We start from the raw sequence: 115343 nt of genomic DNA, 5'->3' as shown, positions 1-115343 counted from the left end.
TCGGATCTCGACCCCCGCAGAGAAAATCCGCAGCCGCGACGAGTTCGACTCGTCTGAGCATCGGGGCGACATCGATCCAGGTGTGATGCGGCGACGTCACGCGAAGGTCCCCGACCCGGCGGATGTCGAGCACGTCGCGCTTATGCCCGACGATGCCCAGCATCTGCGGAGCCCGGGTACCGGCCGGCACGCTGACGTGCAGGTGCCGGTCTGTTTCGAGCCGATGAGGCAACCACATACCCTGAACGACGCCCGCGGTCGTGTGGCTGAAAGCGTGAGCCGCGGGCATCCGCTCAGAATAGGCCTTCGCCAGCTCAATAACGGATGCCGCCCGCGTTTCGTCAGCGCGCAGGCGGCGATAGGACAAGGTGGCACGATCCTGAGATGTGGACATGCCGGGATCATGCAGCGAATCGGGATCGCGCATATTTGTTATCCACAGGCAGCCCTCATTCGTTCCCGAGGTGTGAGTTTGCAACCGTTGTCGGCCAAATTCGGGGTAGGTCTCACACCTCGGCGAACGAAGCTTCAGACTGACCCCACATCCAAATTGATGTAGCCCAAATACCCCGTGGACGTCGCCGACCCCGCCGTTCATCCCCGGGCACGAAGGCATCGGCGAAGGCGTCACCGAGATCAAGGTGGGCGACCGCGTGGGCAACGCCTCGCTGTGGAGCGCCTGCGGCACCTGCCAGTATTGCCGCACCGGCTGGGAAACTCTCTGCGAAGCGCAGATCAATGGCGGCTACAGCGTCGACGGGTCCTTCGGCGAGTACATGATCGTCGACACCAAGTTCGCCGTGCCGCTGCCCAAGGACGCCGACCCGGTCGACATCGCGCCCAACCTCTGCGCCGGCGTCACCGTCTACAAGGGCTTGAAGATGACCGAGGCCAACGCCGGCCAGTGGGTTGTCGTGTCCGGCGACGGCGGACTCGGCCACACCGCCGTGCACCCGGCCAGGCCATCGGCATGACCTGCCGCGGCGGCACCATCGTCTTCAACGGCCTCCCGGCCGGCGACGTCCCCGCGCCGATTTTCGACATGGTGCTCAAGGGCCTGACCATTATCGACGGCCGCGTCGCCATCCAGTACTAACGCACTACCCAAGCGGATGCTGCGGGTCGCCGCGTGAGGCGACCCGCAGCATCCGCTGTCTCACGCCCCTGCCTGGCACCGAGCCACTATTGGAACGCGGAGATGCCGGTGATCGCGCGGCCGACCACCAGGGTGTTGATCTCGTAGCTGCCCTCGTAGGTGTAGAGCGCTTCGGCGTCGGCGAAGATGCGGGCCATGCCAAAGTCGGTGGAGATACCGTTGCCGCCGAGCACCGAACGGCCCAGCGCCACGGATTCCCGCATGCGGGCGCTTGACGAGGCCTTGGCCATCGCCGCGTGCTCGGGCCGCAGCGTTCCCGCCTGCTGCAGCTGGGCGATGCGCACCATCGTGCCGAGCGAGGTCGTCGCGTTCTCGAGCATGCGCACGAGTTTCTCCTGCACCAGCTGAAACGACGCGATCGGTTTGTTGAATTGTTGGCGTTCGAGGGCGTAGCGCAGGGCACAATCGTAGGCGGCGAATTGCAGTCCGACGGTCTGCCAGCCCACCCAGACCCTGGAGTTGGTGAGCAGCCGGTTGGTGTCGCGAAAGCTCGTGGCTCCGGGCAGCCGGTCGCGTTCGGCGACCACGACGTTCTCGAGGGTGATCGTGGCGTTCTGCACGATGCGCAGGGCGATCTTGTTCTCAATCTTTTCGGCCGTGAACCCGGCCAGGGCTGAGCTGACGATGAATCCCTTGATTTGGTCGTCTGCGGTGTCGCGCGCCCAGATCAGCACGTTGGCGGCGAAGGTTCCGCTGCCGATCCAGCGCTTGACGCCGTTCAGGGTCCAGGAGTCGCCGGTGCGGGTGGCGGTCGTCTCCATGTTGCGGGAGACGTCGGAGCCGTGCTCGGGTTCGGTGAGCGCGAACGCACCGATCTTGCGCAGGGAGATGGCGTCGGCCAGGTAGCGTTCGCGCTGGTCGTCGGTGCCGAGCTGGGCGATGGCCGCAGCGAACAGGCCGCTGTGCACGCCGACGAAGGTCGAGATCGAGGCATCCACTCGGGAGAGTTCGAGGGTCATGAATCCGTGCAGCAGGAAATTGTTGCCGCGAGCGCATAGCTCGACGAGGTTGAGGGCGGTGAGCACCGGGATGATCTCAAATGGAAAAGTCTCGTTGTTCCAATGCTCGGCCACGACGGGGCGCACCTCGCGCTCGAACACCGCGCGGGCTTCGGCCACGAGCTGCTGCTCCTCGGGGGTGAGCAGGTCGTGGTAGGAGAAAAAATCGGCGGTGGGGCCGGTGTAGAACTCATCCGCTTCGGTGCTCACGACGGGGGTGTTGTCAACGACGATGCTCATGACGATGGTCCTCTCTGACCGGGTACCCCTAAATTCTGCGTCAATGAGTGGAATTGCGCAATCTCTCGCCTTGAGACCGTACATAATGCGCAGGACTCTGGGCGTGGAGCCCGCCAGATCGCCCTCTCTGCGCGACGGGGGCAGCCCTCAAATAGTAGGCGGGAGGATTGAGCGGATGCGCCTGTCGGTGGTGGTGTCTAGCGTGGAAGAAAACAGGGGAGGTATCAGTGGCTGACGGTAGTGCGACGGGCACGAGCATCCGGTTTCGCTGCGGGCACGGCGCGTCGCTCGACACGGCGCGCATCACCCTGCAGCGACCCTGCCCGCTCTGCATGCTGCTGGTCGAAACCAAGCGCGACCGCCGCCAGCTGTTGGCGAAGGTCGCGCCGGCCGAGCGGGCGGCGCTCGCCCAGGAGACCCGGATCGGTGCTGAGTTTGAATGGATCTGCGTGCGCGGGCACTCGCGCTTCACCGCGAGCGTGCGCGAGGTGCTGACCGGCGTCGGCTGTCCGAAGTGCTTCAAAAACGCGCAGGCGCCGGCTGCTCGGTTCGAGGGCGGAGTGCCGTTCATGAAACCAGCCCTTCGGCTGGGCACCTCGCAGACCGAACAGCGGCTGCGGGTGCTGCTGGGCGAACGCATCCGCTTGCCGCATCGGGTGAACGCGATCAAAATCAGCCGCACATTCTTCGGCAAGCCCGAAGTCTGGCCCGACATCATCATTCCCGGCCTGATGGTGGCCATTGAATACGACGATCCGGGGCGGGACGGGCTCTCCCACCGCGGGCTGAAGGAGGCTAGTGATCGGGAGAAGGATGCGGCGTTGAACGAGGTCGGCTGGGAGGTCATTCGGGTGCGCGCCGGCGGACTCGACGAGCTCGGTCCGTACAGCATCGTCTGCCCGGCGCTGTCGGTCGGCGTCGTTGATCGCATCCTGGAAGTGCTCGTGCAGATTCGCGGCGTCGAGGCGGTCGATCGGCTGCGCGTGAGCCCCGACGCCTCGTAGCGGTTGTGGGGTTGCGGGCGAACGGTCAGCGCGAGGCGGAGGTGTTCATGGTCAACACGTCGGTGCCGTCCAGGTCGTGCAGGCCCAGGGTCACGGTCACGACACCGAGCGTGCCGAGTGAACTCACATGGGTGCCGCCGCAGGGGATGCGCACGCTCGTTCCGGGCAGCTCGCAAACCCAGTAGCGGCGGTCGGTCAACCGGTCGCCGCCGCGGTCGACGCGCACCGCGGCATCCGTTTCGGTCCAGGTAGCGAGGGTCGCGTTGACGGTCGTTTCGATCGCGGCGAGCGCCTCGGCCAGGCCCTCGACCGTGAAGCCCTTCTTGCGCAGCGACTTGCCGAGTCGGTAGGTGTCGACGGAGGCGTTTGGCCCGATCAGTGACTCGTCGATGGCGAGGCCGTCGAAGTCGGGGTGGCCGAGGCCGTCGGGGCGCACCTCTTTCTTCCAGCGGACGGCGAGGGCGGCGTTGAGCGCGAGGGAGGCGAGGTGGCAGCTGGTGTGTCCGGCGCTTGTGGAATCGCGCAGGCCCTCGTCGACCTCGACGGTCACGGTATCGCCGGCGGACAGCCCGGCCGCATCGACCACGTGCACCACGACGAAGGCCCAGCCTGGCGTTCCCTTGGCCACCGGAATGTCGCCTCCGATGTACAACGCCAAGCCGTCGGTGGCTCCCACGATGCAGTCCTCGACCGGCCAGAAGGCGGCGCCGTGGTGCAGCAGCGCCAGGTCGGGTCCCTGGTCGGGCCAGCCCGCATCGACCGGATGCACGCAGGTCGCGTCGAGCAGCACGGCCGAGCGCCCGTCACTCAGCGGCTCGGAGTGCAGCACCCTCGCCTGCGTATCGACGGCGCCGCTCGGGTAGAGCACACGGGTGTCTTCGGTGGGCAGGGTCATGGCTGGTCCTTTCGATGCTGCCGGCGGCGGCAAAACGGATGCTGACGGCCAGGCGATGCGCCGGACCTCGTTGAGAAGGTGCACCGGCCAGGCCGTGGGGCTCGACGTATGAAAAAAGGGTGCCGCCACGATCGTGGCGGCACCCCGTGCGCTGGTTGGAACCTAGCTCTTGCGGGCCCGTGAAGCGGTCTCTTCAGACTTCGCCTTCTTGTCGGCCCTCTTTTCCTTGAGGGACTTGTCGGCAACCTTCTTGGTCGCATCCTTTTTCGGTGATTTGTCAGCCATTGTGTACTCCTTCGCGCCGAGCCGTGGGGCCCCGTCACCTTGAGAATACGCGGGTTTGTCGCAAACGTCATCTTGCGCGACCGACCGGGCTGACCGACCCGCCAACCCGGTGGGAGCCCTGTGCACGGCTGCCGGTGTGCCGTATGCTGTCGCTGCAATGAACCCCTCACCCGTTGAAAGGTCACCGTCATGAGCCATAGCGCCACCTACCGGGCAGTACTCTTTGGACCGAACCCGATCGCCGCCGGAACCGAGGTGGAGCTGGAATACGTCGACGGCGAATACCAGGACGTGATCGTGCTCGAGGCCGTCGAAGACACCGAGACGATCAGCCGCACCTACAAGCGCGGTAGCGAGACCGAAGAGCCCATCCCCTACCGGTTCGTCGAGGAGGACGTGGCCGAGGACGAGGGCGAGGCCGACGTTCCCAACTGACGCGCGGGGCGGCATCTGTTTTTCAGCGGATGCCGCCACCTCGCAGATTCGCCGGGGACTAGATACGTTTGGTGGCGTCGCGGCCCAACCGCACCGGCAACGCCATGAGCGGTCCGATGAAGCGGCGCTGGAGGCGGCGGGCCGGTCCCCAGACGATCTGCACGACGTACTGCGACAGCAGGGCGCCAGCCGCGAGGGCCATCGCGATGCCTGCCGCGGTGAGCAGCGAGAGCAGCCCGTTGATGTCGCCCTCCGTGAGTTTGAGCAGCCCGCGAAACAGGGTGAGCCCAGGAACGAGCGGCACCAGGGCCGTCACCATGATCACGAGCGGGGGAGTGCGCACCATGCGTGCGGCGACCGCCGCGAGCAGGCCGACGCCGAGGGCGCTCGCGGCCGACGCCCAGACCAGGCCGAACCCTCCGGCCATCGCGGCGACGAACAGAAACTCGGCGAGAGCGCCGAGTATACAGACCACCCAAACGGCGCGCCACGGCACCTGCACGGCGAGTGCGAAACCGATCACGATCACCACGGCCGCCGCGAGCAGCACCGGCAGCACGGCGAGCGTCACGATCGGGTTCGCATCGATCTCGAGTATGAGGCCGAATCGCGCCAAAAACAGCGCGGAGCCGGACACTCCGCTGACCAGGCCCGCCGTGATCAGCAGTGCTTCCACCAGCCGGGCGGTGCCGGTGAGGTAGAACCCCGACAACGTGTCATGCACGGCGCCGAAGGTGGTGACACCGGCGAGGAGCATGATGATGGTCGCCACGATCACCAGCGATGGGTTCGCGGTGGGATCGATCATCCCGACGATCGCGGCGACGATCGGGCCGATCGCGCCGCCGACGACGGTCTGATAGAACAACGGAACCTGACGGTGATCGAGCACTGAGGTGATCCAGTCGATGATCCAGGTCGCGATGAATGCGGCGATGATCACCGTCGGTCCGGCCCCGATCAGCACGGCGGCGCCCATTCCGACCAGGCTCCAGCCGATGCGCCGCCACTGCCGGGGGACCTGCGGCTTGGAACTGACGATGGTCGCCAGAATCTTGCGCGCGTCGTTCACCTCAATCGGCTTCTCGATAATGTCCGCAATCAGCTCCGAGGTGGCCGTGAGCTTGGAGTAGTCGAGCGTGCGGTACTTCACGTTGCGGCTGCGAATGATCGACTCGTGCGTCACCGCGTCTTCCTGCGTGAGCGTGATCGTCGTGTGGGTGATGTTGGCGTCGGTGCCCTTGAGTCCGTAGGCGCGGGTGAGCGCAATCATGGCGGCGGTCGCGTCTTCCGCGCCGGCGCCGGCGGTGAAGATGACCTCGGCGAGGCGCATCGTGAGGTCAAGAACAGACCGGGTGTAGCCGGAATGGTCGAGGGTGATGGCGGTGGTCTTGCTGAAACTCATGAGCTGTGCACGTCCAGGGGGCCCAAAACGGATGCCGCGGCGGTCGCGTGTGCGGAATCCGCGTCGGAGGGGTGGAAGAAACCCGCGAGCACGTCGCGGTAGAGCCGTGCCAGTTCGGACGTCGCGCTGTAGGCGGAACCGCCGGCCACCTGCACGGCCGTGTCGACGACGAACTTGGCGTTCTGTGTTGCCCGGTATTTGAGCCCGGACAGCTGGGCGAACCAGGCCGGTCCAACCGTGAATGAACGTTCGTCGACCGCGCGCGCGAGGGCGTCGATCTGCGGGTAGATGCCGTCCATCGCGATGACGAGGTTGCCCACCCGCCAGCGCGCCACCGGATCCTGGGCGTGTGTGCGACCGCCGTTCTTCAGGGAGGTGCGCCGGTTCGCGCCCTCGACAGCGAGTTCGAGCGCCCGCTGGCCGATACCGGTGTAGACGGCGCTGAGCAAAATCTCAAAGTTGGCGAAGATTCCGGCCACGAGCGGGTCGCCGTTCGGGCCGACCGGCAGCCGCCGCACGATCCGGTCGGGGCGGGCCAGCGCGCCATTGAGCAGGGTGCTCTGGCTCTGGCTGGCGCGCATGCCGAGGGTGTTCCAGTCCTCCATCACACGGATGCCGGCATCCGTCCTCTCGAGGAAAGCCCAGACGATCGCGGGATCGTCCGGGTCGGAGGAGTCGAGGCCGAGGGTTCCCAGGCGGGTCCAGGCAGGGGAGAGCGAGGTAAAAACCTTGGTGCCGGTGAACCGATAGCCGCCGCCGGGCGCGGGGCTGGCATCCGTTTGCGAGCCGAACAACACCAGGTCGTTGCCGGGTTCGCTCACGCCGAAAGCAAAGATTTCGCCGCGGCCGGCCTCCTCGAGCAGAAAATCGAGCGAGTGATCATTTTGAGCGGCGAGGCTTGCGGCGACGGCGGTCCAGATCAGGTGCATGTTCACCGCGAGGGCGGTGGCCGGAGCGTGCGCGGCGAGCCGAGTCTGTTCACGCACGGTCTGCGCCAGGGTGCGGCCGAGTCCACCGAACCGAGCCGGCACCAGGGCTCGCAGGTAGCCGGCGGCGACGAGCTCGGCCAGGTCGTCGGCGAAGAACGCGTTGGCCCGGTCATATCCCGCGGCTCGGGAGCGGATGCCGTCCAGCAGCTGCGCAGAAAGCAGCGGCTCGTTTTGGTCGGTGTCGGGTACGAAAACGGGCGCTGCCGGACGTGCTTCGGGCAGGGCTATAGCAGGGAGAAACTCGGTCACACTGATAAGCCTATGCAGCCTTACGACGCCGCGCGAACAGCCGCACGAGGAGAAGCACAATTGCCCCGAAAATCGCCAGGACAACCAGCCAGGGCAGGGCCACTCCGAGGCCGATCAGCAGGCCGCCGAGGGCGGTCACCAGCGCCGTCCAGCCGGCGATAATACCGGTCCAGAAATTGTCGGGGCCGCCGGAGGCGACGGTGCCCTCCGAGACCAGTTCGAGCTGCACGGTGGAGTAGTCGATCTGGTCGGCAAGAAAGTCGCGCTGGGACTGCAGGCTTTCCAGCTCGCCCTGCCGGCTCGACAGGGCACTTTCAATGCTGATCAGGTCGGCCGTCGTGGTGGCCGATGCCATCAGGGCGAGCAACCGGTCGACCGAGGTGGTCAGGGCGGTGATACGAGCGTCGAGGTCCTGGCTCTGCTGCGTGACATCCTGGGCGGTGAGTGAGACGAAGTTGACCCGGCCGAGTTTCTTGAGTTCGACGAGGGTACGGTCGAGTTCATCGGACGGAATGCGCAGGGTGAGGGTCGCGCTCGCCGGCTGAATATCGGTGGCCGGGTTTTCGCTGCGGCTGTCGACCCGGCCGCCGGCCTGTTCGGTGATGGTGCGGGCCGCTTCGCTCGCTTCGACCGGGTCGGTGGCTGTGATCGACACGGATCCGGTGGTGATGACATCGCGGTTGGCAGTGTTGACGTCGCCGGTGGTGCCGGTGACCGGGCTGTCGGGGGCGCCCTCGGCCGGAACGACACCGTCCGACACGCTTCCTCCGGACGAGTCGGTGCCCACGGAAGCGCCATTCGCCGTGCACCCCGCCAACAGCACGGTCGTCAGAAGCACCGCGATCACACCCCAAGTTCGTCTCATGCCTCACTGTATGGGCGTGCCGACGGCACACGCTGGAGGCAGTCTGGGAGTCGGATCACAATTAGGACTCGGCGTCTGCCCCCGAAGTAAGGTCGGGGAGTCGGCGGTTCAGCCCGACTGCAGATCACGATCAGGAGGACAACATGGGATTCGTAGACGATGCCAAGGATGCGCTCGATGCGACCGGCAAGAAGATCGGCCGGACGGTGGACGACGCCAAGGACCGCATCGAAGACCGGGTCGACGAGGCCAAGGCCGACGCCAAGGTGAAGAAGGCCGAGGGTGAGGTCAAGCACGCCGAAGCCGAGCGCAATGCCACCGAGGCCAAGAATGACTTCAAAGCCACCCTGCGCGACGATAATTAGGGTATGACCTGGTGGGCGAAGCGGATGCGCAGGATGCGTCGGCCTCGCCCACCACTCTTGCACGTGGCAACGGATGCCGGCACTGGCCCGGTCGTGATCCTCGTACACGGCATCGCGTCGTCCTCGGTCACCTTTTACGAGGTGATCCCGCTGCTGACCCCCCACCACCGGGTGATCGCCGTCGATATCCTCGGGTTCGGGCAGTCGCCGGCGCCGGACGGGTGTGAATACCGGCTGGAGGATCACGTCGGGGCGCTCGCCGCGACCATCCGCTCGTTGAAGCTGCGGGAGCCGTTCGTGCTGGTCGGGCATTCGCTTGGCAGCCTGATCAGCACCCGATATGCGGCGATGGAACGTCACGGTCGGTTCTCGGCCGCCTGGCGCCGGCTGACCGGTCGCGGCACGGTGTCGCGCATGGTGCTCGTGGGGCCGCCGGTCTACGTCTCGCCGAGCGATATCGGCGACCCCCGGGTTAAGGCGCGGGTGAGCGCCTACCTGCGCGCCTATGATTTTCTGCGCGCCAATAAGGATTTCACGCTCGCCAACGCCGCCTTCATGTCACGGTTGCTACCCAAGGGCATTTTCGAGCTGACCGACAAGACCTGGACGCCGTTCATTAAATCGATGGAACACTGCATCGAATCGCAGACCGTGGTGAGCGACATTGCGAGCCTCACCGTTCCGGTCGACGTGATCTACGGCGCGCTCGACGCGTTCATCGCGCAGGGCAGCCTGACCATCATCGAGCGGATGCGTCACGTCACGATGCACCGCGTCGAGGCCAACGACCACATCATTCGTCGGCGGTTGGCGCGAGTGCTCGTGAAGGTCATCGACAGCTGACACGCGCGGCGCTCGCTGCGATACGGCCTCGGCCGGTTCCGGCGCGGTGCCGATGCTGCCGCCGACGGGCAGTAGGATCTCGGCGAGGATCCGGTGCAGCGGCATCCGACTCGTCGGGCTGAGCGACTGGCGGCCACGGGGGAGCGTGCAGGCTGGCTACGACGTGGGGTAGGTCACTCCGGTGAGCTCTTCGGACACCGACCAGAGGCGGCGCGCATCCGCATCGTTGAGTGAGCGCGGGGGCAACCGAGCCGGCGCGGGGGCGCCGGTGAGTTCACCGAACCCGCCGGGACCGTAGTAGCCGCCGCCGGCCGCCGCCGGGCTGGTCGCCGCGTAGAGCGCGGGCAGGATGCCCTGGTCGATCTGCTGCCACATCCAGTCGATACGGTGGGAGGCTTCGTTCACAGCCAGGAAGACCCGCGCCGACGCTCCCTTGTGGGTGGGGCCGGTGATCTGCAGGTTCGTGACGGTCGCGCCCGGATGCGCGGCGACGCTGCGCACGCCCCAGCCGCCAACGACGCTGCGCCGGTTGAGGTCACGCGCGAACATGAGCGTGGCCAGTTTGGAGAGTGCATAGGCGCGGGTTCGGCTGTAGCGCAGACCTTGCAGGTCGTCGAAATCGAGGCGACCGGTGCGGGCGATCAGGCTGGAGAGGCTCACGACCCGGCTCGGTCCCGCGGCGCGAAGCAACGGCAGCAGGTGGGCGGTGAGCGCGAAGTGGCCGAGGTGGTTGGTACCGAACTGCAGCTCAAAGCCGTCTTCGGTCTCATCGCGCACCGGCGGCATCATCAGGCCGGCGTTGTTGAGCAGAATGTCGATCGGGCGCCCTTCTGTCGTGAGTTCCTCACCGAATCCGGCGATGCTCGAGAGCGAGGCCAGATCGAGATGACGGATGCTGAGCTTGGCTTCCGGAGTCTGGTCGCGAAGGAGTCTGATCGCCGCCGCGCCCTTCTCCTCGTTGCGCACGGCGAGGATGACTTCGGCGCCAGCCCGGGCGAGGCGGCCGGTGAGCCCGAAGCCGAGGCCGCTGTTGGCGCCCGTGACGACGGCGAGCCTGCCGTGCAGATCGGGAACGGTGATGTCGGGGAGGGGTTTGGCGCGCGTGTTCATGGGTATCCCTGGTTGTCGTGGTGCTCCATCCAACCCGTTCGGGAGGGGGAAGTCACGCGGCCACGGAGGCGCCCGGCGGATTCACGGCTGGTTCGGTGGTCTGTGTGGGGCCGGGTCGGCCTGCTCACCGGGTCGGCCTGCTCACCGGGTCGGCCTGTTCACAGGGCGGGCCCGTGGACGGGGCCCGGGCCCCGTCCACAGTATGGTCCTGCGACCACCACCAGGGTATCTCTCGATGATCAGGGCGACTTGCGCGCGACTGGCGCAACGCCAGCGCGACCGCTGGCGGAAGTGCGCCGACGGCGAACAGTCGACGCCGACCGCCTCGCTCGAATACACTGGTGTCTGGTCGGGCCGCAGTAATCCCGGGTTCCATTATTCGCCGCTTCGAGCGGCCTCGCGCCGAGAGGTGCTCTGCGGCCCGGCCTTTAGCATTTGTTGACGCGAGCACGCTCAGACCCGGCCGCAGGCATCCGTTCGAACGGAAAATCTGGTAAAGCGACCAATCCGTTACCGACTTCGCGCCGAACCCTAGTCATGGAACGGGACGAGACCTGACATGCTAGATCTCATGACTGTTGAATCCGCCGGAGACCTCTCGCCGGCAGCCCCTGCCACCAAGGAGGAGCTGCTCGGTCGAGTAGCCCACGGCGACCAAGCGGCCTTCGGAGAACTGTATGACCAGATTGCCCCGCGAGTGCTGGGCTTGGTCAAGCGTCTGCTCGTCGACCACGCACAGTCGGAGGAAGTGACCCAGGAGATTTTTCTGGAGATCTGGCAGTCGGCGTCGCGTTACGAACCGACCCGTGGTGGTGCGAGCACCTGGATCCTCACCATGGCACACCGGCGAGCGGTTGACCGAATTCGGTCGTCGCAGGCCGGTCGTGACCGCGATACCAAAATCGGAATCCGTGACCTGGCCGTTGCCTACGATCAGGTGGCCGAAACCGTTGAAGTACGAATCGAACATGAAAGGGTGGAGAAGGCGATGACTCGATTGACACAGCTGCAGCGTCAGGCTGTGAGCCTCGCGTATTACGGCGGGTTCAGTCACAGCGAGGTCGCCGAGCAACTCCACATTCCTTTGGGCACCGTGAAAACGCGGCTCCGCGACGGACTCATCCGCCTGCGCGACGAACTGGGCGTGGCATCATGACCGAGCACAACGAAACCCATCCGGCCGACCTTGCCGGAGCCTACGCCCTGCACGCCCTCGACGCCGAGGACACGGCGGCCTTCGAGGCGTACCTCGCCGCATCCGAGCGGGCGCGTATTGAAGCTGCCGAGCTAAACGACACCGCGGTGGCCCTCGGTCTCGCCGTGGCACCCGTGCAGCCCTCCGGTGCGCTCAAGGCCAACCTCATGTCGCTGCTCGCGTCGACCCCGCAGCTTCCGCCCCTGCCGCGGCCCGCTGCGACAACGGATGCCCCCGCCTCCGCTTTGACGTCGTCCCCCGTCGTTCCCCCGGTCGCGCCCACTGGGCCGTCAGCCCCCTCCCCGGCGTCGGGGGATGGCACGCCGACTGGCACAGCGCCGACTGGCACAGCGCCGACTGGTGCGACCCGACCGGTAGCCGGCATCCGCTCTGCTGAGTCTTCTGGCACCGGCCGTTCATCGGCTACCGAGCGGGCGCAGGCGCGCTGGTTCAAGCGTCCGGCGCGGCTTATGCTGGCGGCGGCGGCTGCCGTGGCCCTGTTCGTTGGCGGATCCGTCTTCGGCCAGGTACTCAACACCAACCAGTTCTCGTCACAACAGGCCTCCGGGCTCGCGCAGATCAATGCTGCCGATGACTCCCAGCGTGCCGCGACGACTACCGCCGACGGCCAGGAAGCCACCCTGGTATGGTCCAATAAGCTTGGAATCTCCGCGGTGCTGGTGGACAGCCTGCCGGTTCTGGGCGGTGACCAGGACTACCAGGCCTGGTACATCAACGGCGAGGGTGCGGTTCCCGCCGGAACCTTCGACTCGAGCGGCGACGGCACAGCCTGGCGCGTGCTGGACGGCACGATGCACGCCGGCGACCAGGTCGGCATCACCGTGGAGCCCAACGGCGGATCCGAGCAGCCCACGTCCAACCCGATCGTCGCCTTCCAGAGCTAGCCGCAACGGTGTCGCCGCCGACGGGGGCGATGATCCGGTGCGGCCGCAGCAACGTTTGCCGCAGAGAGCGCACGCTCGAAGTAGGCTCGGGGCATGAGAGTGCCCTTCACGCTGCTGATCGATCCCGTGTCCGCCGAATCGCTGCAGCACGACTTCGCCGAAACGTTCCACGAGATGGATTCCTCGGCGCCCGCCCTGCGCGTCGGTGAGCTGAGTACCCAGCGCGGTGACGGAATCTTTGAAACCCTCGCCGTCGTCAACGGCCACCCCCAGGAGGTTGAGCCGCACATCAGCCGGCTGCGCAACTCCGCGCGCATCTGCGAATTACCGGTGCCGAACGCCGAGCAGTGGCGGGCCGCGATTGCCTATGCCGTGTCGCGCATTCCGCAGCGGGGGGAGATCGCCCTGAAATTCGTGCTCAGTCGTGGCGTCGAGCACGGCCCGGCGCCCACCGCCTGGCTGCACGCGGCAGCGGCGGCGGACTTCACCGCGGTGCGCGCGAACGGCGTGCGCGTGATCACCCTCGACCGCGGCTACCCGCGGGGCGTCGCCGAGAAGGCGCCCTGGCTGCTGATGGGCGCCAAAACGCTGAGTTACGCCGTGAACATGGCGGCCATTCGCGAGGCCCACCGCCGGGATGCCGATGACACCATCTTTCTCACGACCGACGGCTTCGTCATGGAGGGACCAACCTCGAGCGTCGTGCTGCGCATTGCGGGGGAGTACGTGACCCCCGCACCGAGCGGCGCGATTTTGCACGGCACCACGCAGCAGAGCATGTTCGACTACCTGCGCGCTCAGGGCGAAGGGGTCGACTACCGCGACGTCACCGTCGACGAACTTTGCCAAGCGGATGCGGCCTGGCTCGTCTCCAGCGTGCGCCTGGCCGTGTCCGTGGTCGCCCTCGACGGCCATCCGTTTCCGACCGATCAGTCGCTGACCGATGCCCTGAATGCGTACTTGCTGGCCCGCACCGCGTAGGCGCGGGCGGGTGGCCGCATCCGCTGGGTAACCTGCTCGAATTGGGCCCAACTGCCGCGCCCAGTATGCTCTGGGTTGACCGAGAGGAATAAATGAGAATTTCTGTCATTGGATGCGGCTACCTGGGTGCCGTGCACGCATCGGCCATGGCCGAACTGGGGCACGACGTCGTCGGGATCGACGTCGACGCCGGCAAGATCGCCCAACTTGCCCTCGGCAAGCCCCCCTTCTTTGAACCCGGACTTCCCGAGGTTCTGACCTCGGCTATGAGCAGTGGTCGCCTGCGTTTCAGCACCGACATAGCGGATGCCGCCGGCTCGCAAGTGCACTTCATCGCCGTCGGCACGCCGCAGAAGCCCGGCAGTTACAGTGCCGACCTGCGCTACGTCGACGCGTCGATCGAATCGCTCATCCCGCATCTCGCCGACGGTGACCTCGTCGTCGGCAAGAGCACGGTGCCGGTGGGAACCGCCGCGCGACTCGCCGGCCTCATCGAAGCTGGCAGCGGGGCCTCCCTGGCCTGGAACCCGGAGTTTCTGCGCGAGGGATTCGCCGTGCAAGACACCATCAGCCCCGACCGCCTCGTCTACGGGGTCGCACCGGGTTCTTCCGGCGAGCACGCCACCGAGCTGCTCAACGAGATCTATGCCACGGCGCTCGCCGCCGATACCCCCCTGGTCATCACCGACTACGCCACCGCGGAGCTCGTCAAGGTCGCTGCGAACGCGTTTCTCGCCACCAAAATCAGCTTCATTAACGCCATGGCTGAGATCGCCGAGGTCACCGGCGCCGACGTCACCCAGCTGGCGGATGCCATCGGCTACGACGGCCGCATCGGCCGCCGCTTCCTCGGCGCCGGCGTCGGTTTCGGCGGTGGGTGCCTGCCGAAAGACATCCGCGCCTTCACCGCCCGGGCCGAAGAGTTGGGACGCGGCGAATCCGTGGCCTTTCTCAAGGAGATCGACAAGATCAACCTGCGTCGCCGCCAGCGCGTGGTCGACCTCACGGTCGGGGCGCTCGGCAAATTCGTCTACAACGCGAAGGTTGCGGTGCTGGGCCTCAGCTTCAAGCCGCACTCCGACGATGTGCGCGACTCGCCGGCGCTCGACGTGGCCGTGCAGTTGCGCGGGCTCGGTGCCGAAGTGGTGGCGACCGACCCGCAGGCCATCGAGAACTCGCGGGCGCGGCATCCGCAGCTGAAGTATTCTTCGTCGCTCGAAGACACCCTGCGGGGAGCGGATGCCGTCGTGCTCGTCACCGAGTGGCCCGAGTTTCGGCACCTCGACCCGGTGTGGGCCGGCTCGCTGGTGAAAACCAAAACCGTGATCGACGGCCGTAACGCCCTCGACCCCGCGCTCTGGCGTGCCGCCGGCTGGACCTATCACGGTCTCGGCCGCCCCTAGCCTGTCCTCCCGCTCCCGCACTGGGGACGGGGCCCGGGCCCCGTCCCCGGGCCCAGTTTAGAAACTGGGCCCGGGGCCACACCATGGGCCCGGGCGGTCTGGCGTGCGGGCACGGAGGAGCGGCGCCCATCTAGACTCATACCAATGTTGCTTCGGGGAATGCTGGTCGCGGCCCTCGCCGCCACCGCGGCCTGGGGCGTGCACCTCGCTGTACCGGCCATCCCCCTGCTCACGGTGGCCGTCGTGCTCGGAATCGTCGTCGGCCAGATCCCGGCCGCCGGCCCAATGCTCGCCGGTATACTCGCGCCCGGCCTGTCCGTTGCCGCCAAATCGTTCATGCAGCTCGGAATCGTGCTGCTCGGTCTCAAACTCAGCCTCGTCGACATTGCGGCGCTCGGCTGGGTGACCATCGCGACCACAGTCGCGATCGTGCTGCTCACCTTTGCCGGCACCCTCGGCCTCGGCCGCTGGTTCGGCCTGCCCGGGCATCAGCCCCTGCTCATAGCCACCGGATTCAGTATCTGCGGTGCCTCGGCGATCGGCGCCATGAGCGGCGTCGTCAAGGCGAGGGATGAAGAGACCGCAACGCCGATCGCCCTGGTGACCCTGTGCGGAACCCTCGCGATCGCCGTGTTGCCCGCGCTGTGGCATCCGCTCGGCCTGAGCGCGGTGCAATTCGGGCATTGGGTCGGCGCCGGCGTGCATGACGTCGGCCAGGTCGTCGCGACCGCGCAAATCGCCGGGTCGGCCGCGCTCGCCGTGGCCCTCGTCGTCAAACTCACCCGCGTACTCATGCTCGCACCGATCGTGGCCGTCGCGTCGGTTGTTGAGCGACGCCGACTCGCTGGCCTCGAGAGAACGGATGCCGCAGCGCCCGTCTCGCCCCGGCCGCCGGTGATCCCCGTCTTCGTGGCCGGTTTCATCGTTGCCGTACTCGTGCGCAGCCTGGTTGCACTGCCGCCCGGGGTACTGGAGTTAGCGGATCTGGTTCAAACGGCGCTGCTCGCGATGGCCCTCTTCGCTCTCGGCACAGCCGTCAATCTTGGCACGCTGATGCGCACGGGCGGCCGACCGCTCGCAGTCGGCCTGCTGTCCTGGGTTCTGATCGCGTCGCTCGCACTGGGTGCCGTGGCCCTGAGCGGCTCAGAGGGCTTGAGTCGAGAAAGCAGCGTAGTGCGCAACTCGGCAATAAATGATTGAAAATGATTGATTCTGCTAAAATCAATCATTAAGAGTCAAATGAGGAGCGCGCACATGGCTGAAATCGTTATTGTCGACAGCAAGCGGTCTGCGGGGGAACTGGTGGCAGCATCCGTTCGTCGGTTGATCGAAGCAAAAGCCGACACGGTTTTGGGACTGGCCACGGGCTCAACGCCGCTACCGGTCTATGCGGCCCTGGCCGAGTCTTTTCGCCGGAACCCGCTGGACGTGTCCGGGGTGCGTGGATTCGCCCTCGACGAGTACGTGGGACTGGCGCGGGGACACTTTGAGAGTTACCGAGAAGTCATCAGCCGCGAAGTTATTCAACCGCTCGGACTGACGCCGAACCGGATTCACGTGCCAAATGGGGCTGCAGAGACGCTGCAGGGCGCTGGCGCCGACTATGAGCGCTCCATTGAGGCCGCAGGCGGCGTCGACCTTCAGCTTCTTGGTATTGGGCGCACCGGACATCTTGGTTTCAATGAGCCCGGTTCAAGCTTCGCCTCACTCACCCGGGTGAAAACCCTGGCACCCGCGTCGCGCGCCGATAACGCGCGCTTTTTTGCCACGCCCGAGGAGGTGCCACGGCACTGCATCACCCAGGGGCTCGGCACGATCCGGCGGGCTCGTCACCTCGTGCTACTCGCTTTTGGCGCCGAAAAAGCCAGCGCAATCGCTGCGGCCGTGGAGGGCCCGGTAACGGCGAGCCAGCCCGGGTCGGCGATCCAGCTGCACGAGCACGTCACGGTCGTACTCGACGAGGAGGCCGCCGCCGAACTGGCCAATCTGGACTTTTACCGCTATAGCTGGGCCAATAAGCCGGCCTGGCAGGGGATCTAGGCGAATGAGCTCGGTCTTCCGCGTTCGATGCGCTGCTTAGTTGCCAGTTGGCCCGACTCGGGTACGTAGACTCGGAGAAAATTGCGCCACGCCGCGTGGACCAGCGCGTTACGGCGGCGCGTCGCGAATACCTCCGAGTTTAGCTATGCGAGCGCGTAGCGGGCGGCGGCCTCAGAGCCGCTTCCCGGCCGCGAACACCGCCTCGACGGTGAAATCGTCGCTCAAAAGCACCGCGTCGGCCGCGAATCCGGGGGCGAGGCGCCCCAGGTCATTGACCCGGCCGATGGCGCGGGCCGGGGTCTCGGTGAGGGCCGTAACGGCAACGGCCACGGGGAGCCCCACCTCGATCACGGCTCGAAACAGGGCCGCGTCGAGCGTGAGTGTTGACCCGGCGATCGCGCCGAGAGCGGATGCCGCGCCGCCGCCCGCACCCGCGCCGTCACGGGCGCCCGCCGTCAGTCGCGCAACCCCATCGGTCACCGTGACCCGAAGCGTTCCGAGCCGGTACTCCCCGTCGCCCAACCCGGTCGCGGCCATGGCATCGGTAACGAGCGCGACGCGCTCTGGCGCTTCGGTGAAGGCCAGGCGCACAATCTCGGGGTGCACGTGTACCCCGTCATTGATGATCTCCAGCGTGACGTGGTTCGCGCGCACGGCCGCCATAACCGGCCCCGGCGCTCGGTGATGGATGCCCGGCATAGCGTTGAAGGCGTGCGTGAGCACCGACGCCCCCGCATCGAAGGCGGCCGAAGCACTGGCGTAGTCGGCGGCACTGTGCCCGACCGCCACGACCACGCCGGCGTCGACAAAGCGGGCAATGGCCGCCATTGCTCCCGGTAGCTCCGGTGCCAGGGTGACCTGGCGCAGGTAACCGCGAGAAGCGAGCAGCAGGCGATCGATGGCGGCGGCATCCGCTGCCCGCAACAGGGCCGGATCATGAGCTCCACGAAAACCCTGGTCGAGAAAGGGGCCCTCCAGATGTGCGCCGAGAATAAGCGGGTCACGCGCAGCCGCCGCGGCGATGACATCGAGCCGGGATTCAAGATCGGCCAGGCTCGCCGTCACGAGCGAGAGCACCGACCGGGTCGTGCCGTGCGCCCGGTGCACGGCCAGGGCGGTCGCAATGGCCGCTGTACCGTCATCGAAGGCGGCCCCGCCTGCTCCGTGGCAGTGAATGTCAATGAACCCCGGCGTGAGCCAGCGACCCCGGGCATCTACGACCGAGGTCGCGTTGCACGAACGCCAGCTCGTGCCGATGCCGACCGCTGACACCGTGTCCCCGGTAAACGCCACCCAGGCATCGGGCGTTACGGTTGCTTCCGACGCGAGCCGAGCCGAGTGGATGACGACGGGCCCGCGCTGTGCTGCGGCGTCACTCATGCGACAATCACTTCGAGGCCCGCATCGGTAAAGGCCGCCAATTGCTCGGCGGAAATGCCGGCGTCGGTGATGAGTGCGCTGAACCGGTCGAGTGAGCCGAGCGCAGCAAAAGCGACGACTGCGATTTTGCTCGAATCGGCCACGAGTACCGCCCGGGCAGCGCGCCCGGCCATGAGGCTATTGACCGCGGCCTCGCGCTCGTCGTTCACCGTGGCTCCGACCGCTGCATCGATCCCGTTCACCCCAATGAACGCCAGATCAAGGCGCACCTGCGTCAGTACCGATTCGGCGTAGGCCCCGACGAGTTCGTACGAGCGGGCATGCACAACACCACCGGTGACGACGGTCTTGATCTGCGGTCGCATGGCGAGTTGCGCGGCAATATTTATGGCATTGGTGACGATCGTGAGGTTGGCGTGCGGACTGGCTTCGGCGATATCTGCCCGCGAACTGAGCACGCCGGCAATCGCCGTACTGGTCGTGCCGCCACAGAGTCCCACGACGTCACCGCGAGTAACGAGGGCGCTCGCCGCCTGGGCAATCTGCAGTTTTTGCGAAGCATACCGGTCATGTTTGTAGCGCGCCGGCAGGTCATACGCCACGGATTGCCCAATCGCGCCGCCACGGGTGCGGGTGAGCAGCTGCTGTTCGGCGAGGGTGTCGAGGTCGCGGCGCGCGGTAGCAGCCGAGACGCCGAGCGTGGTGACGATGTCATCAACCTCCACCTGACCGGAGTTCGCGAGCAGGTCGAGCACGGCGGTGAGCCTGGTGGCGCGGTTCATGCGGTCTCCTTGACGAGTGTGCGCGCCTGCAGGGCGGCGCCGAGCAGCCCGGCGTTCTCACCGAGAAGTGCCGGCAACAGTAGCGGATGCCGGTGAGGCCAGCGGCGAGCTGCTGCACCTGGCCGAGCACGGCATCCGCCCCGGTGTCGCCGGAGACGAGGATCGCCACTCGGCGAAGCCCGAGCAGGCGACCGGCGCCATCGACAAGCGCGGCTTTAATGTCAGCGCCGCCGATGTCGAAAGCGAGCACGGGGCTCCCGGTCCCAGCGGTGACGCGACGGGCATGTGGGTCCAAAAATGATTGGTAATGATTGGAAGCTGGTCTAATCAATCACCTTACTCGCGCATCGGACGCCTCTGTCGGACGATGGGAGGTTGGGCAGGATTGTTGACAACGGCGCATCAGCGCGCTTGGGGTAGAGCTAATCGTATTTATGTAAACGACGTACATGAATAATCACCGCGACGCGAGAAAGGAATTGGCCGGTGGCCTGGGCGAGCTGCTCGCGGCGACCGGTACCAATAATGGGCAGATCCCAGTCGGTGATCGGGCTTGGTTCCCTGGGGCGCTGGTGACCATCAGCTACCTCGGTGGCTTCGTGGCCACAATTGATTGCTCCTGGAGTCAACCCGACAATGCACCGACCTGGGGTGGGCTGACCCTGCAGGTCGTTGGCACAGGCGGCATCGCTGACATTGATCCGTTCGCCCAGTACGTGGGCGGACAGTCCTCCTGTGCTCGCTGCCCAGGAGTCGGCCCGCACGGGTGGGGTTGTGACGGTCAGGTAACCAAGTCCGCCGGGTTTGCCACGATAGCTGAGATTAGGTCATAATCGCAGGACGTGCCCGAACGTCGGGCCGAACAGGTACCAGTTCCGAAACCCGAGTCGGAGGCTATACATGTCCGTTCAGTCCATTTTGGAACGCCGCGAGCGCGCCCCCGACCGCACCGACCCCACCAGGGGCAAGTCAGCCACCCGCACCTTCAGAGGTGACATCGAAGGTCTGCGCGCGCTCGCCGTGATCGTCGTCATTCTCGATCACCTGCTCGGCTGGCCGTCGGGCGGATTCATCGGCGTCGACATCTTCTTCGTCATCTCCGGCTTTCTCATCACGAGCCTCCTGCTTAAGGAACACGCCCGCACCGGTCGCATCTCCCTCGTGGACTTCTACCGCCGGCGCATCCGGCGCATCCTGCCGGTGTCCTTGCTCGTGCTCGTCGTCACCGTCGCGATCGGCTACCTGCTGCTACCGGGCGCCCGGGCCCTCAGCACCCTCTGGGACGGGGTCTACTCGGCCCTGTTCGTGGCCAACTGGCACTTCGCCTTCGTTGGAACCGACTACCTGGCGGCCACCAACGCCGTTTCCCCCCTGCAGCACTACTGGTCGCTCGCGGTCGAGGAACAGTTCTACTTCGTCTGGCCGTTCCTGCTCATCGTCATCTTCGCCCTCGCCGGCCGCCGCACGCTGAGCGCCCGCGCCCTGGTGACGACGGTCGCCGTCACGACCGGCGTCATCACCGTCGCGTTCCTGGCCTGGAGCTTCTTCGAGACCTCGACGACCCCCGCCATCGCCTACTTCTCAACCGGCGCCCGTGCCTGGGAACTCGGTATCGGCGCGCTCCTCGCCGCCGCAGCACCCGGCATCGCCAAGCTGCCGGCGCGCCTGCGCCCCGTACTCGCCTGGCTCGGCCTCGCCCTCATCGTCGCCAGTCTCGTGCTGATCAGCCGTGACTCGCCGTTCCCCGCGCCCTGGGGCCTGCTCCCCGTCGCCGGAAGCGCCCTCGTCATTGCCGCCGGCATCGGCCAGCCCGAGCAGCGAATGCTCTTTCCCCTGACCAATCCGGTGAGCCGCTACATCGGCAAGATCTCCTACTCCCTCTATCTCTGGCACTTTCCGGTGGTCATTCTGCTCGCCACCGTCTTCGCCACCGACTCGCCGTTCTACCTGCCGCTCGCTGTCGTGCTCATGCTTGCCCTCTCGGTGTTCTCCTTCCACTTCGTCGAGGACCCCATTCGCCACTCACTCTGGCTCGAAAATTCGCAGACCCGCCAGCGAGAACGGATGCGCCGCCCCGCCGCCCAGCACCGCTTTGGCCTCACCGCGGCAAAGGGCTGGATCGGCGCCCTCGTCGTCGTGACCCTCGTCATCGTGTCGATCTCCTTCGTGGCGCTGAAGGGCGGCGCGTCGTCGGGACCGTCCGCGGACGCGGTCGCTGTCGACGCGGCCCCTCTCGGTGCGGGCGCCAATCCGGGGATCGAAACGCCCGCCGAACCCGCCACGCTGCTGGCCACCCGCCAGGCCGCCATCTCCGCCGCCCTGGCCGCGACGGCGTGGCCAGAGACCACCCCGGCATTCGACGCGCTCGGCGACAACTCCGGTGCCCCGGAATGGGTCGACGATAATTGCCTTTCGGTCAGTACGAAGAACGCGGCCGACTGCCGCTACGGAGACCCGGCGGCAACTAAGACCGCGGTACTGCTCGGCGACTCCATGGCGATCAGCTACATGCCCGCCATTCGCGCGGCCCTCGAACCGCTCGGCTACAACGTGGCATCGCTCACCATGTTCTCCTGCCCGGCCATTAACATTTCGGTCGCCCCCAAGAACGCCTCCGACGCCTCGGCCGCCACCTGCGACGAGCACCACGCCTGGGTATACGCGGAGGTCGCCAGGATCTCGCCCGACCTCGTGATCATGTCGAGCCTGGCCGGATCCATCGTGCGCCTCGCCAGCGGCAACGAAGGAGCCGCAGCCCTCACCGAGTGGCAGAGTGCGACCGCCGACACGGTCGCCGCGCTGCAGGCGTCGACCGACCACGTGGCGGTGCTCTCACCGCCGCCGGCCAGCACGCCGTTCGCGGAGTGCAAAACACTCACGAGCTCCCCGGCAGACTGCACCTACAGCCCGTCGAGCCTCTACCAGAAGGTCGTCGCGGCGGAGCAGGCCGCGCTTACGTCGGCCGGCGCCTTCGCCCACTATGTGAACGTCGTGCCGTGGCTCTGCGTAGACAGCAGCTGCCCTGCCGTCATCGACAACACCCCGGTGTTCTTCGACGGCCAGCACTTCGTGCGTGAGGCGAGCACCCAGCTCGGCCCGCTCCTCGCCGAGGCTCTGTTCCCGCCGGCCGCCTAGGCGCGTCGCCGCATCCGCTGTACTGATCCGCAGCGCGCGGCTCGGTTTATTCACTGCCCGCGGGCAGCGCGCTTTAGTGCTCGCGCGGCCGAAACTCGCGCGGCCGAAACTCGCGCGGCCAGTCGCTCGCCCGAATGCGCTGGATTTCCTTGACCTCGCCGACGGTTCCCCACTGGTCGAGGCCCAACCGTGACAGCGGGCGCAGCTTATTAATGAGCGGATGCGCCCCGTCCAGTACGGCAGACGACACCGCCACGTGCGTCACCTCGCCAAAGACCAGCGTGCAGTCACCCATCGACAGGGTCGAGTGCAGGCGGCACTCGATCGCCGCGGGGGACTCGGCGACCCGCATCGCGGCCACGGTCAGGCTCGGTTCCCTGGTGAGTCCCGCGCGGTCGAACTCACTCTCGTCGGGCTCGAAGTCGGTTCCGGTGGCGTTGACCTCCTCGAACAGCGCTTCCGATGTGAAGTTCACCACGAAATCCCCGGTCGCCAGGATATTGCGCACGGTGTCTTTTACGCCCACCGACGTGAACTGCACGATGGCCGGCGAAACGGATGCCACGGTGAAGAACGAATGCGGCGCCAGGTTGTCGACACCCGCCGCCGACCGGCTCGACACCCACGCAATCGGCCGCGGCACGACGAGCGAATTCAGCAGCCGGTAGAAATCGCGGCGGGGAAGCTCTCGGGGATCAAAGTCAGTACGCACCCGCTCAGGCTAACAACTCACCAGCGCCGATAGAGTGGGCGGATGCCTACTCTTCCCCACCTGGTGGCCTTCGACCTGGACGATACGCTCGCGCCGTCCAAATCCGCACTCGACCCGACCATGATCGATCTGATCGTGCAGTTGCTCGGCGTCACGGAGGTATGCATCATTTCCGGTGGCCAGTTCGGTCAGTTCCAGACGCAGATCATCGACAACCTGCCGGAAATCAGCCCGGAAAACCTCGGCCGCCTGCATCTCATGCCCACCTGCGGCACCCAGTATTACCGCGCCGAGGCCCAGGGCTGGAGCCAGGTCTACGCCGAAAACCTCAGCGACGACCAGAAGGCACGGGCCCTCGCTGCCGTGGAGCAGACCGCTCGCAGCCTCGGCTACTGGGAAAATGACACCTGGGGTCCGATCCTCGAAGACCGCGGCTCACAGATCACCTTCTCCGCGCTCGGCCAGGCCGCCCCGGTCTCCGCCAAGATCACCTGGGATCCCACGGGCGAAAAGAAGAATTCTCTGCGCGAGGCCGTGCAGGCCCTGCTGCCCGATCTCGAGGTGCGTTCCGGCGGGTCGACATCCGTTGACATCACCCGGCAGGGCATTGACAAGGCCTACGGCATGAAGCGCCTGGCTGCCCTGACCGGTGTCGACCTCGAAGACATGCTGTTCGTCGGCGATCGCCTCGACGAGAACGGCAACGACTACCCGGTCAAGGTGCTCGGCGTCGAGTGCATCGCCGTCGCGGGCTGGCCCGAAACGGCACTTTTGCTAGAAGACCTGATCCCCCGCTACGTCACCGTCTGACCGCCCTGCCGCTGCCCACTTCTTCTGCCCACAACTCCTGCAAATTCGCCACGGAAGAAGTTGAATCCCCATAAATCCGGCTAGGTTCTTGAACCGGCGAGCTATCGCAGCCGTCAAGCGCGAGGGCGTCTGCGGAGGTGGGCGGCAAACCGCCCAGTAGTGCTTTTACCCCCAGTCCGGGGCCGATGCGAGCTACCCCATTCCGCTGAACGGGAGACGGGCCTACGGTATGCACACCGCTCCCGAAGGCGGTAGCAGGAGGCAGCACCGTGCCGTACGCTATTCGACACCAGCGCCGTTCCAGGGGCTGGCGCAACGTCATTGCCATCATGTTGTCCCTCGTCCTTCTCGGTGCCGGAGCCGGCGGGGTCGGCACCTACAAGCTGAGCCGTTCCTTCGACGACCAGATCGCGACCATCAGCACGGTATTCCCGGCGGCCGATGTGCGCCCGCCAGCCAGCGTCGGCGAGGGTGCCGAGGCCCAGAATATTCTCGTGCTCGGCTCCGACAGCCGCGGGGCGCACAACACGTCGATCAATGACCTGACCGGCCAGCGCTCCGACGTGATCATGGTCGTGCACATTCCGGCAAACCGTGAGGGCGTCTGGGTCATGTCGATCCTGCGCGACAGCTGGCTGGAGATTCCAGGCCACGGTCAGGCCAAGATTAACGCCGCCCTCTCGTGGGGTGGGGTGCCGCTCGCCGTGCAAACCGTGGAAAGCCTGATCAAGACCCGCATCGACCATGTCGCCGTGGTCGACTTCGAGGGCTTTCAAGCCATAACGGATGCCCTCGGTGGCGTCGAAATTGACAACCCGGTCGCCTTCGCATCGTCCAAGCTCACGGGGCATACCTTCACCGCCGGCAAGCAGGTCGTAACCGGAGCCGAGGCGCTCGCCTACGCGCGGGAGCGTTACGCCTTCGCCGACGGCGACTTCACCAGGGTGCGCAACCAGCAGCGCTTCTTCAAGGCGATGCTGAGCACCGTCATGAGTTCCCGCACGGTGACCAATCCGGCCACCCTGACCAGGCTGATCGAGCAGGTCACCCCGTGGCTCGCCGTGGATGAGGGACTCGACTTTGCCTACCTCACCGGCCTCGAACTGCAACTGCGTGACCTGCACGGGAGCGACCTCACTTTCTTCACCCTGCCAACGAACGGCACCGGAACGTCCGCCAACGGGCAGTCCATCGTGAAGGTCGCCACCGGCGAGCTCGCCCCTTTGCAGCAGGCTTTCCAGACCGACACGCTCGCGGACTACGCCCCCTAGAAAGCCGGCCCGAGATACCATCTTGAGTTTTTCTCGTGTACATTTCGCTTGTGAAAGAGATACGGGCCGAGAACCGCGAGTGGATCAACTTCGCCAAGGGCGCGGCGATCATTCTGGTCGTGCTCTACCACTCGTCGTTGTTCCTCAACGACCTCGGCTTAGCCGGAAGCACCCCGCGGCTGCGCCTCGTCCTCAGCTACTTTCCCATGCCGGTGTTCTTCTTCATCGCCGGGCTCACCGCGCGGCGTATGCTCACCTGGACGTTGACGGATCTCTGGCGCCGCCGCCTGCTCACGCTCGTCTACCTCTACCTGCTCTGGTCGGTCATTCGGGTCGTGTTCTATCTCATCGTTCCGCACCTGCGCGGCACCGAGCGTTCGCCGACCGACCTGCTCAATATCGTTCTCCTCCCGGTCTGGCCCACCAGCAGCTACTGGTTCATCTGGGCTCTGGCCATGTTCACCCTGCTCGCCTGGCTGCTACGTAAACTCCCGATTACAGTGCAGATTGGTCTCGCCGGCGTTATGGCGATCCTGTCGACGACGCCGGGTGTACTCGATCTTGACAACGTTGGCTGGGACCGCGTCGTCGCCAACTTCATCTTCTTCATCATCGCCGTCTATTTTCCCCATGCCACCTACCGACTGGCCGCCCGGGTGCGCGTCTGGCACGCCGCTGTGCTCGTCGTGGCTTACGTTGGCCTCGCCGCGCTGCTCGTGCTCCTGCACCTCTCGCGCGTTCCCGGGTTGATTCTGCTCGAAAGCGCCGTTGCCGTCGCGATGGGCGTGGCCCTGGCTACCCTGTTGGTGCGGGTGAAGTGGCTGAACTTCTTCAACACACTGGGCCAATACAGCTTTCAGATCTACCTGTTGCACCTGTTTCTCGTGGCCAGCGGCCTCGCGCTGCTCGCTCCGTTCGCCGAATCACCCTGGCTCGCCCGGGCCGGCAACGTCCTACCCTTTCTCCTCGCCACCATCGTGCTCGTCGCCTCGCTCTATCTCGCCAAGCTCCTGCGCCGGTTCTCGTTCCTCTGGGTCAGCCCGTTCCGCAAACGCCAGACCAAAGTGGTCTCGAGTCGGGCTCATTTGAACGGAGATCTCCTGTGAAAAAAACAACCCTGATCACGGCATTTGGTGGGCTGCTTGCCATCGGTTTGCTGTTGAGCGCATGCGCAGCCACGCCCACCGCGTCCGTCGCGAATACGCACAGCGACTCCGTCGCGCTGCAGACTGACCTGCAATACGGCACCGCTCGTGGTCAGAAGCTGCTGCTGAATGCTTGCCTGCCCAAGGGTAGGAACAAACCCACCGCGGCGATGATCCTCATTCACGGCGGCGGCTTCGACAGCGGCAGCAAGGACTTCGGCGGCATGACCGCGCTCTGCTCCGAGCTGGCCGATGGCGGCATTGCCGCCTTCTCGGTGGACTATCGCCTGGCGCCAAAATTCGCCTATCCGGCGCAGGTGAATGACGTCACCGATGCGCTCGAATGGTTGCGCGACCCGGCCCAGGTCGCTGAGTTCGGTATCGACCCCGAACGCATCGGGGTGTTCGGCAGCTCGGCCGGCGCAATCATCGCTTCCTCGATCGGAACCAATGGCAGCGGCAGCCTCACCGGCGGTGACAGGGTCGCCGCCGTCGTGGCGATGTCGCCGGCGGTCGACCTTACCGAGACGGGACTGCTGCTGGGCGATCCGTCGAAAATGGCGATCGCCTCAATTCTGCAATATCTCGGCTGCGACGATTTTCGAGCGTGCCCGAATGCTCGTGACGCATCGCCGTTGTACTCCGTCGACCCGACCGACCCGCCGTTTTACATCGCCATATCGAAAAAAGAACTCGTTCCCGTTCAACAAGGGCAGGCCATGGCGCTCGCTCTCAAGGCGGTCGGTGTACCCGTCACCCTCGACGTGAAACCCGGTGAACGACACGCTTTGGAGCTTCTCGACGAGGCTACGCGGGCGAGCATTCGTCAGTTTTTGATTGACAATCTGGTCAACTCCTCAACCCGAACTGATTAAATCCTCAATACTGACGGTCCAAAAGTGAGGATTTTTATGCCAACATAGGTTTCTGTCGTCGTGCACCCGAAGCACGACGCGTCGATCATGCGGGGAGAAGCACGTATGGAATTGAAACGACTGGTTCGAATTCTGCGAAAGCGATGGATTCTCATCGTTGCATTCGTCATGCTCGGGCTGGTCGGTGGAGCGGCAGCCGCACTGCTGACCCCGGTGCAGTATGAATCCTCTACCCGGGTATTCGTGGCCGCGCAGATTCAGAACGGGTCCACACCAGGTGACCTCGTGCAGGGCAACAACTTCGTTGTGCAGAAGCTGCCCTACTACCTCGACGTCGCCACGAGCCCTCGCGTGCTCGACCCGGTGATTTCGGGCCTGAACCTTGACGAGAGCGCGGTCGACCTGGCCCAGCGCGTCACGGCCACGACCGAGCCCGGCTCGGCCGTCATCGAGATCGCTGCCCTGGCCTCCACAGCGGATGCCGCCCAGCAACTCGCGCAGGCCGTGTCGGAGAGCTTCACCGACGTCGTTATCAACCAGCTGGAAACGCCGGCCGACGGTGGTGCGAGCCCGGTCACGGTCGGGGTGCTCGATCCAGCCGTCGCCCCCGACAACCCGGCACTGCCCCAGCTCTACCTCAACCTCGCCGTCGGTCTGCTCGTTGGCTTGCTGGTCGGCGTAGTGACCGCGCTCATCCTCGGCCTGCTCGACCGTCGCATCTACAACCGCGACGACATCGAGCGACTCATCCTCGTGCCGGTGCTCGGCGGCATTCCGCTCGAAGCCCGCGCGACGCCGATCATCGCGCCCGACGGAGAGAGCACCGCCCGCGCAGAGGCGTTCCGGGTGCTGCGCACCAACCTGGAGTTCGCCGACGCCGATACCAGCCGCCGCAGCCTCGTGGTGACCTCCTCGGTGTCGGGGGAGGGCAAGACCACCACCCTCGTGAATCTCGCTATCGTGCTGGCCGAGAGCGGTGCGACGGTCGCCGTGATCGATGCCGACCTGCGCACGCCCCGGCTCGCCGACTATCTCGGCCTCGACGCCGATCGCGGCCTGACCGAGGTGCTCCTCGGCGACGTGCAGCTCAAGGAATCCCTGCAATCGTGGGGAACGCAGCATCCTCTCACCGTGCTGTCGTCGGGCAAGATCCCCACTAACCCGAGCGAACTGCTCGGATCGACCGCCATGGGCACCGTGCTCGACGTGCTCAGCAGCAGCTACGACTACGTGCTCATCGACGCCCCGTCGGTGCTCGCGGTGACCGACGCCGCTGTGCTCAGCCGGTGGACCGGCGGAACCATCCTGGTCGTCGGCGCGAATAGGGTGCGCGAACCCGAACTGCTCGCCGCCTTCGACGCTCTCGAGGCGGTCGGAACGACCCCCCTCGGCGTCGTTCTCGCCATGGTTCCCACTCGCGGCCCCGACGCGCTCGTGCGTGACGGCGGGTTCGCGGCTGCGACCCGACCGGCGCCCCGTACCCCCCGATCCGTTAACGCTGGGCCGAGCGACGCGAGCCGTTCCACCCCGCCAGAACGCGAGTCGGCTCCGAGCGATACCCAACAGCGCGTCACCTGGTAGCTGCCCCGTTCCATCCGTTTGGCGCACGTTCGAATCAGTTCTACAAGGCTTTACCCGAAGGGAGCCTCAGTGTCTGTGCACTCGTCTTACCCGATAGATCCGTTGCCCCCCACGCAACGGAAGCTTCTGCTCGTCGCCTCCACCGGCGGGCATCTGGCCCAGCTGGTGCGGCTGGCTCCTGGCCTCGGCGCCTCACCCAGTTCGCTCTGGGTCACCTTTGATTCCGTACAGAGTCGCTCCTTGCTGGCCGGCCAACGCCGTATCCACGTGCCGTACGTGCGCCCAAGGGACTACCTCGGCATGATGCGGGCGGCCGGCATCGTACGCCGCGTGCTCAAGCACGAAGCCTTTGAGGGCGCCGTGAGCACAGGTGCCGGCCTCGCCGTCGCCGCGCTTCCGCAGGCCGCGATCAGCGGCGTGCCGAGCCTGTACATCGAGAGTGTGTCCCGCGTGGAGGGCCCATCGCTCAGCGGGCGGATGCTCGCCGCCAGCCACCTGGTCAGCGTGCGCACCCAGCACCCAGCGTGGGCATCCAACCGCTGGCAAACCCACCCGAGCGTGCTCTCCACCTACCATTCGTTGGTTCGTCCCGCGCCGGAACGCCCCACCCTGTTCGTCACCCTCGGCACGATCGAGGGCTACCGTTTTGACTCCCTCGTCGACGCCGTGCTCGCGACTGGCCTGGCCGATGAGCGCACCGTTTGGCAGCTTGGTTTCACCACCGACCGCACCGATCTTCCGGGTCGGGTCTACCAGATGATGCCGACCGCGCAGTTCATCGACGCTGCTCTGACGTCTGACGTCGTTATCACCCACGCCGGAGTCGGCACCTTCATGGGCCTGCTTGAGATGGGCATTTATCCGGTGCTCGTGACCCGCCGCAAGCACCGCGGTGAACACGTCGACGACCATCAGATGCAGATCGCCGAGCTCGCCGAATACCTCGGGGTCGCCAGGGCCGTTGACGCGCCGGAGCTAACGGCCGACGTCATCCGCTTTGCTGCCGGCCGCGCTATCGACACCGGGGTGCGTATTCCCCTGCCCAGCGACCGATGAGGCAACCAGCGGCGAAGCAGCGGATGCTGCGCAACATCTTCGTGCCGGCCCGCGGGCAATACGACAATATCGGCGATATTCTGCTGCGTCGTCAGTTGCTCGACTGGCTCCGCGCGAGCGGCCCGCTGCACGTCTATGTCGGCGAAGCCCCCGACGGGTACGCTGACGGCCTCGGCCTCGGGCCGGACGACGTGCAGTACCGTTCGTTTCGCCGCTGGTACCTGGCGGCGCTCGCGAGTGCGGCGCACGGACGGGCTTCTTACGTGTTCAAGCCGGGCGAGATCCAACTCACCCTGATCGGTATGAAGGAACACCTCGCTATGCTGCCGGTGCTCGCTCTCGTTCGCGCCCGGCACGGCCGCGTCGCCCGGGTCGGGGTCGGCAGCCGCAACTTCGCGCCGCTTCCCCGTGCCCTGATGGGGCCCTCGATCGCGCTCTCGAACGTGTCGTTGTGGCGGGATGCGGCCACGGCCGGGTATCTGCGGCAGGGCAGCATCATGCCCGATCTGGCCTTTGCCAGCGTTGGGTCGAACCAAACGCGTGACGCGCCGGAGGAGCAGGGGCGCGACGTGCTCGTCGTGTCGATGCGCTCCGATCTCGACTACCCGAGCCTTGCGTGGCTCGCCGGGGTGCGCGCCGTCGCGGCCGACAATGGCCTCGAGATTTGGTGCGTCACCCAGGTGCTGCGCGATGACGACAAGTGCGGCCAGCTGGCAACCGACCTGGGTGGCCAGGCGCTGCGCTGGAACGGCACCGGGCACGACGAGCAGGAACAGCGACTGCGCGCCCTGTATCGACGCGCGGCACTCGCCGTGAGCGATCGTTTGCACGTGCTCGTCGGCGCCCTCACCGAGGGGGCGGTTCCGGCTGCGCTGCTGGTCAGCGCCAATTCAGACGCGGCTAATTCAGGCGCGGCATATTCAGACAAGATCGCTCGTCACTTCGCTGCCGCCGGACTGCACGACGTGAGTATCGCCAGCGCCGGATTGTCGGCCGATGAGATTGCGGGACGGCTGCAGAACCTGCTCGGCCGCCGAACGGCCATCCTGGCCGGACTGGCCGAGGCGCAACAAGAGTTGCAGACCGTGCGCCGCCTGCTCGACCAGGTGCTGACGACCGAGAGCGTGCGGTGAGCCGCGCCGAAGCGAACGACGACAGGCAGCCGAACGAGACCGAGCTGGTTGAGACCGAACCGATCACCATCGTGCCGCCGCCCATCACGACGCCCTCCGTTGCTCGCGCACCAGTGGCCATCCCGGATTCGACTCCGGTTGCCGTCTCACCCGTCTCACCCGCCCCATCCGCACCGACCGTACGGCTGCTCGCCGTGCACATCGGGCGCAGCGGCGAGGTCGCCGGCGGCATGAGTCAGGTCATCAACGGCTACCTGGCGCATTCATTCGCCGACTTCGACCTGCGCATGATTTCTTCGCGCGACGGCAGTGGCGGGGTGCGGGCGGCACTGCTGGCGGCATCCGCTTTCTGGAAGGTGCTGCGGCTGGCTGACCCGGAACGCACCGTGGTTGTCGCGCACCTGTCGCAGGGTGGGTCCTTCGCCCGCGAAGGCGCGTTGGTCGCCCTCGCCCACGCGCGTGGGTTCGCCACGGTGGCCCAGCTGCACGGTAGTTCGTTCGCCGATTTCGCCGCAAAACGCCCCGGCCTGGTCGGGCGCGTCCTGCGCGCGGCCGACGTTGTGCTCACCCTCTCGTCCGAGTCTCGCACTGCGGCCGCGGAATTCGTGCCGGGGGAGCGGGTTGTTCTGGTGCCGAACGCTGTTGCCGACGGTGTGCACCGCGAGATCGAACCGCTCGTCGTGTTCGGCGGGGCGGTCAGTAAACGCAAGGGCGTCGATGTGCTCGCGGCGGCGTGGCAGCGGCTTGCGCCGGAGCATCCGCTGTGGCGACTTGTTATTGCCGGCCCGATCAGAGACCAGCCGGCGGTGCCGCTCACCCGTGGCGAATTCGTGGGGGCGCTCAGCCATGAGGCACTGATGAAATTGCTGGAGCGCTCGTCGATCGCGGTGTTGCCCTCTCGCGATGAGGCGATGCCCATGTTCATTCTCGAAGCCATGGCCCGCAACAACTGTGTCGTTGCGACCCGGGTCGGCGGTGTGCCGGCGGTGCTCGCGAACGGTGTGGGAGTCATCGTCGACCCCGGCGACGCCGACTCGCTCGAGACGGCGCTGCGGCAGGCGATAGCGGATGATGCCTGGCGCGCCAAAAAGGCGGATCTGGCCAGATCCGCCTTTGAGAGCACCTATTCGGCGGCCGCTGTCTTTCCGCTGGTCGAGCGCAGCTGGAGGGCTGCGCTCGACCGTCGATCAGACGGAGTTGCTATGAAATACAGGCCTGGTTCGAGAAGCCCGAGCCTGCAGCCGTGACGGTGTTCGAGCAGTAGACCTTGGTACCGCTGGCACCCTTGCTGCCCTGCTCGTGAATGAAGAAGCCGTAGCCGGCGGCGCCGACGGGTGCAGTGTTGCCGTAGAAGCTGTTACGCAGGCCCCAGCCGGCGACACTCCCGTTCACCGCGAAGCCGTGCACGGTGCTGTTCTTGCCCGTGTTGTTGTAGATGCTCCAGTCGTTGCCCTTGACCTTGACCCATTCCTCGGCGCGCGGCATGGCGCTGGCGCCGTCGATCACGTTGTCGCGAATGATGCCGTTTGAGGTGCCTTCCTTGACCTCGATTGGCTGGGCGCCGGTGAGGCTGATGTTATTGGCCATGAGCAGGGTGCGGTCGGTGCGGTCGGGCTGGCAGCTGGTCTGGGCGCACCAGTTGGCGTCGGAGGTGCCGATGTAGATGCCCTCACCGTAGAACGGGTCGCGCTTGCCGGTGTTCTTGATGGTGTTGCCGACGACCGTGCTGTCGGTGGTGAAGGCGCGCAGGTGGATGCCCTCATAGCCGATGTTGTCCACCAGCGTGTCAGCGATTGTGATGTTGCTGCTGCGGATGACGCTGATGCCCTTGAGGCTGTTGGTGACGGTCATACCGGCGATCACGAGGTTAGACGAGTTGGTGATCTGAATGCCGTGGTTGTCCTGAATGCTGCCGACGTTGATGACGGCGTTTCGAGGTCCGCAGACCCAGATCGGGTTGGAGGCGGTGCCGTTCACGGTCATGTTGATCTGCTCGTTGTAGGTGCCGGGTGCCATCTTGATGACCGTTCCGGGCTGCGCCTGCGCGACAGAGGCCATGAGCTCCCTGGCGTTAGCCACGTTGACGGTGGCGGCGGGGCAGTCGGTGTAACGGTGGGTGCTGATCGGTGCGGTGCTCGGCGCGGTGCTCGGCACGGCCGATACGATGAACGCGTCGACGATGGCGCTCGTGCCTGTGGAGCGGGCATCCTTCTGGCCGGTGCGAGTCACGGTGATGGTGTGCGTGCCGGCCGACAGGCTCGTCGTGCTGTACGCGTTCTGCTTGTAGGCGGTGGTGGCCGAGTAGCCGTTGACCGTGGCGACGGTCTGGCCGTCGATGGCGATGTTGCTCGTGCCGGAGCTGCTGGTCAGTCGCGTAATGAAGGCCACGCTGGTGCCCTGAAAGGTGAAGGAGGCGTTTCCGGCCGACGTGGTGAACTGCACTCCTCCGCCCGAGTCGCTCGACGAACCCGAGGTGCGCCAGGAGCCGGCGTACTTGACCGCCGCTGAGGCGCCGTCGAACGTGGTCGAGCCGGTCGGAGCCTCAACCGGGGCCGTCGTGGCGACGGGGGCCGCAGCGACGGGCGCCGGTGTCGGTGCGGGGGTCGGTGTGGTCGCGCTGACCGGAGTCAGGGTGACGAAGGCGTCGATGATGCTGCTGGTTCCGCTGGAGCGGGCGTCCTTCTGGCCGGTGCGGCTGACCGTGATGGTGTGCGTTCCGCTCGAGAGGTTCGAGGTGCTGAACAGGCTTTGCTGGTATTTGGTCGTTGCCGAATAGCCGTTGACGGTAGCGACGTTCTTGCCGTCGATCGCGACGGTGCTCGTGCCCGAACTGCTCGTCAGGCGGGTGATGTAGGCCACGGTCGACCCGGTGAAGGTAAGCGAGGCACTCGACGTGGCCGAGGCGAACTTCACGGAAGCGCCGTTGTCGGAGGGCGAGCCGGTGGTGCGCCAGGTGCCCGAGTATTTGATCTGGCCGGAGGTGCTGTCGATTACCGAGGTGCCCGCGGGCGCCGTTGCGGCGGAGGCTGCCGCCACGGGAATGATGGCGGTGAGGGGAACCAGCGCGGCGATGGCTACGGCCGCAAGGCTGGCGTGCCGGTTGAAGCGGGGGAACAACATGGTAGGACCTTCCGGATGTTCATGGACAGTTGGCTACGTCCGTGAACCCGACGGGTCCCGACGCACATGATCGTCGTGATGCCCGGCGGTCGTGCTGCCGGTCTCACTTCGTCAATTAGCGTCTGAAGTGCTGCGCATTACCCGTGTGCAAATGGGTTTGTGGGCACAAATCGGTTAAGTCTCAGTGGCTCTTCGCGCCCGAGTACGCGGGCCCGCGCCCGCGGCATTGATAAGTCACTGAGACCGCAAAACTGAGATGTTCTCGACGAATTCGCCCTGACCAGTGCTATTGCCCATTGTGGGCTATGCCCTCGATAGCTGTGCGGCGTCTTTAGGGTGGGCGCGCGCGGTCGGCATGGCTCGGCATCCGTCGTTCCTGTGAAAGTGCCTAGAGTGAACTTGAAACCGTTGAGTTTTTGTCGATCCCGAAAAATGGGACCTTCGCAGCTGCACTCGGCGCTCGTTAAATGCCATGGCCCCCAGCCCGCTGAGACAGCGTGCTGGGGGCCTTCCACGTGGTGCGGCTACCGGGTGCAGGCGAGGTTGGAGAATCCCTCGGTGGCGCGGGTGACCGAGTTCGCGCACGACAGGTCGGTGTGGCTGGAACCCTTGCTGCCCTTTTCGTGGATGAAGAAGGCGTACCCTCCGGCGTTCACGGCACCCGAGTTGTCGGTGAAGGTGTTGCGCAGGCCCCAGCCGGCGACACTTCCGTTGACCGCGAAGCCGTGCAGCGGGCTGTTGGCGCCCTGATTGCCGTCGATCGTCCAGTCGTTGCCCTTGACCTTGACCCACTCCTCAGCATTGCTCATGGCGTTGGCGCCGTCGATGACATTATCGCGAATGATGCCGTCCGAGGTGCCCTCCTTGACCTCGATCGGCTGGGCCCCGGTGAGGCTGATCCGGTTACCGAGCACGCGGGTGCCATCCGTAGTGTCAGGACCGCACTTGGTCTGCTCGCACCAATTGTTCTCCGAGGAGCCGATGTAGATACCCTCGCCATAGGACGCGTCGCGTTTGCCGGTGTTCGTGATGGTGTTGCCCACCACCGTGCTGTCGGTGGTGAAGGCGCGCAGATGGATGCCCTCGTAGCCGATATGGTCGACGCGGGTGTCGGCGATTGTCACGTTCGTACCGCTGATCACGCTGATGCCCTTGAGGCTGTTGGTTACGGTCATACCGGCGATCACCAGGTTGGAGGAGTTCTTGATCTGGATGCCGTGATTGTCCTGAACGCTGCCGACGTCGATCACGGCGTCGCGCGGGCCGCAGACCCAGATCGGGTTGGCGGCGGTTCCGTTGGCGTGCATGTCGATCTGGCCGCGGTAAGTGCCGGGGGTCATCCTGATGACGGTGCCCGGGCCGGCGCGGTCGACGGCGGCCATGAGTTCGTCGGCCGTGCCCACCGTGGTCGTCGCAGCGGGGCAGTCCGCGTAGCGGTGCACGGAGGGCGACGAGGCGGGTGCCGGCGCGGGGGCCGGAGCCGGTGCGGTGCCGGTCGCGGCGTTCACGACGAAGGCGTCGACGATGCTGTTGGTGCCGCTCGAACGCGCGTCTTTCTTGCCGGTACGACTGATCTTGATGGTGTGGGTGCCACTGGACAAACTGGTCGTGCTGAAGGCGGTCTTTTTGTGCACGGTGGTTGCGGAATAGCCATTCACCGTGGCTACGGCTGTGCCGTCGATCGAGACCGTGCTCTTTCCTGAGCTCTTCGTTGTGCGCGTGATGAAGGCGACGCTGGATCCGGTGAAGGTCATCGAAGCGCTGCCGGCGCTGAACTGAAACCGTACGGATCCGCCGCGGTCGGCGGCACTGCGCGTACTGCGCCAGGTGCCGGTGTAGTTGATTTTTGACGAAGAGCTGTCGATCACGGTACGGGACGCGGCCGCAGACGCCGCGCCGCCGGGACCGGGAATGGTCAGGGGGGCGAGAACCGCCATCGTGATGGCGAGGAATGCGGCTGCGGCGATAGCGGCCGGGCGTGCAGGAGTTCGGTGGGTAGGGGGTGTGCTGATAAGTGATACACAGGGTTTGCGGAAAAATGGCACGGTGGAGTCCTCCGGAGAGTCGGGTCGCGAATGCACAGCGGGTGCGCGGTGCTGCGCGGATGCTGTGCCTGCTCAAACCATTGGGGTCGGTTCGAATAAGCGGATGCAGCTGTCGCACGCGTGCAGGCGTGGGTGTCGCCCGAGGTCGGTTCGTCGACCTCATCGAGCCGGACAGGTGTCGTGATCCCGCGTGTTCTGCAGCAGTGTGTCGTTCTGACAGGTGCTTGGGGCGGATGCGGGCCCGGTCGGTGCATGGTGCGTATTCAGCGTTCGAAGCCCGACAGCGTAGGGACTATTCGGATTGAACTATGCATCCGAGCCTACCGAGCGGCAAAGTCGAATCCGTTTCACTTAGCTGTGAAAGTGCCCATAATGACCAATCCGGCGTGACAAAATTCCTGGCCACAACGGATGCCTACGCTCACGACCCAATCTAGGCAGCACCCTGCTCGGCAGCCAGGCGCAGCAGGCGACGGTGTAGGGGCACGCTCAGCTTGGCCGTACCGGCCAGCGCCAGGCGCTTCCAATCCCCGCGACGCGCGGTGAGCAGCACGAGACGCCAGGTCAGGCGGGAGCGCAGCTCAGCGACGATCTCGTCGCGTTCCTCGGCATCGTAAGGGCCGGTCAGAGCGTCTTTCAGCCCGGACAGGAGCACGTAACGCAGCCGAAAGTATCCGTAGGAGTTCGAGCCGATGATGCGCGTATCGAGGGTGATCGCCGCGTTGGTGACGGCCTGTTCCACCAGCAGCAACGATTCGGCTCGGCGTGACCCAGAGCGGATGATCGACCCACCGCGCACGACATAGAAATAGAGCACATCGTCGATGAAGGCCACTCGATCGGCCGCGGCGATCAGCTGGGCAACCATGGCCAGGTCGGAGTGAACCCGGGCCGGGGTGAACTCGATCTCACCGGCGAGGGAGCGTCGGAACAGTTTGTTCCACAGGTGCCCGGTGAGTTCGCCGTCGAGCAGCAGGCTGAACGCGGCTGCCCCGGTGATTGGATCGGCCAGAAATGGCGCGGTTAGTCGGCGCCGCTGGCCTGGGTAGACATACTCTGCACCGCAGACGACCACGTCGGCACCGGTCGACCGAGCCGCCGCCACGAGCTTCTCGAGCGCCGACAGAGCCCAGTCGTCGTCACAATCGACGAACCAGAGGAACTCGCCCCGACTCTCCGCCACCGCGCGGGCCCTGGCACGGGCGACCCCGCCGTTCTGTTCCAGCCGAAAGTAGTGAACGGATGCGTGTGCGGCGGCCGCCCGCGCACCGATCACGGCCGTCGCATCCGTTGACCCGTCGTCGACCACGATGACCTCGATCTCGGCCAGAGTCTGGCCGAGCAGCCGGTCGATCGCGCCGCCGAGAAATTCGGCGGCGTTGTACGCCGGAACGATGACGCTCACGACCGGAGACATGGTCACGCCGTGAGCTTTCGAATCGAACTGCTCAGCTCGCGCAGGGAGGCGCGCGCTTCCACAACGTGGCGCAGAATAGGCTCCCGGCGGCTGATCACGTCGCGAGCGCGACGTTCCATTGCGGTCGAGTCGGGCAGCGACCAGCCGATCGTGGCGCCCTTGATGCCGACCGCGTCGAGGGTGCGGGCCGCCTTCGACGGGCCGGCGTCGGCGATCACGAGCGGCAGCGCGCCCTCGGTCAGCCCGATCACGGCGGCGTGCAGCCGGTCGGTCACCACGAGCAACGACCGCTGGTACACCGCGCGCAGCTTCACTTCCTGCTCGGCATGGTCTGGACCGTCCCAGACCAACGCGGTACCGCCGAGCGACGCGGCGAGTTCTTCGGCGAGAGGGCCGTCTCGTTCGATCTGCGATACCGCCACGATCTCGAGGCCGAGGGTGTCGGCCAGATTCCGAAGGGCGCGTAGCCAGGCCTCGTCGGGGCGCCGCCCGTTGTAGCGCACCGAGACGGCGAGAAGCGGGCGGTCAGGCGTCGATGCGAGCAGGTGCGCATCCGTCGCCCCCGTGGCGAAGGCCCAGTCGGGTGCGATGCGGCCGAGCCCCATCGCACCCAGGCTGTACGCGTCGCGCCAGGCCACCAGATCACACAGGCGCAGCGTCGCCGCCACCGGTATGCGCCAGCCGGTCTTCTGCCGCACCCCGAACCCGGCGTGCACGGCATGCCCGCCGCGCAACCGGTTGAGCGCGAGGTGCGGAGCCAGGCGCAGGTAACGCAACGCGTAGGCGCGTTGCAGCTCCATTTCCCCGGCGTTAAAGGCATAAACGGATGCCTCCCGCAGCGTCGACCGCGAAATCTCGCGTCGCCACTCGGCGCTCGTGCGGTACACCCGATCCTGGTTGTGCAGGCCGAGCCCGCTCAGATAGGCATCCGACCGGGCGCCGACGAACACCTGCAGTTCGCCGGCGCCCCGCAGCGCATCCAGAAAGGCCCGCCGCAATACCGTGTCGCCGACATTGTCGATCTGGCCCATCGCCGAGGCAAAGATTCTCATGCGCGCTCCACCACCCGCAGCAGTACCCGTTCCAGGTCGGAACCGCTCGCCTCCTCCGAGAAGCGGGCCAGCCACGGTTCGATGTTGTCCAGCGGCAGCTCGGCCGCCCGCAGTATGGCATCGGCGAGGTCCACCGGATGCGCGGACAGCGCGAGCTCGCCGGTGATGCCGGGCACAATCGCATCCGCTACGCCGAGCGCCCCCGAGACGGCGACCGAGGGATACCCGGCCGCAGCCGCCTCGACCAGCACGTTGCCGAAACCCTCGCGACTCGACGTCAGCAGGGCCACGGCGTTGTCGCCGAAGTGGTCGAACCAGTTCTCGACCCAGCCGCGGTGCTGGAAGACCACGTTCCCCTGCCTGGCTGCTGCCTGCACGTCTTCCAGCAGCGGACCGCCGCCGAACGAGACGACCTCAACGGGCACGCCGCGGCGGGCCAGCTCGGCGGCGGCCGCGATCGCGAGCAGCGGACGCTTCTGCGATACTAAGCGGCAGGCCAACACGATCTGAATGCCGTTAGCCGATCCGGGGCGGCGTTTTGATCGCGTCACGATCGTGTCGACGCCCCCCGCCTCGACACTGCCCGCCTCATCACCACCGACCTGCGCGTGCGCGGTGGTCGTGCCCTGCCCGCGCGGGGTTCCGCGCAGTTTCGCCGTTGCCGGGTTGGCAACGACCGTGATGCGGTCGCCGCGCACCCCAAAGGCGGCGATCATTTCGGCGGCGACCGGATGCGAGATGGCGATCACGTGGTCCGCCCACCGATACAGGCGCTTGGCGAACCAGATCTTCACCCGGTGGGCAAGATCTGATCCGGGCAGTCCGAGCGACACCAGGTTGCGTTCGCTCACGAGCACACGGGGGCGCAGGCGCGCCGGCATCAGTCGAGCCGCGGTCAGCAGCACCAGGTTGGGGTGCGCCTGCAGGGAGATCGCCACGTCGGGCTGCCAGTCGAGCAGGCGGCGGCGTAGGGCGGCGGCCTTCTGCACGTGCCCGTGCTGGCCAGAGAGGGAGAATGCTTCAACCCCGTCGGGCAGGTACCCCGGCTTCACCTCTGCGGCGGTGAGCACGACGCTCACCTGGTAGTCCTGGTCGGCGAGCCAGCCCATCCAGGTGCGGGCGACGAATTCCGCCCCGCCACCGTGCAGGGAGGGAATCACGAAGAGGATGCGCCGAAGCGCGGGATGCCCGCGCGCGTAGTCGGGAGGGGTCTGCGAAGAGGTTGTCATGCTGAACCTTGTCTGTGGGAAGTCGGGTGCTTGGCGCTCAGGTGCGAAGCTTCGGGACGGGACGGCGCGAGGCTCGGCAGGGCAGCGAAGTTGCGGGCGGCCAGGCCCTGCACCTCGGGAAGGCGCTGGGCCAGACGGTCGCAATAGCGCTGCCGATCAGCCAGCACCCCGAGGGCGACCGGAATCATGCGCTCGGCCAGGCCGACGCCCGGCTCAACGCAGAGTTCCTGGGTGTCGAAGAGCCGCATCAGGCCGGCGACCTTACCCTGGGTCGACAGCGCAACCGCCGGTACCGCGCTAAAAATGGCCTGCACCGCGAGGTGCATGCGACCGGTCAGTACTATCTCGGCGCCGGCGCACAGCCCGCGCACCTCGGCCGGGGCGAGTAGCCGGTTCACCAGAACGACTCCATCAGCTCCGTTCAGGCGGTCGAACACGGCCCGGCAGGCGACCGCGTCGTCGCCGCTGGTGCGTACGACGTGTGGCAGCAGCACCACCCGGAGCCCCGCCTGCAGCAGCGCGGTCACGATTCGGGCGTACTCCGTGGTCTGGTCGAAACTGCGCCCGACCAGCGCGCTGGCATTTACGACGGCGTAGGGCGCCGGCGTGGCCCCGAGATATTCCGTGGCGGCGCGCGCGGAGCTGGTCCGGGCCGCGAACACGCAATCGGCGACATCGACCACGTTGGCGAAGTGATCGGTGCGGGCGCGGGCGCTCGAAATCGGGTCGCGCAGTTGCAGCCGGGTGCCCAGCCGGCCGGCCCGGGCGAGCGAGCGGCGCACCCCCACATTGGCGCGGCCGTTCCAGCTGAAACCGAGGATGCGAGCGTCGACACCGACGCTGCGCGCGAGGCTGGCAACATCCGCTCGCCGCGCGGAGGCGCGTACGCTGTAGGCGCCGTCCATGATGTCGGCACCGACCACGGTCAGAGACAGGGCGCCATTGAGCACGGGGGCCAGCGCCGCCATGGCCTGCCGGTGCACCCGTGCAGTACCGTAGATCAGGTGCGGAATGGGCAGGAGCTCAGCCCGCCAGGCATGATGCGGCGGAATCAGCACGTCGGCCGGCCGACGCACCAGAACCTGAACCGGGCCCGACACGTTCTCCAGAAAAGCCTCGACCATGGCCTGATCGCCGATATTGCCCTCACCCGGTGGGGCGACCAGTACGTGCCACCGCTCAATCTGCGCATCGAAGGGGCGCAGTCGGCCGATGGCTCGGTTCAGCGCCGTGCGATCGCGCAGGTACGGCAGAGCGGATGCCGCTGCGTACCCCTGCAGCACCCGGTCCAGCCGCCGGATGATGCGCAGCCAGATGCGGCCGGCTTTGCGGTTTGCGGTGGACGGGCGGGCTGGCGCCAATTGGTCGGCGGTCGGGCTGCCGGTCTTTGGCGATTTAGCGGAGCGCAGAAAACTGCGCGCCTGGGTGATCGAGCGCACATCGCGGCGAAAGATCGGCCAGACCAACATGACCAGGCCGATCGCCGCGAGCAGGGCGACCCCGCCGAGGGCGACGCGCGCGAACGGCAGCTCGAGGGGAATCCACTGCACCGCACCCCAGCTCACTCCGGTCGCGAAACCGTAGCCGAGAATGGCACGTACTCCGGCGAGGAACATGGCGCGCGCCGGGGCGTTTGTGACCCGGCTGATCCACCACAGGCCGATCGGCCAGATCAGGGCGACGCCGAGCGAGTATCCGGCGGCAACGCCGTAGACGCCCCAGAGGGAGCCGAGCAGCACGAACCCGACGAGCAGAGGGCGGGTGCACAGGGCGAAGTACAGGTTCTGCTTGGTGGCACCCTTCGACAGGAACACCCAGTAGGTCGCGTAGGCGGCCGCTTCGAAGAACCCGGCAATGGCGAGAATCTGAAAAATCGGGGCGGAGCCCAGCCAGTTGCTGCCGAGCGCGATGCTGATGATGGGCAGCGCCTGGGCGCAGGAGAAGGCGAGCACGATGGTGACGGCGTGCAGCATGATGGTCTGCCCGAGCAGAATGAACCGGTCGTACTTGGGCGGGTCGTCTTGCAGCCGGGCCAGAACCGGCAGGGCCACCCGGGTGGACGGTCCGTTGATCTGGTTCAGCGGCAGCAGCAGCAGCTGGAATGCCCGGTTGTAGAGTCCGAGTGGGCCGGCGCCGAGCGTCGCACCGATCACGATCGTGTCGGTGTTGCGGCTGGCGTAGCCGAGCAGCTGCGTGCCAGCGAGGTTCGACCCGAACACGATCAGGTGACGCATGGGCGCCGCGCGGTGATACCAGCCGGGAAACCAGCGGGTGATTGGAACCAGAATGATGATGGTCAGAATGCCCTGACTGATCTGCTGCCCGGCGAGGGCCCAATAGCCGAAACCGTTCAGTGCCATCACGATGCCGATGCCGAGCCCGCCGACCTGCGCGCCGATCTCCGACCCGGCGAGGGCCTTGAAATGAAAGTTGCGGTTCAGATCCGCACGAAACTGGGTGGCGAGGCCGTTGAGCAGAAACGTTCCGGCGAGCACCTGGGTGAGCAGCACGAGCCGGTCGTCGCCGTACAGGGTAGCAATCAGCGGGCTGCACAGCACCGCGAGCAGCATGAGTGCCAGCCCGATCAGGCTGTTGATCCAGAACAGGTTGTCTTTCTGGTGCCGGCTCAGGTCGCGCACCTGAATGGCGGCCGACGACAACCCGAAGTTGCGCAGCACCTCGCCGACGCCGATAATCGCGGCGACCGACGCGACCAGCCCATAGTCGCTCGGGTCGAGCAGGCGGCCGAGCACGACGATGCCGCCGAGCTGAACGCCGATGCGAATAAGCTGGCCAACCAGGGTGGTCGACGCGCCGCGCCCGGCGGTGCGACCGAGGCCGGCCGTTGAGGCGGGTTTCGCGGGCGTTTCCGGTGTTTCCGGTGTTTCGGGTGGCAGGGTCGCGGTCAATGGATGCTCCGCCGGGCCAGTTCCAGGGCCCTCAGGTAGGTGCGATAACTCTGCTGGCCGAGGGTCTTCCAGTCTCGATCGTCGAGCCGCGGGCGCGGGCGGGAACCTGCCGCGCGCATCCGTTCGAGGGTGTCCTGCAGAATCTCGGGGGTGAGCTCGCCGTCGTAGAGGTAGATCCAGTCGGGCCCGACCTCGGCGGCCAGGGCCTGGTTCGACGGTGTCGAGGGGACCAGTGCCGGTCGATCAAGCGAGAGCGTCACGAGCAGCACACCCGAATTGTGCATTTCGCGGTACGGCAGCACGACCAGCTCGGCCCCGCCGACCTCGACCACCAGTTCCTCGTCGGAGACGAAGCGCAGCACCGAGCTGATGCGTTCATCCTGCGCGGCCTCGGCGGTGATGATCTCGCCGAGGCCGCTCGACGGCCGACCCACAATGCGCAGCGTCAGGTCACGGCTCGGCAGCGCCCGAAAAACCCGCAACAGGGTTTCGACGCCCTTGTACGGGCGAATGAGCCCAAAATAGAGGATGCGCCCGCTCGCCGACACTGGCAGCGGCATGCCGCTGAAACGGTCACGGTAGTGTCCGTGCAAAATGGTGACCGCCCGCGATTCGGGCTGGACCGGTGTGGTCGGGTTCAGACGAATGACGAGGGCCGTGCGGGCGTCGAGCGCGTCGAGGGCACGGGTCTCGGCGCCATGGCCGGCTTCGTGTGGGGTCAGGTTGTGCATGGTGCGCACAATAGGAATGTGCTGCAGCCGCGCTCGCACCAGCAGCGCGTACAGCGCGAGGCGGCGCAGTCGGGCCTTCAGCGGGCGCGGCGCACGAATGAGCAGCTCAGGCCAGTGCACGTGGAGAACGTCGTAGCGGCCGAGCAATGCGGTGCGCCAGGAGAAGAAACGCATTGTCACCGCATCCGGTGCGCCCTCGACCACCTGGTTGACGTACCGGGTGGTGCCATCGGGCGGGCTCAGTGATTGCAACACGGTGATGTGTGTCGTGCCTGTATTCATCACGCCCATACCCCTTACGGGCCGGTGAAGTCCGGCTGAAGTTGAGAATCTGTCGGTTTAGCGTAGCGTGCGCGCTACGAGCGCGTTAGAGCCGCGCATACCCCCGTTTGGGGTGCACCTTCACCCGGCCCGTGCGGGCCTCGAGCGGGGGAGCGGCATCCGTTCGCATCGGATTCAACGCCAAAATGAGCAGGCATCCCAGCAGCAGGTGCATGGGCCGCAGGGCGTCGATCGCGTTGAAACCGGCGATGCACACCGTGTAGGCCACCAGGGCGGCCGCGGCTCCGACCGCCCGCCGGGACAATGCGTGCGCGATGGCGGAACCGATCATGAGCAAGAACAGGGCGACCCCGGGCAGGCCGATGCTGATCAGCAGTTGCAACAGCGAGTTCTCGATGGTCACCTCGTTGAACAGGCGCCCGGTGATGCCGGAGGTGCCCGGCCCCGACCCGATCCAGCCGGTGAAGTTCGCGGCCTGAAGTGACACCCAGACGCCGAGGTCGCGCGCCTGCGACGAGAGTTCGGCTTCAACCGAGTTGTTGCGGGCGGTGAAGGCGTCGAACTGGAACAGTCCGATCACAGCGATGACCATCAACACCGCAAGCAGAACGAATTTGCCCCAGCGCTTCTCGCCGCGCAGCACGAGTGACACAGCGTAGGCGAACCCGATGGCGATGGCCGCCGAGAGGATAGCGCCGCGGGAGACGGTCGCGACGAGGCCGAGCCCGCTGAATACCGACGCAACGAGGGCTGGTTTGGAGTTCTCGCGCAGCCAGACGCCGATGGCGAGGGCGCACGCAACCGCAAAGAACAAGGCGGCGAAGAGCGGATGCCCAAACGATGCGTCGGCCCGATAGACCGACCAGTGCTGGTGATCGGTCAGCCCGAGCAGTGAGAACAGGGTGCCCCAGACCGGGTTGAATCGCAGAACCCCTTCGAGGACCGCGTAGGCGCCGAGCCAGGCGCCGAGCAGCAGCCAGGTTCGGCGAATCCAATAAGCCTCACGCGTGCTGGTGCCGATACACAGCGGGAGCAGCACCGCAGCGCTGAAACTGATCATCCAGCCGAGACTCGCCTGCAGGTCGGTCGTACGCACGAGAGTGAACAGCGTCCAGGCCAAAAACAGCAGGGCGAAGTAGCGGGTGGCTGAGCGGAAGGGCGCCGGTGGGGTTACTGTGCCGGCATCCGCTTTCGCTGGCAGCAGGCGACGCACCGCCCAGATGACGATGATCATGGTGGTCAGCGGCAGGGCGCCGATCGGGCCGTCCTGCGGAAGGACGCGGGCTGGAATAAGTGCAAAGGTGACCAGGGCAACGGCCGGCAGAATGTGCGCCGGCACGAGGAACAGCGTTGCCACGCCGATGAAGGCCAGCAGGGTCAGCGGAAGCACGATGATGCCGAGCCCGGTGACGAAGCGCGGCAGCAGCACGCTGGCCATGATCACGAACAGGGCAGCGAGGGCGACGAAAATAATCGGCGTGCGGCGCAGGCGCAGCATGGTGAAATCGAACATCGGCCGCCTTCGGGGGAGGTCGTGCAAACAATGGTGGTCTGGCAGAGCAAAGAGGAGATCCGGCCGCAGCGCTGTTGGTGCAACAGGCGCAACAATAACACGTGAATTTTCCTCAGCGCCAGCCGAACTCGGTGGTATCCGATATTCCGAGCAGATCGGAGCGCCCTCATGACCCAGCGCGATGCCATCATCGGGACTTGTTCGGCGTCGCGGGGCTCGGAGTCAACAGCTGGGAATGACCTGGGCCTTCAGAAAACCGGCGCTCTGATAGCCGAATTGGTAGGCCCATTTCAGCGGGTCCATCGGCTGCCGGGCGCCGATCACCGCGAGCCACCCGGCGTAACACCGGCGAATCTGCAGCCGGGCCCGGCTCACGTGATAGCTCGAGGTGACCACGATCACCCGATCCCAGCCTCGCGCGGTCGCAAACGCGGCAATCGTTTCGGCTTCACCGCGGGTCGTGGTCGGCTGTGGGTCGAAGCACTCGACCTCGATCGTCGTGCCAGGCACAGGCACCGGGCGAGCGCACAGATTCGCCGGGCGGGTGTCGCCACCGAACGCATCAGAGATGAGGACGCGCCCGCTGTAACCCGCTGTGGCAAGGTCGACGGCCGTCGCCACCACGGCTGCGCTTCCGAGTCCACCGAGCACGACGATCGCGTCGGCGGGCCCGGGCGGATCTGTCCGCGGAAACATCACCGTTCGGGTTGTGACGGCCAGCAGGCCGACGGCCAGCAGCACCAGACCGGTGAGCACCGTGAGCGCGCGCTGGCGGCGGCGTGATCGTCTCACTCGTTGCGCGGCAGCATCCGCTCTGCCGAACCTGCCGGCACTGCCGCTGTCACCCCCGGCGCGCGCCCCGCGAACCAGGTCGGAACGACGAACCCGTACCGAAGCACCGGCAGGTCGCGCACGAGGCGCCAGAACAGCAGCGAGGCGGCGACGGCACCGCCGGCGACGAGCACGGGCAACACGGGGCCGAGACGGTCGAGCCAGGCCTCGCCGCGGTAGAGCAGCAGCAGGCTGGTGATGGCTGAGACGAACAGAACGTGCACGACGTAGATCGGCAGGGTATTGCGACCGACGTAGGCCAGCCAATTCATGGCGCGAAAGCCGACCAGGAACCGGGCTACCAGAAGGCCCGCGCCGAGGGCGAGCAGGCTGACCAGCACGAGGGTGCCCGTAATGAATGGAACCCGCGCGTCGACGGTGAGGATGACGCCAGCCAGCACGAGAAAAGCCGCACCGAAACCGAGGCCCAGCCAGAGCGCGCCGAAGCGGCTGGGCCGATTGACGAAAGCGAGGATCCGCTCGCGCAGGTAGCAGCCGAGCAGAAAGAACACCAAGTAGCGACCGATGCCGTTCCAGGCGATGTTGCCGGTATCGGCGCGGGCGAAAAACAGCACCGACAGCACCGCGGCGGCGCCGATCTGCACCCGCCAGTCGATGCGGCCTCGCATAAGCTTGGCGGCCACGAAGAACAGGGCGAGGGCGTAGAGAAACCAGAGGCCGTTGCTCGGGCGCACCGGGGCGAGCAGCAGGTCGATCGGGTTGGTCTCGCTGAAACCGGCGGGGTTGGGCAGTAGGGAGAAATACGCGAAGCGCACGAGTGTCCAGACCAGCAGCGACCAGACGAGCAGGCTCAGCCGGGTGCGCCACAGGGCGGGCCAGGCGCGGGTGATGACCGAGGTGGCGAACAGTCCGGAGGCGAGAAAGAACAACGGCATGCGAAACACGATGAAGACGAGGTTGATCTTGTTCCACAGCTCGGGGGCCAGGCCGCTGAGCACGGTCCACTGCACCGCGTGCGCGAGGGCAACCAGCAGGATGGCGATGCCTTTGGCGCCATCAACCCAATCGACCCGCGTCTGGTGCACTACCCGGACCACTGCACTACCCGGACCACTGCACTACCCGGACCACTGCACTACCCGGACCACTGCACTAAACGGACCACTGCACTAAACTGACCACTGCGCAAAGGTCTTCATCATGTCCGTGTGGGCGAAACCCGGCGTCTCGTGGGCGAGCGTGTGGTACATCACCTGGGTGTCGGCGGCGACCGGTTTGATCTTATTGATCAGGGCGAGTCCGTTCCTGCTGGGAACAACAACGTTGTCGGGGTGGGCGTCGTCTGAGACGAGCACCTTGACCCGGCTGTTGGTCCACGGCGTCGCGCTGATACGCGCCGGATTGGTGCCCTTGATCAGTGTGCGGTCGTTGCCGTAGGCGTCGCCGACGTGGGCCTGGTTCTGGGTGTCATAGGCGTAAAGCCACTCGTTGTCGTAGAGGGCGTTGACCATGTAGAGGCCGCGAATGTAGGGGATGAGCTTCTTGCCGTAGGTATAGCAGGCCAGGGACCCGCCGAATGACGTGGCGCGCAGAAAGTTGCGGCGCACGGTGTAGAGCGCAGTGAGGTAGGTCCAGGCGTTCTTTTGGGCAGTGGTCGCGATGGAGTTGGTGTACTGGGTGCCGCCGGCGTTGATGCAGATGGCGATGGTGTTCTGGTCGACGACGAGCTCTGCGGGGTACTTGAAGCCACCGTTGAGGGCGTTGTGCGAGCTGGATGCCGCGTGGTAAAACCACACCGCGCCCACCGAGGTGCTGGAGTTGCGCGAGATCGTCTGCGGAATGAACAATCGGGCCCGATCACCACCGATGTCCACCTCGATGTTGTCGTAGAGCTTCTTGCCCTTCTGGGTGAGCACATTCGACAGGCGCGACACCTCTCCGGGGAGCTTCGGAGCGGTGGCTGCGAAAGCGGCTGGTGTGCCGAGCGCACCCAAACCGAGTGTGGCTGCACCAGCAGTTGATAAAGTGAGAAACTCTCGACGCTTCATTCTGCCGAAGGTAGCAGAGTGAGTCCTCGAGGTCCAACCCGGGTTTTTCAGCCGCTAGGTCAGGTGCGGCGACCGGCGCGGTCCCAGGACTAGTCGAAGCACCCCGACCGCGAGACCGGCGCCGAGCAGCGCGCCGAGACCGTTCGCGACGACGTCGTTGACCGTGGCAAACCGCCCCGGCAGAAAAAGGAACTGGCCGAGTTCGATCATAGTGCTCACTAGCGCGCCGGTCACCGGGCCGAGCCACCAGCGGCGAGCTCCGGCGAGCACGACGACGAGCAGGCCCACCGGTATGAACAGGGCGATGTTCGCGGTGAATTCAATGGCCGGATAGTCCAGCCAGGTTGGAATGCCGTGGGAGTGCAGCCAGAGTACAACGGACGAAATCGACCCGTGCACGCCGCGATCGACGGGTGTCGGCCAGAAGGCGATCGCGGCCAGGGCGACAACGTAGGCCAGCGCAAGCCACAGGGCGCCACGGCGCAGCAGGCCATGCCGACGTTGGCGAATCGGGGTCATGAGTCGTGCTGCGCAGGCAACTGGCCTACCCCGCAGTGGTGGCCGGGCCGTTTCCGGCGACCCGCTTCGGCAGCGCGAACACCAGCACGAGCGCGAGCACGGCGAACCCGGCGCTGACTGCCATCGCCATGGTGGCGCTGTGCGTGAACGCGACGGCGAGGGCATCCGCTCCGGGGCCGGTAACCGTCAGCGTTCCGAAGAAGACGCTGCCGATCACGGCGATACCGACGGCGCTGCCGACGCGCTGCATGACCCCGACCACGCCGCTCGCCCCACCGGCCTCGGAGCGGTCGACGGTCGCCACGATGAAGGACACGTTCGGAGCGATGAAGAACCCGCTACCAACGCCAGCGATAAACAGAGGGGGAAGCAAGTGCCAATTGGTGAGGTCGCCCGGCGTCGTGAGCAGCATGACCAGCCAGATCCAGATAAGACCAATGGTGACGAGGGCTACACCCACAACAAGCACGGTGCGTCCGAGACGTTTAGCCAGTCGATCGCTCTGCGAGGCTGCCAGAATCGTGCCGATGGCGAAGGGAATGGAGACGATGCCCGATTCCAGGGCGGTGTGCCCGAGACCCGCCTGCCAGAGAATAGAGATAGTAAAGAAAATGCTGGTGAAAGCCGCAAAGTAGACCAACGCAAGAATGACACCACCGGTGAATGCTGGGTGCGAAAACAGGTGGGGTGGCACGAGGGGGCTACCGTTACGCCTTGCGACGCCGACCTCCCACGCGCCGAAAGCCACCACGAGCAAAGCCCCTGCGGCGAGAGTGAGGAAGGTCCACAGTGGCCAGCCCTGGTCCTGCCCCTCGATGAGTGGAACGAGGAGTGCAACGAGTCCGGCAGAAATGAGCACGAGTCCGAGCCAGTCGATGCCCGCTCGCGACACCTGCGTCGTTTTGGGGAGGGCGGCGCCGCTGGGCAGCAAGAATACGGTGGCAATGAGAGCGAGAAGACCGATGGGCAGGTTGACCCAGAACACCAGCCGCCAACCGTTGTCAACACCGAACGCCTCAATGATAAGACCGCCCACGATCGGGCCGAGCGCGGTAGACACACCGATCACCGAGCCCATGATCGCATAGGCCTTGCCGCGGGCGGCCGGCGGGAACATCAGTTGAATGACGGCGGTCACCGCCGGCACAAACATGCCGCCGGCCAGGCCCTGCACGACGCGAGAGATGATGAGCTGAAGGTCGTCCTGTGCCAGGCCGCAGGCAAGGCTCGCCAGGGTAAACAGGGCGAGACCGGTAAAGAAGACCCATTTGTGGCCGTAGCGGTCGCCGACCCGGCCAGCCGGAATGAGTGCGAGGCCGAAAGCGAGCGCGTAGCCGGAAATGATCCACGAAAGAGTCGCTTCGCTGGCGTCCAGGCTGGTGCGGATGCTCGGCAGCGCCACGTTCACGATCGTCGTGTCGAGCAAGGCCATGAACATGCCGGCGAGCAGCACGATGAGGGCCTGCCAGGCCCTGCGTGGAACGAATGGTGGTGTGCTGGCGGGAGTTGCGAACATGCAAGAAATCCATTCGCGCCGGTCTCCCGGCGATCCTCGGCAAGAGTAATGCTGATGCCGACAGAAGATCCTACAACAGAACCCCCACTCGCAATGAGTGGGGGTTTAATTGCAATTCCTTGTGCTGTCGGGGTAACAGGATTTGAACCTGCGACCTCGTCGTCCCGAACGACGCGCGCTACCAAGCTGCGCCATACCCCGATGGCCCGTAGGCCTCAATCAGTATAGGCGCTCTTGGCCCCCCACGACGAATTGAGCGAGTAGTTAGCCGGCGGTCAGGGTGAGCAGGGTCGCCTCGGGCGGGCAGGCGAACCGCACCGGCGCGTAGATCGAGGTGCCCAGGCCGGCCGAGACATTCAGGAACGCTGTGCGCAGGCCGTGGTTCCAGGTGCTCAGACCCTTGACCTGGCGGCGCGGGATATCGCAGTTGGTCACGAGCGCGCCGAAGCCGGGCACGCAGACCTGGCCGCCGTGGGTGTGCCCGGCCAGGATCAGCTGCGCGCCATGGTTCACGAAGGAGTTCAGCACCCGCTGGTACGGTGCGTGGGCGACGCCGACCGTGAGAGTCGACCGCTGGGCGACGGCTTCCTCCGGGTCGGGCCAGACATCATCGCCGAGCGGGTCGTTGGCCCGCAGGTCGTCGATCGCCCGGGTGATCAGGTCGAGCCGATCCCGGCCGATGTGCGGGTCGTCGACGCCGAAGAATTCGACGTGGGTGCCGTTCAGGTCGAGGGACTCGGCCGCATTGTTGATGTCGGTCCAGCCGAGGTCGGCGAACACGCGGCGCAGCGCGTCGGTGTCGAGTTCTTCGCGGCGCATGCTGCGCCGGCTCGACGGCCCGCCGAAGTAGGTGAACGGGTTCTTCAGCTGAGGCCCGATGTAGTCGTTGGACCCGTTGACGAATACGCCGGGAATTCCGCGGAACGGCGCGAGGGCATACTCGATGCCGGTCACGCCGTCTTCGTGGCCGAGGTTGTCGCCGGTGTCGACCACGAGGTCGGGCTTCAGCGCGGCGAGGCCGCGCACCCACTCCTGCTTGTTTTTCTGCCATGGCGCCATGTGCAGGTCAGAGAGATGCAGCACGCGAATCGGGGCGGAACCCGGTGCGAGCACCGGAACGCTCACCTCACGCAGGGTGAACCGGTTGCGTTCTACCAGGGCGCCCCAGGCGAAGGCGGCGAGGCCGAGCGCGCCCGCCGCCGCGAGCGACCTGCCGACGAGCTGCCCGCCCTCGCCGAGGCGGCGACGCGCGCTCATCCGTTCTTCTTGTCGGGGGCACTGCCCGGAGCGGAGGCTGCGGGCGCCGGTGCGTACTTGCCGATGACGATGGTCAGGGCAGCACCGGGACGGCTGGCCGTTCCCACACCCGGCTGAACGGCAACAACCTTGCCATCCTGGGCCTTGTCGGTGGTTGCCTGCTCCAGCTTGGCCACGGTGAAGGTGTACGGAGCTGCGGTGAGTGTGGTGCGGGCATCCGTTTCGTTCTTGCCAATGACATCGGGAACGGTCACCCCCGAACCATCACTCGAGAAGGCGGTAACGGTGGCACCGCGAGTGGATGCCGAGCCGCCAGCAGGATCCGTGTTGGCCACGGTCCCGGCGGGCATCTCCGAGGTGGTCACACCGCCGTCGACGAACAAGAAACCAGCCGCCTGGATGGTGGATTTGGCCTCGGCCATGGACTTGCCGCGCACATCAGGAACCGGAACGGCCACCGCGTTGATCACGTTCGATGAGGCCTCAGGAAAGTCATCCCCGCCGTACTTTGCGTTGGCGGCCGACATGACCAGGGGCCAGATACGGTGGCGCGCCGTAGAGGCATCCTTACCAAACAGCCTGGACTTGTAGCTGCGCTGGTTCTTCCAGTTCGAGCCCCCGACGTTGACTACGCCAACCACCGTGGCGACCTGGGTGGTTGCACCGCTCATCCAGGTGTCCTTAGCGGAGTCGGTGGTGCCGGTCTTGCCGATCATCGGCGGGCGCGGCGAAGTCGCTGCGTTGGAGGATCGCGCCGTTCCATTGGTCATGACCGTTTGCATGGCGTACTGCATTCCGGCGGCTACCGCGGGCTCGACCGACTGGGTACAGTTCGATTTCGGAATTGGCAATTCGGTACCGTCGGAGCGGATCATCTTCGTGATGGCAACCGGCGTGCAGGTCATGCCATTGTTGGCGATACCGGCGAAGGCCGCAGCCATGGTCAGGGGTGCGATTTCATTGGTACCCAGCACTGAAGCGGCGTTTTGGCCGAGGTCGCCTCCATCCGCGCGATGGACGCCAAATGACTCGGCAGTCTTACGAATGCCGCACAGGTCCAGCTTCTTGGCCATACCGATAAAGCCGGTGTTAATGGAGCCAGTCGTGGACTGCAGGGCAGAATAGTTGGGGTTTGATTCACTACTGCCTCCGTCGTTACGGGGGTTGAAGTCTTGGGCGTCATAGTTCTGTGGTCCCAAACAGCTGTCCTGAAAAACGCCCCAGTTGGATTTACGGCGGGAGTCGACGCGCTCAGTGAGCGCGTGGCCCTCTTTGAGCCACTCGGCGAGGGTGAATACCTTGTAGGTAGAACCGGGTTGAAATCCATTCGATCCGCCGTACGCGTGGTCGGTGTTGTAATTGAGGCTCGTGTAGTTCGCACCGGTGGCCTGTACGGCAGGGTCTTGGCTGTAATCCTTATTCTGAGCCATCACGAGGATAGCTCCGGTACCAACCTTTACGCTGGAGACGACGCCACCGATGTTCCAATCGTTGACGACCTTGGGAACGTTCGCGTTGAGTGCGGCCACGGAGGTGGCTTGAAGATCCAGGTCGAGCGTCGTATAAACGTTGAAGCCTCCACGGCTGAAGTTAGCCACGCGCTCTTCCTCCGTCGCGCCGAAGGTCGGGTCGTTTTTGAGGACCTTTGTTACGTAATCGCAGAAGAAAGCGTTGTCGCCGGCCGTCTGGCAGCCGGTACTCGGCACGGTGATGACGGGCTCGATGGGCGTGGCGATCGCTGCGTCATAGTCTGCCTGGCTGATCTTGTCGTACTTCTGCATTTCTTGAAGGATGTAATCGCGACGATCCTTGTTGGCCGCGTAACCATTGGCCGCACCGTTGGTTTCGCTGTTGGGGCGATCGAGCTGAAATTTCTGCGGGTTGTTCACGATCGCCACGAGGCTCGCGGCCTGCGGCAGTGTCAGATTGATCGCGGTGGTGTTGTAGTAGTAGTTGGCGGCGGCTTCGATCCCGTAGACCGTTCCGCCATAGCCGGCGATATTCAGATAGCCGCGAAGAATGTCGGCTTTGTCGTACTTCTTTTCCAAGCCGATGGCGAGACGCATCTCGCGCAGCTTGCGGTCGGCGGTGGTCTGGGTCGCATCCGTATAGCATTCCTTCGCCTTAGCGGCGTCGGTCATTACCTCGCACTTTTGAATGAGCACATTTTTTACGTATTGCTGGGTGATCGATGAGCCACCGCGGGTTCCGCCACCGGCCAGGGTTTGCACAGCACCATTGAAGCTGGACTGGATGTCCACACCGCCGTGCTGCCTGAAACGCGGGTCTTCACCGGCGATGGCGGCATCCTTAGCGAACTGACTGATCGCGTCGGATGCAACGTCAACTCGGTTTTGCTCGTAGAACGAGGCGAGGAGCACGCGGGTACCTACCGGGTCCTCGGCGTTGGTCGAGGCGTAGATATTGCTTTTCTGGGCGAGCTGATCGATGGCGAGATACTCGGGCAGGCTGTCGAACACGTTGATGGTGTTCGTAGCGGCCATGCCGGACAGGGCAACGGCAGGGGCGACGGCGGCGGTCACGAGAATACCGGCAACGGCACTCATCCCGACGAGACCCAGGAAACCCCCCAGAGCCCCGCTCACGGTTCGATTTTTGGCAGACATAGACTTGAGCTTAAACGACAAATCTGAATGCCCGCCTCAATAGGAGTCACATGCCCGCCTGGGAATACCTCACAACGCCGTTGATGATCCACAATACGGCCGCCATTTTGAACAACTGGGGCACCGACGGGTGGGAACTCGTGCAGGTCGTACCCGGCCCAGAAGGTGGCCTCGTCGCTTATCTGAAACGCCCACTCGCCCCAAAGGAAGAGGCATAACCGTGTCGAAGATCGAAGCACGCCTGGCTGAACTGGGCATTGAACTGCCCGGTGTCGTTCCCCCGGTCGCCGCCTACCTGCCCGCAGTCATCAGCAACGGGTTCGTCTACACTGCCGGGCAGCTGCCCATGGTGTCGGGCGCCCTACCCGCCGCCGGCAAGGTTGGCGACGGTCACGGCCTCGTTCCCGCCGCTGACGCTCAGGAGTACGCCCGCACCTGCGCGCTCAATGGTCTTGCGGCCATCAAGAGCGCAATTGGGTCGCTCGACCGCATCACTCAGGTCGTCAAGGTAACCGGTTTCGTCGCGTCCGACCCGTCATTCACCGGCCAGCCGACCGTCGTTAACGGTGCCTCCGACGTACTCGTCGAGATCTTCGGCGACCTCGGCCGCCACGCGCGGTCGGCCGTTGGCGTGGCGGTGCTGCCGCTGGATGCCCCGGTCGAGATCGAATTCGTCGTCGCCTTCGCGTAAGCGCTACCTGCGCAAAAAAGCGGATGCCGCTCCCCACCGGGGGAGCGGCATCCGCTTTATTTAAGCAGCTGCTACTTCTTCATCTGCGACGTGATGGTGTTCATCACCATGGTGTCGGCGAGGGTCGTCACGTCGCCGACGTCGCGCCCCTCGGCCGCGTCGCGCAGCAGGCGCCGCATGATCTTGCCTGAACGGGTCTTCGGCAGCTCGTCGACGATATAGATGTCGCGCGGGCGGGCGATGGCACCGATCTGCTGGGCAACGTGCGCCCGCAGAATGCTGACGATGTCCTCGTGCGAGGCGATCTCAGCCTGGCTGAACTTGATCACCACGAACGCGACGACCGCCTGACCGGTGGTCTCATCGGCGGCGCCGACCACAGCGGCTTCAGCCGTGAGGGAGTGGGCCACGAGGGACGACTCGATCTCGGCGGTGGACAGGCGGTGGCCCGACACGTTCATGACGTCGTCAACGCGGCCGAGCAGCCAGATATCACCGTCGTGGTCGAGACGGGCGCCGTCGCCGGCGAAGTACAGCGGGCCGTCCTTCGCGCCGGTGGTGCCGTCGAACTTGTCCCAGTAGGTCTCCTTGAAGCGTTCAGGGTCGCCCCAGATGCCGCGGAGCATGGCCGGCCAGGGCTGCGTGACTACGAGGAGCCCGCCGTTGCCGTGACCGACGTGCTGGCCGTCGTCGTCGAGCACGTCGATCGTGATGCCGGGAACGGGAACCTGGGCAGCGCCCGGCTTCGTCTCGGTGAGACCGGCCAGGGCCGAGACCATGATCGATCCGGTCTCGGTCTGCCACCAGGTGTCTACGATCGGCGTGAGGTTGCTGCCGATGACCTCCCGGTACCACATCCAGGCTTCGGGGTTGATGGGCTCGCCCACCGAACCGAGTACGCGCAGGCTGGACAGGTCGAACTTCTGCGGAATCTGACGGCCGAGTTTCATGAACGTGCGGATGGCGGTTGGCGCTGTATACAGAATCGAGACCTTGTACTTCTCGATGATCTCCCACCAGCGGCCGGTGTGCGGGGAATCGGGGGTGCCCTCGTAGAGCACCTGGGTGGCGCCGTTGGCGAGCGGTCCGTAAACCACGTAGCTGTGTCCGGTGATCCAGCCGACGTCGGCGGTGCACCAGTAGACATCCGTTTCGGGCTTGAGGTCGAAAACGTTCTGGTGGGTGAACGCATTCTGGGTGAGGTAGCCGCCGCTGGTGTGCAGGATGCCCTTCGGCGCGCCGGTCGTGCCCGATGTATACAGAATGAAGAGCGGGTTCTCGGCCGGGAAAGCCTGCGCTTCGTGCTCGGGCGAAGCGGCGTCCAAGGCGTCGGACCACCAGATGTCGCGGTCGTTCCACTGCACATCCTGGCCGGTGCGCTTGACTACGAGCACGTTCTTCACCGAGGAGTCGTTGCTCTGCAGGGCGGCGTCCACGGCCGGCTTGAGTGCGCTCACCTTGCCCTTGCGGTAGCCACCATCGGCGGTGATGACGAGCACGGCGTTGGCGTCGTCGATGCGGGAGCGCAGGCTCTCCGCGCTGAACCCGCCGAAGATGACGGAGTGCACGGCACCGATCCGGGCGACGGCGAGCATAGAGATGACGGCCTCGGGAATCATCGGCAGGTAGACGGCCACGCGGTCACCGGCCGTGACGCCGAGTCCGAGCAGAACGTTGGCGGCCTTTTTGACCTCGGTGGTCAGTTCAGCGTAGGTATAGCTGCGCGAATCGCCGGGCTCACCCTCGAAGTAGAGCGCGACGCGGTCGCCGTTGCCAGCCAGCACGTGGCGATCGAGGCAGTTGTAGGCGACGTTGAGTTCGCCGTCTTCGAACCACTTCGCGAACGGGGGGTTCGTCCAGTCGAGGGTCTTGGTGAATGGCTTGTGCCAGTGCAGCAGATTACGGGCCTGATCAGCCCAAAACGTGGCCGGGTCCTTCTGGGCGTCGGTGTACAGATCTGGTGTCGCTGCTGTCTGTGCGGCGAACTCGGGAGTGGGCGCGAATCGACGCGATTCGTGCAGGAGGGTGTCAATTTTAACCGTCATATGTGTAATTCGCTCCTTTGCGGTACGTGCATGCAGGACATTGCCAGCTCACCTGAACCCTACCGGTTTTGCGTCAATCTCTGTATACACAAACGAAATACTGAGAAACGGCCCCTCGTTTCGGGGGCAAACTTTACCCCCCAGGCGAGTGTCCTCTCAAATGAGGACAATGGACTTGCAATTTTGGCGCGGCTGCGTAAACTAAAACACGTCTGAACGAAAGTTTTGACCAGCACCGCGTACGGTTCCCCCCAATCTACGTGGTGCTAGGCGGCACCTGTTCCCCCCAATAGGTGCCGCCCCTTCTTTTTAACCCGACTCCTCCACCGACCGGCTGGCGAGCAGGCACTGCACAGATTCGACCGCGGCAGCAGACGCGTGGTCACCCGGTCCTAGCCTCGAAGCATGGGCCAGCCCTTCGTTGCCGTTCCGTCGTATGCCGTTCCGGTCGTGGAGCCGCGGGCAGATCCTGGCACGCCGCTGGCGGCCGGTATCAAATCTGCTGCACCGCCGCTCGCGAAGACAGCTCGGCATCGCACGGCGGCAATGCCTGAAGCTGAACCGACCGCGGTCGGCAACGAGCGGATGAATGTGCGCGCGCTCGGACCGTTGGCGAGCTACGCCGCACACCCCGACACCACGGACCTGTTCGTCAATGGCGACTCCGGGCTGTGGATCGACGCCGGGCACGGCCTCGCGTTCGCGCCAGCGTGGCAGCTCGGCGAGGCCGCGGTGCGGGAATTGGCTGTGCGGCTGATCGCGCTCGGCGGCCGGCACATCGACGAGGCTAGCCCGTGCGTGGATGTGCGTCTGGCCGACGGTATTCGGGTGCACGCTGTGCTGCCGCCGGTGTCGAGTACCGGAACGCTGCTCTCGATTCGACTGCCGCACGCCGCAGATCGAAGCCTCGGTGCTCTCGCAGAAGCTGGATTGTTCGGCGTGGGGGAGGCATCCGCTGCCCGGCTGAGCCGGCTGCGCGCTGCGGTGCGAGGCCGTCAGAATCTGCTCATCACCGGTGCCGCAGGAAGCGGGAAGACCACCCTGCTGGCCGCGCTGCTCGGCGAAGCGCCCGCGGACGAGCGCATCGTTGCGATCGAAGATGTGGCCGAGCTGCGCATCCGCCACCCGCACGTCGTCGCGTTGGAAGCCCGGCAGGCCAATCTGGAGGGAGCCGGGCGCATCGGCCTCGAGGCGCTGCTGCGCGAGGCGCTGCGGATGCGGCCGGATCGCCTCGTGCTGGGTGAGTGCCGCGGGTCTGAGATTCGGGAGCTGCTCGCCGCCCTCAACACTGGGCACGACGGGGGAGCCGGCACGCTGCACGCGAATTCGCTCGAAGATGTTCCGGCTCGGTTGGAAGCACTCGGAGCGCTTGCCGGGATGAGCGCCTCGGCCGTGGCCCGGCAGACGGTGAGCGCGATCGGGCTGGTGCTGCATCTGGAACGCACCGACGGCGTGCGCAGGCTCGAAGCGGTCGGCCGGTTCACCCTCAACGGCCGCGACCGCCTGTCAATCGAGGCGGTCTGATGCCGGCTGAAGCGGTGCCGCAGCTTGAGGAAGTCGCGGCGGTCACCCAGCGGCTCGCGGTACTGCTGTCGGCCGGCGTCTCCCCGGTCTCGGCGTGGGGGTATCTGTTGCCGGCCAGGGACGCGACGGCCGGTTCGGGTACTGAGCCGATAACGGCCGGGTGGAGGGGCAGCCCGCCGCCGAGCCGGGCTGTTTCGGCGACCACGGGCATCCTTCGGGCTGCAGCCCGGGCGGCGACCCGCGGCGACAGTGTGGCCGACGCGATCGCTGGCCAGGCACGCCGGCAGGCGGGGGAGCACCGGCCGGCCGGCGGTGTGCGCCCGGCGCCATCCTCGGCCCGCGCCGGGCGACGGGGGGATTCGGCGGGGCAGGCTGAGAGCGCGTGGCTCGGCCTCGCTGCCGCCTGGCAGGTGGCGACTCAGGCGGGCGCCCCGCTCGCCGGGTGCCTCCGCGAACTCGCCGCGTCGTTGCGAGAACTCTCCCAGGTGCAGCGCGACCTGGAGGTAGCCCTGGCTGCCCCGCGAGCGACCGCCCGGCTGGTCATGGTGCTGCCGGTGATCGGCGTTCTTTTCGGCAGTCTGATGGGTTTCGACTCCCTGCGTACCCTGTTTGCGACCGTGCCGGGTCTGGTCTGTCTTGGTGGCGGTGCGCTGTTGATGCTCGCCGCCGCCAGTTGGAGCCGCACCCTCGTGCGCCGGGCCGCCCCGACGGAGCTGACTCCCGGGCTGCGCCTGGAGCTCATGGCGATTGCCATGTCCGGCGGCGGATCGGTCGACCGTTCGCGGGCCCTGGTTCATGCCGCGGTCGGGCGCTACGGCATCACCTCCGATTCCGACGTTGATCCCATTGATCGGGTGCTCGCCCTGTCGATCCGCGCCGGGGTTCCCGCCGCGGAATTGCTGCGCAGTGAGGCCGAACAACTGCGCCGCGATGCCCGCAATGCGGGGGCGCGCCGGGCAGCGACGCTTTCGGTGACGCTGATGTTGCCGCTCGGATTGTGCGTGCTGCCTGCGTTCATGCTCGTCGGGGTGGTGCCGCTGCTGATCAGTGTGCTCTCCTCCACCCTGACGACGTTCTGAAACTTTGCACAGATGGGCGGATGCGCCAGCGCGGACCAGCAGACACGAGCAGAGTGAACGTGCTCGTGCCGCCCAACCAGCGTCGATGGACGCCGAAGGAGACGAGTCTGTGTATACAAAGATGCCTGGAGCGCCAGCAGAAACTGCAGCAAGCACTAAACCCGACGTGCGCGGTCGCGCTGCGCTTCGACGCCTGGCCGACGAAGCTGGTGCCGCGACCGCGGAATACGTTGTGGCCACCATGGCCGCGGTCGGATTTGCCGGGCTGCTCATCGTCATTTTGCGCAGCGACGAGGTGCGGGGAATGCTCACCGATCTGGTGCGTCGTGCTCTCAGCATCGGGTAGCTGGGGTTTTCGGAGTCTTCGCGGCCTTCGGGATAATCGGGGCAGCACGACGGCCGAATTCGCCACGGCGCTGCCGGCGGTTGTGCTCGTTCTGGTCTGTTGCCTCGGCGCCGTTCAGGTGGTCGGCGTGCAGGTGCGGTTGACGGATGCCGCCGCCAGCGCCGCCCGTGCGCTCGCGCGCGGTGACAGCGCGGGGCGGGCCGCTGGGCTCGTGCGAAACGCGGTCACCGGGGCAAGCCTGTCTTCGGATCGCCGCGGGGAGTTCGTCTGTACCCGAGTCACGGCGCAGGGGCTGCCAGGGCTGTTCGTAGCCCTGACCCTCGAAGCGCACTCCTGCGCCCTGGCCGGCGGCTTATGAGCGCGCTGGGCGTCCATTGGACGGCCGGTACTGCCGAAGGTCGACTTTCCGAGCGCGGCGCTGGGTCAATCCTGGCCCTCGCGGTGCTCGCGGGCACAGTGCTGCTGACCACCCTGGTCGTGTCGATCCTCGGGCTGCTCGCTGTCGGACGATCCGTCGCAAATGCGGCCGATGCGGCAGCCCTCGCCGCCGCCGACACCGCCTCCGGGGCGATCGCGGGCTACCCCTGCGCGGCAGCGGATGCCGCAGCAACGCTGAATGAGACGGCCGTCACACGCTGTACGGTGACGGGGCTAATCGCATCCGTTTCGGTGCGGCGTCGGGTGCACGGCATCGACATTTCCGCGAGCGCCAGGGCCGGGCCGCCGCCGGAGACGCCGACTGGATAAGCCGGCCAGATATGCCGGCCGGGCGCGAACGAGAACTAGGAGAGGAGTACCTCGAGGTAGCGGTACTCGACCGCGCTTGGGCGGCCGGGGGAGTCGGAACCGTCAAACTCGAGGCCGGCGCCGCGCGCGTAGAGATAGCGCTTGCCAGAGTCGGCCGGAATCTCGATGCGGGGCTGCGGATCACCCGAGTCGAGGAAGGTTGTCGTGATTGTCTTGCCCTGAAGGGGCCCATCCGTCAACTTCGCGGTGTATGTGGCCGTCATTGTACCCATGGGTCTATTCTGCACTGGGGCAGGCAAACAGCAAGGGTTTGGGATTGTTGCCGTGCATGCTCTGAGCGAACTGGACGGTGGCTGGGAGCGGCGTGTATGCGAGCGGGGCGCGCCGAGGAGCACCTGTCGATTAGGCGCGTACTCCATTCCGGTGTGTATGGTGTGCCTTGGCCCATCATGTGGCCACTACGTATAAAGAGGAGTCTGGTGCCAGGCACTAAGAAGCTGGTCATTGTTGAATCGCCGACCAAGATGAAGTCGATTGCCGCGTATCTCGGCGACGGCTATGAAGTTTTGTCTTCGGTCGGTCACATCCGCGATCTGATTGAGCCGAAAAACCTGCCACCCGAGCTCAAGAAGGGTGCGCTGGGCCGGTTCTCGGTCGACGTCGACAACGGTTTCGAACCCTACTACGTGGTGAGCGACGCCAAGAAAAAGACCGTCAGTGAACTCAAGCGGGCCCTCAAGAATGCGAACGAACTCTTACTCGCAACTGATGAGGACCGCGAGGGCGAGGCCATCGCCTGGCACCTGCTGCAGGTTTTGCAGCCCAAGGTTCCCGTTAAGCGCATGGTGTTCCACGAGATCACCAAAGACGCCATCCTCGCCGCCAAGGACAACACCAGAGAGCTCGACACCGCTCTTGTCGATGCGCAGGAAACCCGGCGAATCCTTGACCGCATCTACGGCTACGAGATTTCCCCCGTGCTGTGGCGCAAGGTCGGCCCCGGACTCTCAGCCGGCCGCGTGCAGAGCGCTGCGACCCGCCTCGTTGTCGATCGGGAGAAGGAACGCCTCGCGTTCGTCTCCGCCGGGTACTGGGACCTCCTGGCGCGACTGGCAGCATCCGCCTCACCTGTACCGATGACCGGTGTAGACCAGGCGTTCGACGCGAAGCTCGTTCGCCTGAACGGTGAGCGTATCGCCACCGGCGGCGACTTCGACGACTCCGGTGCGCTCAAGCCCACCGTGAAAGCTGTCACCCTTGACGCTGACGCCGCGCACGCCCTGACGACGGCCCTGCAAAGCCCTGGCGTCAAGCTCGAGGTCACCAAGGTCACCTCCAAGCCGTACCGTCGCAGCCCCGCCGCACCGTTCACCACCTCTACTCTGCAGCAGGAAGCGGCACGCAAGCTGCGCTTCACCGCCCGCCAGACCATGAGCGTCGCCCAGTCCCTGTACGAAAACGGGTACATCACCTACATGCGTACCGACTCGCCGTCGCTCGGGCAGCAGGCCCTTACGGCTGCCCGCACCCAGGCAGCGGCACTGTACGGCGCCGAGACGGTTCCGGATGCCCCGCGCGCCTACAAGGGCAAGAGCAAGAATGCGCAGGAAGCGCACGAGGCCATTCGCCCCTCCGGCGACACCTTTCGCACCCCGGCCTCCCTCGCCTCGAGCCTGCGCGGCAATGATTTCAAGCTGTACGACCTCATCTGGAAGCGCACCGTCGCCTCACAGATGAAGGACGCCACCGGTTCGACCGCCTCCGTCACGATTGCGGCCGGTCCGACCGGCACATCGGAACACCCGTCGGCGTCGAGCGCGCTCGCCGAATTCTCGGCCAGTGGAACGGTCATCACTTTTCGCGGATTTTTGCTCGCCTACGAAGAATCCAAGGACGAGGAGCGCAACGCGTCGACAGACGCGACCGAGTCCAAGCTCCCGCCGCTCGAAGAGGGCCAGATGTTGGCTCTGCTGCACCTCGAAGCGAAGGGGCACGAGACCACTCCGGCTGCCCGCTACACCGAGGCCAGCCTGGTGAAGAAGTTGGAAGAGCTCGGGATCGGCCGCCCATCGACGTTCGCGTCGATCATCTCGACCATCACCGAACGCGGCTATGTAACGCCGCGCGGTCAGTCGCTCGTGCCCAACTGGATTGCTTTTTCGGTCGTGCGCCTGCTCGAAGAGTTCTTCGGCGACCTGGTCGAGTACGACTTCACCGCCGAGATGGAGGACGACCTCGACCGCATCGCCGGTGGCGAAGCCAACCGGCTGGACTGGCTTAACAGCTTCTACTTCGGCAGCGACAAGCACCGCGGTTTGCGCCAGGTCATCGACAACCTGGGCGAGATCGACCCGCGTGTGATCAACTCGGTCATCATCAGCGACGACATCACCCTGCGCATCGGCAAATATGGCCCCTACCTCGAGGTCATCGACCCCGACGCGGCAGCGGATGCCCCGCCCCGCCGCGTAAACATTCCGCCGGAACTCGCCCCCGACGAACTGACCGCGACCAAAGCCCGCGAACTCATCGACGCCCCGGTGGTCACCGATCGCGTGATCGGCGTCAACCCGGAGAACGGCAAGGAGATCGTCGCGAAGGACGGTCGGTTCGGGCCGTATGTCACCGAGCTAGCGCCGGTCCCGGTTGAACCCGTTGTCGCGGCCGTCGTGGCCGCTCCCCTCGAAACCGTCGACCCCGGCACCGGCGAGGTCACCAGTTCTACCGCAGCATTGGCCAAGCCGAAGCGAAAGCCGGCCGCGAAGAAGGTGGCCGCTGCGGACAAGCCGCGCACAGCATCCATTTTCAAGTCAATGGACCTGGCGACGGTCGACCTCGAAACGGCTCTACGCCTGCTCGCCCTGCCGCGCGTCGTCGGCCTCGACCCGGAGACTGGCACCGAGATTCTGGCCCAGAACGGCAAGTTCGGCCCGTACCTGAAGAAGGGCATCGATACCCGGTCGCTCACGAGCGAAGACCAGATCTTCGACATCGACCTGTCGGGTGCGATCGAGCTGTACGCTCAGCCGAAGTACGGTGCCCGGCGGGCCTCGAGTGCCCTCAAGGAGTTCGAAGCGCCCGACCCCGAAAGTGGCAAGGCGATCAAGATCAAGGACGGCCGGTTTGGCGCGTACGTGACCGACGGGGTCACCAACGCGACGATTCCCAAGTCGGAGGATATCGAGGAGATCGACTTCGACCGCGCCGTTGAGCTGCTCGCCGACAAGCGGGCCAAGGGTCCCGCCGCGCCGCGCAAGAAGGCGCCGGCCAAGAAAGCCGCCGTCAAGAAGCCGGCCGTGAAAAAGGCCCCAACGGCCGCGGCTAAGGCGGCGACCGCGAAGAAGGCGGCCGCTACCCGAGCCGCGAACGCGGCAGCTAAGGCGGCGTTGGCTGGCACACCCGTTCCGGTGAAAAAGGCGGCGGTCAAGAAGCCGACCGTCAAGAAGCCGGCCGCGAAAAAGACGGCCACTTCGGTCGCTGAATCCGCTGCCACGACGACGATCGCGCCGTGACCGGTCTGTTCATCACCCTCGAGGGCGGTGACGGATCGGGCAAGACCACACAGGCGCTGCTGCTCACCGAATGGCTCGAAGAGCGGGGGCGCATCGTCGTGCGCACCCGCGAGCCCGGCGGAACGGATGTCGGCGTGGAGATTCGGCAGATCGTGCTGCACCACCGAGGCGAAGTGGACCCGCGCGCCGAGGCGTTGCTCTACGCAGCGGACCGGGCCCAGCACGTCGGAACCAAGCTGCGGCCGGCGCTCGCTCGCGGCGATGTGATCGTGCAGGACCGCTACCTGGACTCCTCGGTCGCCTACCAGGGCGCCGGGCGCGTACTCGGCGCGGCCGAGGTGCGCGACCTGTCGCTCTGGGCCGCCGAAGGACTGCTACCCGACCTGACCGTGCTGCTCGACCTCGACTCGCTCGCCGCCCGGGCCCGGCTCGATGCCGACGACAAGGTCTTCGACCGGCTCGAGGCCGAGAAGAACGACTTCCATGCTCGCGTGCGCGCCGCGTTTCTCGACCTGGCTGCCGCCGAGCCCAACCGGTTCCTGGTAGTGGATGCCGCGGCTCCCGCCGCCGAGATCGCCGCCCTCATTCGGGCACGGGTGGCGCCCCTCCTCTGAGGTTCCCGGCCGGGGGCCTTATAAAACCGGGCCCACCTTATGTCGGGCTCTGCGCGGTCCGGGCCCACCTTATAGCCCCCGGCCCAGTCTATAAACTGGGCCCGGGGACGGGGCCCGGGCCCCGACCGCATGCCCGCATGCCCATATGCACGCATGCACGTATGCACGCATGCACGCATGCCCGCACGCCCGCACGCACGGACTGCCACGCACGCACGCACGGACTGGCGTGCACGACACGGCCTGTCGGCGGGGCGGGTTACCCTTGACTCATGGCAGTGTGGGACAACCTAACGGGACAGGCCGACGCCATCGCCATCTTCCGGGCAGCGGCGCAGCGGGCGCCTTCCCCCGCGACCACCGGTTCAGCGGATGCCAGGGGACCGGGCGGCGCCGCCACGGTCGAGTCCACCTCCATGACGCACGCCTGGCTCATAACCGGACCGCCCGGCTCCGGCCGTTCGAACCTCGCTTTCGCGTTCGCGGCGGCGCTGCTCAGCCCGGGCACGCCCGACGGCGACCTCGCGGCCGCCCGGCAGGTCGACGCGCGCACCCACCCCGACCTCACTGTGCTCACCACCGAGGGCGTCATCATCAAGATGGAATCGGTGAAGGAAGCCGTCGCCCGCTCGCAATATTCTCCGTCGGTCGGTCGCTACCGGGTCGTCGTTGTTGAAGACGCCGATCGCATGGTCGAGCGCACCTCCAACGTGCTGCTAAAAGCACTCGAAGAGCCGCCCGAACGCACCGTGTGGATTCTGTGCGCACCGAGCGAAGCCGATCTGCTCCCCACCATTCGCTCGCGTGTACGCACCGTGCGCCTTCGCGTGCCGAGCGTGGCCGACGTCGCCGATCTGCTCGTGCGGCAAAACGGCGTCGACCCGGTCATCGCCGAACTCAGCGCCCGGCTTGCCCAGAGCCACATCGGCATGGCCCGGCGACTGGCGACCAATGCCGACGCGCGGGCACGACGCGAGGAGACCCTGCGCACGGCGCTGGGCATCCGCTCGGTGTCGTCGGCCGTTAACGCGGCGGCACGGCTGCTCGCCATCGCCGGTGATGACGCCAAAGCGATCACGATCGAGCTGGATGCCGCCGAGCGCGACGGCATGCTGCGCTCGCTCGGTGTCGAGGCCGGGCAGTCGGTTCCCCCGGGGCTGCGCAGCCAAATCAAGGCCCTCGAAGACGACCAGAAACGCCGGGCAGTGCGCAGCCTGCGCGACGGCATCGACCGTATCCTGGTCGACCTCGCCTCGCTCTACCGGGATGTCTGCATGGTGCAGCTCGGCCGCGACCAGGCCGTGATCAACCTCGAACTGCTCGCCGAGCTGCGCACCGCGAGCACGGCCAGCGCCCCCGCAGCGACGGTCGCGACGATGGACGCCATCGCGGTGGCCCGCCAGCGCATCCAGGGCAACGTCGCCCCTGCCCTCGCCCTCGAGGCGATGCTCGTCTCGGCGATCCGTCGCCCACAGTGAAATCAACCGCAGTGAAATCAACCGCAGTGACATCAACCGCAGTGACATCGCCCACAATGACTCCCAGCCGCCTTCGGTAGCCTGAACCGCAGCATCCGCTCGCCATGAAAGAGGAACCAGTTGAACCGCAACATCCGTGCTATCAGTGTTACGGCCGCAGCCCTGGCCCTCGCCCTCGCTCTCAGCGGATGCGCCTCCTGGTTTGCGAAGGATGCCGGCCCCACCGAGTCAACCCCCACCGGCGAACAGGTCACGAACGACCTCGACCCGTACTACAGCCAGGTGCTGCAGTGGGCCGACTGCGGCGACGGCCTGCAGTGCACCGACGCTACCGCGCCGCTCGACTACTCCGACCCGGCTGCCGGTGACGTGTCGCTCGCCCTGGTTCGCCATGTCGCCACCGGCGACCGGATCGGATCGTTGCTGGTGAATCCGGGTGGTCCGGGCGGCTCCGGTTACGATTTCATCAAGGATTCCCTCGATTACGCCACCGATGCCACCCTGCAGGCAAGCTTCGACGTCGTCGGGTTCGACCCCCGTGGCGTCGGACGCTCCTCCGCAGTGTCCTGTTATGACTCGGCCGACATGGACGAATACCTCTACGGACTGACGACGGCCGAACGCGGAACGGATGCTTGGATCGCCGAACTGGCGGCCTCCTCCAAGGCCTTCGCGGCGGCCTGCGCTGACCAAACGGGGCCCCTGCTCGGCACGGTCGACACCAAGAGCGCCGCCCGCGACCTCGATCTGCTGCGCGCCGTTCTCGGCGACACCCACCTGAACTACCTCGGCTACTCGTACGGCACCTTTCTCGGAGCGACCTACGCCGAGCTGTTTCCCGAAAAGGTCGGCCGCCTCGTGCTCGACGGCGCCGTCGACCCCTCGACCAGCAACTTCGAGGTGACCAAGACCCAGGCCGTGGGCTTCGAGAACGCCCTGCGTGCCTACCTCACGGACTGCCTGGCGGGGCAGGACTGCCCGTTCCGCGGCACCGTCGACAGCGCTATGGCCACCATCGGCGCGTTGCTGGACTCGGTGGATGCCAGCCCCATCACGGCCGCTGACGGTCGCCAGCTTGGCGGAAATGCCCTGCTCACCGCGATCATCTATCCGCTCTACCAGGCAACCGCGTGGCCGCAACTGAGCGTCATGTTCGACGCCGTGTTGCACGGCAGCGCCGACGCCGCGTTCCAGTTTGCGGATGCATACAACGGCCGCGACGATAACGGCGACTACATTGACAATTCGACTGAGGCGTTCATGGCCGTCAACTGCATGGACTACGCCTACAACGCCGATCCGACCGCGATGCGCGCCCAGGCGGCCGAGCTTGAGGCTGCGGCCCCCGTGATTGGCAAGTTCATGAGCTTTGGGGACATCGGCTGCGCCGACTGGCCGCACAAGTTCACCGGGGAACGCGCCGAGATTCACGCGGCCGGAGCGGCCCCAATCCTGGTCGTCGGCACGACCAACGACCCGGCTACGCCGTATGTCTGGGCGCAGCAGCTGGCCGAGCAACTCGACAGCGGCAGCCTGGTGACCTACACGGGCGAGGGGCACACCGCCTACAACAAGTCGAACTCCTGCGTGAATGACGCTGTCGACTCCTATCTCGTCGACGGAATCGTGCCAGCGTCCGACCCCCAGTGCTAGCAGATTGCACGCTGTGAAATAATTGGGCATGCCAATCGAAACTGAAGCGCCTGGGCTGCGGGAGCGCAAACGCCTCGCCACCAGACGGGCCATCCAGCACGCCGTGCTAACACTGTCCCGAGAGCGCGGCATCGACCACGTCACCGTCGAGGACATCAGCCGGGTCGCCAACGTGTCGCCGCGGACCTTTTTCAACTACTTTCCCTCGAAAGACGCCGCACTGATCGGGGACGCGCCGGGACTGGCCTCCGCTGAAGATATCGAAGTCTTCGTCGCCGGCGGCCCCGAAAGTGATGTGCTCGCTGGTCTGGCGGTGCTGCTTTCCAAGAGCCTCCAGCGCACCGAGGCTGACCGCGAGATCCACCAGTTGCGCCGTACGGTCATGAAGGAAAACGCGTACCTGTTCGGCATGCGCATGGCCACCCTGCGCGACTTCGAAGACCAGCTGCAGCAGATCATTGAGAAACGCTTCCGAGCGGATGCTGCAGACACCGCTCCCGCCGACGACACCGCTCTCCACGAAGACACCGCCGAGCTGAACCAGCATGCCCTGCTGTTCACCCTGGTGGCCGTGGCCGCCATCCGTCACGCCTGGCGATGCTGGGCGGAGGGCGACGCCGTGACCCCGCTGTCGGAGCGCGTGAACGCGTCCTTCGCCGAGGTGTACAGAATCACCCGCAGAAACGACTAGGCTTGGCTGCTGTGTCACCGAGTGCCTTATGGGCGCTCTGGTAACGCCGCCTTAGCTCAGTTGGTAGAGCATCTCACTCGTAATGAGAAGGTCGTCAGTTCGATTCTGACAGGCGGCTCCACTTAAACTCATGGTCAGAGTTGGTTGCCAAACCCATTTCAGCGATATGTTGCTCCGAAAAAGTCACGTTTGCCCACAATTTGTCCACACTTGTTGTACGTGCACGCATATGGAGGGTGTCCGCAACTGCGTCGAGATCGTCTTCGAAGAGGTTGCTGCAGACGTCCAAAGTCATCGCTGCGGAGGCGTCCCAGGTCGAGCCGCTTGACCTTCAAGGCGGCCATCTCACCCCACCGGAGGTCTGCATGGGCCAGCAGGTAGATCACCGTCGAGGTGGGCGCGCAGAGCGCGGCCAGCTCATCGACTTGTTCGGCTGTCAGATAGCCGCGGTCACTCTCCGCGGCGCGAGGAAGGCGCACGCCGTCACACGGATTGCGTGGGATGCGACGATCCCGGACGGCGTATTTCATTACGCCGGAGAGTACGCCACTCTGTACCGAAGAATTTCCTGACTCGGCGCGTGAAGCTCACGTCCATTCGCGGGTGAAGCAATCGGAATTTGCGCGATGGCTTCCGGATCACCGTTGGCGTTCCGCGCGCCCGGTCACGGTCCGGCTTGCGGCCGGACTAGACGGGCCTTTGGCGAGAGTGATGAGCGAGGAAGTCGGTCACCGTTTGTGATTCAACTATCGATGCAGATCGCACATCCGGAAACTGGGGATTCGCCCAGCGCGATCAGTCGAATAGGCTTGAACTCTTATCGCGCGAGGGGAGCGCTGGATGAAGCGTTCTTTGTACTTCCGCTACGGATACAACGACCTGATTCGGAACAAGGGCGTCAATGTCGCTTTATTGATCCTCTTGGTAATGAGTTCCTTCCTGATGGCCACAGGGGCGATGGTGATGGAACGCTCGGTAGGCGCTGTCAATGCACTTCTCGATGAGGCGAAACCGCCCCACTTTCTGCAGATGCACAAGGGGGACTACGACCGGGAAGCGTTGGACACTTTCGCCACCGCCCACCCGGAGATCGAATCCTGGCTTATAGAGGAAATGCTCGGATTCGATGGCGGCACAATCTCGTGGAGCCGGCCGTCGTCGGGCGAATTCGGGGATTTCTCGAGCAGTCTCATCGACAACCTTGTGGTGACACAGAACGACGATTTCGACTTTCTTATCGACGGTGCGGGCGCGATTCCTCGCCCATCGACGGGCGAGGTTTACGTTCCCGTTGGTTACCAGCAGAGTTTCGCGCTGCAGATCGGCGACGAGATAACGATTCGCACTGATTCGGGGAACCAGGACTTCACCGTTCGGGGTTTCGTCCGCGACTCGCAGATGGCTTCGTCGCTGTCGTCTGCCACACGATTCCTCGTTTCTGACACAGATTTCCAGAACCTCACTGAAGCTGGAGGCGGTGACCCGGAGATCATTGCCGAGTATCGACTGAGCGACACGTCCCTGATACCCAAGTTCGAGCGATCGTACGAGTCTGACGACGTACTACCGAAGAATGGGCAGGCGGTGACATTTCAGATGATTCAGATCATCAATGCGTTCAGTGACGGGCTAGTTGCCTTGGCGTTGGTTTTCGTCAGCGGCTTGCTCGTCGTTATCGCCCTACTGAACCTGCGCTTCGTGATCCGCGGCACCGTGGAAGACGAGGTCCGTGAGATCGGTGTCATGAAGGCTATTGGCCTTCCCAGCAAGGCGATTTCGGGTCTCTTCCTCGCCAAATACAGCGTGATGACATTGCTGGGTTGCGCTATTGGCGGGGTGCTTGCCGTCGTCGCTACCCAGTTTCTCACTCAAAGCGTCCAGGCGAACTACGCGCAAGCCCCCCTGGGGCCCCAGACTGTTCTGGTGCCGGTACTTGCACTACTGGTTGTCTACCTGATCGTGATCGCCATGTGTCGCGGTGTGCTGCGTGGGGTGCGAAAAGTCGAAGTCGTAAGTGCGCTCGTGCACGGCAGCACGCTGGACGAAAAGCAGACCGCGCGGCGAGCAAAGCGGCTGGCCCGGCGCGCACGGGGAACCAACCTGGCCTCCGCGGGCCGGGGCAACATGAACACTCGGTTGGCTTTGCTCGATCTGAGAGCCGAGGCCAGTCAGTGGCTGCTGATCCCCGTGGTCTTCGCCTTGGCGACATTTCTCATCGTCATTCCCACGAACCTTCTCACCACATTCGAAAGTCCGCGCTTCGTCACATACATGGGCGCACCGGAAAGCGCCCTGCGCGCCGACCTGCAGTTCTCTGACGATGTGGATGCCGCCCATCAGCAACTCCTTTCCAGCATGAGGGCCGACGATCGCCTCAGCCAGGTGCGGGACTACGCGAACGTGCTCTATGAGACTCCTGGCGAAGAGGGCTGGGAGACGTTGCGGGTTGAAGTGGGTGATTACTCCGCAGGCACGGTCGCCTTCATTGGTGGTCGCGCACCCCAAGAGGGCGAGATAGCGTTGTCTGTGTTAAACGCGGACCAATATCAACTATCAGCCGGGGATGAGATGTCTCTCCGACACGGCAAAGGGGACGCGACCGAAACTGTCGTCATCAGCGGTATCTACCAAGACGTCACCAGCGGTGGCCATACCGCGAAGATGAACGGTGACGTGATCTCGGGCGCCACCGGATACGTTATTTACGCCGACACCGCCGAGGGCGCAGATCCGGCAGCAATCGCACGGCAGTACAACGACGACAACCCAGTGGCCACCGTCATCCCGATGCAGGAGTACGTAAAACAGACACTAGATTACGTCACCACTGCGTTTCGCAACGCCGCCATTTTGGCGGGAATCTTCGGCGTGGGGGTCGCCCTACTGATCACGATCCTGTTCCTGAAGCTCCGTCTCACGCGGGAACGCACAAAGATGGGCGTGTTGAGCGCCATCGGTTTCTCCTCACGCGAGATCGCCTCCCAAGTCAGGTTTAAGGTCCTGCTCACCGTTGTCGTCGGCACGCTCGTCGGCAGCATTTTCGCCGCGACCGTCGGAGAGTGGCTGGTTGGTGCTGCAATCTCACAAGCTGGGCTCGGGATCGCCCGACTGGACTTCATCCCCAACCCGTGGCTGGTCTATCTGGCCCATCCGTTAATTTTGATCGCCGCCGGATACGCCGGAGCCGTAGCGCTGACCGTGCGGCTGCGCACCCCCAATAAGAGCGCATGGCTCAAAGGACGACAGGAGTGACCATGTCGAACACCATTAACGCGACGCTTGAGTGCCAGAATCTGACAAAAACCTTCAACGCCACCGATCCGCCGGCGAAGGTGCTCAACGGGGTCGACCTCACCGTCAAGGATGGCGAGTTCCTCGTTGTGATGGGCGCGTCCGGCTCCGGCAAATCGACACTCCTCTACTGCATTAGCGGTATGGATCGCCCCACGAGCGGGAGCGTCCACCTCCAAGGCCAAGACCTGACCTCACTGAGCGACACCGAGATGAGCCAGGTACGACTGACGCAAATGGGCTTCATCTTCCAGCAAGGATATTTCTTGGGCAACCTGAATATCCGAGACAACATTCTTCTGCCGGCCCTAAAGGCAGCACCGCGGGCAACGGATGCCGCCATCGAGCGAGTGGACAATTTGATGGAGCGATTTGGTATCGCAGAAGTCAGACTGCACGGCATCACCGAGGTCTCGGGCGGACAGTTGCAGCGCGCCTCGATTTGTCGCGCACTGGCCTCAGAACCGACCGTGCTGTTTGCTGACGAGCCCACTGGCGCGCTGAATAGCAGCATGTCGACGGACGTTATGGATTCGCTCACCGACATCCACGCGAGCGGAACGACCATCGTGATGGTGACCCACGATCCGGTGTGTGCGGCCCGCGGCGACCGCGTCATTTATCTGCGTGATGGGCTACTCCTTGACTCACGCGAGCTCGGTGCGTGGAGCGAAGCTCACGCCACGAAACGTGAAGACGAGCTCCTGGCATGGCTCAGAGAGCACGGGTTCTAGGGAAAGCGAGCAGGGCACCGGTCGCCCTAACCCTGACGCGCCCTCATCATCATCCAACGCATAACCTGTTGATGGTCAAACCACATAACGGGATCCTCATTGCTCCAGCGGTTTGTTTTTGAGTTGCGCAGCCAATCTGCTTCGGGCAGCATCATCCTTGCGATGTACACCACGACAACTTGGGAGGGATGACCGCGTGGGATCGGCGGTTCAGGCTGAACTTATGAAAAATTCCAAGCGGCTCGTGCCCGTGTTGATCACTGTCGTTATTACCGGCCTTGCCCTCAGCGGTTGCTCGAAAATTATCGACACAATCCAGCCTGAAAAGTCGAATCAATTCACTTCCACGCAGGATTTGGCCAAGAACTGGAATCAGCGTGTGACCTGGCTGCCCGCAGATGCGACGCAGATCACGACTCAGGAGGCATCGGCCGGAGGCGCCGCAATCCTCGGGGCGACGACGCCCACAAAACTCGACGTTTCCCAGTGTGCCGAGACCGAGCGGCAGTCCGCACCGGCCTATTCAGAACCTTGGTCTCCGAAAGACGTGTATGTTGACCGGGTGTTCGCCTGTGGTGACTGGGCCGTGATCAAAACCGACAGCGGATGGTACGGGTGGACGCCGAACGATCCTGATGAGAAGTCCGTCTCCCCAACGCCATGACCGGAACCCGATCAGCGTCTACGGTTGAGTCATGATCCACCGCCTGTCCCGCCAGCAACTCATCGTGGACGCGGCGATAGCGGTTGTAGCGCTCCTGGGCCGCAGCGCTATGGGATACGACTCTCTGGTGGCGTTTTGGGTGGTCCTCGGGATGGCCAGCGCGCTGTTCATGCGGCGGCTCAGCCCGGCGATCGCGCTCGGTCTGGCCTGGTGCACGGTCGCAGTTCAGCTCGCGTCGCTGTCATCGCCTGATATAGCGAACGCTGCAATTTTGCCGGTGCTCTATGCCACGGCGGCCTACGAACGCCGAGCAGTGCGTTGGTTGGGCCTCGTGTCCGTTCCGATTGGTGCTGTGATTGCGACGGCGTACGTGCTCTTTCGAGCAGCCGGGGGGCTGGCCGGCCTCGCTGGCCTCGTTCTGCAGGTGCGGACGGGTGAAGTGTTTCAGTATGGAGGTCCCGCGCTCATCGTTTTCGTTTCCGCCGTGGCATTGTTTGGTCTGAGCTGGGTTCTGGGGCTGCTCACGGCAACGTGGAGAACGGCACGGGATGGGAAAGCGGCGCTGCGCTTTTCGGAGGCTGACCGGGCCGAGACTCTGCGGGAGGTGGCTGTGGAGCAGGAACGTACTCGCATTGCGCGTGATATGCACGATGTGGTGGCGCATTCCCTCGCCGTTGTCATCGCTCAGGCCGACGGTGGCCGGTACGCGCGCGCGGCCAACCCTGAGGCAGCGGATGAAGCCTTCCGCACCATTGCGAAAACAGCCCGGGTTGCCCTCGCTGACGTGCGCGTGCTGCTCGGGCAGTTGCGCTCGAATGACAGTGCGGGTCCGCAACCGACCCTAGATGACTTAGATCGCCTCGTTGAGCAGCTGCGAGCTGCTGGCCTCATGATTGACCGCACCGATACAGGTTCTGCCGCACCGCTCGGTCCGGGCCAGCAGCTGGCCATTTACCGCATCGTGCAAGAATCGCTGACCAACGTGCTGCGGCATGGAGACGCCGCGGCCACTGTGATGCTCGGCTTCACCTGGCTGCCCACTGGGGTGCAACTTCGAATCGCTAGTGGGCTGCGCACTGGTGCTGATGCCGCAGCCTCGCCTCGCGGGCACGGTCTGGATGGTATGCGTGAACGTGCCGTCCTGGCGGGGGGAACGTTCACTGCGGGGGTGGCTCAGGACCGCTTCGTAGTTGATCTGTCGTTGCCGACACAATTTCTCCGTGCAGCGGAGGTGACCGGCGAATGAGCGTGCCGATCCGCGTCGCTCTCGTCGACGACCAGGCCCTGTTCCGGGCTGGCCTGCGCTTACTGATTTCCTCGCAGCCGGACCTTGAATGCGTCGGTGAAGCCGCAAATGGGGCCGAAGGCTTTCGCCTGGTCGAATCGGCCCGGCCCGACATAGTGCTGATGGATATCCGGATGCCGGTCATGGACGGCATCGAAGCGACAACGCGCATCGTCAACGCGTCGATCACGACTGGTGACGTCAGCCCGCGCATCATCGTTTTGACCACGTTCGATCTTGATGAAGCCGCTGCGCGGGCGATACGTGGGGGTGCCAGCGGTTTTGTGCTCAAGGACGCCGACCCGGAATTTCTCCTTGCGGCCATCCGCACCGTGCACGCCGGTTCATCCGTCATCGCCGCCGCCCAGATCATCGAGCTGTTTGAACACTTCGACGCAAAACGGATGCCTACCGCCCCGCCGGTCGCGTTTACTCTGCTCACTCCGCGTGAACGGGATATCTTCGCCCTGGCGGCCCGGGGACTCAGTAATGCTGAGATCGCGGCGACGGAGTTTCTCAGCGAGGCGACGGTAAAGACGCACATCAGTCGAATGCTGGCCAAGCTGGAGCTACGCGACCGCGTGCAGCTCGTCGTCTATGCCTACGAGAATGCACTCATCGCGTAGCCCTTGCCCAGCGCGGTCATCCTTCTGGTGTAGTCGAGACCATCCTGGCGCCCGACTCGGAGAACAAAAATGTTGAGCAGGCTTAAGCACATGAAACCTACGTCAACAGAACTTGGCCTCGTCGCCCGTGTGGCCCATCTTCACAAGTCCTACGGGGACACCAACACCCGGGTGAACGCACTCACGGACGTGAGCGTGGGCATCCATGCTGGCGAATTCACCGCCATCATGGGCCCGAGCGGATCGGGGAAATCGACCCTGATGCACATCATGGCTGGCCTCGACACAGCAACCAGCGGATCGGTATGGCTTGGCGAGACCGACATCTCCCAGCTCGACGACTCTAACCTCACCGTGTTGCGCCGCCGCAGGGTCGGCTTTATTTTTCAATCCTTCAACCTCGTGCCAACTCTCGACATCAACGGCAATATTCTGCTGCCGTTCGAGCTCGACGGCCGGGCTCCCTCCCGTGAGGAGAGGGACTGGATCGATCGTTTAGTCGCGGTGTTGGGACTCGCCAATCGTTTGGCCCATCGCCCGCATGAGCTCTCCGGCGGCCAACAGCAACGCGTCGCCATCGCCCGGGCCCTCGCCACGCGGCCCGATCTGGTGTTCGCCGACGAGCCGACCGGCAACCTCGACTCCCGCACCTCACGCGAAGTGCTCACCCTGCTGCAAACCGCGAGCCGTGAGTACGGGCAAAGCATCGCAATGGTCACCCACGACCCGGTCGCGGCAAGCTATGCCGACCGCATCATCCTGCTCAACGACGGCCGCGTGGTCGATGACCGAGGCCGGTCTACCGCCGAACAGATCAGCACCCTGATGCTCGACATGGAGACGTCCTCATGACGAAACTGCTTCCGGCGCTCCGCGAACACGCGTCAAGCATTCTGGTCGCGGGCCTCGGAGCCGCGTTCGGCGTCAGCCTCATCTCCGTCACCGCCATGCTCACTCAGATCATCCGCCAGGCCGATATCAACAGCGAGTCGCTGACGTTCATCCTGTCGTTCATTGCGGCCGTCTTCATCATCATCGCCCTGTACGTGGGCGCACTGGTCACTGCCAATACCTTTGCCACGATCATCGCCGGCCGGGTGCGCACGATCGCGCTGCTGCGGCTGATCGGCTCAAGCGCCTCGATGCAACGTCGTGCCATCGCCCGCGAAGGGCTCACCGTGGGTGTGGTCGGGGCACTGATGGGCGGGGTCGTCGGAATTCTCTTTCCGGTTCTACTGGTGTCGGTCGGAGTCGAGATCGGCATGATTCCGCCGGGGCCATATAGCTATTTCTCTGTGCCGATGCTGCTGCCCGTCGCGGCCGTCGCCCTCACCACCACGGCGGCGTCCTGGGCCGGGTCACGGCGAGTGCTCTCGGTATCGCCGATGGATGCGCTCGGTGCGGCTGGCGAACTGTCGCTCGGCGAGCAAACCGCTCGGCGAACCCGCAACCGAACCGCCCTGATCATTTTCCTCCTCGGCGACGGTATCCTTGCGGTTGGCGTGCTCGTGGGACAGACCTCCCCCCTCGGCGTTCTAATTGGACTGGCAGGCGGGATCCTCTCGTTCAGCGGGATCGTGCTCGGAGCATCCATCATCATGCCGCGAGCCCTGCGCCTGATCGGCCGGGCGTTCGGACGAAGCCCCACCGCTCGCCTCGCCCGTGAAAACGCGGTCCGTTACCCGGAACGGAGCGCCCGCACAACAATCGGACTCGTCATCGGAGTCACGCTGATCACCACCTTCGCTGTCACCGCGGCGAGTTACCAATCCATCATCAAGGCAGCGCAAACAGCCCAACCGGGAATCTACCAAGGCGTGGATGAAGTACTGGAAGTTACGGTAGCCGTGTTCTCCGTGCTGATGGGGTTTAGCGCCCTGATCGCGGCCGTCGGCATGGTCAACAACCTCTCACTCAACGTGCTGCAACGCACGCGCGAACTTGGCCTGCTCCGAGCCCTCGGATTCACAGCACATCAGATTCGCCAAATGATCCTGATCGAAAGCGCCCAGCTCAGCTCGGCCGCCGTTGTCGTGGGACTCGTTCTTGGAACGTTTTACGGATGGGCCGGGGCACAATCACTCATCGGTGGAATCCCGGGCGCCCCGGGGATCATGCTGCCGACCGTTCCGCTCGTGCTGATCATCGTCATCGCCAGTGCAGCGGCGGCCCTCACCGCTGTGGCGTCGATAGCACCTTCCCGGCGAGCAACCCGTATCACCCCGGTCGAAGCGCTAACCTCGGCGTAAGAACCGTCGTTGCCGGGTGCTCGACTGCCAACCCGGCGATGTTTTGGTGTGGGGAGAAGACTGAACGCTTGGGCTAGCTATGCGGGGGCGGGCGCGCCGAGTTGCAGCGAGAGCTCCGCTGCCACCCGGGCGGCCAACGCCCCAGCCTCATTGAGGTGCGAGCCTAAGCGGGTCTTGGGCGCGCTGACATTGATAGCGGCAACGATGCTGCCCCGAAAATCGAAAACTGGGGCAGAAACCCCAACGACTCCCTTCTCAAACTCTTCATCGACGGTGGCATAGCCGCAGTTTCGGATGCGCGCAACTTCGCGCTTGAGGCTCTGAAAATCGGTAACGAGAGGTACCCCGTAGTTCTCCCTTGTGGTCGCATCCGCTGTGTCGAGGCTGAGTAGCGACGGTGTGACCGGACTTGTCACGGGCTCATCGCTGCCGTGCGCGTCGTACCAGCGCCGGAGGTCGTCGTCGGCCCAATCGCTAACAAGCACGCGACCAGATGACGTGCGCCAGGCCGCCGTGCTCACTCCCTCCCAGCCGAGGCCGCGAAAGGCATACTCGCTCAGTTCGCTGGCCAGGGTGAGAACATTGCCTCCGCGAAGTACGCAGAGGTGCGTGGTTTCGTGGGTTGCCGTGACTACCCGCCGCAGATACGGCACGGATGCCCGTACCAGGCGCGATTCCAGCGTGCGGGCCGCCAGGGCGTAGAGCTGATACCCCAGACGATAGTTTTGGGTCACCTCGTCGCGGGAGACCATGCCAATTTCTGCCAACGTGGCCAGGGCGCGGGAGACAATTCCCTTGTCTCTGCCCGTGAGCTGAGCGACGCGCAGTACACCCAGCCCCCCGGCAGCATCGGCCTCGGCGGAACCCAGAATCTCCAGAAGCTCCAGATCGCGACGTAAACCAGCGGAATTACGACGCGGGACGGCCCTCGACTGCTCGGGCTCGACGCCGTTGGTGTTCGTTGTCATGCGGGAAGACTAATTCGTAGTTGTCATTTGCACAACTACTGTTGTGCAAAAGGGTACGACCTCGTAGTCTCGCTGTATTCCACCGCCGATTGTTAGAAATCGCGGAACACGCAGAGTTGAGTGAAGGAGGGCGCTACCGTGAATCTGGATCTAAACGGACTGGTGACGTTCTGGGCACGCCGCTGGGACGACATCCTTGAACTCCTCGGCGAACATCTCACCGTGGTGGCCCTCTCCCTTCTTATCGCCATGGTCATTGGCGTGGGCGTTGGCACCCTGGTCTGGAACAAGCCACTGCCCCGTTCCGTAGTGATCGCGGCTGCGGGCGTTGCCCTCACCATCCCGTCGCTCGCCCTGCTCGCTTTGTTGCTTCCCATCTTCGGCCTGGGCTGGATCCCGACCGTGATCGCCCTCGTGATGTATTCGCTGCTTCCCATCGTGCGCAACACGGTCGTCGGGCTGCGCGAGGTACCCCCCGCCATTATGGAGTCCGCCCTCGGCATGGGAATGACGCCCTTCACCGTGCTGCTGCGTGTGCAACTACCGATGGCCTGGCCCATCATTCTCACCGGGGTGCGAGTGGCAGCCCAGCTCACGATCGGCGTTGCGGCCATCGCCGCCTACGTGGCCGGCCCGGGACTTGGCCAATTCATCTTTCAGGGACTCAGCTCGCTCGGTTCCAAAAATGCCCTCAACTTCGCCCTCACCGGAACGCTCGGCGTGGTGCTTCTCGCTCTCGTCGTCGACGCTGCGTTCGTGGCCATCACCCGACTAACCACATCAAGGGGACTCCGTGCCTAAGCCACTCAATACCGCCCTCCTCCAGATTTCCGGCAAGACCAGCGGAGCGCTGATCGAACTCAACCACGTGACAAAGCAGTACCCCAATCAACCGGTAGCGGCCGTGCAGGACTTTTCCATGACGGTGCAGCCCGGGGAGCTGATCATGTTCGTCGGTCCCAGCGGATGCGGCAAGACCACGACCATGAAGATGATCAACCGCATAATCGAACCAACGAGCGGCTCCATCTCCATTGACGGTCGCGATGTGCTGTCGCTCAATCCCAGCGAGCTGCGCCGCCACATCGGCTATGTCATCCAGCAGATTGGCCTGTTTCCGCACATGACGATCGCCGAAAATATTGCGGTCGTACCCAGGCTGTTGGGCTGGAGCAAAGAGAAGACCAACGACCGCGTACAGGAACTTCTCACCACGGTGGGCCTGGAACCCGACGATTTCGCTCACCGCTACCCCAAACAGCTCTCCGGCGGGCAACAACAGCGCGTGGGTGTGGCCCGGGCGCTGGCTGCCGACCCGCCGGTGATGCTCATGGACGAACCCTTTGGTGCCACCGACCCGATCACCCGCGAGAAACTGCAGGCCGAATTTCTGCGCCTTCAGGCATCAATCGGCAAGACCATCATCTTTGTCACGCATGACTTTGACGAGGCCGTACGGCTCGGAGATCGCATCGCCGTGCTCAGCAACCGCAGCCAGATCGAACAGTTCGACACACCCGCCAATATTCTCACCAACCCGGCCAACGACTACGTCGCCTCCTTCATCGGCCTCGGCACCGCCATCAAGCGCCTCGTTCTCATCCCGGTGACCGAAGCCAAGCTTGGCCCCGCAAGCAGTGCCCCCGGGGCCACCACCACGGTGCGCACCACCGATTCACTCCGCGATGCCCTCGACGCCCTCGTGCTCACCGGGCTTCCCGCTCTCGCCGTACTCGATGACCACAACAAAATCGTGGGATCGATCAGTGTTGACCAGATCTCCGCGGTTCTCGGCGCCGAGGTGCCCACCTTCGCGTCGGAGGTGTAATCGTGAGCGTCTCGACCAGCACCAGCGCAACGTCGACGGTGCGTCGTCCGGCTTCGCGGAGCTCTGAAATCTGGTCGCTAAAACGGTTCGTCACCCCGGCCGTAGTACTCGTTGTACTGGCCGCACTTCTGCTCTGGCTCTCCAGCCTCACGCTCGACTCCATCGAGGTGCGCACCCTCAACCTGGACTACATCATTGCCCGGGTGAGAGAACACCTCGGACTCACCGTGGTGGCATCCGCTCTGGTGGCCGTGCTGGCAATTCCCACCGGCATCCTGCTCAGTCGTACCCGATCACGCGTGCTCAAGGGGATCGTGCTCGGGATCGCCAACGTAGGGCAGGCAACGCCAGCAGTCGGCGTCATCATTCTGCTGGCCATCCTCTGGCAAACCGGTTATCTCACCGCCCTGGTCGGTCTCGTCGTCTACTCTTTTCTGCCGGTACTGCGCAACACCATGATCGGGCTCCAGCAGATCGACGAGAACGTGCGCGAGTCAGCATTTGGTATGGGGATGACCCAAAACCAGGTGCTCTTCCGCATCGAGTTACCACTGGCCGTTCCCGTCATTCTCGCCGGGCTGCGCACGTCCCTCGTGTTCTGCGTTGGCGTAGCGACCATCGCCACCTTTATCAACGCCGGTGGCCTCGGCGACATGATCGTCAACGGTCTCAAGCTGCAGCGCTACCCGGTGCTCGTGACCGGCGCCGTTCTGGTGGCCTGCATCGCACTGCTCATCGACTGGATCGCCGCCACGGCCGAGGACGTGCTGCGGCCTCGCGGCATTTGACCCCTGATTTTTTCCCGCAACACAGCAGTCCCATCCCACCCTGCACACGAGGAGAAACCATGAAAAGAACCACCGTCCTGTCCATTTTGTCCCTCGCCGCGGTCGGCGTCCTGGCCCTCACCGGATGTTCTGCGGGCGGCTCGACCGCTGCCGGAGCCAAGGGCGACGAAGTGGCCGGTCTCACCGGCACCGTTGGCGCCAAGGACTTCTCTGAACAGTTCATTCTTGCCTACCTCACCAGTGGACTTCTCAACGCCCACGGCGCCAAAACGGATGCCAACACGCAGGTAGTCGGCTCGGCCAATGTTCGCGCCGCCCTGGAAAACGACGACTTCATGGGTTACTGGGAATACACCGGTACATCCTGGATTACCTACAACAAAAACACCGCTCCCGTGCAGGGTGAGCAGGCCCAATTCGAGGCCACCAAGAAGGCCGACGATGCCAACGGAATCGCCTGGCTCGATCCGGCACCCTTGAACAACACCTACGCCTTCGCGATTCGCTCCGACAAGGCAAAGGAGCTGGGCGTCACCTCGCTCAGCGACATCGCCAAGCTGCCCATCGCCGACCAGACCTTCTGCATCGAGAGCGAATTCTCTACCCGTGACGATGGCTGGCCAGGCCTCAAAACCGCGTACGGACTCGATGTTCCCGACTCGAATGTTGCACTGCTCGACACGGGCGTCATCTACACCGCCACCGAGAAGGCTGACGACTGCAACTTCGGTGAGGTATTCCAAACCGACGGCCGCATTAAAGCACTCGATCTCACGGTCATGAAGGACGACCAGGAGTTCTTCCCCGTCTACCAGGGAGCGTTCACGCTCAAGCAGACCACCCTCGACAAGTACCCGGGCATTGCCACGGTCATGGCGTTGATGAGCGACAAGCTCACCACCGAAGAAATGCAAAAGCTGAACGCGCAAGCCGATGTCGACGGCGACGACCCCGAAGACATCGCGAACGACTGGCTGAAAGAACAAGGACTGATCTAATGCCCCTTGCTCCTCGCGAAACCGAAACTCTACAAATCGGCGAAAGTTTTATTGGGGACGGCGTGAATGCCGCGCACGTCAACACCGTTTTCGGTCACCGCGAGGGGCCAGCCGGTGTGGCGTGGGCCAGCGCCCTCGCCACACCCAGTGCCGGGCACGTTCCGTTCGTCACGGTTCTGCGCCCATCGCTGCCCGTCAAGCCGCTCACCCTGTTTGTGACCAAGGCCGCGCCGGCAACGGATGCGCACGGCCTGCTCATCTGGGGACCGGCCCAGGCCGGCATCGCCGCCGGGGTCGCACAGGCCCTCTTCGACGGCACCATCTCACAAGAGCAGGCCGACAGCCACGTCATCATCGCTGCCGTGTGGGTGAACCCCGGCGCCGATGACGCCGAAACTGTCTACGCCAACAATCGGCTCTCCGTGCACACCGCCCTGGTGAATGGTGCCGCTCGGCTCCCTAGTAACGACGCCGTGATCGCGGCTCGCGACAGCCCGTTCAATCCCTTCTTCACTCCGCGTTCGGCTGTAGAACTGGCCGCCGCGACGACCCCGTCCGGAACCTCCACATGAAGATCACCGCGATCCACCTCACCCGCCTGAACCTGCCGCTCGACCCACCGTTTTCGGCCGCTTGGGATCCCATTCCACGCCGCAACTTTCCGGCGACCCTGGTGCGAGTCGAAACAGATGACGGTATCGTCGGTGTCGGCTCCGGTGACACCATGGACGGCTTCGAGGCCTACGAAGACCTCTTCATTGGCACCGATCCGATGCAAATCCTCAACCAGGTGCGCCGCATTGAGACTATAAATTTTCATGGTGGACGGTATTGGCCACTCGAAGCCGCCCTCTGGGACATCATCGGGCAGGTGGCCGGGCTTCCGGTCAGCGTGCTCTTCGGCGGCGGGCGCGATCGCCTCAGGGCCTACGCGTCCTGCGGTGAACTGAAACCGGCTGCTGCCCGGGCCGAGAGTGCACTCGCGGCGCGCGAACGCGGTTTCAAGGCAATGAAAATTCGTATTGCCCGCGACCGTATCAGCGACGGGATCGCCGCAGTTCGGGCCACCCGCGAGGCGGTCGGCGCGAACTTTGACATCATGGTCGACCTCAACCAGATGTGGCGCATGAGCGGTGATATCGAGGCCGCTCTGCCCTTGGCACGGGTGCGCCGCATCGCTGACGAGCTCAACGACCTCGGTGTGCTCTGGCTGGAGGAGCCGCTGCCGCAGGCCGACGTTGTCGGCGCGCGGCGCATCCGCTCTGAGACCGGCATTCAGGTTGCCGCCGGTGAAATGGTGCGCAGCATGGCCGAGATGAGCGCGCTCATCGAAGCGGATGCCTACGACATCTACCAGCCCGACGTCGTGCTCGCCGTGGGAATGTACCGAGCCCGGCAGGTCGCCGAATCCGCCAACCTGCGGCACAGACTTTTCACCCCGCACACCTGGAGCAACGGCCTCGGCCTGCTCGCCAACCTGCACGTGGCCGCGGGGGTCGACGCCGGACCGTATCTGGAATTTCCCTACGATCCGCCCGGCTGGACGCCACAACGCCGCGACTTCTTTATGACCCCGCTCGACATCGACGCCGTCGGCGATCTGGTGGTGCCTGCCGTGCCGGGGCTGGGCGCCGAGATCGACTGGGCCGCAGTAAAGAGGTACACCGTATGACCGACTGGATCACAGCGGCCGCCGCCCTGAAACCCGAAACGCGGTTGTTCATCAATGGTGAATTTCGCTCTGCCCGAGATGGCGCCACCTTCGACAGCTTTTCACCCCGCGACGGCCGCCTCCTCTGCACGGTGAGTGCCGCCGGTGAAGCGGATGTTGACGCCGCTGTTCGTGCGGCCGCCCACGCCTTTGAATCCGGCGTCTGGTCGAGGGCAGATCGACGCGAACGTGCCCGGGTACTGGCGCGCCTCAGCGATCTGATGCTGGAGAACCTCGACGAATTGGCCTTGTTGGAGTCGATCGACTCCGGGCATCCGATCGGGGACGCCCGCCGGGTGGACGTGCCGCAGGCCGCGCGCACGGTGCGTTGGTATGCCGAGGCGATCGATAAGATTTACGACGAAATCGCCCCCACGCCGCAGACCGCTTTGGCCCTGATCACTCGAGAACCGCTCGGGGTGGTCGGCGCGGTCGTGCCGTGGAACTACCCGCTCATCATCACGGCCTGGAAAATTGCCCCGGCGCTCGCCGCGGGCAACTCGGTGGTGCTGAAGCCCGCCGAGCTGACCAGCCTGTCGGCCCTGAAACTCGCGCAATTGGCCGCTGAGGCGGGCATTCCGGCGGGCGTGTTCAACGTGGTGCCCGGGCTCGGGCCGGTGGCCGGGCAGGCGCTCGGCCGGCATCCGCTGGTAAATAAGATCACGTTTACCGGCTCACCCGCCGTCGGCCGCGGCTTTTTGACCTACTCCGGCGAATCGAATGGAAAACAGGTGGCGTTGGAACTCGGGGGTAAATCGGCCCAGGTGGTGCTCGCCGACACCGAAGATCTCGCCGCGTGTGCTGAAGCGGTGGCCTGGGGCATTTTCTATAACGCCGGGCAGACCTGCCACGGCGGCAGTCGCCTCATCGTCGACGAGCGGGTGCACGACGAGCTCGTGGACCGTGTTGTCACGGTGGGCCGCTCTCTCGTGCTTGGCGACCCGCTCGACGAGGCCACCCAGATCGGCACGATCGCCAGCGCCAAACAGTTGGAGCGGGTGCTGGAATACACCGATATTGCTCGCGCGGAGGGCGCCGTGGTGCACGGTGGTAACCGCGTGCGGCCCGAGGGCCTTGCCTCGGGCTACTACGTGGAACCAACCGTTTTCGACGGCGTCGACAATGCCGGTCGCATCGGCCAGGAAGAAATCTTCGGCCCGGCCCTGGCCGTGACGAGCGTGCGGGGTGCGGCCGAGGCCGTGCGCGTGGCCAACGAGAGCGAATATGGGTTGGCCGCCAGCCTGTGGACAGGCAGTATCACCACCGCGCATGCCGCCGCCCGGATGCTTAGAGCCGGAACCGTGTGGGTAAACACCTTCGACGCCTCCGACATCATTACCCCATTCGGAGGTTTCAAAAATTCCGGCAGCGGTCGGGACCGATCGTTGCATGCGTTCGATGCCTATACCGCCCTCAAAACAACCTGGATCAACGTGGGTGCACCGCAACTTTCGAACGACTGATTATCCCGTACTGATTTACCCCATAACGACCCGCTTGATACTCGCGCTTGCTAATGAATTGAGAGAACTATGACCGCTACTTCGTCGACGCGAGTCGGCTTCATCGGCCTGGGAAACATGGGTTCGGGCATGACCCGCAACCTGCAGAAGGCCGGCTTCGCGCTCGTCGTGAACGATATCCGTCGGGAGTCAGCCGCGGAACTACTCGCTAACGGAGCCGTCTGGGCGGATACTCCCGCCGAGGTTGCCGCCGCGACGGATGTTGTCATCACCATGCTGCCCACCCCGCGGCACGTCGATACCGTTGTCAACGGCAAGAACGGCATCCTGGCCGGCATCCCCAACGGCGGATGCTGGATCGACATGTCCACCTCCGTGCCCGACGTTGCCAACGGCGTGCGGTTCGATCATGCCGAACGGGGTTTGCGCATTGTGGACGCCCCGGTGAGCGGCATGTCGGTCGGGGCCGCCTCGGGCATGCTGCAAATCTTTGTCGGCGCTTCCAACGACGATTTTGACGAGCTGTTGCCCATTTTTGAAGCCATGGGCGACCCGGAGCGCATTCTGCACGTGGGTGCTGCCGGCACCGGGTATGCCGTGAAACTGATGATCAACCAGCTCTGGTTCTCGCACCTCGTCGCCACGTCCGAGGTGCTCAGCATCGGGGTGAAAGCCGGTGTTGACCTGGGCGTTCTGCGAGCCTCGCTCATCGCGAGCCCCGCCAACAGCAACTTTGTGCAGCACGATGTGCTGTCCATTCTGGGCGACGGCGACTACGACGAGGGCTTCTCCATCGCCCTGGCCTGCAAGGACCTCGGGCTTTCGATCGACCTGGCCCGGTCCGTGGGGGTTCCGGCCGAACTGAGCGGACTGGTGGAACAGATCTATCGTCGAGCCCGCGCACAGTATGGCGACTCGGCCGGCGAAATGAGCCCGGTGCGACTCTACGAAGATCTCAGCGGAATCAACCTGCGCCTCAACGATTCCACCACGAGCAGCCCCGCCGACGCGGCGGCAGCGGTCACCGCGGCCGAAGAAGCCGCCGAAGTCTCTGCCGCGGCGTCCATCGTCGCGTCGGTCGCCGCATCCGCTGCCGCCGCCGCGGTGGCGTCCTTGGTCCAGGCTGATCTGGCCTCCGCATGAACGCCGTCGTTTCACCGAACGCAACCGGCCTGGCAGCGCTGCCCCAGCCGCTCAGCGAGGTTTCTCTCGTGCTCGACGCCAAACCGGTGGCGCATTTTGGTCGCGGCACGGTCGCTGATGTTGGCCGCATCACGGCGGCGAGCGGGGTGAGCCATGCCCTCATCGTGACGGATCCGTTCCTGGCCGCCAGCCCGGTGGTCGCTTCCGTACGGCTATCGCTGGAATCGGCCGGTCTGGCCGTGACCGTGTTCGGCGGGGTCACACCGAACCCCACGACGTCGTGTGTCGATGAGGGCAGCGATGTGGCGGCATCCGCTGGCGCCGATGGAATCGTGGCCGTGGGCGGTGGGTCGTCGATGGATGCAGCAAAAGGAATTGCCCTCGGGGCACGGAACCCCCAGCGCGGTGTGGACCTCGACTACCGCAGTACCTTCAGGCACCCCGCCCTGCCGATCGTGGCTGTTCCCACGACCGCCGGAACGGGAGCGGAGGTCAACGCTTTCGGTGTGATTACCGATGTTGACAGCCACCGCAAGTTCTACGTTGGCCATGACAGTGCCCTCGCCCGGGCGGCCGTGCTCGACCCCGACCTCACCGTTGGGCTGCCGGCGGGCGCCACGGCAGCCACCGGCATGGACGCCCTGACTCATGCGCTCGAGTCGTACCTCTCGGTGCGAGCGAATCCGTACAGTGACGGCATCGCCCTGCAGGTGATCTCCACCGTGGCAGAGTTTCTGCCCCGTGCGGTTGTCGATGGCACCGACATCGAAGCCCGTGCCGAACTGCTGCTCGCCAGTCACGTGGCCGGGGTCGGGTTCTCGCACACCGGGCTCGGTCTCGTGCACGGCATCGCGCATCCGCTGGGGGGCCAGTTCAACATTCCCCACGGCCTCGCACTGTGCATCGTGATCGAAGCCGTACTGCGATTCAACCTGACCGCCCGCACTGCGCGCATCGCCCGGGTGGCCTTCGCCCTCGGGGTGGGAGATACCGCGGTGACGGCGGAAACGAACGCCCAGAGTGCTATCCGTGCCGTCGCAGAGTTGGCCGTCACGGTTGGCATGACTGGGCCGCTGTCGAAATTCGGGGTGACCGAGCGCGACTTGGCGTCCCTGGCCGCTGACACGCTCGCCGACACCGTCACCGTGAACAACCCGATCCAGCCCACTGCGGTCGAAGTGGAGGACATTTTGCGGGCGTGCCTGTGAAAGGTGAAAACCTGGACCGCGCCCAGACGGAGGGTCTCGGGCGTACCCACCCTGAACGCCCTTTTCCAGCACCGGATAGCCAACTCCGTACCTCTGAGGCAGGGCGAAAAGCAGCGGGCCGAGAAACAATCCACCAGCTACCGGGCGCAACCACTCCGGGCCTCGCCAAGTCCAGTTGCACAGGTCTTCGACGGCGTACAGCACTTCAGCCGTTCCATTGACCGTGCGGTTGAGGGGGATTGGGTGCAAGGGGTATCGAGTCCGGGCAGCCGACGCGAAGTTCTCGTCGAGCTCACGCCGCGGGAGAACCTCAAGCGGCGGATTTGCTTACCCTGGGAATCGACTAAGACGGTACGACCGGTGTCGTACCGGAACGAAGGTGGAGCTCGTTCCCGTTGCGTTCGGTCAGCGAGCCATTCCCTCGTGCACCTTGACCACGGTGATCTTCTTGGTGGGGTGCACGGTTTTTGCTGGTGCGCGCGAGAACCCTTTAGCTCCCTCAAGACGGTTCTGTCCGAGAAACTGGGCCAAAGCCTCATCATAAACAGTGTTGAGCTGGGCGCCAGTGAAGTCCTCGCTTGCACCCCCGGTGAACGTGATGCGGATGAGCGAGCGGTCGGGAAAGTGCCGATTCATGCGGATGAAGCCATCGTCGTCCTGCTGCAGGGTGATCATTGGTCTAGTTTGACCTATTCTCAGCACGACAGGCACCGCGCAGCATTCGACCATGCCACCGACCATGCCACCGACCATGCCACCGACGGCGCAACGTGCGCTTTAATAAGCTCATGACTCGTTCACCGGCCGCCACGCAGCGGCTCGTGCTCGTGATCGCCGTGCTCGCCTCCTTCATCGCCTTTCTGGATGGCACCGTCATTAATGTGGCGCTTCCGGCGATTACCCGTGAACTGGGTGGTGGAATCGCGACCCAGCAGTGGGTCGTCGACGCCTACCTCATCACCCTGGGCGGCATCATCTTGCTGGCCGGGTCACTCTCCGACGCCTTCGGGCGCAAACGGGTGCTGTTCTGGGGTTTGCTGGGGTTCGCCGTGGCATCCGTTCTGTGCGCTGTCGCACCGACTGCACTCTTTCTGATCGGTGCGCGCGGTCTACAGGGAGTGGCGGGGGCGTTGCTGGTGCCCAGTTCCCTCGCACTCATTTTCAGTACCTTCAGCGGCTCCGGCCAGGCGCGCGCAATCGGTTCCTGGACGGCCTGGACCAGTACAGCCTTCGTTGCTGGCCCCCTGATCGGCGGGCTGCTCGTTGACCTCTCCTCCTGGCGGCTGGTCTTCGGCATCAACCTTGTACCGATCGCGATAACACTGTTTCTTTTGGCACGCCTTCCGGGCGATGCAGCAGCGGATGCCGACACCCGCGTCGATATCGTTGGCGCTGTTCTCGGCGTGCTCGGTTTAGCCCTGCCGGTCTTCGCGCTTATCGAACAGGCTAACTTTGGGTGGGGGAGCCCGGTCATTCTCCTGCCGCTCATCGCCGGCGTGCTGTGCTTTGTCGCATTTCTGCTGCACGAAAAGCGCACGAGAGCGCCCATGATGCCGCTCAGCCTATTTCAGGTGCGCAATTTTTGGGTGGGAAACGTGGCCACCACGCTGATTTACGCGGCGCTCTCACTCGGCACGTTCATTGTCGCCGTGTTTTTGCAACAGTTTGGCGGTTACACCGCGACGCTGGCCGGCCTGGCACTTTTGCCGGTAAGCATTCTCAGCATTGCCCTGTCCGGCGTTGTGGGAGCTCTGGCCGGTCGGTTTGGGCCGCGTCTGTTTATGTGTCTGGGCCCGATCACGGCCGGGATCGGCTTCTTTTTGTTGCTTCGCGTGGATGCGAACGTCACCTATCTCAGTCAGGTGCTGCCGGGCGTTGCGATCTTCGGCCTCGGCCTGACCATCACGGTCGCCCCGCTGACCTCGGCCATTCTCGGCGCCATCGATTCCCGTCGGGCCGGCATTGCTTCGGCGGTCAACAACGCGGTATCGCGGGTGGCCGGGCTCGTAGCAATCGCAGCGGCCAGCATTATCGTTGGCCCGGTTCTCGACCTGGACGGGTTTCATCGAGCCATGATCGCCACCGCTCTTCTCCTCGTGGGAGGCGGGATCGTGTCGGGTTTGGGCATCCAGAACTCCGTGTCGGCGCCCGAGGCTAAGCTGCAGGCATGACAGATCTGATTCGATGGGGAATCTTGGCCACCGGCGGCATTGCCCACCTGTTCACCAAGGATCTCGTGCAGAATGGCCACACGGTTCAGGCGGTCGGGTCGCGAAGCCAGAACACAGCGGATGCCTTCGCCGCCGAATTTGATATTTCTACCGCGCATCAAAGCTACGAGGCTCTGGTGAATGACCCCGAGGTCGATGTGATCTACGTGTCGACTCCGCATCCGTTTCACGCCGAGCATGCCATGCTCGCGCTGAACGCCGGTAAACACGTATTGATCGAGAAACCGATTGCACTCAACGCCCATGAGGCCCGGCAAATCGTTGACCTGGCGACCAGCAAAAACCTTCTCGTGCTCGAAGCCATGTGGACACGTTTTCTACCGCATATGGTTCGTATCCGTGAGATTTTGGCCTCCGGCACGCTTGGCGACGTGCGGAGCCTGCTCGCCGACCACACCCAAGACCTGCCAGACGACCCCGAACACCGCTTGAACTCAATGGCACTCGGCGGCGGCGCGCTGCTCGATCTCGGCGTTTATCCGGTGAGCTTCGCCCATGCCGTCTTCGGAACACCCGACACCATCGTGGCCAGCGCATCGTTTAAGAGCACCGGGGCAGACGCCCAGGTCGCCACCATCTTTCGATACGGCGACGGGCAGATTGCCACGACGTTCTCGGCGAGTAACACGCTCGGCCCGACCACCGCATCCATCCTCGGAACCAACGGCCGCATCGACATCGATGCTGTCTGGTATGCGCCAACCGGTTTTCGGGTGCTCGACCAGCGCGGCGAGGTGGTCGAAACCTTCACCACCCCCTCGTTCACCGGCCGAGGAATGCACTTTGAGGCGATGGAGGCCGAACGGGTGATTCGTGACGGAACCTTCACGAGTGAGGTCATGTCCGCCAACGAATCGGTCGCGATCATGCAGACCCTCGACACGGTACGAGCCCAGATAGGCCTGCACTACCCGGGCGAATAGCCCACCATATGGCCCGTCGGTTAGCATACGGAGGTGGACAAACCAGTGCAGGCACCCCAACCCACTGACGCTGACGCCAGCACGCGTGGTGGACTTACGCCCCTCGGTGAACAGCAACGCAGCACCCGGCATCGCCGGGCCTGGCTGATTGCCGCGGGCGCCCTGGTCTTCCTGCTGCTGGGCAGTGGGGCCGTGTTCGCCGGCACCCAGACCGGCGCGATGGAGCCGGCGGCGGCATCCGCTGTGTCCACCTCCACCGCGACACCGAGCCCGACGCCCACCGTCGACCCGGCGCGGCCGGTGCCCGCCGAAGCGACGGCGGCCAGCCGGCTGCGCACCTGTTCGGTCGCTAATCTCGCCGCCGATACCCGTCTGGCCGAATTTCAGGCACAGGTCGTAAACGCCGAGACCGGTGCGGTGCTCTTCGACCGCGGCGGCACGATATCCTCTCGCACGGCGAGCGTCATGAAGGTGCTCACTTCGGCCGCCGCGCTCAACGTGCTCGGCAGCGACTACCGGGCCACCACCCGCGTCGTGAAGGGTGCCGAACCCGGCCAGATCGTGCTCGTCGGCGGGGGAGACCTGACCCTGTCTCGCCTCCCCACCGGCCAGGAACCCTTTTACACCGGCGCCGCCCACCTCGACGACCTCGCCACCCAGACCCTGGTCGCCTGGGCCGCCGATCCGGCCAACCCGCCGATCACCTCACTCGTGCTCGACGCGTCCTACTTTTCTGGCCCCGACTGGGACGAGGGCTGGGCCCGCACCGAACTCGGCCTCGGCTACATGCCCGAGATCACCGCCCTCATGGTCGACGGCGACCGCGATGACCCCACCCGCAGCACCTCCGCCCGCAGCGAAGACCCGATTGCCCGGGCCGGGCAGGCCTTCGCCGACGCTCTCGGCGGCAAGGTCACCATCAGCCAGGCCACAGCCCCGGCTGGCGCCACCCAACTCGGCGCCGTTCAGTCCGCACCGGTCTCGACGCTCATCCAGCAGTCCCTCATTGTGAGCGATAACACCATCGCCGAAATGCTCGCACGCCTCGTGGCCATCGAAAACGGTGCCGGCAACTCCTTCTCAGCCCTGCAGGCGGGCATCGTCGGCGGACTCGCCGCCTACGGCATCGACACCACCGGCATGATCATTAAGGACGGTTCGGGCCTCAGCCCGAACAATGCGGTGTCGCCGGCCTACCTGACCGCCCTGTTCCTCAAGGTCAACGCACGCGAGGGCAACCTTGGAGTGCTGTTCGACGGCCTGCCGATCGCCGGGGGACCGCGCGGCTCCCTGTCGTACAGCGACCGCTTCTCCGGCGCCAATTCCGTCGCCGACGGCGCTGTTTTCGCCAAAACCGGCTGGATCGACACCGGCTACACCCTCGCCGGCGTCATCCACGCTGCCGACGGCACCCCGCTCACCTTCGCCATCTACGCCATCGGCAACGTGAGCTCGAACGCCAAAATTGCCATCGACACCCTGGCTACCGGCTTTTTCCAGTGCGGCGATAATCTGTCTAATAACTGATTTTCGAAGGAGACATCGTGACCCGTGCACTGTTCATCATCGACGTTCAGAACGACTTCACCGAGGGCGGTACGCTCGCCGTCGACGGTGGGGCTGCGGTCGCCGCGGGCGTGAGCGCGCTGCTGGCGCAGCATCCGCTCGCCTACAAATATGTCTTCGCCTCGCGCGACTGGCACGATATCGGCAACGACAACGGCGGCCACTTCGCCCGCGACGCCGCTCCGGACTACGTCACGACCTGGCCGGTGCACTGCGTGGCCGGCACCGCGGGCGCCGAATACCACAAAGCTCTAACAACGGATGCCGTGACCTTTCACATTCGCAAGGGCCAGGGCGAACCCGCGTACTCGATCTTTGAAGGCACGACCGAGGCTGGGGAGACTGTGGGAGCACTGCTGAGCGAACACGGGGTGACCGAGATCGACGTGGTCGGCCTCGCCACCGACTACTGCGTGCGGGCCTCCACCCTCAACGCCCTGGAACACGGCCAGCACGTGCGTGTACTGACGGACCTGGTGGCCGGGGTCGCCGCGGAATCAACCGCGGCCGCCCTCGCTGAGATGGCGCATGCCGGCGCGGTATTCGCCGCGAGCGACGTCGTCGAGTGACTCAGTTCGCTCGACGGCTTGACGGTGTGCGAGTGGCCTTCGATACCACATCGGGAGAGCGGCCCGTTCTGCTCGTGCACGGTTTCGCATCGACCGCCGCGGTCACCTGGCATAGTTCAGGCTGGGTGCGGGGGCTCGGAGAATCCGGGCGCGGCGCTGTCACACCCGACCTGCGCGGTCATGGCCGGAGCGACAAGCCCCACCGCGTCGCTGACTACGCACCGCGGCAGCTGGCCGCCGACCTGGTGGCCGTGCTCGACACCCTCGAACTCGACCGGGTCGACGTGATCGGCTATTCCATGGGGTCGCGGGTGGTGGCCGCCCTGGCCGGGCTGGCCCCCGAACGCGTGCGCCGCCTCGTGCTCGGCGGGGCCGGGCCGCTGGAACTGTTCGATACCTGGGATCTCGACGCCGTGGAACGGTATGTGATTGCGGGCGACCGGCCCGCCGACCCGTCCATCGCCGCCGTACTCGGCCCCGCGATCGCGGCTGGAGCCGATCGTGAGGCGCTGCTGGCGTGCGTGCGGGGGGTCGCGGGGTGCACGCTGGACGTGCCTGCCGGCATTCCGCAGCTCTTTGTGGCCGGCGGGGCGGACACGATTCCGTCTGGGGTCGCCGCCCTGGCGGCCGATCGCGGCGCGCAGTACCTCGAACTGCCGGGACGCACCCATTTTAATGCGCTGATCGCGCCTGAATTCAGGCAGGCCGCCCTGCAATTTCTGGCCTGACGTCGAAAGCCTAAACGGGCGTCCTGCCGATCGGCCACCGGCGTGCACGCGTGAAAAACCCCGTTGTCACGGTGCGGGCTTGCCCGGTTCCGTTGGTACGTTCGCGCTCAAAGCGGAGACCTGAACCGGGTTGATGCCGCTGTGAGTATCGTTGTGAGTGCCGAAGCGGATGCGCCCAACTACGCCGCCGCGGCGCTATAGCGCTGAATTATTTCGGTGGAATCGCTCTTCTGATCGTCTGGTGTGCGCCGAAAGCTAAGTACGCCGCGCGCGGGGACAAGTGCCGCGCGGGCTGCGGCGCGTAGCGTGGAAACAGATAGCGGGCGAGACCCCGTCCGGCCCAAATTGGACTCAAAGTGGAGGACTCATGACAACGAACGACACCCTGGCAACCCCGACACTAGACACCTACGACGGGCTGCTCGCCGCCATCACGCCGTCAGCCGGCGAGACGCGTGAGATTCTTGACCCCGCGACGGGCGTGGTCGTTGGCCTCGCCCCGGTGCACACCATCGACGACCTCGAATCCGCCATCTCCGCAGCGACACTGGCCCAGCCGGCCTGGGCGGCACTCGGACACGAGGCGCGCAGCGCCGTCATGGTGCGTGCCGCCGACGCGATCGATGCCGCGGCCGAGGCGCTCGCCCAGCTGCTCTCCCGCGAGCAGGGTAAGCCGCTCAACGGACCCAACGCACGCTTCGAAGTGGGCGCCGCATCCGCTTGGCTGCGCACCGCAGCCGCGACCGCGCTGGACTCTGAGGTGCTCATCGACGACGGCAGCACCCACGCTGCGATCACCTACCGCCCGATCGGCGTCGTCGGCGCGATCGGCCCCTGGAACTGGCCGATGATGATTTCGATCTGGCAGATCGCTCCGGCCCTGCGCATGGGCAACGCCGTCGTCGTCAAGCCGTCCGAGTACACGCCGCTGAGCGTGCTCGCCCTCGTCGCCGTGCTGAACCAGGTGCTGCCAGAGGGCCTGGTAACCGTTGTCTCCGGCGGTCGTGCGATCGGCGCGGGCCTCGCCGTGCACCCCGGAATCGGCAAGGTCTTGTTCACCGGCTCGACCGCCACAGGCAAGGCCATCATCAAGAGCTCAGCCGACACGGTCAAGCGCCTCACGCTGGAGCTCGGCGGCAACGACGCTGGCATCGTGCTGCCTGACGCCGATCCGGAAGCCATCGCCGAGGGACTGTTCTGGGGTGCGTTTATCAACACCGGTCAGACCTGTGCCGCCCTCAAACGCCTCTACGTACACGACGACATCTACGACGCGGTCTGCGACGCTCTGACGGCGGTCGCCGCGAAAATGCCGATGGGTGTGGGAATCGACGAGAACAACGTGCTCGGCCCGCTGCAGAATCAGGCCCAGTTCAATATTGTCGCCGGTCTGGTGCAGTCCGCCAAGGACTCTGGGGCGCGCGTGCTTATCGGCGGCGACCCCGACCTGGACGCTCCGGGCTTCTTCTACCCGACCACCCTCGTCGCTGACATCGATGACGACAACCCGCTGGTGCGTGAGGAACAGTTCGGGCCGGCTCTTCCGATCCTGCGCTACACCGATCTCGACGATGTCATCGCCCGCGCCAACAGCGTCGACGTCGGCCTCGGCGGATCGGTCTGGTCCAGGGACCTCGTGGCCGCCCGCGCTGTAGCTGCGCGTCTGGAGACCGGAACGGTGTGGATCAACGCGCACGGCGCGGTGCACCCGATGATTCCGTTCGGCGGGTCGAAGCAGTCCGGTTACGGGCTCGAATTCGGCGTCGAGGGCCTCAAGGCGCTCGGCGTGCCGCAGGTCATCAACGGCTAGGCATCCGCTAAGAAGGGCCCCTCGTCACAGACGGGGGGCCCTTTCTGCGCCCGTTGCCGAGCCGGGCGGTGGCTAATTCAGGAGAAATGAACGGATGCGTGCACCCGGCCCGCACAAACACGTGGCAGATCGGCCGGGGCGGCCCATCCGGCTTGAATTAGCCCCCGCGACGGGCCGCACCGGCAGCGTGTGGTCGGGGCCCACCTTAGGGACACGGGCCCAGTTTCTAAACTGGGCCCAGGGACGGGGCCCGGGCCCCGTCCAGAAGCGAGGACGAAAAAAAGACCGTGCCGCCCGGATGAACCCGGGCGGCACGGTCTCGTGTGGTTGGAAACTATTCGTGGGTACTGACTCCCAGCGGCACTCCGCGGGTCTCTTTCACGAGGGTAACGGCGACGAAAGAGATCGCCGCGAGCACCATGAGGTAGATGCCGATGGAGAAGGTCTGGCCGGTCTCATCGAGCAGCAACTGGGCGATCAGCGGGGCGAAGGCACCACCGAGGATCGCACCGAGGGCATAGCCGATCGACACGCCAGAGTAGCGCACCTGGGCCGGGAACATCTCGGCGTAGAGCGCCGCCTGCGGGCCGTAAGAGAAGCCAAGCCCGCTCGCCAGGATGATGAGGGAGAGCGCGAACCAGACGATGTCGCCGGTGTCGATGAGCAGGAACATGGGGATGGCCCAGATGAACAGGAACGCATAGCCGAGCTGGAAGGTGCGCACGCGACCGATTTTGTCGGACAGGATGCCGCCGAGCATGGTCGACGCGAGCCAGAACACGGCCGCGACGGTGCTCGCGATGAGCACCGGGGTGCGCTCCATGCCGAGTCCGCCGGCGTCGGCGGGCTTGGTGGCGTAGGAGTTGAAGAACGCTATGAGCATGTAGCCGGCCGCGTTGTTGGCGATGAAGATCAGCGCGGTGAGGATGACCTGACGCGAGTGGTTCTTGAACAGCTGCTTGAGCGGGGCCGCAGATTCCTTCTTGCGGGTCTGCATCTCCTTGAAGACCGGGCTCTCGGCGACCGCACGGCGGATGAGCCAGCCGACGATGATGAGCAGCACGGAGACGAGGAATGGGATGCGCCAGCCCCAGCTGAGGAAAGCCTCTTCGCTCATCGAGGTGGTGACCAGGATCATCACGCCGGTGGCGAGGATGAGGCCGACCGGAACGCCGATCTGCGGGTAGGCGCCGAAGAAGCCGCGCTTGTTGACCGGAGCGTGCTCGACCGACATAAGGGCGGCACCACCCCATTCGCCGCCGGCCGAGAAGCCCTGGAGGATGCGCAGCACGATCAGCAGGATCGGCGCCCAGACGCCAATCTGATCGAAGGTCGGCAGCAAACCAATGAGCGCCGTCGCCGCACCCATCGTGACGAGCGTGAACACCAGCATGGCCTTGCGGCCGATCCTGTCGCCCAGGTGACCGGCCACAATGGCGCCGAGCGGGCGGAACAGAAAACTGATGCCGAGCGAGGCCCAGGCGATCAGCTGCGCCAGCGGTGCATTCTCACCGGCGAGCGGGGCGAAGAACAGGCCAGCCAGCACCAGGCCTGCGGCCTGGGCGTAGATGAAGAAGTCGTACCACTCAATGGTGGTGCCGACCATGGTGCCGGCGAGCACCCGCCGTTCTTCGTTTCGTTTAGCGCTGGTCGCCGATGTGCGCTCGGTGGTAAAGGCCATGGAATACCCCTTCGTATTTCACTGCGGTGCTGGGTCGGGTGCTGCTGCAAAGTGTGTGAATCGTGCGGAGAAAAACAGGCACTGGGGCAGTATGACAGCAAAATTGAAGATTACCTACCTATTGGTCAGTATTGTGCGGGATTGTTACTTTCCGGGGATTCGACGTGCCAGATTGCACCCTGTATGGGGGTGTTGGCGGGGTGCTCTGGGCCAGGGGACGCTAGTTTGGAGGAAATGTTCTCCACGAAATTGCCCCGGGCCAAGGGCCGCGCCGCACTCGGGACGCTCATTATCGGTGTCGTCGTGATGCTGATCTGGCCCATCGTGACCGCCATCTTCGTGCGCAACTCCCACGCCCTCCCCGAGACGTGTGCCTCGGTGTACGGCAAGGGTGTCACCGTGCGCTACGACAGCTTTCCGCCGCGTCAGCTCTGCGAGACCGTGCATGACGGTTGGGTAGCCACGACCGATCCCCAACTGACGATCGGGCTTTCCGCCGTGCTCGTACTCGCCGTGGCGGCTGTCGTCGTCGGCATTGTCGTCGGTGTGCGTGCGGTGCCGAGGACCGCGCCGGCGGCATCCGGTGTGAATTTCGCCTATATCGCCGGAAGCCTGCCCTCACTCACGGTGCGGCGCCTTCGTCGCCTGTGCGGGTTACTCGCCGTGGTCTCCGTATTGTCACCGGCGTGGATGTTCGGAATGGCGATCGGTGCGGCCTGGGACAGGCCGGGCGCGGTCGACCCGGCCGCTGAACTCCCCGGCTACGTCGCGCAGGTTCTGGGAGCCACAGTGATTCCGGTGTTGGCCCTCGCGGTCGGTGTTGCCGGCTGGGTGGCGCAGGTGCGCCAGCGAACGGGGGGTCGCGGTTCAACGTCCGACGCGCTGGTCGTGCTGATTGCACCTCTCGCGTTGCTCGGCCTTACCCTGGCGCTCGGACTCGGTTCGATCGCTAAAACCATTCGCGACGGCGAATTGTTCGTGCCCGCGACGACCGACAGCGCGCAGAGCAGCACGCCCCCGGCGGGCGACGTGCAGCTGGTACTGCCGCCCGGGCTGCCGCCCATCGAGCTGCCTGACGTGCCCTCGACGGCGCTGACGTCGACCCAGCTCGAGCAGCAATTTGCGGCGTTCGTCGCTCAGACGACCTCGCGCTTTGGGCCGGCGTTCGAGGAGCCGGAACGGCAGGGGGCCATTCCCGGCGCTGCCCTCGACCTGGCCGTGGTGGCTGCGCCGTATGCTTTCGACTGCCTGGGCTCGGGAATCGGCTACGGCATGGAACTCACCTTCTCCGGCGCCGATACCGACGACTGGGACGTGAACTACGACGCGGCAGCGGCCGCGTTCCTGCGCATTACCGATGGCTGGGCGGACGACGGCTATCCAAGCCAGACCTACAACAGCGAGTTCCTCGCCTACGCCGACGAGCCGAGCGTCGTGTCCCAACTGCGCGCCCGCCATATCGGGTCGACCGTTCGGGTGGGCCTGCAGAGCCTGTGCGTGGCGCGGTGACTAGCTCAGCTCGGCGACGATCGTGCGCGCGGCCGCGGTGAGCACAGCGCCGATGTCGGTGGGGGAGTGCAGACTCGAGATATACACGACGGCGAGGGAGGCCGGTGATTCGCCGGGAACGAGCAGCGGAACAGCGATCGACGACAGGCCCGGAATGACCTCGTCGTGGCTCGAGGCGTAGCCGAGGGCAGCGACTTCGCCGACCTCACTGCGGCGGGTTTCCGAATGGCCAAGCGCGGCCCACCGCGCGGCGCCCAAGCCCGATTGGATGGCTATTCCCGGCGCGCCCATGTGCAGCGGATGCCGCGTGCCTGGCTGCTGAGCGACCGTCGCGTGGGCCTGCCGCGGCTCGATACTCACCAGGGTGAAGATCTCACCCTGGTCGAGCACCGCCACGAACGCGGTCATGCCGAGGTCGTTGGCGACGCGGGTGAGCACGGGCCGGGCAGCGGCCTGCAGATCGCGGGACACCCCGCGCGCCAGGGCGGCCAGTCGCGCGCCGAGCCGCACCAGCCCGGCCGGGTCACGCACGACGAGGCCATGATCTTCGAGAGTGCGGAGAATGCGATAGGCGATCGATCGGTGCACGTCGAGGGCGGCGGCGAGTTCGACGATGCTCATCGGCTCGTCGATTTCAGCGAGAATTTCCAGTACGCGGATGCCGCGCGACAGGGTTTGCGAGTGCGCGGCGGGTACCGGCTGGGCAGTGCCGGCGGGCTCGGCGAATTCTGGGATCGACACCCGACTATTCTCGCATTCGGTCTCTGAGTTCGCTCGCTCAGTAACTCGGCCGCACCGTGTCGGGTTTGGCCGAAGTAGCGCTCGTGATGAAGGTGGCGGCGAGCGACTCCGAAGCGCGGGCGAGGATGGCCACGTCGGCTCCGACGAGCACGAAACGGGCACCAGCCGCCAGGTAACGCTCGGCGGTCGCCGGCGCGAAGGCATTGACGCCGACGGGTTTGCCGAGCGCGGCGACGGTGCGGATACACCGCTCAACCGAAGCGACGACGTCGGGGTGGTCCTGCTGGCCGAGCAAACCCATCGATGCGGCAAGGTCGGACGGACCGATGAACAGGCCGTCCACGCCGTCGACGCTGGCGATCTCGGTGATGTTGGCGACGGCATCCGTTGTCTCGATCTGCACGAACAGGGAGATCGTCTCGCTGGCCCTGGCCAGGTAGTCGTCGATGCGGTTCCACCGGGAGGCCCTGGCCAGGGCGCTGCCGACGCCGCGTACGCCGTGCGGCGGGTAACGCACCGCAGCCACCATGGCGTGGGCCTGCTCGGCGGTATCGACCATGGGAATGAGTAGATTCTGTACGCCGAGGTCGAGGAGCTGTTTGACGATAATCCGATCCCCGATCGGCGCACGCACCAGCGGTACGATCGGATACCCGTGTACGGCCTGCAGCTGGCTGAGCGTCGACTCGAGGCCATTCGGGCTGTGTTCGGTGTCGATCAGGAGCCAGTCGAGGCCGCTGCCAGCACAGATTTCTGCCACGAGGGCGCTGCCGGAACATACCCACATGCCGATCTGCGCACGGTCGGTGCCCGCGAGAACGTCGCGGAAGGTCGGCTCTGCTGCTACTCGAATCGGCATGTGATGGCTCCCAATGGTCCATAGTCGGCGTGCACGGTGTCGCCCTGCTCAACCCACATCGGCCGGGTGAACGAGCCAGCCAGGATGATCTCCCCGGCCTCGAGGCTGGTTCCGTGCTGGGCAAGCTTGTTCGCCAGCCAGTAGACACCGGCAGCGGGGTGATTGAGCACGGCCGCGGCCACCCCCGATTCCTCGATGGTCTGGTTGCGGTAGAGCAACGCTGACACCCAGCGCAGGTCGATGTCGCCAACCTTCACGGGCGTGCCGCCCACGACCATGCCGCCCATCGCCGCGTTGTCGGAGATGGTGTCGACGATCGTTCGACCGGCCATTTCGATGCGCGAGCTGAGGATCTCGAGCGCCGGAACCACGTAGTCCGTCGCGTCGAGCACGTCGAACAGGGTGGCGTTCGGCCCCGATAGTGGCTTGCCGAGCACGAAAGCCAGCTCGACCTCGATGCGCACGTTCGAGAAGCTGTCGAAACGGATGCTTGCGCCATTCTCGTAGACCTCGTCAGCGAAGATCACACCATAATCGGGTTCGGTGATGCCGGTCGCGACCTGCATCACCTTGGAGGTCAGGCCGATTTTACGACCGACAAGCCGGCGGCCGGCCGCGATGCCGCGCTCCTTCCACAGGCTCTGCACGGCGTAGGCGTCGTCGACGGTCATGCCGGGGTAGCGGGTGGTCAACAGGGGAACAGTCGACCGGGTTTGGCCGGCCGCGACGAGTTCGTCGGCGATCTCTTCGATGACTGAATGGTCAAGCATGCTGCTCCCTAGAGGGTGGTGCCGAGTTTGAAGCCGGCCAGCTCGTCGTCTTTGCGGGTGTACGAGAAGCCGTCGGCGCCGACGGTGACGGCCATTTCGCTCGACTCGGTGCGTTCGATGACCGGCTGCGGTTTGCCGTCGAGATCGAGCACGAGCGAAGCGTCCGTGTACCAGCTCGGCACGACGGGGTTGCCCCACCAGTCGCGGCGCTGGTTGTCGTGCACGTCCCAGGTGACGACGGGGTTGTCGGGGTCGCCGGTGTAGTAGTCCTGCGTGTAGATCTCGACGCGGTGGCCATCGGGGTCGCGCAGGTACAGGTAGAACGCGTTCGAGACGCCGTGGCGGCCAGGCCCGCGCTCGATCAGGTCGCTCTTGCGGAGCGCGCCGAGCTTGTCGCAGATGTAGATGATGTTGTGCTTCTCGTGCGTGGAGAACGCGATGTGGTGCATGCGAGGGCCGTTGCCACCGGTGAGGGCGGTGTCGTGCACGGTGTCCTTGCGGCGCATCCAGGCCGCGTAGGTGACGCCGTCTTCGTCTTTGATGTCTTCGGTGACGCGAAAGCCCAGGTCTTCGAGGTATTTGCGGCCACGGCCGACGTCGGGAGTGACCTGGTTAAAGTGGTCGAGGCGCACGAGCGCACCCGGCCCCTGCAGGTCGTAACGCCAGGCGAGGCGTTCCACGTGGGTGGTCGAGTAGAAGAACTCATAGGGAAAACCGAGCGGGTCCTCGACGCGCACGCTGTCGCCGATGCCCCGCGCGAAGCCCTCGGTGCGGCGTTCGGTGCGGCAGCCGAGTTCCTGGTAGTAGGCCTCGGCGAGGTCGACATCTTCCGGGGCGCGCACCCGGAAGGCCATCGCGGCGACGGCGGCGATCGGCCCCTGGCGCAGCACCAGGTTGTGATGAATGAACTCTTCAAAGCTGCGTAGGTAGATCTCGGTGTCGCTCTCCTCGGTGACGACGAGGCCGAGAATATCGACGTAGAACTCGCGCGAGCGGGCCAGGTCGGTCACAACGATGTCCATGTAGGCGCAGCGGAGGATGTCGGGCGGGGTGCTCGTGGGGGTGGGGATCGGATTGGTCATGGGGTTCTCCTCGTTGAGGGTTCGTGCTGGGTGTGTGCGGGGGGTGCTACGGATGCGAAGCGGATGCTGGGCGCGGCTACTTGCCGCCGAAACGGGGGGTGTGCACGGGCGCGAGCGTGATGTGCACGGCCTGCGAGTCGGTGTAGAAATCGATCGATCGGTAGCCGCCCTCGTGGCCGAGGCCGGAGGCCTTGACACCGCCGAACGGGGTGCGCAGGTCGCGCACGTTGTGCGAGTTCAACCAGACCATCCCGGCATCGACGGACTGGGCGAAGGTGTGCGCGCGGGTGAGGTCGTTGGTCCAGATGTAGGCGGCCAGCCCGTACTTCACGCCGTTGGCCAGGGCGAGCGCTTCGGCATCCGTTTCGAAGGGGGTGATGGCCACGACCGGGCCGAAGATCTCCTCCTGAAAGATGCGGGCGGTGGGTGCGACGTCGGCGAAGACCGTGGGGGAGACGTAGTTGCCCTCTGGCAGTCCCTCTGGCCGGCCGCCGCCGGCGAGCAGGCGACCCTCGGACTTGCCGATCTCGACGTAGCTCATGACCTTGGCGTAGTGCTCGGGGTGCACAAGCGCGCCGACCTCGGTTTTCGGGTCGTGCGGATCGCCGACGACGATGCTCTGGGCGCGGGCCGCATAGCGGGCGCAGAAGTCGTCGTAGATCGAACGCTCCACCAGGATGCGGCTCGACGCCGTGCAGCGCTCGCCGTTGAGCGAGAACACGCCGAACAGGGTCGAGTCGATTGCCGCGTCGAGGTCGGCGTCGGCGAAGACGACGGCGGGGGATTTGCCGCCGAGCTCCATCGACATGCCCTTGAGGTTCGCGGCGCAGTTGCGGTAGATGGTCTGGCCGGTCGTGGTCTCGCCGGTGAAAGAGATGAGCGGCACGTCGGGGTGCTTGACCAGCGCGTCGCCGGCCTCCTCGCCGATGCCGTTGACCAGGTTGAACACGCCGTCTGGCACCCCGGCGGCGGCGAAGATCTCCGCCCAGAGGCTCGCCGACAGCGGCGTGAATTCGGCGGGCTTCAGCACGACGGTGCAGCCGGAGGCGAGCGCGGGAGCGAGCTTCCAGCTTTCGAGCATGAACGGGGTGTTCCACGGGGTGATCAGCCCGGCGACACCGACCGGCTTGCGGTTGACGTAGTTGATCTGCCGGCCTGGCACCTTGTAGGTGTCGTCGGCCTGCGCCACGATCAGGTCGGCGAAGAATCGAAAGTTCTCGCTCGCTCGCTGCGCCTGGCCGAGCGCCTGCGTAATCGGCAGCCCGGTATCGAAGGTCTCAAGCTCGGCGAGTCGGGCGTCCTGGGCCTCGACGGCGTCGGCGATGCGGTGCAGCACCCGGGCACGAGCTCGGGGCAGCATGCGCGGCCAGGGTCCATGGTCGAACGCCTCCTTCGCGGCGGCGACGGCCAGGTCGATGTCGGCTTGCTGGCCGGCGGCCGCGGTGGCGTAGGTCTGGTTCGACACCGGGTCGAGCACGTCGAAGGTTTCTCCGCCGACGCTATCGACGAACTCTCCACCGATGAAATGACGGATGTTGGTGGGTAGGTCAGCGGGAATAAAGTGCGTGGTCTGCACAGACGTCTGTGTCATGGTCAGGATCTCTTTCTCGTGGACGGTTGGGGTGTCGTGTGTGGGTGATGCGACTTCTGGTAGGCGAGTAGGGCATCCATCGTGCCGGTGCGGTGGGCGCGCGCGGCCAGTTCGAGCTGGAGCGTATCCGCCCCCGACTCGATCAGCTGCAGCAGGTTCTCGTGCTCCGCCACTGACTCTCGGGCGCGGCCGGGCACGAAGCTAAAGGTGGAGTCGCGCAGGACGTTCATGCGGTTCCAACCGCGGTGCACCAGGTCAAGAATGTGCGGGTTCGGACAGTTCTCGAACAGGATGGAGTGAAAATCGAGGTTGAGCTCGGTGAACCGGTGCGGGTTGAGGTCCTCGAGGGAGGCGATCATCTCCTGGTTGACCATGCGGGCCCTTTCGATGTCGGCGGCGGTGACGAAGGGCGCCGACAGCGCGGTCGCGACGCCCTCGACGACGCTCAGAGTCTGCATCGTGTAGAGGTATTCGGTCTCCTCGACCATGGCGACCTGGGCACCGACGTTACGTTCGAAGGTGACCAGACCTTCCGCCTCGAGCCGGCGGATCGCCTCACGCACCGGGACGGCGCTTACGCCCAGCTCCTTGCCGATCGCGCCGAGCACCAGACGGTAGCCCGGCGTGAATGTGCTGTCGGAGATGCGCGCTTTGATCCACTGATAAGAGAGTTGCGACTTGCTCAGGCCGGTCACTTCACCCATTCGCGGTACCGTGCCTTCCAGGTCGCATTCATCGGGTACAGCCCGTCGACGCCCTCGCCCGCGGCGACCATGTCGGCGATGAAGGTCTCCTCGCGTTCTTGTTCGATCCCATCGTCGACGACCTGCTCGATCAACCCCGGCGGAATCACGAGTACGCCGTCGGCATCCCCAACGATCACATCGCCGGGCTGCACCGCGGCACCGCCGCAGGCGATGGTGAGGTCGGTGTCCCACGGCACATGCTTGCGGCCGAGAACGGCCGGATGCGCGTTGGCGAAGTAGGTGGGCATCGTGAGGGCGGCGACGGCGGCCACATCCCGTACCCCACCGTCCGTCACCAGCCCGGCGGCACCGTTGACCTGGGCGCGCAGGGCGAGGATGTCGCCGACGGTGCCGGTGCCGGACTCGCCGCGGGCCTCGATCACGAGCACATCATCGGGGCGGAGTGCGTCGAAGGCGCGCTTCTGCGCGTTGTACCCGCCGCCGTGGGAGATGAAAAGGTCTTCCCGGTTGGGAATGAACCGCAGGGTGCGAGCGAGCCCGACCAGCCGCATGCTCGGCCGAGTGGATTGCAGACCATCGATGGAGACGTTGTTCAAGCCCCGCTTGCGCAGCTGGGAGCTGAGCGTTGCCGTACCGACCGAATTGATTTTCGCCTTGAGGTCGTCGGTCAAAATGGTGGCCGGGTCGGTCGATGTCGGTAGTCCGGCCGTCTCAGCGGAGCCCCACGCCTCGGCCCGCTGCAGGTCGTCGATCTTGGGTCCGGCGCCGTATTCGGCCATCGCGACCGTGCCGGCGACGACCGGCGTGACCAGGCGGCCCGTGCTCGGCGCGCCGGGCGCAGTGGGGGCATCCACTTCGACCTCGACGACGTCGCCTGGCTGCACGACGGAGGACCCGGCAGGGGTCCCGGTGAGAATCACGTCGCCCGGTTCGAGCGTCATGAGTTGTGAGAGATCGGCGACCAGGCGGCCGAACGGAAAGGCCAGGTCAGCCGTGGTGTCTTGTTGCACGAGCTCGCCGTTCACCCAGGTGCGCACGCGCAGGGCATCCGGTTGAATGTCGGCGGCGTTGATCACGGCCGGGCCTAGCGGAGTGAAACCGTCACCGCCCTTGGACTTCAGGTTCGAGCCTTTGTCGGCGTAGCGCAGGTCGTAGACGCCGAAGTCGTTCGCGGCGGTGACTCCCGAGACGGCTGCCCAGCCCTCTTCCGGGGTTACCCGACGGATGCTGTGGCCGATGATGAGGGCGATCTCGCCTTCGAAGGCGAGCAGTTCGGTGCCGGCCGGGCGTTCGATCGGGGTACCCGACGCGCTCACCGACGTGCCGGGCTTCAAGAAGTAGGACGGCTGCTCCGGCGTACGGCCGCGCTGAGCGATGCGAGACGGATAGTTGAGGTGCAGGGCGATCACCTTGCCGGGGGTGCCGGTGAACGGTGTGGGGTGCTGCATGTGATGTCCTCTCGCGGCGCTGCGTGTGTATTTGAAATAATATACGATCTTGCGAAGAATGCAACCCCTTCGCTTTGTGGCCCTCGAAATCCACGCCCGCTCCGGCCTGGCTCTCAGTGACGGGCCCAGGGGGATTGTATTCGTATCTCATAAGATATACGATCAATGTCGCAAGCCGTGAGTTCGGTCGGGTTTGCGATCCCATAATGACAAGGAAGTCACAGAACATGTCATCCGTTTCAACAGCAGCACCGCCCAGCCCGCTCTCGTCCGATCGGCGGCGGGTGGCGATGGCCACGGTCATCGGTACCACCATCGAGTGGTACGACTTCTTCCTTTACGCCAGCGCCGCCGGCCTGATCTTCGCTGAGCTGTTCTTCAAGCCGGCCGGCCCGCAGATCGCCATCCTGCTCTCCTTCGCCTCGGTCGGCCTCAGCTTTCTGTTCCGCCCGCTCGGGGCATTCCTCGCCGGCCACTTCGGGGACAGGCTCGGACGCCGGGCCATGCTCGTCGTCACGCTGATCCTGATGGGGTCGGCAACGACGTTGATCGGTGTTCTGCCGACCTACTCGCAGATCGGCGTTGCCGCGCCGATCATCCTGCTGCTGCTGCGCATCCTGCAGGGCATCTCCGCTGGCGGAGAATGGGGCGGCGCGGTGCTGATGGCGGTCGAGCATGCGCCCGACAATAAGCGCGGCCGGATGGGTGCCTTCCCCCAGATCGGCGTACCGCTCGGCCTGCTGCTGGCCTCCGGCATTCTCGCCCTGATGACCGGTGTCATCTCGCCCGGCGACGCCTTCCTCGAATGGGGCTGGCGTGTTCCGTTCCTGCTCAGCTTCGTGCTGATCGTCGTCGGCTTCATCGTGCGTCGCAGTGTTGATGAGAGCCCGGTGTTCAAGGAGATCGCCAAGCGCAAGCAGCAGACCAAGGTTCCGATGGTCACCCTCTTTCGCAAGCACTGGCTGCTCGTCATCCTCGCCGCGCTCACCTTCGCGGGCAACAGCGCCGCCGGCTACATGACCACCGGCGGATACCTGCAGAACTACGCCACCGACCCGAACGGATTCGTAGGCCTGGAACGTACCCCGGTGCTGCTGGCCGTGACCGGTTCCGCAGTGGTCTGGCTGCTGATGACCTGGATCGCCGGCGGCGTTTCCGACAAGATCGGTCGGCGCAACACCTACATCGTCGGCTGGATCGTGCAACTGATCACGGTGTTCCTGCTGTTCCCGCTGGTCAACACCGGAAACGTCTGGCTCCTCTTCCTCGGCCTGTCGCTGTTCACCGTCGGCAACGGCTTCACCTACGGGCAACAGGCGGCGTATTTCACCGAACTGTTCCCGGCATCGATCCGGTACTCCGGCGTCGCGATCACCTACGCCCTCGGCGCGATCCTCGGTGGTGCCTTCGCTCCGCTCGTTGCGGCTGCCCTGGTTCAGGCAACCGGAACGGCCACGTCCGTGGCCTTCTACATTGCCGGTGTCACGGTCATCGCCTTCGCGGCGACGCTGCTGCTGCGTGACCGCACCGGCATTCCGCTCGGACCCGACCACGAGGCCGAGCAGTCCACCGGCCAGATCTATGGCATGGCGCGGTCGTAAACGCCGCACATTATGACGGTGCACCAACACACCCCAAGCGTGCGCCGGTCGACAAGTCAGCGCGTGGGTGGGCGCGTAGCGTGCTGGCATGGGCGCAATGGTGGGCACGGCTGGTGGTAGCGAACTCTGGAGCGCGGTGTGGATGGTGCTCGCGCTCGGGCTCACCGGCGCAAGCGTGTTCTGCGGGCTTGCGGCCTTCCGCCGGCCCCGGAGCCCCTGGCGGGCGGTCACCGCAGCCGCCGCAGCAGTCGGCATGGTCGTCTCCACGCTCGACATGGCGCTACCCGGCGCTTTGCTCTCGCCGCTGGCCTGGGCCGTGGTATTGATGGCACTCATGTTCGTCATCCTGCCCGGCCTCCGACCCGGCAGCGTTGGAGGCGCCAGGAGAACGACCGCGCAACACGCCGCCGGGCTGCTCTTCATGGCGGTCATGTGGCTTGCCATGCTGCCGGCCGCGCCAGCGCTGGTAGCGGATGCCGCAGCCCCCGCCACACTGCACGCGGGGCACGCGCAGGCGGCCGGGTCGCTGCTGCTGCCACTGGGCTGGGTGCTGATCGCGGCATCCGTTCTCGTGGTCATCCTGGTGATTCGCGGCCGAGGCGGGCAGCCGGGGCGGGCGAGTCGTTGGGCCGCCGCCCAGCACGCCAGCATGGGCCTCGCCATGTCGGCAATGACGGTCGGCATGGTCGTTCCGCTGATGTTCCACTGACCGAAGAAACATGCGCTACCACCGGCGGTGTCGGTGGGCGCAGCTAGGCTATTACCGTCAGATCGACGGGCAGACACAAGCATGGGAGATGCAATGACAGTTGTTACCGACGCGCGCACGCACGAATCCGAGTTGCTCGCTCGAGTGCCGGGCCAGCTTTACATCAACGGCCAGTGGGTCGCCGCAACCGGCGGCCGCACCCTCGATGTCACCGATCCGGCCACCGGACGGGTCATCAAGACCATCGCCGATGCGAGCGTGGCCGATGGGGCCGCAGCCCTCGACGCCGCCGACGCAGCGCAAGCCGACTGGGCTGCGACCCCCGCCCGTGTGCGGGGCGAAATCCTACGCCGCGCCTTCGACCTGCTGCAGGAACGCAAGCAGGAATTCGCGCTGCTCATGACCATTGAAATGGGCAAACCGCTACCCGAGGCGCTCGGTGAGGTCGCCTATGGTGGCGAATTCCTGCGCTGGTTCAGTGAAGAAGCCGTGCGCATCAGCGGCCGTTACGGCGTGAACCCTGAGGGCACCGGTCGCATGATTGTTACCCAGCACCCGGTTGGTCCCTGTTTTCTCATCACCCCGTGGAACTTTCCGCTGGCCATGGCGACCCGCAAGATCGCCCCGGCGCTCGCCGCCGGCTGCACCGTTGTCGTCAAACCGGCCGCGCTCACCCCGCTGACCACCCTGCACTTCGTGGCCCTGCTCGAAGAGGCCGGCCTGCCGGCCGGCGTGGTCAACGTCATCACGACGTCGCAGTCCGGCGCGGTCTCCGAGCCGATCATCGCCGACCCGCGCCTCCGCAAGCTCAGCTTCACCGGGTCGACCGCGGTCGGCAAGTCGCTCATCAAGCTCTCCGCCGAGAACGTGCTGCGTACGTCGATGGAACTCGGCGGCAACGCCCCGTTCCTCGTTTTCGCCGACGCCGACCTCGACAAGGCCGTAGAGGGTGCCCTTATCGCCAAATTCCGAAACATCGGCCAAGCCTGCACCGCGGCCAACCGCTTCATCGTGCACGAGTCCGTCGCCGTAGAATTCGCCCGCCGCATCACCGAACGAGTGCAAGCGTTCCAGATCGGGCGGGGCACAGAGGCCGGCATTACCATCGGCCCGCTGATCGATGAGAAGGCCGTCGCCAAGGCCGACACCCTCGTACAAGACGCGGTAACCCGCGGCGCGACACTGCTCACCGGTGGCACCGCGATCGAGCGCGAGGGCACCTTCTACGCGCCCACCGTACTCACCGATGTCAAGCCGGGCAGCGACATTCTGCGCGACGAAATCTTCGGCCCGGTGCTCGCCATCAGCACCTTCACCGACGAAGCGGATGCCGTGCGCCTCGCCAACGACACCGAGTTCGGCCTGATCAGCTACGTCTTCACGACCGACCTCGCGCGCGGCCAGCGCATGATCGACAAACTGCAGACCGGCATGATGGGTCTGAACACCGGCGTCGTCTCCAACGCGGCCGCGCCGTTCGGCGGCGTCAAGCAGTCCGGCCTGGGGCGCGAGGGCGGGCTTGAGGGCATTCAGGAGTACCTCTCGACGAAGTACACGCTCACGCCAGTGTCCTAGCCGGCACGTCGTAGAAAATAGTTCCGGGACCTTGCGGTGAATTGAGCCGGGGTGCATCCGTTTCGCCTTCGACGGGAGAAATAACAGATAGGTGGTTTTCGCTCGGAAGGGCCACAGCAGACGACGTCGGGTTTGCTGCTGTGGCCCTTCTCGCCGGTGGGAATCCGCCACCGAGTCGAAGGAAACTCACTATGCTGGTGCGCGCGGAGGTCGACACCCGACAGGTGTGGTCGCCGCGACCGTGCCCGGTTCGTATCTCGGCCCAAAGGACCCTCCTCCACGTGAGCGCATTCACCGACGATGACGCGGCCCTAGCCCGCGCCTTTCAAGACGGTGATGAGCGCGCCATGGCTGCGGCCTACACACGCTGGTCGCCGCTGATCTTCACAATCGCCGTGCGATCGCTCGCCAACACGGCCGACGCCGAAGACGTCACCCAGAAGGTGTTCATCGCGGCCTGGCGGGGTCGGGCCGGATTCGATCCGACCCGCTCCCGGCTGCCGGCCTGGCTCATCGGCATCACCCGACACCTGGTCGCGGACACCCATGAGGCGCGCAGCAGGCAGCGGCGACTTGAAGAGTCACTCGCCTCAATCATCCCGCCACAGCATTCCGATGACAGCGCCAGCGTGGTCAATCGGGTGCTGGTCGGCGACGAGATCGATCAGCTCGAGCCTGTGCCTCGACAGGTCATGCGCCTGGCCTTTTTCGACGACTTAACCCAGGTGCAGATTGCCGATTGCCTCGGCTTACCGCTTGGCACCGTCAAGAGTCACATGCGGCGCAGTCTGAGGAGACTACGCACCCGGCTGGAGGTGTCCGATGATACCTACTGATCTCCCGCGCTCCGAACGTGTTCACATTGGCGCCGACGACCTGCACCTGTTTGCCCTGGCCGAACTGGGCGCGAGTGCCGGGCAACGCGCCCACCTCGCCACTTGTGCCGAGTGCGCGAGCGAATACCTCGCTCTGCACCAGGTGGTGCAACTCGGGCGCGCGGCCGCTTCCGATCGTTTGCTCGCGCCACCCGCAACAGTCTGGGCGGGCATTCACGCGGAACTCGGGCTGAGCGAGGCCGTGCGCACACCAGCGCAGCTGTCTGCACCGCCGTCCCCCGTGCCACTGCTGTTGTCTGCCCCCGCACCGCTTCCGTTGCCCTCCCGTCGCCGCTGGGTGCCGTTCGCGGCGGCCGCCGGCGTGGTCGGACTGGTCGGACTGGTCGGCGGCATCGCCATCGGCATCGCGAGCACGACCGCAGACTCGCCTCTCGAGCGCGTCGTGGCCCAGGCTGCCCTCGACGCCCTGCCCGGCTGGTCGGCGAGTGGCTCGGCCAGGGTCGAGCAATCCGCCGAAGGACGTCGCACGGTCGTCGTTGACCTCGATGCTACTGCCGTGCCCAGCACGAGCCTGCGCGAAGTGTGGCTCCTGAAAGCGGATGCCTCCGGCCTGGTCAGCGTCGGATTCCTCGACGGGTCCACGGGCCGCTTCGTCATTCCGGCGAGTGTCGACCTCGCCCAGTATCCGCTCGTTGACGTGTCGGCAGAGCCGTCTGACGGCAACCCCGCGCATTCCGGGGACTCGATCGTGCGCGGCGCGTTGCGCGGGCTCTAACCTGATTCGCTAGAAAAGTTGGAGCGGTGCATCCGAAACCTGCCAGGCCGGGGAAGGTGTTACCGGGGAGGCAATGCCGCCTCCCGCCACGACCAACCTGGAGGTAGCAATGCGCAAGTCCTTCGCCGTCGGAATTTCCGCCGGCCTTCTCGTCGCCCTCGCCGGGCTCGCGCCGGCGCAGGCGGCCGTTCCCGCAGCATCCGGCACCGCCTCGGTGTCGGTGCTGCACGCCATTCCCGGACTGACCCTCGACATCTCCGTAGACGGCCGCGTCGTCATCGATGATTTCGAGCCGGGAACACTGCTCGGCCCGCTCTCAATTTCAGCCGGAACGCACACGGTCGATATCTCCGCATCGAACCCCATCGAGCTCGGCGGCAGCGCCAACGGCTCGCCGATGGTGGGCATCGCCCTGAGCGGTTCGACCACGGTGACGGTTGCGGCCGGCCGCAGCTTCACGGCCGTTGCCCACCTCACGGATGCCGGTGTTCCCACCGCCACCCTGTTCAACGATGACACCACTCCGCTGGCTGCTGGGCAGGGCCGCCTCACGGTGCGCCACGTCGCCGCCGCGCCCGCCGTTGACGTTCTCGCGAACGGTGCCGTCGCCGTCGCCGGCCTGACCAACCCGTCGCAGGCCGTGCTCGACCTGCCGGTCGGCACGATCAGCGCCGTCGTTGCCGCCGCCGGAACCACTGCTCCGCTGCTCGGCCCGGCCGATGTCACGATCGCCCCGCGCACCAACACCGTCGTCTACGCTTGGGGTTCTCTTGCCGACGGCAACCTCGCCCTCTTTGTGCAGACGGTGCGCACGCGGGCCGCTGCGCCGGCATCCGTTTCGGTGTTGCACGCCATTCCGGGCGTCGTGGTTGACGTGTACGTAGACGACACGAAGGTCATCGACGACTTCGAGCCCGGCACCCTCACGAAGACGTTCCGCATTCCGGCCGGAAGCTACTCCCTGGCTATCACCGCAGCGGATGCGCTCGACGCGAGTGCCCCGGTAATCGGCCCAGTCGCGCTCACGGTCGCGTCCGGCCTGAATTACACCGCGGTGGCCCACCTCAGCGAGGCCGGAGCTCCGACCGCGGCCCTGTTCACCAACGACACCTCCGCACCCGGCGACGGACAAGGACGACTGACCGTGCGTCACGTGGCTGCCGCCCCGGCCGTTGACATCCTCGCCAATGGCGCCCCAGCCATCACCGGTCTGACCAACCCGAACGAGTCCGTGCTGGTGCTGCCCGTTGGCACCATCTCGGCCGCGGTAGCAGCCACCGGTACCACGGCCGCGCTCATCGGTCCGGCCGACGTGGACGTTGCCGCGAATACGAACACCATCGTGTACGCCTGGGGCAGCCTCGCCGACGGAACCCTCGCCCTGGCCGTGCAGACCGTGCCCACGAAGTAGCTCCGTCCGGCATAACTCCTGCAATCTGAGCGTCGGGCCGGCGCGGTCCCCGGAATTCCGGGGCCCGCGTGGCCGGGTCCGAGAAATTGCAGGAGTTATGCCGCTTGAGCCGGGGGCGCCTGGCCGCTGGCTAGACTTTGCGGATGCCCCTGATCGCGATCGACGACCTGAGCGATCCGCGACTGGTCGACTACGCCCACCTCACCGACGTGGCGCTCAAGAAGGCCCGCGGAACCGAACACGGGCTGTACATCGCCGAATCGGCCCTCGTGCTTGAGCGGGCACTGCGCGCCGGGCATGTTCCGCGGTCGGTGCTCGCTCTTGGCAACACGGCCGACGAGGCGCTCGCGGTGCTCGGCGATTACGCCGCCACGGTGCCGGTGTTCGTAGGCCCCGGAGAAATGCTCGCCGAACTCACCGGTTATATTCTGCACCGTGGCCTGATCGCCGCGATGAACCGGCCAGAACTAGAGGATGCCGACACCCTGTTGGCTGGTGCGCGTCGCATCGTCATTCTCGAAAACGTGTCGGACCCCACCAACGTCGGTGCCATCTTTCGCTCAGCCGGCGCCATCGGAGCGGATGCGATTTTGGTCACGCCGCGCTGCTCCGACCCGTTCTACCGCCGTGCCATTCGCGTCTCGATGGGCACCGTGCTTCAGGTGCCGTGGACCCGGGTCGGTGATTGGACTGACACGCGCTCCCTGCTCACCAGACACGGCTTTCACGTCGCCGCCCTCGCTTTGACGGCGGATGCGGTCAGCCTGCGCGATTTCGACGGCGCCAGGCACGAGCGACTCGCTTTGCTGCTCGGCGCGGAGGGCGACGGGCTCACGCCCGAGGCGCTCGCCGCCAGCGACAGCGTCGTGCAGATTCCGATGAAGCACGGCATCGATTCGCTCAACGTCGCAGCGGCCAGTGCCGTCGCGATGTGGGCGCTGTCCGGGTAACTCGCGGGCATCCGCTTTGCAGCGCTGGGAGCGCGCCTGCCCGCGGGCCTAGGCTGGGGTCATGAGCAATGAAGCTGTCATCATCGACGTTCTGCGCACCCCGTCGGGCCGCGGCAAGCCCGGGGGAGCCCTCGACGGCATTCATCCGGCCGATCTGCTCGCGACCGTGCTGCGTGAACTGGTCAGCCGCAACAACCTCGACCCGGCGCTCGTCGACGACGTGATCGGCGGCTGCGTCAGCCAGGTCGGCGAGCAGAGCAACAACCTGACGCGCACCGCCCTGCTCAGCGCCGGCTTTCCGCACACCGTTCCCGGCACCACGATCGACCGCCAGTGCGGGTCCAGCCAGCAGGCGGCCGCCTTCGCCGCCCAGGCCGTGATGAGCGGCAACGCAGACGTGGTCATCGCCTGCGGTGTCGAGTCGATGAGCCGGGTTCCGCTCGGGTCATCGGTCGGCTCCCAGGACCCCTTCGGCACCCTCATGCACGAACGCTACCCCGACGGCCTCGTCAACCAGGGTGTCTCGGCCGAGCTGATCAACCAGAAATGGAACCTCGGTCGCGACGCCCTCGACAACTATGCGGCCCGCTCGCACCGGCTCGCCGCGGCGGCGGCCGAACGGGGCGACTTCGGTGGAGAGATCGTGGCCGTCACCCGACCGGACGGCAGGGTCGTGAGCGAGGACGAAACCATTCGCGCCGACACCTCGCACGCCTCGCTCGCTGGCCTGCGCCCCGCCTTTCGCACCGATGCCCTCGCCGCCCGGTTTCCGAAACTCAGCTGGCACGTCACCGCCGGCAACTCATCGCCGCTGACCGACGGAGCCTCGGCAACCCTGATCATGAGCGCCAAGCGGGCCGCGCAGCTTGGCCTCAACCCTCGCGCCCGCTTTCACAGCTTCACCGTGGTGGGAAGCGACCCGCTGCTGATGCTGACCGGAGTCATTCCGGCGACCCAGCGCATCCTCTCGCGGGCCGGCCTCGGCATCGATGACATCGACGCCTACGAGATCAACGAAGCGTTCGCCAGCGTGCCACTGGCCTGGCTGCGGGAGATTCAGGCGGACCCCGATTGTCTCAACCCGCGCGGTGGTGCCATCGCCCTCGGCCACGCGCTCGGTTCCTCCGGCACCCGTCTGCTGGGCACCCTGCTCAACCACCTCGAAATGACCGGCGGACGCTGGGGCCTGCAGGCCATGTGCGAGGGCGGCGGCATGGCCAACGCCACGCTGATCGAGAGGCTCTGATGCAGATTCCCGGATGCTCCGCCCTCATTACCGGAGGCGCCTCCGGCCTCGGCCGCTCCTGCGTTCGCGCGCTACACGAAGCCGGGGCGTCGGTCGTCCTACTCGACCTGCCGGGCGCTCCCGGCGAGGAGATTGCGGCCGGACTCGGTGACCGGGCCCGATTCGTGGCCGGCGACGTGACCAGCGCCGGCGACGTGCAGACCGCCGTCGACGCCGCCGTGGCGCTGGCGCCACTGCGCATTGTGGTCAACTGCGCCGGCATTGCCCCCGGCGCCCGCACGGTCGGCCGCGACGGGCCGCTGCCGCTGGAAGACTTCGAGCGAGCGATTCGAATCAACCTCGTGGGTACCTTCAACGTCGTGCGGCTGGCCGCCGCGGCCATGCAACGC

Annotated in this window: 103 protein-coding genes, 2 tRNA genes and 2 pseudogenes (2 of these 107 running past the window's edge); 68 read left to right on the top strand and 39 right to left on the bottom strand. The window is 65.5% G+C overall.

Annotation, left to right across the window (positions count from 1 at the left end; translation table 11 throughout):
* Positions 1–394, bottom strand: partial view of a putative endonuclease domain-containing protein gene (locus tag QMK31_RS08290; protein ID WP_283500476.1) — the 5' portion only. Its footprint begins 431 nt before the window's first position; only the first 394 of its 825 coding nucleotides appear in the window; the start codon lies at positions 392–394; its stop codon lies beyond the left edge, outside the window.
* 187 nt (positions 395–581) lie between these two features.
* On the opposite strand from QMK31_RS08290, the pseudogene QMK31_RS08285 reads away from it, so the two are divergent.
* A pseudogene (locus tag QMK31_RS08285) lies at positions 582–1066 on the top strand (alcohol dehydrogenase catalytic domain-containing protein); the annotation flags it as partial.
* Between the two features lie 116 nt (positions 1067–1182).
* On the opposite strand, the gene QMK31_RS08280 reads toward QMK31_RS08285, so the two are convergent.
* Positions 1183–2394 (bottom strand): acyl-CoA dehydrogenase family protein, encoded by a 1212-nt coding sequence (locus QMK31_RS08280; protein ID WP_283500475.1) that lies wholly within the window; start codon positions 2392–2394, stop codon positions 1183–1185.
* A gap of 227 nt (positions 2395–2621) precedes the next feature.
* Here QMK31_RS08280 and QMK31_RS08275 point away from each other — a divergent pair, with 227 nt between their 5' ends.
* Positions 2622–3398, top strand: a complete 777-nt coding sequence (locus QMK31_RS08275; RefSeq protein ID WP_283500474.1) for a putative endonuclease domain-containing protein — start codon at positions 2622–2624, stop codon at positions 3396–3398.
* Between the two features lie 25 nt (positions 3399–3423).
* Here the strand turns inward: QMK31_RS08275 and QMK31_RS08270 are convergent, their stop codons facing one another.
* Both QMK31_RS08270 and QMK31_RS08265 read right to left on the bottom strand, forming a co-directional pair.
* The gene (locus QMK31_RS08270; RefSeq protein WP_283500473.1) at positions 3424–4293 is read right to left on the bottom strand and encodes a metal-dependent hydrolase; all 870 of its coding nucleotides are present in this window, start codon (positions 4291–4293) and stop codon (positions 3424–3426) included.
* 162 nt (positions 4294–4455) lie between these two features.
* Positions 4456–4578 carry a hypothetical protein gene (locus QMK31_RS08265; protein ID WP_255408738.1) on the bottom strand — a complete coding sequence of 41 codons (123 nt, stop codon included), beginning with the start codon at positions 4576–4578 and terminating at the stop codon, positions 4456–4458.
* A 189-nt stretch (positions 4579–4767) separates the two neighbouring features.
* On the opposite strand from QMK31_RS08265, the gene QMK31_RS08260 reads away from it, so the two are divergent.
* Positions 4768–5013: a hypothetical protein gene (locus QMK31_RS08260; RefSeq protein ID WP_283500472.1), complete on the top strand. Its 246-nt coding sequence runs from the start codon at positions 4768–4770 to the stop codon at positions 5011–5013.
* Between the two features lie 58 nt (positions 5014–5071).
* Here the strand turns inward: QMK31_RS08260 and QMK31_RS08255 are convergent, their stop codons facing one another.
* The 3 genes from QMK31_RS08255 to QMK31_RS08245 form a co-directional block, all read right to left on the bottom strand.
* Positions 5072–6418, bottom strand: a complete 1347-nt coding sequence (locus QMK31_RS08255; protein WP_283500471.1) for a threonine/serine exporter family protein — start codon at positions 6416–6418, stop codon at positions 5072–5074.
* Positions 6415–7569, bottom strand: coding sequence for an acyl-CoA dehydrogenase family protein (locus QMK31_RS08250; RefSeq protein WP_283500652.1), 1155 nt, complete (start codon positions 7567–7569; stop codon positions 6415–6417). Before QMK31_RS08250 ends, QMK31_RS08255 begins: the two co-directional genes overlap by 4 nt.
* Before the next feature lie 97 nt (positions 7570–7666).
* The gene (locus QMK31_RS08245; RefSeq protein WP_283500470.1) at positions 7667–8521 is read right to left on the bottom strand and encodes a DUF4349 domain-containing protein; all 855 of its coding nucleotides are present in this window, start codon (positions 8519–8521) and stop codon (positions 7667–7669) included.
* A gap of 143 nt (positions 8522–8664) precedes the next feature.
* Between QMK31_RS08245 and QMK31_RS08240 the strand changes: the two genes are divergently transcribed.
* A complete protein-coding gene (locus QMK31_RS08240) occupies positions 8665–8886 on the top strand; it encodes a hypothetical protein (RefSeq protein WP_283500469.1) in 222 nt (73 codons plus the stop codon).
* A gap of 3 nt (positions 8887–8889) precedes the next feature.
* Positions 8890–9729, top strand: a complete 840-nt coding sequence (locus tag QMK31_RS08235; RefSeq protein ID WP_283500468.1) for an alpha/beta fold hydrolase — start codon at positions 8890–8892, stop codon at positions 9727–9729.
* A 156-nt stretch (positions 9730–9885) separates the two neighbouring features.
* Here QMK31_RS08235 and QMK31_RS08230 read toward each other — a convergent pair whose 3' ends face one another.
* A complete protein-coding gene (locus QMK31_RS08230) occupies positions 9886–10839 on the bottom strand; it encodes an SDR family oxidoreductase (RefSeq protein WP_283500467.1) in 954 nt (317 codons plus the stop codon).
* A 571-nt stretch (positions 10840–11410) separates the two neighbouring features.
* Here QMK31_RS08230 and QMK31_RS08225 point away from each other — a divergent pair.
* From QMK31_RS08225 to QMK31_RS08200, 6 genes are all read left to right on the top strand, one after another.
* Positions 11411–11995: a sigma-70 family RNA polymerase sigma factor gene (locus tag QMK31_RS08225; protein WP_283500466.1), complete on the top strand. Its 585-nt coding sequence runs from the start codon at positions 11411–11413 to the stop codon at positions 11993–11995.
* Positions 11992–12939: an anti-sigma factor gene (locus QMK31_RS08220; protein ID WP_283500465.1), complete on the top strand. Its 948-nt coding sequence runs from the start codon at positions 11992–11994 to the stop codon at positions 12937–12939. Before QMK31_RS08225 ends, QMK31_RS08220 begins: the two co-directional genes overlap by 4 nt.
* A gap of 93 nt (positions 12940–13032) precedes the next feature.
* The gene (locus tag QMK31_RS08215; RefSeq protein ID WP_283500464.1) at positions 13033–13920 is read left to right on the top strand and encodes an aminotransferase class IV; all 888 of its coding nucleotides are present in this window, start codon (positions 13033–13035) and stop codon (positions 13918–13920) included.
* 92 nt (positions 13921–14012) lie between these two features.
* The gene (locus QMK31_RS08210) at positions 14013–15323 is read left to right on the top strand and encodes a UDP-glucose dehydrogenase family protein (protein WP_283500463.1); all 1311 of its coding nucleotides are present in this window, start codon (positions 14013–14015) and stop codon (positions 15321–15323) included.
* Positions 15324–15467: 144 nt separating this feature from the next.
* Entirely contained in the window at positions 15468–16523 is a 1056-nt protein-coding gene (locus QMK31_RS08205) for a YeiH family protein (protein ID WP_283500462.1), read from the top strand.
* A gap of 54 nt (positions 16524–16577) precedes the next feature.
* Positions 16578–17363: a glucosamine-6-phosphate deaminase gene (locus QMK31_RS08200; protein WP_283500461.1), complete on the top strand. Its 786-nt coding sequence runs from the start codon at positions 16578–16580 to the stop codon at positions 17361–17363.
* Positions 17364–17534: 171 nt separating this feature from the next.
* Here QMK31_RS08200 and QMK31_RS08195 read toward each other — a convergent pair whose 3' ends face one another.
* Both QMK31_RS08195 and QMK31_RS08190 read right to left on the bottom strand, forming a co-directional pair.
* Positions 17535–18743 (bottom strand): N-acetylglucosamine-6-phosphate deacetylase, encoded by a 1209-nt coding sequence (locus tag QMK31_RS08195; protein WP_283500460.1) that lies wholly within the window; start codon positions 18741–18743, stop codon positions 17535–17537.
* On the bottom strand, positions 18740–19525 hold the full coding sequence (locus QMK31_RS08190; RefSeq protein WP_283500459.1) for a DeoR/GlpR family DNA-binding transcription regulator: 786 nt from the start codon (positions 19523–19525) through the stop codon (positions 18740–18742). Before QMK31_RS08190 ends, QMK31_RS08195 begins: the two co-directional genes overlap by 4 nt.
* 67 nt (positions 19526–19592) lie before the next feature.
* On the opposite strand from QMK31_RS08190, the gene QMK31_RS08185 reads away from it, so the two are divergent.
* From QMK31_RS08185 to QMK31_RS08175, 3 genes are all read left to right on the top strand, one after another.
* Positions 19593–19826, top strand: a complete 234-nt coding sequence (locus tag QMK31_RS08185; RefSeq protein ID WP_283500458.1) for a hypothetical protein — start codon at positions 19593–19595, stop codon at positions 19824–19826.
* Between the two features lie 148 nt (positions 19827–19974).
* Positions 19975–20358, top strand: a complete 384-nt coding sequence (locus QMK31_RS08180) for a hypothetical protein (RefSeq protein ID WP_349361549.1) — start codon at positions 19975–19977, stop codon at positions 20356–20358.
* 67 nt (positions 20359–20425) lie between these two features.
* Positions 20426–22660 (top strand): acyltransferase family protein, encoded by a 2235-nt coding sequence (locus QMK31_RS08175; RefSeq protein ID WP_283500457.1) that lies wholly within the window; start codon positions 20426–20428, stop codon positions 22658–22660.
* A gap of 73 nt (positions 22661–22733) precedes the next feature.
* On the opposite strand, the gene QMK31_RS08170 is transcribed toward QMK31_RS08175, so the two are convergent.
* Positions 22734–23372 carry a flavin reductase family protein gene (locus QMK31_RS08170; RefSeq protein WP_283500456.1) on the bottom strand — a complete coding sequence of 213 codons (639 nt, stop codon included), beginning with the start codon at positions 23370–23372 and terminating at the stop codon, positions 22734–22736.
* 42 nt (positions 23373–23414) lie between these two features.
* On the opposite strand from QMK31_RS08170, the gene QMK31_RS08165 reads away from it, so the two are divergent.
* The 8 genes from QMK31_RS08165 to QMK31_RS08130 all read left to right on the top strand — a co-directional run bounded on the left by QMK31_RS08165 (position 23415) and on the right by QMK31_RS08130 (position 32490).
* The gene (locus QMK31_RS08165; protein ID WP_283500455.1) at positions 23415–24182 is read left to right on the top strand and encodes an HAD-IIB family hydrolase; all 768 of its coding nucleotides are present in this window, start codon (positions 23415–23417) and stop codon (positions 24180–24182) included.
* A gap of 269 nt (positions 24183–24451) precedes the next feature.
* Positions 24452–25453, top strand: a complete 1002-nt coding sequence (locus tag QMK31_RS08160; RefSeq protein WP_283500454.1) for an LCP family protein — start codon at positions 24452–24454, stop codon at positions 25451–25453.
* A 50-nt stretch (positions 25454–25503) separates the two neighbouring features.
* Positions 25504–26559, top strand: coding sequence for an acyltransferase family protein (locus QMK31_RS08155; protein ID WP_283500453.1), 1056 nt, complete (start codon positions 25504–25506; stop codon positions 26557–26559).
* The gene (locus tag QMK31_RS08150) at positions 26556–27473 is read left to right on the top strand and encodes an alpha/beta hydrolase (protein WP_283500452.1); all 918 of its coding nucleotides are present in this window, start codon (positions 26556–26558) and stop codon (positions 27471–27473) included. The genes QMK31_RS08155 and QMK31_RS08150 overlap by 4 nt, the downstream gene beginning before the upstream one ends.
* A 105-nt stretch (positions 27474–27578) precedes the next feature.
* Complete coding sequence (locus QMK31_RS08145) at positions 27579–29054, top strand: tyrosine-protein kinase domain-containing protein (RefSeq protein ID WP_283500451.1); 1476 nt, start codon at positions 27579–27581, stop codon at positions 29052–29054.
* A 69-nt stretch (positions 29055–29123) separates the two neighbouring features.
* Positions 29124–30110, top strand: a complete 987-nt coding sequence (locus QMK31_RS08140) for a glycosyltransferase (protein ID WP_283500450.1) — start codon at positions 29124–29126, stop codon at positions 30108–30110.
* Positions 30107–31243, top strand: coding sequence for a hypothetical protein (locus QMK31_RS08135; protein WP_283500449.1), 1137 nt, complete (start codon positions 30107–30109; stop codon positions 31241–31243). Before QMK31_RS08140 ends, QMK31_RS08135 begins: the two co-directional genes overlap by 4 nt.
* Positions 31240–32490 carry a glycosyltransferase gene (locus QMK31_RS08130; protein ID WP_283500448.1) on the top strand — a complete coding sequence of 417 codons (1251 nt, stop codon included), beginning with the start codon at positions 31240–31242 and terminating at the stop codon, positions 32488–32490. Before QMK31_RS08135 ends, QMK31_RS08130 begins: the two co-directional genes overlap by 4 nt.
* Here the strand turns inward: QMK31_RS08130 and QMK31_RS08125 are convergent.
* The 16 genes from QMK31_RS08125 to QMK31_RS08050 all read right to left on the bottom strand — a co-directional run bounded on the left by QMK31_RS08125 (position 32444) and on the right by QMK31_RS08050 (position 54279).
* Positions 32444–34363, bottom strand: coding sequence for a right-handed parallel beta-helix repeat-containing protein (locus QMK31_RS08125; RefSeq protein ID WP_283500447.1), 1920 nt, complete (start codon positions 34361–34363; stop codon positions 32444–32446). The two genes, QMK31_RS08130 and QMK31_RS08125, sit on opposite strands and share 47 nt — an antisense overlap.
* A 524-nt stretch (positions 34364–34887) precedes the next feature.
* Positions 34888–36300, bottom strand: a complete 1413-nt coding sequence (locus tag QMK31_RS08120) for a right-handed parallel beta-helix repeat-containing protein (protein ID WP_283500446.1) — start codon at positions 36298–36300, stop codon at positions 34888–34890.
* Between the two features lie 541 nt (positions 36301–36841).
* A complete protein-coding gene (locus tag QMK31_RS08115; protein WP_283500651.1) occupies positions 36842–37825 on the bottom strand; it encodes a glycosyltransferase family 2 protein in 984 nt (327 codons plus the stop codon).
* A 2-nt stretch (positions 37826–37827) separates the two neighbouring features.
* On the bottom strand, positions 37828–38877 hold the full coding sequence (locus tag QMK31_RS08110; protein WP_283500445.1) for a polysaccharide pyruvyl transferase family protein: 1050 nt from the start codon (positions 38875–38877) through the stop codon (positions 37828–37830).
* The gene (locus QMK31_RS08105) at positions 38874–40106 is read right to left on the bottom strand and encodes a glycosyltransferase (protein WP_283500444.1); all 1233 of its coding nucleotides are present in this window, start codon (positions 40104–40106) and stop codon (positions 38874–38876) included. Before QMK31_RS08105 ends, QMK31_RS08110 begins: the two co-directional genes overlap by 4 nt.
* Entirely contained in the window at positions 40103–43015 is a 2913-nt protein-coding gene (locus QMK31_RS08100) for an oligosaccharide flippase family protein (protein ID WP_283500443.1), read from the bottom strand. The genes QMK31_RS08105 and QMK31_RS08100 overlap by 4 nt, the downstream gene beginning before the upstream one ends.
* Positions 43012–44028: a glycosyltransferase family protein gene (locus tag QMK31_RS08095; protein ID WP_283500442.1), complete on the bottom strand. Its 1017-nt coding sequence runs from the start codon at positions 44026–44028 to the stop codon at positions 43012–43014. Before QMK31_RS08095 ends, QMK31_RS08100 begins: the two co-directional genes overlap by 4 nt.
* 85 nt (positions 44029–44113) lie before the next feature.
* A complete protein-coding gene (locus tag QMK31_RS08090) occupies positions 44114–45541 on the bottom strand; it encodes an O-antigen ligase family protein (RefSeq protein ID WP_283500441.1) in 1428 nt (475 codons plus the stop codon).
* A gap of 222 nt (positions 45542–45763) precedes the next feature.
* Positions 45764–46333, bottom strand: coding sequence for a YdcF family protein (locus tag QMK31_RS08085; protein WP_283500440.1), 570 nt, complete (start codon positions 46331–46333; stop codon positions 45764–45766).
* Positions 46330–47418: an acyltransferase family protein gene (locus tag QMK31_RS08080; RefSeq protein ID WP_283500439.1), complete on the bottom strand. Its 1089-nt coding sequence runs from the start codon at positions 47416–47418 to the stop codon at positions 46330–46332. Before QMK31_RS08080 ends, QMK31_RS08085 begins: the two co-directional genes overlap by 4 nt.
* Positions 47419–47502: 84 nt before the next feature.
* On the bottom strand, positions 47503–48381 hold the full coding sequence (locus tag QMK31_RS08075; protein ID WP_283500438.1) for a hypothetical protein: 879 nt from the start codon (positions 48379–48381) through the stop codon (positions 47503–47505).
* 54 nt (positions 48382–48435) lie between these two features.
* Positions 48436–48900, bottom strand: a complete 465-nt coding sequence (locus tag QMK31_RS08070; RefSeq protein ID WP_283500437.1) for a VanZ family protein — start codon at positions 48898–48900, stop codon at positions 48436–48438.
* Positions 48901–48925: 25 nt separating this feature from the next.
* The gene (locus QMK31_RS08065; RefSeq protein WP_283500436.1) at positions 48926–50416 is read right to left on the bottom strand and encodes an MFS transporter; all 1491 of its coding nucleotides are present in this window, start codon (positions 50414–50416) and stop codon (positions 48926–48928) included.
* A gap of 127 nt (positions 50417–50543) precedes the next feature.
* A tRNA-Pro gene (locus tag QMK31_RS08060) sits at positions 50544–50617 on the bottom strand.
* 63 nt (positions 50618–50680) lie between these two features.
* On the bottom strand, positions 50681–51673 hold the full coding sequence (locus QMK31_RS08055; protein WP_283500435.1) for a metallophosphoesterase: 993 nt from the start codon (positions 51671–51673) through the stop codon (positions 50681–50683).
* Positions 51670–54279 carry a transglycosylase domain-containing protein gene (locus QMK31_RS08050; RefSeq protein WP_283500434.1) on the bottom strand — a complete coding sequence of 870 codons (2610 nt, stop codon included), beginning with the start codon at positions 54277–54279 and terminating at the stop codon, positions 51670–51672. Before QMK31_RS08050 ends, QMK31_RS08055 begins: the two co-directional genes overlap by 4 nt.
* Before the next feature lie 71 nt (positions 54280–54350).
* Between QMK31_RS08050 and sp36 the strand changes: the two genes are divergently transcribed.
* Positions 54351–54518 carry a Sp36 family protein gene (sp36, locus tag QMK31_RS08045; protein WP_166788150.1) on the top strand — a complete coding sequence of 56 codons (168 nt, stop codon included), beginning with the start codon at positions 54351–54353 and terminating at the stop codon, positions 54516–54518.
* 2 nt (positions 54519–54520) lie between these two features.
* The gene (locus tag QMK31_RS08040; protein WP_283500433.1) at positions 54521–54991 is read left to right on the top strand and encodes a RidA family protein; all 471 of its coding nucleotides are present in this window, start codon (positions 54521–54523) and stop codon (positions 54989–54991) included.
* Positions 54992–55062: 71 nt separating this feature from the next.
* Here the strand turns inward: QMK31_RS08040 and acs are convergent, their stop codons facing one another.
* Complete coding sequence (gene acs / locus QMK31_RS08035) at positions 55063–57036, bottom strand: acetate--CoA ligase (protein WP_283500432.1); 1974 nt, start codon at positions 57034–57036, stop codon at positions 55063–55065.
* Between the two features lie 405 nt (positions 57037–57441).
* Between acs and QMK31_RS08030 the strand changes: the two genes are divergently transcribed.
* The 5 genes from QMK31_RS08030 (at position 57442) to QMK31_RS08010 (ending at position 60732) form a co-directional block, all read left to right on the top strand.
* The gene (locus QMK31_RS08030; protein ID WP_283500431.1) at positions 57442–58560 is read left to right on the top strand and encodes a TadA family conjugal transfer-associated ATPase; all 1119 of its coding nucleotides are present in this window, start codon (positions 57442–57444) and stop codon (positions 58558–58560) included.
* Positions 58560–59639 (top strand): type II secretion system F family protein, encoded by a 1080-nt coding sequence (locus QMK31_RS08025; protein WP_283500430.1) that lies wholly within the window; start codon positions 58560–58562, stop codon positions 59637–59639. Before QMK31_RS08030 ends, QMK31_RS08025 begins: the two co-directional genes overlap by 1 nt.
* Before the next feature lie 109 nt (positions 59640–59748).
* On the top strand, positions 59749–59985 hold the full coding sequence (locus QMK31_RS08020; RefSeq protein ID WP_283500429.1) for a DUF4244 domain-containing protein: 237 nt from the start codon (positions 59749–59751) through the stop codon (positions 59983–59985).
* On the top strand, positions 59966–60343 hold the full coding sequence (locus tag QMK31_RS08015; protein WP_283500428.1) for a TadE family type IV pilus minor pilin: 378 nt from the start codon (positions 59966–59968) through the stop codon (positions 60341–60343). Before QMK31_RS08020 ends, QMK31_RS08015 begins: the two co-directional genes overlap by 20 nt.
* Positions 60340–60732 carry an Rv3654c family TadE-like protein gene (locus QMK31_RS08010; protein WP_283500427.1) on the top strand — a complete coding sequence of 131 codons (393 nt, stop codon included), beginning with the start codon at positions 60340–60342 and terminating at the stop codon, positions 60730–60732. The genes QMK31_RS08015 and QMK31_RS08010 overlap by 4 nt, the downstream gene beginning before the upstream one ends.
* Before the next feature lie 35 nt (positions 60733–60767).
* Here the strand turns inward: QMK31_RS08010 and QMK31_RS08005 are convergent, their stop codons facing one another.
* On the bottom strand, positions 60768–61004 hold the full coding sequence (locus QMK31_RS08005; RefSeq protein ID WP_283500426.1) for a hypothetical protein: 237 nt from the start codon (positions 61002–61004) through the stop codon (positions 60768–60770).
* Positions 61005–61211: 207 nt separating this feature from the next.
* Between QMK31_RS08005 and topA the strand changes: the two genes are divergently transcribed.
* The 13 genes from topA (at position 61212) to QMK31_RS07940 (ending at position 77529) form a co-directional block, all read left to right on the top strand.
* The gene (gene topA / locus QMK31_RS08000; RefSeq protein ID WP_283500425.1) at positions 61212–64244 is read left to right on the top strand and encodes a type I DNA topoisomerase; all 3033 of its coding nucleotides are present in this window, start codon (positions 61212–61214) and stop codon (positions 64242–64244) included.
* Positions 64241–64858, top strand: a complete 618-nt coding sequence (gene tmk, locus QMK31_RS07995; RefSeq protein ID WP_283500424.1) for a dTMP kinase — start codon at positions 64241–64243, stop codon at positions 64856–64858. Before topA ends, tmk begins: the two co-directional genes overlap by 4 nt.
* Before the next feature lie 272 nt (positions 64859–65130).
* Positions 65131–66336 (top strand): DNA polymerase III subunit delta', encoded by a 1206-nt coding sequence (locus QMK31_RS07990; protein ID WP_283500423.1) that lies wholly within the window; start codon positions 65131–65133, stop codon positions 66334–66336.
* Positions 66337–66456: 120 nt separating this feature from the next.
* Positions 66457–67989 carry an alpha/beta hydrolase gene (locus tag QMK31_RS07985; protein WP_283500422.1) on the top strand — a complete coding sequence of 511 codons (1533 nt, stop codon included), beginning with the start codon at positions 66457–66459 and terminating at the stop codon, positions 67987–67989.
* 28 nt (positions 67990–68017) lie between these two features.
* A complete protein-coding gene (locus tag QMK31_RS07980; RefSeq protein WP_283500421.1) occupies positions 68018–68680 on the top strand; it encodes a TetR/AcrR family transcriptional regulator in 663 nt (220 codons plus the stop codon).
* A 45-nt stretch (positions 68681–68725) separates the two neighbouring features.
* Positions 68726–68801: transfer RNA gene (locus QMK31_RS07975), tRNA-Thr, on the top strand.
* Positions 68802–69520: 719 nt separating this feature from the next.
* Positions 69521–71932, top strand: coding sequence for an ABC transporter permease (locus tag QMK31_RS07970; RefSeq protein WP_283500420.1), 2412 nt, complete (start codon positions 69521–69523; stop codon positions 71930–71932).
* 2 nt (positions 71933–71934) lie between these two features.
* Entirely contained in the window at positions 71935–72705 is a 771-nt protein-coding gene (locus QMK31_RS07965; protein ID WP_283500419.1) for an ABC transporter ATP-binding protein, read from the top strand.
* A 223-nt stretch (positions 72706–72928) separates the two neighbouring features.
* Positions 72929–73369 (top strand): hypothetical protein, encoded by a 441-nt coding sequence (locus QMK31_RS07960; protein WP_283500418.1) that lies wholly within the window; start codon positions 72929–72931, stop codon positions 73367–73369.
* A gap of 31 nt (positions 73370–73400) precedes the next feature.
* Positions 73401–74615: a sensor histidine kinase gene (locus QMK31_RS07955; RefSeq protein ID WP_283500417.1), complete on the top strand. Its 1215-nt coding sequence runs from the start codon at positions 73401–73403 to the stop codon at positions 74613–74615.
* Entirely contained in the window at positions 74612–75280 is a 669-nt protein-coding gene (locus QMK31_RS07950; RefSeq protein ID WP_283500416.1) for a response regulator, read from the top strand. The genes QMK31_RS07955 and QMK31_RS07950 overlap by 4 nt, the downstream gene beginning before the upstream one ends.
* Positions 75281–75370: 90 nt before the next feature.
* A complete protein-coding gene (locus QMK31_RS07945) occupies positions 75371–76132 on the top strand; it encodes an ABC transporter ATP-binding protein (RefSeq protein ID WP_283500415.1) in 762 nt (253 codons plus the stop codon).
* On the top strand, positions 76129–77529 hold the full coding sequence (locus QMK31_RS07940) for an ABC transporter permease (RefSeq protein ID WP_283500414.1): 1401 nt from the start codon (positions 76129–76131) through the stop codon (positions 77527–77529). The genes QMK31_RS07945 and QMK31_RS07940 overlap by 4 nt, the downstream gene beginning before the upstream one ends.
* 77 nt (positions 77530–77606) lie before the next feature.
* On the opposite strand, the gene QMK31_RS07935 is transcribed toward QMK31_RS07940, so the two are convergent.
* Entirely contained in the window at positions 77607–78497 is an 891-nt protein-coding gene (locus tag QMK31_RS07935) for an IclR family transcriptional regulator (RefSeq protein WP_283500413.1), read from the bottom strand.
* 138 nt (positions 78498–78635) lie between these two features.
* On the opposite strand from QMK31_RS07935, the gene QMK31_RS07930 reads away from it, so the two are divergent.
* The 9 genes from QMK31_RS07930 (at position 78636) to QMK31_RS07890 (ending at position 87636) form a co-directional block, all read left to right on the top strand.
* Positions 78636–79298 (top strand): ABC transporter permease, encoded by a 663-nt coding sequence (locus QMK31_RS07930; RefSeq protein ID WP_283500412.1) that lies wholly within the window; start codon positions 78636–78638, stop codon positions 79296–79298.
* Positions 79291–80325 (top strand): ABC transporter ATP-binding protein, encoded by a 1035-nt coding sequence (locus tag QMK31_RS07925; RefSeq protein WP_283500411.1) that lies wholly within the window; start codon positions 79291–79293, stop codon positions 80323–80325. The genes QMK31_RS07930 and QMK31_RS07925 overlap by 8 nt, the downstream gene beginning before the upstream one ends.
* A 2-nt stretch (positions 80326–80327) precedes the next feature.
* A complete protein-coding gene (locus QMK31_RS07920) occupies positions 80328–81113 on the top strand; it encodes an ABC transporter permease (protein ID WP_283500410.1) in 786 nt (261 codons plus the stop codon).
* Positions 81114–81172: 59 nt separating this feature from the next.
* Positions 81173–82111 carry a glycine betaine ABC transporter substrate-binding protein gene (locus QMK31_RS07915; RefSeq protein WP_283500409.1) on the top strand — a complete coding sequence of 313 codons (939 nt, stop codon included), beginning with the start codon at positions 81173–81175 and terminating at the stop codon, positions 82109–82111.
* Positions 82111–82683, top strand: coding sequence for a formaldehyde-activating enzyme (fae, locus tag QMK31_RS07910; RefSeq protein WP_283500408.1), 573 nt, complete (start codon positions 82111–82113; stop codon positions 82681–82683). Before QMK31_RS07915 ends, fae begins: the two co-directional genes overlap by 1 nt.
* Positions 82680–83783, top strand: coding sequence for a mandelate racemase/muconate lactonizing enzyme family protein (locus tag QMK31_RS07905; RefSeq protein WP_283500407.1), 1104 nt, complete (start codon positions 82680–82682; stop codon positions 83781–83783). Before fae ends, QMK31_RS07905 begins: the two co-directional genes overlap by 4 nt.
* Positions 83780–85285 carry an aldehyde dehydrogenase gene (locus QMK31_RS07900; protein ID WP_283500406.1) on the top strand — a complete coding sequence of 502 codons (1506 nt, stop codon included), beginning with the start codon at positions 83780–83782 and terminating at the stop codon, positions 85283–85285. Before QMK31_RS07905 ends, QMK31_RS07900 begins: the two co-directional genes overlap by 4 nt.
* 69 nt (positions 85286–85354) lie before the next feature.
* Positions 85355–86428, top strand: a complete 1074-nt coding sequence (locus QMK31_RS07895; protein ID WP_283500405.1) for an NAD(P)-dependent oxidoreductase — start codon at positions 85355–85357, stop codon at positions 86426–86428.
* Positions 86425–87636, top strand: a complete 1212-nt coding sequence (locus QMK31_RS07890; RefSeq protein WP_283500404.1) for an iron-containing alcohol dehydrogenase family protein — start codon at positions 86425–86427, stop codon at positions 87634–87636. The genes QMK31_RS07895 and QMK31_RS07890 overlap by 4 nt, the downstream gene beginning before the upstream one ends.
* 405 nt (positions 87637–88041) lie before the next feature.
* On the opposite strand, the gene QMK31_RS07885 is transcribed toward QMK31_RS07890, so the two are convergent.
* A complete protein-coding gene (locus tag QMK31_RS07885) occupies positions 88042–88311 on the bottom strand; it encodes a hypothetical protein (protein ID WP_283500403.1) in 270 nt (89 codons plus the stop codon).
* A 113-nt stretch (positions 88312–88424) separates the two neighbouring features.
* On the opposite strand from QMK31_RS07885, the gene QMK31_RS07880 reads away from it, so the two are divergent.
* From QMK31_RS07880 to QMK31_RS07855, 6 genes are all read left to right on the top strand, one after another.
* Entirely contained in the window at positions 88425–89807 is a 1383-nt protein-coding gene (locus QMK31_RS07880) for a DHA2 family efflux MFS transporter permease subunit (protein ID WP_283500402.1), read from the top strand.
* Positions 89804–90790: a Gfo/Idh/MocA family protein gene (locus QMK31_RS07875; protein WP_283500401.1), complete on the top strand. Its 987-nt coding sequence runs from the start codon at positions 89804–89806 to the stop codon at positions 90788–90790. The genes QMK31_RS07880 and QMK31_RS07875 overlap by 4 nt, the downstream gene beginning before the upstream one ends.
* 33 nt (positions 90791–90823) lie before the next feature.
* The gene (locus QMK31_RS07870) at positions 90824–92317 is read left to right on the top strand and encodes a D-alanyl-D-alanine carboxypeptidase/D-alanyl-D-alanine-endopeptidase (protein WP_283500400.1); all 1494 of its coding nucleotides are present in this window, start codon (positions 90824–90826) and stop codon (positions 92315–92317) included.
* 17 nt (positions 92318–92334) lie between these two features.
* On the top strand, positions 92335–92925 hold the full coding sequence (locus tag QMK31_RS07865; protein WP_283500399.1) for an isochorismatase family protein: 591 nt from the start codon (positions 92335–92337) through the stop codon (positions 92923–92925).
* A 32-nt stretch (positions 92926–92957) separates the two neighbouring features.
* Positions 92958–93653, top strand: a complete 696-nt coding sequence (locus tag QMK31_RS07860) for an alpha/beta fold hydrolase (protein ID WP_283500398.1) — start codon at positions 92958–92960, stop codon at positions 93651–93653.
* 367 nt (positions 93654–94020) lie between these two features.
* On the top strand, positions 94021–95463 hold the full coding sequence (locus tag QMK31_RS07855; RefSeq protein WP_283500397.1) for an aldehyde dehydrogenase family protein: 1443 nt from the start codon (positions 94021–94023) through the stop codon (positions 95461–95463).
* A gap of 334 nt (positions 95464–95797) precedes the next feature.
* Here the strand turns inward: QMK31_RS07855 and QMK31_RS07850 are convergent, their stop codons facing one another.
* Positions 95798–97144, bottom strand: a complete 1347-nt coding sequence (locus QMK31_RS07850) for an MFS transporter (RefSeq protein ID WP_283500396.1) — start codon at positions 97142–97144, stop codon at positions 95798–95800.
* Between the two features lie 234 nt (positions 97145–97378).
* Between QMK31_RS07850 and QMK31_RS07845 the strand changes: the two genes are divergently transcribed.
* Complete coding sequence (locus QMK31_RS07845; protein ID WP_283500395.1) at positions 97379–98653, top strand: hypothetical protein; 1275 nt, start codon at positions 97379–97381, stop codon at positions 98651–98653.
* On the opposite strand, the gene QMK31_RS07840 is transcribed toward QMK31_RS07845, so the two are convergent.
* The 7 genes from QMK31_RS07840 to QMK31_RS07810 all read right to left on the bottom strand — a co-directional run bounded on the left by QMK31_RS07840 (position 98654) and on the right by QMK31_RS07810 (position 105851).
* Positions 98654–99394, bottom strand: coding sequence for an IclR family transcriptional regulator (locus QMK31_RS07840; protein WP_283500394.1), 741 nt, complete (start codon positions 99392–99394; stop codon positions 98654–98656).
* Between the two features lie 37 nt (positions 99395–99431).
* Positions 99432–100253 carry an aldolase/citrate lyase family protein gene (locus QMK31_RS07835; protein ID WP_283500393.1) on the bottom strand — a complete coding sequence of 274 codons (822 nt, stop codon included), beginning with the start codon at positions 100251–100253 and terminating at the stop codon, positions 99432–99434.
* Positions 100238–101023, bottom strand: a complete 786-nt coding sequence (gene hpaH / locus QMK31_RS07830; protein ID WP_283500392.1) for a 2-oxo-hept-4-ene-1,7-dioate hydratase — start codon at positions 101021–101023, stop codon at positions 100238–100240. The genes QMK31_RS07835 and hpaH overlap by 16 nt, the downstream gene beginning before the upstream one ends.
* 8 nt (positions 101024–101031) lie before the next feature.
* Positions 101032–102105: a 3,4-dihydroxyphenylacetate 2,3-dioxygenase gene (hpaD, locus tag QMK31_RS07825; protein WP_283500391.1), complete on the bottom strand. Its 1074-nt coding sequence runs from the start codon at positions 102103–102105 to the stop codon at positions 101032–101034.
* Positions 102106–102181: 76 nt separating this feature from the next.
* The gene (gene hpaE / locus QMK31_RS07820) at positions 102182–103696 is read right to left on the bottom strand and encodes a 5-carboxymethyl-2-hydroxymuconate semialdehyde dehydrogenase (protein WP_283500390.1); all 1515 of its coding nucleotides are present in this window, start codon (positions 103694–103696) and stop codon (positions 102182–102184) included.
* A 2-nt stretch (positions 103697–103698) separates the two neighbouring features.
* Positions 103699–104400: a GntR family transcriptional regulator gene (locus tag QMK31_RS07815; RefSeq protein ID WP_283500389.1), complete on the bottom strand. Its 702-nt coding sequence runs from the start codon at positions 104398–104400 to the stop codon at positions 103699–103701.
* Complete coding sequence (locus QMK31_RS07810; RefSeq protein WP_283500388.1) at positions 104388–105851, bottom strand: fumarylacetoacetate hydrolase family protein; 1464 nt, start codon at positions 105849–105851, stop codon at positions 104388–104390. The genes QMK31_RS07815 and QMK31_RS07810 overlap by 13 nt, the downstream gene beginning before the upstream one ends.
* Before the next feature lie 227 nt (positions 105852–106078).
* Here QMK31_RS07810 and QMK31_RS07805 point away from each other — a divergent pair, with 227 nt between their 5' ends.
* The 10 genes and pseudogenes from QMK31_RS07805 to QMK31_RS07765 form a co-directional block, all read left to right on the top strand.
* Positions 106079–107452, top strand: a complete 1374-nt coding sequence (locus QMK31_RS07805) for an MFS transporter (protein ID WP_283500387.1) — start codon at positions 106079–106081, stop codon at positions 107450–107452.
* An 88-nt stretch (positions 107453–107540) separates the two neighbouring features.
* Positions 107541–108161, top strand: coding sequence for a hypothetical protein (locus QMK31_RS07800; RefSeq protein ID WP_283500386.1), 621 nt, complete (start codon positions 107541–107543; stop codon positions 108159–108161).
* A gap of 93 nt (positions 108162–108254) precedes the next feature.
* Complete coding sequence (locus tag QMK31_RS07795) at positions 108255–109736, top strand: NAD-dependent succinate-semialdehyde dehydrogenase (protein ID WP_283500385.1); 1482 nt, start codon at positions 108255–108257, stop codon at positions 109734–109736.
* 281 nt (positions 109737–110017) lie between these two features.
* Entirely contained in the window at positions 110018–110572 is a 555-nt protein-coding gene (locus QMK31_RS07790; protein WP_283500384.1) for an RNA polymerase sigma factor, read from the top strand.
* Positions 110559–111347, top strand: a complete 789-nt coding sequence (locus tag QMK31_RS07785; protein WP_283500383.1) for an anti-sigma factor — start codon at positions 110559–110561, stop codon at positions 111345–111347. Before QMK31_RS07790 ends, QMK31_RS07785 begins: the two co-directional genes overlap by 14 nt.
* Positions 111348–111420: 73 nt before the next feature.
* Positions 111421–111924, top strand: a pseudogene (locus QMK31_RS17340) (DUF4397 domain-containing protein); the annotation flags it as partial.
* 219 nt (positions 111925–112143) lie between these two features.
* A complete protein-coding gene (locus tag QMK31_RS17335) occupies positions 112144–112758 on the top strand; it encodes a DUF4397 domain-containing protein (protein WP_502852838.1) in 615 nt (204 codons plus the stop codon).
* Positions 112759–112901: 143 nt separating this feature from the next.
* Entirely contained in the window at positions 112902–113708 is an 807-nt protein-coding gene (locus QMK31_RS07775; RefSeq protein WP_283500381.1) for a TrmH family RNA methyltransferase, read from the top strand.
* Positions 113709–113769: 61 nt separating this feature from the next.
* Positions 113770–114954, top strand: coding sequence for a thiolase family protein (locus QMK31_RS07770; protein ID WP_283500380.1), 1185 nt, complete (start codon positions 113770–113772; stop codon positions 114952–114954).
* A protein-coding gene (locus QMK31_RS07765) for a 3-hydroxyacyl-CoA dehydrogenase (RefSeq protein WP_283500379.1) crosses the window boundary here: on the top strand, positions 114954–115343 show its 5' portion. The gene runs 393 nt beyond the window's last position; only the first 390 of its 783 coding nucleotides appear in the window; the start codon lies at positions 114954–114956; the stop codon falls past the right edge of the window. Before QMK31_RS07770 ends, QMK31_RS07765 begins: the two co-directional genes overlap by 1 nt.

Source organism: Cryobacterium sp. PH31-O1 (genome assembly GCF_030063455.1).
Lineage (GTDB): Bacteria > Actinomycetota > Actinomycetes > Actinomycetales > Microbacteriaceae > Cryobacterium.
Note: the sequence above shows the minus strand (reverse complement) of the source record. Positions and strands in the feature narration are given on the sequence as shown.

Coding starts and splice junctions, on each gene's coding strand:
- QMK31_RS08280 (WP_283500475.1), bottom strand. CDS start 2,394: ATGAGCATCGTCGTTGACAACACCCCCGTCGTGAGCACCGAAGCGGAT.
- QMK31_RS08270 (WP_283500473.1), bottom strand. CDS start 4,293: ATGACCCTGCCCACCGAAGACACCCGTGTGCTCTACCCGAGCGGCGCC.
- QMK31_RS08265 (WP_255408738.1), bottom strand. CDS start 4,578: ATGGCTGACAAATCACCGAAAAAGGATGCGACCAAGAAGGTTGCCGAC.
- QMK31_RS08260 (WP_283500472.1), top strand. CDS start 4,768: ATGAGCCATAGCGCCACCTACCGGGCAGTACTCTTTGGACCGAACCCG.
- QMK31_RS08255 (WP_283500471.1), bottom strand. CDS start 6,418: ATGAGTTTCAGCAAGACCACCGCCATCACCCTCGACCATTCCGGCTAC.
- QMK31_RS08245 (WP_283500470.1), bottom strand. CDS start 8,521: ATGAGACGAACTTGGGGTGTGATCGCGGTGCTTCTGACGACCGTGCTG.
- QMK31_RS08240 (WP_283500469.1), top strand. CDS start 8,665: ATGGGATTCGTAGACGATGCCAAGGATGCGCTCGATGCGACCGGCAAG.
- QMK31_RS08235 (WP_283500468.1), top strand. CDS start 8,890: ATGACCTGGTGGGCGAAGCGGATGCGCAGGATGCGTCGGCCTCGCCCA.
- QMK31_RS08230 (WP_283500467.1), bottom strand. CDS start 10,839: ATGAACACGCGCGCCAAACCCCTCCCCGACATCACCGTTCCCGATCTG.
- QMK31_RS08225 (WP_283500466.1), top strand. CDS start 11,411: ATGACTGTTGAATCCGCCGGAGACCTCTCGCCGGCAGCCCCTGCCACC.
- QMK31_RS08220 (WP_283500465.1), top strand. CDS start 11,992: ATGACCGAGCACAACGAAACCCATCCGGCCGACCTTGCCGGAGCCTAC.
- QMK31_RS08215 (WP_283500464.1), top strand. CDS start 13,033: ATGAGAGTGCCCTTCACGCTGCTGATCGATCCCGTGTCCGCCGAATCG.
- QMK31_RS08210 (WP_283500463.1), top strand. CDS start 14,013: ATGAGAATTTCTGTCATTGGATGCGGCTACCTGGGTGCCGTGCACGCA.
- QMK31_RS08205 (WP_283500462.1), top strand. CDS start 15,468: ATGTTGCTTCGGGGAATGCTGGTCGCGGCCCTCGCCGCCACCGCGGCC.
- QMK31_RS08200 (WP_283500461.1), top strand. CDS start 16,578: ATGGCTGAAATCGTTATTGTCGACAGCAAGCGGTCTGCGGGGGAACTG.
- QMK31_RS08195 (WP_283500460.1), bottom strand. CDS start 18,743: ATGAGTGACGCCGCAGCACAGCGCGGGCCCGTCGTCATCCACTCGGCT.
- QMK31_RS08190 (WP_283500459.1), bottom strand. CDS start 19,525: ATGAACCGCGCCACCAGGCTCACCGCCGTGCTCGACCTGCTCGCGAAC.
- QMK31_RS08180 (WP_349361549.1), top strand. CDS start 19,975: ATGAATAATCACCGCGACGCGAGAAAGGAATTGGCCGGTGGCCTGGGC.
- QMK31_RS08175 (WP_283500457.1), top strand. CDS start 20,426: ATGTCCGTTCAGTCCATTTTGGAACGCCGCGAGCGCGCCCCCGACCGC.
- QMK31_RS08165 (WP_283500455.1), top strand. CDS start 23,415: ATGCCTACTCTTCCCCACCTGGTGGCCTTCGACCTGGACGATACGCTC.
- QMK31_RS08145 (WP_283500451.1), top strand. CDS start 27,579: ATGGAATTGAAACGACTGGTTCGAATTCTGCGAAAGCGATGGATTCTC.
- QMK31_RS08135 (WP_283500449.1), top strand. CDS start 30,107: ATGAGGCAACCAGCGGCGAAGCAGCGGATGCTGCGCAACATCTTCGTG.
- QMK31_RS08125 (WP_283500447.1), bottom strand. CDS start 34,363: ATGTTGTTCCCCCGCTTCAACCGGCACGCCAGCCTTGCGGCCGTAGCC.
- QMK31_RS08120 (WP_283500446.1), bottom strand. CDS start 36,300: ATGGCGGTTCTCGCCCCCCTGACCATTCCCGGTCCCGGCGGCGCGGCG.
- QMK31_RS08115 (WP_283500651.1), bottom strand. CDS start 37,825: ATGTCTCCGGTCGTGAGCGTCATCGTTCCGGCGTACAACGCCGCCGAA.
- QMK31_RS08110 (WP_283500445.1), bottom strand. CDS start 38,877: ATGAGAATCTTTGCCTCGGCGATGGGCCAGATCGACAATGTCGGCGAC.
- QMK31_RS08105 (WP_283500444.1), bottom strand. CDS start 40,106: ATGACAACCTCTTCGCAGACCCCTCCCGACTACGCGCGCGGGCATCCC.
- QMK31_RS08095 (WP_283500442.1), bottom strand. CDS start 44,028: ATGAATACAGGCACGACACACATCACCGTGTTGCAATCACTGAGCCCG.
- QMK31_RS08090 (WP_283500441.1), bottom strand. CDS start 45,541: ATGTTCGATTTCACCATGCTGCGCCTGCGCCGCACGCCGATTATTTTC.
- QMK31_RS08075 (WP_283500438.1), bottom strand. CDS start 48,381: ATGAAGCGTCGAGAGTTTCTCACTTTATCAACTGCTGGTGCAGCCACA.
- QMK31_RS08070 (WP_283500437.1), bottom strand. CDS start 48,900: ATGACCCCGATTCGCCAACGTCGGCATGGCCTGCTGCGCCGTGGCGCC.
- QMK31_RS08065 (WP_283500436.1), bottom strand. CDS start 50,416: ATGTTCGCAACTCCCGCCAGCACACCACCATTCGTTCCACGCAGGGCC.
- QMK31_RS08055 (WP_283500435.1), bottom strand. CDS start 51,673: ATGAGCGCGCGTCGCCGCCTCGGCGAGGGCGGGCAGCTCGTCGGCAGG.
- sp36 (WP_166788150.1), top strand. CDS start 54,351: ATGCCCGCCTGGGAATACCTCACAACGCCGTTGATGATCCACAATACG.
- acs (WP_283500432.1), bottom strand. CDS start 57,036: ATGACGGTTAAAATTGACACCCTCCTGCACGAATCGCGTCGATTCGCG.
- QMK31_RS08030 (WP_283500431.1), top strand. CDS start 57,442: ATGGGCCAGCCCTTCGTTGCCGTTCCGTCGTATGCCGTTCCGGTCGTG.
- QMK31_RS08025 (WP_283500430.1), top strand. CDS start 58,560: ATGCCGGCTGAAGCGGTGCCGCAGCTTGAGGAAGTCGCGGCGGTCACC.
- QMK31_RS08010 (WP_283500427.1), top strand. CDS start 60,340: ATGAGCGCGCTGGGCGTCCATTGGACGGCCGGTACTGCCGAAGGTCGA.
- QMK31_RS08005 (WP_283500426.1), bottom strand. CDS start 61,004: ATGGGTACAATGACGGCCACATACACCGCGAAGTTGACGGATGGGCCC.
- QMK31_RS07990 (WP_283500423.1), top strand. CDS start 65,131: ATGGCAGTGTGGGACAACCTAACGGGACAGGCCGACGCCATCGCCATC.
- QMK31_RS07980 (WP_283500421.1), top strand. CDS start 68,018: ATGCCAATCGAAACTGAAGCGCCTGGGCTGCGGGAGCGCAAACGCCTC.
- QMK31_RS07970 (WP_283500420.1), top strand. CDS start 69,521: ATGAAGCGTTCTTTGTACTTCCGCTACGGATACAACGACCTGATTCGG.
- QMK31_RS07965 (WP_283500419.1), top strand. CDS start 71,935: ATGTCGAACACCATTAACGCGACGCTTGAGTGCCAGAATCTGACAAAA.
- QMK31_RS07960 (WP_283500418.1), top strand. CDS start 72,929: ATGAAAAATTCCAAGCGGCTCGTGCCCGTGTTGATCACTGTCGTTATT.
- QMK31_RS07955 (WP_283500417.1), top strand. CDS start 73,401: ATGATCCACCGCCTGTCCCGCCAGCAACTCATCGTGGACGCGGCGATA.
- QMK31_RS07950 (WP_283500416.1), top strand. CDS start 74,612: ATGAGCGTGCCGATCCGCGTCGCTCTCGTCGACGACCAGGCCCTGTTC.
- QMK31_RS07945 (WP_283500415.1), top strand. CDS start 75,371: ATGAAACCTACGTCAACAGAACTTGGCCTCGTCGCCCGTGTGGCCCAT.
- QMK31_RS07940 (WP_283500414.1), top strand. CDS start 76,129: ATGACGAAACTGCTTCCGGCGCTCCGCGAACACGCGTCAAGCATTCTG.
- QMK31_RS07935 (WP_283500413.1), bottom strand. CDS start 78,497: ATGACAACGAACACCAACGGCGTCGAGCCCGAGCAGTCGAGGGCCGTC.
- QMK31_RS07915 (WP_283500409.1), top strand. CDS start 81,173: ATGAAAAGAACCACCGTCCTGTCCATTTTGTCCCTCGCCGCGGTCGGC.
- fae (WP_283500408.1), top strand. CDS start 82,111: ATGCCCCTTGCTCCTCGCGAAACCGAAACTCTACAAATCGGCGAAAGT.
- QMK31_RS07905 (WP_283500407.1), top strand. CDS start 82,680: ATGAAGATCACCGCGATCCACCTCACCCGCCTGAACCTGCCGCTCGAC.
- QMK31_RS07900 (WP_283500406.1), top strand. CDS start 83,780: ATGACCGACTGGATCACAGCGGCCGCCGCCCTGAAACCCGAAACGCGG.
- QMK31_RS07895 (WP_283500405.1), top strand. CDS start 85,355: ATGACCGCTACTTCGTCGACGCGAGTCGGCTTCATCGGCCTGGGAAAC.
- QMK31_RS07890 (WP_283500404.1), top strand. CDS start 86,425: ATGAACGCCGTCGTTTCACCGAACGCAACCGGCCTGGCAGCGCTGCCC.
- QMK31_RS07885 (WP_283500403.1), bottom strand. CDS start 88,311: ATGATCACCCTGCAGCAGGACGACGATGGCTTCATCCGCATGAATCGG.
- QMK31_RS07880 (WP_283500402.1), top strand. CDS start 88,425: ATGACTCGTTCACCGGCCGCCACGCAGCGGCTCGTGCTCGTGATCGCC.
- QMK31_RS07875 (WP_283500401.1), top strand. CDS start 89,804: ATGACAGATCTGATTCGATGGGGAATCTTGGCCACCGGCGGCATTGCC.
- QMK31_RS07855 (WP_283500397.1), top strand. CDS start 94,021: ATGACAACGAACGACACCCTGGCAACCCCGACACTAGACACCTACGAC.
- QMK31_RS07850 (WP_283500396.1), bottom strand. CDS start 97,144: ATGGCCTTTACCACCGAGCGCACATCGGCGACCAGCGCTAAACGAAAC.
- QMK31_RS07845 (WP_283500395.1), top strand. CDS start 97,379: ATGTTCTCCACGAAATTGCCCCGGGCCAAGGGCCGCGCCGCACTCGGG.
- QMK31_RS07835 (WP_283500393.1), bottom strand. CDS start 100,253: ATGCCGATTCGAGTAGCAGCAGAGCCGACCTTCCGCGACGTTCTCGCG.
- hpaH (WP_283500392.1), bottom strand. CDS start 101,023: ATGCTTGACCATTCAGTCATCGAAGAGATCGCCGACGAACTCGTCGCG.
- hpaD (WP_283500391.1), bottom strand. CDS start 102,105: ATGACCAATCCGATCCCCACCCCCACGAGCACCCCGCCCGACATCCTC.
- hpaE (WP_283500390.1), bottom strand. CDS start 103,696: ATGACACAGACGTCTGTGCAGACCACGCACTTTATTCCCGCTGACCTA.
- QMK31_RS07815 (WP_283500389.1), bottom strand. CDS start 104,400: ATGGGTGAAGTGACCGGCCTGAGCAAGTCGCAACTCTCTTATCAGTGG.
- QMK31_RS07810 (WP_283500388.1), bottom strand. CDS start 105,851: ATGCAGCACCCCACACCGTTCACCGGCACCCCCGGCAAGGTGATCGCC.
- QMK31_RS07805 (WP_283500387.1), top strand. CDS start 106,079: ATGTCATCCGTTTCAACAGCAGCACCGCCCAGCCCGCTCTCGTCCGAT.
- QMK31_RS07800 (WP_283500386.1), top strand. CDS start 107,541: ATGGGCGCAATGGTGGGCACGGCTGGTGGTAGCGAACTCTGGAGCGCG.
- QMK31_RS07795 (WP_283500385.1), top strand. CDS start 108,255: ATGACAGTTGTTACCGACGCGCGCACGCACGAATCCGAGTTGCTCGCT.
- QMK31_RS07785 (WP_283500383.1), top strand. CDS start 110,559: ATGATACCTACTGATCTCCCGCGCTCCGAACGTGTTCACATTGGCGCC.
- QMK31_RS07775 (WP_283500381.1), top strand. CDS start 112,902: ATGCCCCTGATCGCGATCGACGACCTGAGCGATCCGCGACTGGTCGAC.
- QMK31_RS07770 (WP_283500380.1), top strand. CDS start 113,770: ATGAGCAATGAAGCTGTCATCATCGACGTTCTGCGCACCCCGTCGGGC.